Source organism: Sphingobium sp. FW306-1B-F04DB, assembly GCF_058781925.1.
Window position 1 is genome coordinate 1 of the sequence record NZ_JBYSXE010000008.1, and the last position, 108,105, is coordinate 108,105.

The window sequence follows — 108,105 nt, forward strand, 5'->3', positions numbered from 1 at the left end:
ACCCCCATCCCCTCCCCTGAAGGGGAGGGGCTTGTTCTTGGCCACGGTCAGGGCAACGGCGCTACTCTCCGCGAGATCGCGCTCGACGCGATCGAGCGCACCCGCTGGGTGCCTGCGCGCGCGAAGAACCGCATCAATGCGATGGTCGAGGGGCGCCCCGACTGGGTGATCAGCCGCCAGCGCGCCTGGGGCGTGCCGATCGCGCTCTATGTCCACCGCCAGTCGGGCGAATATCTGCGCGACGACGCGGTCAATGCCCGCATCATCGACGCGGTGACCAAAGGCGGCGCCGATGCCTGGTACGCCACCGACCATCAGGCACTGCTCGGCCCCGACTACCGGCTCGAGGATTATGAGGTCGTCACCGACATCCTCGACGTGTGGTTCGATTCGGGCTCGACGCACGCCTTCGTGATCGAGCAGCGCTATGGCGAGGGCGTCCGCGCCAATCTCTATATCGAGGGTTCGGACCAGCATCGTGGCTGGTTCCAGTCGTCGCTGCTCGAAAGCTCTGGCACGCGCGGGCGCGCGCCCTATGACGCGGTGCTGACGCACGGCTTCGCGCTCGACGGCAATGGCCGCAAGATGTCCAAGTCATTGGGCAACGTCGTCGATCCGCTCAAGATCATCGGCGAGAGCGGTGCCGATATCCTGCGCATGTGGGTCGCCTCGGTCGATTATTTCGAGGACGTCCGCATCGGCAAGGAAATCCTGTCGGGCACCTCGGACCAGTATCGCAAGCTCAGGAACACCTTCCGCTACCTGCTCGGCGCGCTCGACGGCTTCGCCGAGACCGAGAAGCTGCCCGTCAGCGAGATGCCCGAGCTTGAGCGCTATGTGCTTCATCTGCTTGGCGTTCTCGATGCGGACCTGAAGGAAGCGACCGACGGCTTCGAGTTCAACCGCTATATCCGCGCGCTGACCGATTTCGCGAACGAGGACCTGTCGGCCTTCTTCTTCGATATCCGCAAGGACTGCCTCTATTGCGATGCGCCTTCGGACCCGAAGCGCCGCGCCTATCGCACCGTGCTCGACACGCTGTTCCACGCGCTGGTGCGCTATGCCGCGCCGATCATCCCCTTCACCGCCGAGGAAGTGTGGCAGTCGCGCTTCCCCAGCGAGGATGGTTCGGTCCATTTCCTCGAATGGCCCGAGGTCGATGCGACATGGCTGGACGGCACGCTTGGCCAGAAGTGGCAGGGCGTCCGCGGCGCACGCGAGCGCGTGACCGAGGCGATCGAGCCCTTCCGCCGCGACAAGGTGATCCGTTCGAGCCTCGAGGCCGAGGTGGTCGTTCCCGACCTCTCGGGGCTTGGCGAAGGCGACTTCGCCGAAGTCTGCATCGTGGCGAGCGCGGTCAACGGCAGCGGCGATGCGGTCGAGGTGACGCGCACCGAACGCGCCAAATGCGGCCGCTGCTGGCGCCATTTGCCCGAGGTCAGGGAAGACGGCGATCTGTGCGATCGTTGCGAATCCGTGACCGTTGCGGCCTGACCTGACCGCCTTAACCCTATAGTTGGAACCGGATGCGCGAAGCCCTCCACACCCACCGCAAGCTCGGCCTGATCCTCGCCGCGTGCGTCTTCGCGATCGACCAGATCGTGAAATATGTCGTCACCGTGCCGCTCAGCATCAATGAGATCGGTGATTCCAAAGAGATCATCTCGATCTTCAACTTGACCTTCGTGGCCAACTACGGCGTCTCGATGGGTTTTCTGCGTGCCGACAGCGAGGCGATGCGCTGGGGCCTCGTCACACTGACGCTCGCGATCAGCATCGGTGTCGTCATATGGATGTGGCGCGAGAAACGGCGCTGGGATGTGCTCGCGCTCGGCTTCGTGCTCGGCGGCGCGCTGGGCAATATCGTGGATCGGGTCAGGTTCGGCCATGTCGTGGACTTTGCCGACCTGCATTTCGGCGGCTTCCGCCCCTTTTTGGTATTCAACATCGCCGATGCTGCTATTACCATCGGTGTATTGATCCTGCTGCTGCGCGCGCTGCTCGTGCGCGAGGCGGCGGATGACGCAAAAGACGCTACGGAGACTGTGGATGCGTAAGACGGTGATCATTGGAAGTCTGGGCATGGCCGCGATTTCGCTTTCGGCCTGTGCCTCGGGCGGGATCGCCAATCGCGAACGCCCCGACGAATTCGCCACCGCGCGCAAGGCGCCGCTGGTGATCCCCCCCGATTTCGCGCTCGTGCCGCCCAAGCCCGGCGCCCCGCGCCCGCAGGAAAGCGATTCGGCGACGCAGGCGCTTCAGGCGATGTTCGGCGGCCCCGCGCAGCGCAGCGCAAGCGAGACCGGCGTGATCGGCCAGGCGGGCGGCAACCGCGCCGATGCGGGCATCCGCTCGGGCGTGGGCGATCCCGACACCAATGTCGTCGACAAGGGTTCGGTGACGCGCGACATCATCGCCGCGCCCGAGGGCGACGGCCAGGACGCGCGCGCCTCGACCCCGCAATAAGCGGACGCGCCCGGCACACATAAAAAAGGGGGCCGCAAAGCCCCCTTTTTCGTTTGTGGTCCGGTGGATCAGAACGCCACGCCGATCGAGCCGACGACCCCCGCCTTGGAGACGTTCTTGCCCGAGAGCGGGTTGAACAGCGACTTGTCGGTGTCGACATAGGACACGCCGAAGGACAGATTCTTCCAGGTGTAGGTCGCGCCCAGGCTCCAGTCGGTATATTCGTCGCCGATCGTGAGATAGCTCGGCCCGAACGAGTGGCCGACATGCGCCGACAGGCTGAGCGGCGTGCCCGGGATACCCCCGGAGAGGTCGCCCGCGAGGTAGAAATTGTCTTCCTTGCCACTGCCGACCGACAGCGCGTTCGACTTGGGCGCATAGGCCGCGGTCAGCTTGCCCGTGACGGGGCCGAAGGTATGCGACACCGCGACATAGGGCTCGACGAAATCGCTGTCATAGCCGGGGACGATCTCCTCGGCGCCGGGATAGTAGTAATAGAGCACGCCGACATCGAGCGTGGTGCCGCCAAAGGTCTTCTTCCAGCCGACGATGAGGTCGAGTTCCTGGTCGCCGCCCGCGGCGACATACTCGTCGATCGTCGAGCCCCAGACCGTCGCATAGAGGCCCGAATCGTGCGAGACGCTGATCGTGCCCTGCAGCGCGAAATTCTTGTCGGTCTGCGAAATGCCGCGGAAGCGATAGTCGGTGACGACGGTAGCGCCCCCCGAGATGGTGATGCTGCTTTCCGCCTCGGGCGCTTCGTCCTGCGCCAATGCGGGTGTACTCAACGCGGCCAAAGCCAGGGCCGTGAGGCCGGTGATGGACGTGCGCATGATCTTCCTTTCTGGTTCGATGCGTCGTCCCGCCTGCGTTGCGACTCCTGCCTCTCTTGCCGCGATGGGCCGGGGCGGATTGTCGCAAACGCAATACAGATGCCCAATCACGCTGCACTGCACAAGAATATTGTGCGCCACGCCCCACGATAGGGCAGCGCTGTTGCCCCAACGCAACACCGTGCGTCGTCTCAACCATTCCTTAGCCAAAGACCGCGATAGTGGCGGGCGTGACGCAGATTTCCACGCCCGTCGTGCCCGAAGGAAGGCCCACGCCAGCGCAGCAGCTGACCGAGCTGCGCGCGATCCAGGCGCTGGTCAACGAGCTCGCGGGGGCAAGTATTCCCTCCGCTCTCGCCATCGCCGATCCCGCGTTCGACAAGCGCTATGATTCGGCGCCTCCCTTGGTCCAGCGCCGCTTCGACGCGGTCGCGGGCGAGACCGCGGCCTATGCCGCGGCGGGGCTGACCGCGCTGATCGCGGGGCGCAAACATGGCGCGGGCGCGAGCGCCGCGGCGGCACACCTCGCGCGCGAGATGGAAAAGTCGATCCGCGCCATGGAGAAGATCCTGGTCTAGCCGTCGTCCGCGGGCCCGGGCTGCTCGGGCCAGCTGCGGATATTCAGGTCGCGCTGCGGGAAGGGAAAGCGGATGTCGTTGTCCGCGAACAGCCGCCAGATCCGCGTCAGCACATCGGACACGACGCTCCCTACCCCCGCCTCGGGATCATTGATCCAGAGCCGGATGTCGTATTCGACGCCGCTGTCCCCGAAGGCGGTAATCCAGACGACCGCGGCGGGATGGTCGAGCACGCGGGGGGCGGCGCGCGTTGCCTCGAGCATCAGTTCGCGCGCGCGGTCCTGATCGGAGTGATAGGAGACGCGCACGGGCACATGGACGCGGACGTTGCGATCGGAATAGGACCAGTTCTCCACCTCCTGCGTCATCAGATTCTCGTTGGGGATCAGATGCTCCTTGCCGTCGCGCGTCACCACCGACACCGCGCGCGTGCCGATCCGGTTGACCCAGCCGAAACGGTCTCCGACGACGATCACGTCGCCCGGCTTGATCGAGCGATCCATCAGCAGGATGAGCCCCGCAAAGAGATTGCCGAAGGTTTTCTGAAGGCCGAAACCGACCGCGAGGCCGAAGGCGCCCGAGAACACCGTCAGCGCGGTGAGGTCGATCCCGAGCATGTCGATGCCGAGGAAGAAGGCGATGGCGACCAGCGCGATGCTGACGATCTTTTCGGTCAGCAGCTTCTGCGTGGGATCAAGGCCGTCGGCGCGCCCGACATAGCGATGCAGGAGCCGGTTCGCGAAGCGCACGACCATGAACAGCGTCGCCACCGTGACGACGAGCTGCAAGGTACTCAGAAGCGAGATCCGATAACGCCCGGCATCGAACCCGATACGGTCGAGCAGGACGATCACCGGCTCGGAGCGCGGCACCTGGCCCGAGAGCAAGACGAGCATCGCCAGCAGGACGGCGATCGTGGCGAGCCAGCGCATCACGAAGACGACGCCGAACTCCCGCTTCTTCATCCCCGCGCGCTCCGGAACCGCTGCAGCCCCGATGCGAGATCGGCGATCAGATCCTCCGGATCCTCGAGCCCGATCTGGAGCCGGACGAGCGGCCCCCCGGCGGACCAGGGCACCGCGCTGCGATGCGGGTCCGACGGTACGACAAGGCTTTCATAGCCCCCCCAGCTGAAGCCGATGCCGAACAGCTCGAGTCCGTCGATCAATGCGGTGCGCGCGGCATCGTCGCCGCCGTCGAGTATGAAGGAGAACAGCCCGGCGCTGCCGCGGAAATCGCGTTGCCAGAGCGCATGGCCCGCGCAGGTTTCGAGCGCGGGATGCAGCACGCGTGCGACCTCGGGCTGTTCGGCGAGCCAGCGGGCGACGGTGAGCGCATTGCTCTGGTGGCGGCGCAGGCGGACATCGAGCGTCCGCAGCCCGCGCGCGCCGAGCCAGGCGTCGTCGGGCGACGCGCACTGGCCGAGCGAATAGCTGGTCTTGCGCAGCGCCTGCCAGTGCGCCGCGTTGGCGGTGACCGAGCCGAGCATCACGTCCGAGTGGCCGACGATATATTTGGTGCAGGCGAGGATGGTGAGATCGACGCCCTTGTCGAGCGCGGTGAAGAAGAGCGGCGTCGCCCAGGTATTGTCGAGCAGCGTCACGATGCCGCGTTCGCGCGCGATTGCGGTGATCGCGGGCACGTCCTGCACCTCGAAGGTCAGGCTGCCCGGGCTTTCCATGAAGATCGCGGCGGTACGCTCGTTGATCAGAGCCGCGATCCCGGCGCCGACCAGCGGATCGTAATAGCGCGTCGCGATCCCGTAGCGGCGCAGCAGGCCGTCGCAAAAGGCGCGGGTCGGCTCATAGGCGCTGTCGACCATCAGCAACTCGTCGCCGGGCTTGAGCACCGAGAACAGCGCGGTCGTCACCGCCGCGACGCCCGAAGGATAGAGCAAAGTGCCTGCCGCTCCCGGCTCCATTTCGGTCAGCGCATCGGCGAGCGACCACTGGGTCGGCGTGCCACGCCGGCCATAATAGAACTGATGATGCGTATCGTGCTGGCGCGCGCGCATCTCGGCGACGCTGTCGTACAGGATGGTCGACGCGCGCCAGACGGGCGGGTTGACCACCGCGCCGCGCCATTCCTTGCGCCGACCACCATGAACGAGCCGTGTCGCATCACCGCGCCCGTCGCCGTCCTTGTGACTCATGCAGCGCCCATGGCCTTGGGAGTCGAGGGATCCGAACCCCATTCGCTCCACGAGCCGTCATAGAGCGCGACGTTCTTCGCGCCCGCCATGTGCGCGCCGAACAGCAGCACCGCGGCGGTGATGCCCGAGCCGCAGGTGGTGATGAGCGGACGGCCGAGGTCGATACCCGCATCGGCAAAGGCCTGTTTCAGCGCATCGCCCTGCTTCCAGGTCCCGTCGGTGGTGAAGAGATTGCCATAGGGCAAGTTCTTCGATCCCGGGATATGGCCCGCATGCGTCTTCGGGCGCGGGTCAGCCTCCTCGCCCGTGAAGCGCGCGGCGCTGCGCGCATCGAGCACCTGTTCGGCGCCGCTGTCGACATTGGCCTTCATCTGGTCGAGCGTGCGCAAGGTGGCTTCGTCCTTCCACACGGTATAGTGGCGATGCCGGTGCGGCTCCTTGCCCGAAGCGAGATCGCGCCCCTCAGCCTTCCATCTGGCGAGGCCGCCATCGAGGACCGCGACGTCGTGCGCACCGAACAGGCGGAGCATCCACCAGGCGCGCGTCGCGGTGCGATAGGGCGAGTCATCGTAGAGCACGATCCGGCTACCGTCTCCGAGGCCCAGTGACTGCATCCGGCTCGCGAATTTCTCGGGCGTCGGCAGCATGTTGGGAAGCTCGGTCGCCGTGTCGACGAGATGCTCCAGGTCCATATAGACCGCGCCGGGAATATGCCCGGCCTCATATTCGGCCGCCGCATTGCGGCCATCGCTGGGGAGGAAGTAGGTCGCGTCAACCACACGCAGGTCCGAAGCGCCCAGTTCTTTTGCGAGCCATTCGGTTGAAACCAGCATGTCCATGAGATGCACTCCTCTTCCTGATTCCTCCTTTGCTTAATCCGCCCACCGGGCCGCGTCGAGACGCCAGCGCGAGCACCACCCGATGGCGGTAACCTTGGGGGGCGTCGAATCATCCATTCGGGGCATTTTCAACGCCATGCCGGCCGATGCTCCCGATCGCGATTGGCGGACGATTTCCTGTGAAGGTTAGGAAGGTTCGGCGTGTGGAAAAAATCCCCTCGATCAGTGCGCCCGCATTGATCGGGTTTTTCGATCAACGCCGGCTTGTCATCTGCACGCGATCAAAGAGCCGATTGTCGGGCAAGGCTGACAGATCGAAGGCGTGTAGGACAGAGGTTTTGGTGGGGCCTATGTCAGCTTGCGACCCAGTATCGGACGGGAGCGCTGCTGCCCTCTCCCGCCCTTGCGGGAGAGGGTTGGGTGAGGGTCTTCTTTCCTTTACCTTCGGCCACATGGGACCCGTAAGGCGACCGATAAGCCCACATGCAGCGCGCCTGAGGTGCGATATGACCGACGTTGAGCGCGAGCTGTGGTTCGCCGTCCGCCGGGCGCACCACCTATCTCGAGGATCGAGGCTATTGCGCGCTTCGCTTCTGGAACACCGAGGTGATCGAGAGCTTAGAGGGCGTTCTTGCGATAATCGCCGGTGCGCTGCATCGGGATTGAAGCCAGGAAGAAGACCCTCACCCAACCCTCTCCCCCGAAAAGCGGGAGAGGGCTTAATCGAGCGTCCGTTTTCCAAGCCAAAGCGGACTTCTGCGGTATTGTGAAGGGGGCGGCCTTCGCCCCGCAGCGAACAGGCTCTCGCCTCCGCCCGACCGGGCGGGGCAAGAGCCCGTGCCCTGCTCGGTCTGTCGCCTCAGCGCGCGCGGATGAAGGCGCGGATGTCCTGGCTGAGCTTGGTGCGGTCCTCGTCGCGGACGTACATCATGTGGCCCGAGCCGTAATATTTGTACTCGATCCGATCCTTGGGGATGCCCGTGCGGCTGAGTGCATATTCGGCGGCGAAGAAGGGCGTGGCGAAGTCGTAATAGCCCTGCCCCACGAAGATCCTGAGCCCGCTGTTCTCGCGCAGCCCCTTGCCGATATAGGGCGCGACGTTGAGATAGGCGTCGCTGTCGCGCCCCTCGCCCAGCCGCCAGTCCCAGGGGCCGACGCTGCCGATCGTGACATAGCGGCGATCGGTGTCGAATTTGAGCGTCTCGCGCGCATAGGCGTTGATCGCCGCGGTATAGCCGCCATCGATGCCGAAGAAGCTGGGGTCATTGTCGGGCTCCTCGCCCGCATTGTCATAGTCCTTGCCGGTATAGCGACTGTCGAGGCGGCCGACGGTAAGCCCGCGATCGCGCAGCAATTCCTTGTAGAAGCGGCCCGGCAGCACGCGCAGATCGGCCTGTTCGAGATAGCTTTCCGAGAGCCCCGTGAAGCGCGCGAGATCGCGGCGCACCTGCGCGCGTTCCTCGCCCGCCAGCGCATTGCCCTTGAGCAGCGCCGCGGCATAGGGGCCGATCGCCCATTGCCGCGCCTCCGCGACGAACGCCTCTACGCCGCCCGGGGCCTGCGCCTTGCCGTGATAGAGCGCGGTCGCGGCCATGCTGGGAACGTTGAGGATATAGGACAGCTCGTTGCCCTTCGTATCCGCGCCCGCGGCGAAGTCGAGCACGGTCGAGATCAGGATGACGCCGTTGAGCGCGACGTCGTTATAGGCGCCCTCGAGTTGATTGAGCACCGCGGCCGAGCGCGTCGTGCCATAGCTTTCGCCGCCGAGGAACTTGGGCGCGTTCCAGCGGCCATTTTCGTTCAGCCACAGCCGGATGAACTGCGCGATCGATTCGGCATCCTTGGTGACGCCCCAGAAGTCCTTGGGATCGGTCTTGCCCAGCGTATGGCTGAAGCCCGTGCCGACGGGATCGATGAACACGATGTCGGTGACGTCCAAAAGGCTGTCGGGGTTGTCGACGATCGGATAGGGCGGCGCGCCGTCGTCGCGCGCGTCCGAGGGGATCGCGACGCGCTTGGGCCCGAAGGCGCCCATGTGGAGCCATACCGACCCCGAGCCGGGGCCGCCGTTGAACAGGAAGGTGACGGGACGGTTGGGGTCCTTGCCGTCCTTCACATAGGAGACCGAGAAGATCGAGGCGCGCGGGGTGCCGTCGTCGGCCTTGAGATATGTTTCGCCCGCGGTGGCGGTGTAGGTCACCGACTGGCCCCCGAAGCGGCCGCTATGTTTCGTCACCGAGCGCCTGGGGGGCGGAATGTCCTCGGCCTTGGTCTTTTCGGCGGCGGGCGCGTCCTTTTCCTTGTCCTGCGCGTAGAGCGGCGCCGCCGCGACGAGCGCGACAAGCCCAGCACCCAGAAGCATTTTTCCCAGAGACTTCGGCATGCGCCACCCCTTGATATCTTATTGCATGCGCCTGCTATTGCACGGGCCGGGCGCGGGCAATGTCGTTCGTCGAAAAGCGCGCGCGCAGCCAGGACTGGTTATACGCGCACGCATCCCCTAAATGCCGGCCATGCAGACCACTCATCTCGGCCAGACTTCGACGCTTCCCAATTCGCCCGACGAGGCGGTGCTCGACTATGTGCCCAATCCCCGCGCGGGCAGCCTCTACCTCGTCCGCTTCGCCGCGCCCGAGTTCACCTCGCTGTGTCCGGTGACGGGCCAGCCCGATTTCGCGCATCTCGTGATCGACTATGCGCCCGATGCGACGATCGTTGAATCCAAGTCGCTGAAGCTGTTTCTCGGCTCGTTCCGCAACCACGGCGCCTTTCACGAAGATTGCACGGTCAGCATCGGCGAGCGGCTGTTCGCCGAGATGAAGCCCAAATGGCTGCGCATCGGCGGATACTGGTATCCGCGCGGCGGCATCCCGATCGACGTGTTCTGGCAATCGGGCGAGGCGCCCAAGGGGCTATGGGTGCCCGACCAGGGCGTGCCGGGCTACCGCGGCAGGGGATAGTCCCCGCCATTCAGCATGTTGAACAACAGCGTCGGCGCTTCCTTGTCGTCGGCGGCCATCGCCTTGCGGAACCATGATTCGGCCTGCTTTTCATCGACCTCGACGCCGATGCCGTCGCGATAGTTGATGCCCAGATAGCGCATCGCCATCGCGTTGCCCGCGTCGGCGGCCTGAAGATAGAGGCGGTTGGCGGCCTGTTTGTCGACCGCGACGCCCTTGCCCTCCTCATGACAGGCCCCGAGCAGGACCATGGCGTTGCTGTCGCCCTGGTCGATCGCCTTTTTCAGCCAGCCGACCCCCGCGGCGGCATCTTCCGCGATACCCTCGCCGTTGAGCAGCGCAAAGCCATAGCGATACTGGCCATCGGCATCGCCCATTTCGGCGGCCTTGGCGTAATAGGCGGTGCTCCGGGCCTTGTCCGCCTTCACGTCTTCGCCATCATGATAAAGGTCGCCCAGCGTGGTCCACGCGAACGGGACGCCGGCCTCTCCCGCGGCGCGCAGCAATGTCAGTGCCTTGGCCACGTCCTTCGTCACGCCGTTTCCATAGACATACAGAACCGCCAGATTGGCGATCGCCCAGGGCTCGTTCTTGTCGGCACCCGCCTGGTACCAGCGCAGCGCCTCCTTGACGTCGGCCTCAACACCTAGGCCGTCCTGATACATGATGCCGATCCAGTGGAGCGCGTCGACCTCGCCCTTTTCGCCGGCCAGCCGGTACAGGCGCAGAGCCTCGGCATGGTCCTGTTTCACCCCCGTGCCCGTCCTGTGGAAATCCGCGAGATTGTAGATTGCCATTGCATTGCCCTTGTCGGCAGCCTGGCGGTACCAGCGCGCGGCCGCTTCAACGTCCCTGGCAACGCCGGCGGCGGTCTCATAGGCATAGCCGATCGCGACCATTGCATCGCTGTCGTCCAGTTCCGCGGCCTTACGATAGAGGCGGACCGCCTCGGCGGCGTCCTTGCCGACCCCGGCGCCGTTGGCATAGGCCAGTGCGAGATTGTATATCGCGACTGCATTGTCCGCGTCCGCGGCCTTGCGATACCAGCCCACCGCCTCGACATCGTCCTCGGCCACGCCCGCGCCGTCGGCATAGGCATTGCCGACGTCGTTCTGCGCCCAGCTATTGCCCTGATCGGCGGCCCTGCGGAACCAGCGCAACGCCTCGGTAAGATCCCGCTTCACGCCGCGGCCGTCGCGATACATCAGCCCGACGCTCCGTTCGGAATCGCTGTTGCCCTCAGCCGCGCCCTTGCGGAACCAGCGCAGCGCCTCGGCGGCATCCTCGCGCACGCCCTCACCCGCGTCATAGGCGATCCCGAGCGCCTGCATTGCCCCCGGGCTTCCGCGATCCGCGGCGATGCGGAACCACTGAAGCGCGGAACGCGTATCCTGCGCGATGCCGATACCGTCGCGATAGTTCATCGCGAGGAACAGCGCACCGCGCGCGGTGCCGAGATCGGCGGCGCGCCGATAGGCCGTAGTGGCCTCGGCGGCATTTTTCTCACCCCCCTCGCCAAGCTCGTCCATCACGCCGAGCTCGACGATCGCCCCGGGGTGATTGCGCGCCGCCCCGCGCTGCAGCCAGCTGCGGGCCTCGACGGGTTCCTTGGCAACCCCGTTTCCGAAGCGCAGCGCGCGACCGAGCAGGAACATCGCTTCCGGATCGTCACGTTCGGCGAGGGTGCGATACAGGCGGGCGGCCTCCTCGTACCGCTCCTCGGCCTCGGCGGCACGCGCCTGCGCCTTGATCTCGGCAACCGTTGTCGCCTCGACGGCGGATCCGGCGGCCGGTGCGGATGGCCCCGCAACCGCCGAATAAAGCAACGCAACCAGCAACTTCATCTATTTGCCCCCTCTCCGGCCCCACGCATCTGATAGCGGATGCCCCCCGTTGCCGGTCAAGCCGTATCGTCTGCGCAACGGCTCCGGCGCTTGATCGCGCGTTTCCAACGGACTGCGGATTCTCCTTGCTGCATTGCACAATAACGGCAACCATCCTCTCGGCGAGTCGTTCAGTAGCAAAGCGTATTCACGCTCCTGATATTGTTGCACCAGCGAAAGGGTGACTATGGTAGATGCGGCTTCGCACGAAGCGTCTGCGCCTGAAGCCCCGGCGCACATCGCGTTGATCGGCAATGCGCTGCCCCGGCGCTGCGGTCTCGCGACCTTCACCAGCGACACCTATGACGCGCTTCGCGCGCGCTTTCCCGACATGCGCGTCGATCTCTATGCAATGGACGACGGCACCGGCGTCACTTATCCCGATCATGTGGCGACGATCGACCAGCACGACCCCGCCGCCTACCGCAGGGCGGCGCGCGCGATTGTGGAGAGCGGCGCGCAGGCGATGTGGCTGCAGCACGAATATGGCATTTTCGGCGGACAGGCGGGCGAGTTCATCCTGAACCTGCTCGACCGCGTCGGCCTGCCCGTGCTTGTCACCCTGCACACGGTGCGCGAGAAACCCAGCGTGGACGAGCGACGGGTGCTCGAGGCGCTGGCGCGCCGGGCCTCGAAGCTGATCGTAATGGCCGAAAAGGGCCGCGAGATTTTGCGTCACGTCTATGGCGTCAGCGACACGGAGATCGTGGTGATCCCGCACGGAGTGCCCGATCGTGCGCTGGTTGATCCGAGTGCATTGAAGCCGCGCTTCGGCTTTGCGGGGCGTGAGGTGATCCTGACCTTCGGCCTGCTTGCGCCCGATAAGGGGATCGAAGGCATGATCGAGGCGATGCCGCGCATCATCGCGTCGCACCCGCAGGCGCTCTATGTCGTGCTCGGTGCGACGCATCCCAATCTGGTGCGGCGCGAGGGCGAAACCTATCGCGAGAAGCTGCACGCGCTCGCCGAAACGCTCGGGGTCAGTGAGCATGTCCGGTTCATCGACGCCTTTGTCGAACCCGACGAACTGCTCGACTATCTCCAGGCCGCCGACATCTATGTCACGCCCTATCTGAAGCGAGACCAGATCACGTCGGGGACGCTGTCCTACGCGGTCGGGGTCGGCAAGCCAGTGGTGGCCACCCCCTATATCCACGCAACCGAGATCCTCGACGACGACCATGGCGTGCTCGTCGACTTTGCGAACAGCGATCAGATGGCGACGGCAGTGACGCGGCTGCTGGCGGACGACGCGCGCCGCGGCGCGCTGGCCGAGCGCGCCTATGCGCGCGGGCGCACGATGCTCTGGTCGCGCGTCGCTGAACGTGCCGCCGCGATCCTCGACGAGATGGCGCAGCGCGCGCCACGGCGGATGGGCAAGGCGAGCGCGGGTGTAACGATGCTCCCGCCCGATCTGGCAGCCGTGCTGCGGATGAGCGATTCGACGGGCATGTACCAGCATGGTGTCTATTCGGTGCCCGATCGCAGACATGGCTATTGCGTCGACGACAATGCGCGCGCGCTGATGCTGCTCGGCCGGATCGAGGGGCTCGACGAGAGCCTGCGCGACCGGTGGATGACCGTCTATGCCGCGTTCGTGCAGCATAGCTGGAACCCCGATCTCGGCCGCTTCCGCAACTTCATGCGCTTCGACCGGAGCTGGTGCGAGGATTTCGGATCCGAGGACAGCCATGGCCGCGCGCTCTGGTCGCTCGGAATCACTGCGCGCCATGCCCCGATCCGCAAGCACGCCGATTGGGCGGCCAATCTGTTCGATAGCACGGGGCATCACGCGCTCGCGCTGGGTTCCCCCCGTGCGCAAGGTTTCGCGATGCTTGGTGCTGCGGCGATGTTCGAGGCGCGGCGCGGGCACGGCGTGGCGCGCGAGATCCTCGAGACCTTTGGCGATCAGCTGCTTGCGTTGCTCGCCGAGTCGCGCCGACCCGACTGGCCGTGGTTCGAGGCGGTGCTCGCCTATGACAATGCGCGGCTGCCCGAAGCGCTGCTCCGCGCGGGGCTGACGCTGGGCCGCGACGACTATCGCGAATGCGGGCTGCAGACGCTCGACTGGATCATGACGCAGCAGACCGCGCCCGAGGGGCATTTCCGCGCGGTCGGCACCGACAGCTTCGGGCGCGCCTATCAGCCGCCCATGCCCTTCGACCAGCAGCCGCTCGAGGCGCAGGCGACGATCGACGCGTGTGAGGCGGCCTTCGTCGCCTCGGGCGACGCGCGCTGGGTCGACGAGGCGCAGCGCGCCTATCGCTGGTTCCTGGGCGAGAACGACCTCGACATGCCGCTCGCGACGCGCGGAGACGGCGGCTGTTTCGACGGGCTGATGCCGACGGGGCTCAACCGCAATCAGGGTGCCGAATCGATCCTCGCGCTGCAGCTCGCGTCCTGTGCAATTTCCCGTCTTTCCAAGGCCGCGGCTGACGTGGCAAAACCGCTGGGTGCCGCCGCCTGACCCTTCGGGCGCGGGGGGAGCTGCCGGTGAAGCGGGAAATGTCGATGCTCAGCGTCTACAATCATCACCTGCGGCTCTATGCCGACCCTTCACGCGTCGTGGTGCGCCCTTTTCACCTCGCCTGGCAGGCCAATGGCGCGACGCGCAGCCGTTCGGAACGATTGGTCGACGAAGTGCTCGAGATGGACCCACACACCGCGTGCGCCCAGCTCGACGCGGTGCTCAAGGACTTCGAGGAGCGCCACTGGCAGACGCGCCGCGTGTTCATGACGCGCTATGAAGAGATCGTAGCCCAGCTCGGCCGCGACCTGGGCGATATCGGCGACGACAAGCGCCAGCTGATCGGCGCCTATTTCTGCCACGAATACAGCTATGCAGCGGCGGCGTTGATGAACCCCAGCGTGGTGCCGCACCACGACCAGACGGGCATGCCGCACGGATCGCAGCGAATCATCATGTCGCTGCGCGCGGTGGGCGAAGGCCACATTTCCACGGTCGCATTCCGCGAAGGCATCATCTCCGATACCGGCGATTTGCGGCTGGCGCCCGAACCGCCCTTCGCCACCGCCGCGGATGCGCTCGATGAAGCCGAGGACTCCGTGCCGCACGGCCCGGTCTCGGTCTATCGTCATGCCGACAGCACGCTTTCGGGCACGGTGATCTTCCCGATCACGCCCGCGCAGCGCAACGGGCTCGAGGATCTGCGCCTCGTCCATTTCACGCATGACGACGGATCGGTCGAATGGATCGGCACCTATACCGCCTATTCGGGGCGCGAAATCCAGTCCGAACTGCTGCGCACGCGCGACTTTCGCTGCTTCGATCTCGTGCCGATCAAGGGTGGTGCCGCACGCAACAAGGGGATGGCGCTGTTCCCGCGCAAGATCGATGGCAGCTACATGATGATCGGGCGACAGGACGGCGAGAATATCTTCCTGCTCAAGTCCGACTCGATCGATCATTGGGAGGAAGGCGAAAAGCTGATCGAACCCGTATATCCGTGGGAACTGGTCCAGATGGGAAATTGCGGCCCGCCGATCGAGCTGGACGAAGGCTGGCTGCTGCTCACGCATGGCGTGGGCGCAATGCGCAAATATTCGATCGGCGCGGCACTGCTCGACAAGGACGATCCCTCGAAGGTGCTTGCGCGCACGCCCAATCCTGTCCTCGCCGCGATCGAGCAGGACCGCGAAGGCTATGTCCCCAACGTCGTCTATACCTGCGGTGCGATGAAGCATGGCGAACTGATCTTCATGCCCTATGGCGTGGCCGACAGCTCGGTCGCCTTCGCCTTCGTGCCGATCGCGGCATTACTCGATCTGATGAAATGAAGCTTTTCCTCGCCTTTCGCAGCTATTTACAGTAGTGTAAGCGCATGACCGCAGCGATTCCCCATGACCATCCAATCGAGATCGTTCCGGACGATATCGACTTCATGGGACATGTGAACAATGCCAACTATCTGAACTGGGTGCAGGAAGCCGTGCTCGACCACTGGCGCTCGCTGGCGCCGCCCGACGCAGTGGCGAAGCATCTCTGGGTCGCGCTCAAGCACGAGATCACCTATCGCAAGCCCGCCTTTCTGGACGACGAGGTGATCGCCACCGTCATCCTCGAAAAAGTGCAGGGCGCGCGCGCATTCTACGAAACGCTGATCAAGCGCGGTGAGGAGGTGCTCGCCGAAGTGAAGTCGAGCTGGTGCTGCATCGACGCCGAGACGCTGCGGCCGGCGCGCATTGCGAGCGAGATCGCCGAGCGCTTCTTTTCCAAGGGGTGATCGGGCAACGGTTGGCTGCGGACCGCTGGTTTCGGCAGTCGTAAGATCCTCCCCGGTACGGGGAGGTGGCAGCCCGAAGAGCTGACGGAGGGGCTGCACTGAATTGGCAGGTTTCGCTCCAGCCCCTCCACCAGGCTTCGCGTGGTCCCCCTCCCCGTTCCGGGGAGGATCTCTGCGTCCGCTTCCTACGACATATCAGCCCTAGGCTCCTTGCTCAGATTCCAGCGGCGCGCCTGGCGTTGCGATAGAGCAGCGCGATGATTCCCGTGAACATGATCAGACCGATCGGGAGTGCCCAGGTTTCGAAGCCCTCGCCGACGATCGCGAGCGGCGCGTCGCTGTTGGTGCTCCAGACGAGGCCGGCAAAGGCCACGCCGAACAGGCTCTCGCCGACGATCAGCCCGGTCGCCATCAGCACCCCCATGCGCTTGGCGAATTCGGGATCCGCGGCGCGCTCGGCGCGACGTTCGTAGAAATAGCCGAGCACCGCGCCGACGGGGATCAGCAACGTCAGCGCCATCGGCAGATAGATGCCCATGCCGACGCCCAGCGGCGGCAGGCGCATCTTGCCCGCCTTGCCCAGCGCCTCGTCGATCGCGATGACGACAACACCGATCGCGGCACCGAAGCCGATCAGGCTCCAGTCGAGGTCACCGCCGAGCACGCCCTTGGCGAGCGCCGAGATCAGCGCGGCCTGCGGTGCGGCAAGCGCATTGGCGCCCGCACCCGGCGCGCCCTGGAAACCGAAGGCACCGTTGAGCAGGCTCAGCACGGGCGGGATGACGAGCGAGCCGAAGATCACGCCGAAGACGAGCGCCAACTGCTGCCTCCACGGCGTTGCGCCAACGAGTTGGCCGGTCTTGAGATCCTGCAGATTGTCGTTGGAGATCGTCGCGATCGAGAAAACGATCGCGGTGGTAAAGAGCGCATAGGCGACCAGCGCCTCGGCGCGCGCGGGATCATTGCCATGGCCATAGAGGATCGCGAGCAGCAGCGCAGCGCCAAGCACCGCGAGAATGCCGACACCCGAAACCGGGCTGTTCGATGCACCGATGAGGCCCGCCATATAGCCGCAGACCGCGGCGATCACGACGCCGATGAAGAGGATATAGACGAGCGTGCCCGCGATGACCGGCGCGGCATGCTCGGCGATCGGGCCGCCGGCCGAGAACTGCCAGAGCAGGAAGGCGATCGGGAGGAGCGAGGCGAGGATCGTGCCACCGACGATGCCGATCGGGAGATCGCGCTGTGTGAGCTCAAGTTCCGCGCCGTCCTTGCGTGCGCGCGCGGCGGCCATCGCGCTGCGGATGCCGCTGATGATCGGCCCCATGATCTTGAGCAGCGTCCAGATCGCTGCCACGCCGATCGTGCCCGCGCCGATGAAGCGCACCTCGCTGCGGAAAGTGGTGTCGACCACATCGGACACCGCGCCCGAAACGCCGTGCATCGCGGTCATCACGGGTACGAGACCGCCCCAGCTCAAGAGCATGCCGAACAGCATCGCCGCGCCGACTGAAAGCCCGACGAGATGGCCGACGCCGATCAGCGCCATCGACAGGCTGGTCGAGACGCTGGTCGCGCCCGCGCCGACGCGGAAATAGGTGGCGGCCTCGGCGGCGGCGAGTTTGGTCGCCGCGAGGGTTGCGAAGCCCGCCGAGGCGAGCGAGCTCAGGACGATCGCGCGGAGCCCCTTGGCATTCTCCTCGGCCCCGCCTTCGGTGCCGGCGCCGACCTTGAGCACCTCGGCCGCAGCGACACCCTCGGGATAGGGCAGGTCCGACCCCGTCACCAGCGCGCGGCGGAGCGGCACCGAATACATCACGCCCAATATGCCGCCGATCGCGCAGACCGCGGTGGTCGTCCAATAGGGGAAGCCCTGCCACCAGCCGATCATGACGAGGCCCGGCAGCACGAAGATGATCGCGGCAAGCGTCCCTGCGGCCGAGGCGATCGTCTGGACGATGTTGTTCTCGAGGATGTTGGCGTTCGAGAAGAACCGCAGCACCGCCATCGAGATCACCGCGGCAGGGATAGAGGTGGCGAAGGTCAGACCGACCTTGAGCCCGAGATAGACATTGGCGGCGGTGAAGACGAGCGTGATCAGGCCGCCAAGCACGATGCCGCGCAGCGTCAGTTCGGGGAGTCGGGTTGTTTGCATCGGGGGGTCCTAGAGGCGGGAACGCACGCTGTCATGCCCGGAAAGTGAAGGAAAGCGGATCAGGGCTGGATACGGCGGAAGCGGATGGTGCGGCCATGGCGCGAAAATATGAGCACGCCGTCCACGATCGCGAAGGCCTCGCGCTGGAAATCGGCCTTGCCCATGTCATTGGGCTCGAAGCGGAAGACGAGGTCGTGGCCGGTATCGGGCGTCAGTGCATGAGGGCGATAGGGAATTTCGTACACGGGCAGGTCGGGAACGATCGAGGTTGCGACGATGCCGGGTTCGAGCGGCACGGTGCCGTCCTCTTCGGCATCCACATATTGCGGCTGGTCGCCTCCGGCGAAAGTCACGATCAAGGTCAGGGGAAAGCCGCCAAGCGCTTCCGGATCGGTAAGCCGCGCCGTCAGCCGCCCAAGCGGTGCAGGCGTATCGCTGACCAACGCGAACCGCGGGGGCACGACCTTTGGCTGGCTGGTCAGGTACAGCGTCCCCTGCTCGACGGTCCATTGCCCTTCGGCCTGCTCGTCGAGCGCGCCATAGCTGAGCCCGTAGCGGAAATCGCCATCGGGGCTCAGTTCGAGCGCCGTCGCCATTTCCATCTGGCCACCGTCATAGCGCCCCGCGAGCGAGGCGGGCGTTTCCGCACGCGCCGCCCCCGCACCGAACAACAGGACCACCGCGAGCAGCGCTGTCCGCATCAGCGTCCCTTGAACAGGCCGCCGAGCAGGCCGCGCAGCAGCTGCCCGCCGAGATTGCCGCCGAGCTGTCGCCCGATCGAGCTTGCCGCCGAGCGCGCGGCGGACTGGACCATCTTTTCGGTCATGCTGGGCTTGGCCGCCTCGCGCGCCTGCCGCGCGGCTTCGCGCTCCGCGGCGATACGCTGGCGCTCGGCCTCCTTGGCCTGACGCGCGGCCTCGCGCTCCGCGACGACCCGCGCCTTCTCATCCTCCCTGGCCTGCGCGGCGTCGAGCCTGGCCTGTTCCGCCGCGGCCTTGGCTTCGGCAGCCGCGGCGGCAGCTTCGGCGACCTTGGCGCCCAGCAGTTCCTCAGCGGATTCGCGGTCGATCGCAGTGTCGTATTTGCCGCCGATCGCGTCGGTTTCCCGGATCACGCCGCGCTCGACGGGGGTGACGGGGCCGACGCGCGAGCAGACGGGCTTGATCAGCGTGCGCTGCACCGGCGATGGCGCACCATCGGCCTGGAGCAGCGAGACCAGCGCCTCGCCCACCTTGAGTTCGGTGATCGCCTTGGCGACATCGACATCGGGATTGGCGCGGAAGGTTTCGGCGGCCGACCGGATCGCCTTTTCGTCGCGCGGGGTGAAGGCGCGCAGCGCGTGCTGGACGCGGTTGCCGAGTTGGCCCGCGATATCCTCGGGAATGTCGATGGGATTCTGGGTGATGAAATAGACCCCCACGCCCTTGGAGCGGATGAGGCGGACGACCTGTTCGACCTTGTCGAGCAGTGCTCTGGGCGCCTCGTCGAACAGCAGGTGCGCTTCGTCGAAGAAGAAGACGAGCTTGGGCTTGTCGGGATCGCCGACCTCGGGGAGCGTCTCGAACAGCTCGGACAGCAGCCATAGCAGGAAGGTCGAGTAGAGCTTCGGAGACGCCATGAGCTTGTCGGCGGCGAGGATGTTGACGACTCCTCTGCCCTGATCGTCGAGCTTGAAGAAATCCTCGATGTCGAGCGCGGGTTCGCCGAAGAACCGGTCGCCGCCCTGTGAACGGAGCTGGAGCAGCGAGCGCTGGATCGTACCGATGCTCTGCTTGGAGACATTGCCGTAGGTGGTGGTGAGCTCGTCGGCACGCTCGGCGCAGTGCGCGAGCATCGCCTGCAGATCGTCGAGATCGAGGAGCAGCATCCCGTCCTTGTCGGCGACGTGGAAGGCGATCGTCAGAACACCTTCCTGCACCGCGTTCAGATCCATCAGCCGCGACAGCAGCAGCGGCCCCATTTCAGAGATGGTGGTGCGGATCGGGTGGCCCTGTTCGCCGAACAGGTCCCAGAACTGGACGGGGTTGTCCTTGTACGCCCAGTCGGTATCGCCGAGCTCGGCGGCGCGCGCGAAAAAAGGCTCGTGGACCTTGGCGGTGGGCGATCCCGCCATGGCCATCCCCGACAGGTCACCCTTCACGTCCGCGACGAAAACGGGGACGCCGCTGCGCGAAAAACCCTCGGCGATGCCCTGGAGCGTGACGGTCTTGCCCGTGCCCGTCGCGCCCGCGATCAGGCCGTGACGGTTGGCGCGCCTGAAGTTGAGGATCTGGCGCTCGCCGCCGCCGGTCCCGATGAAGATCCCCGTATCGTCAGCCATATAAGCGCCTCCATATGCCCTGCCCTATTAGCGGCAGGGCATATGGGACGACAAGCGCCGACAATCGGGCGTTTTTCGCGTCAGCGGCTCTTGAGCTTCACGCCGACATAGCGCGAAACGCTCGAGCCACGCGGCTGGACGAGCAGCAGCACGGGCCGGTTGGCCGCCTGCGACGCACGCACCTGGACGTTAAGTTCCTCGGCTGTTGTCGTGGGGCGCTGGTTGGCCGAGAGGATGAGGTCGCCGCGCTGGATGCCCGAATTCGCGGCGTCGCTCGACGGATCGACCGCACCGACCACGACGCCGCGGACATCAGGCGCGAGACCCAGCTGGCGCTGGATCTGCGGGGTCAGCGCCTGAACCGCGAGACCGAGCGCGTCGCGCGTCGCCTGCGCGCCGGTGTCGGTATCGGGTTCGGTCGCTTCGCCGTCAGGACCCGCGAAATTGGCGGCGAGCTGTTCCTCGGGCGGGCGCTGGCCGACCGTGGCGGTGACCGTCATGCGCTTGCCGTTGCGATAGAGCTCGATCGGAATCCGCGTGCCCGGCTTGGTGTTTGCGACCAGGAAGGAGAGCGTGTTGTCGGGCGTCACCGAGGTGTTGTTCACCTTGGTGATGACGTCGCCCTGCTGGATGCCCGCCTTTGCCGCGCCCTCATTGGGCTCGACGCGCGCGATCAGCTCACCGACATTCTTGGGCAGGCCCAGCGAGGCAGCGATGTTCTCGTCGATCGGCTGGAGGCCGACGCCGAGATAGCCGCGCTGGACGCGCGCGCCCGCCTTGAGCGTATCGATGATCGGCTTGGCCTGTTCCGCGGGGATCGCGAAGCCGATGCCGACATTGCCGCCGGTGGGCGAGAAGATCGCCGAGTTGATGCCGATGACGTTGCCGTCGAGGTCGAACATCGGGCCACCCGAATTGCCGAAATTGATCGCGGCATCGGTCTGGATATAGCGGTCATAGGCGCCGCCCTGCCCGGTGTTGCGATGGATCGACGAGACGATGCCCGCGGTGACGGTGCCGCCAAGGCCGAAGGGATTGCCGATCGCGACCACCCAGTCGCCAACGCGCGTCTGCGTCGAATCGCCGAACTTCACGAAGGGCAGGTTGGTCGCGTTGATCTTGAGCAGCGCGAGGTCCGACGCGGGATCGCGGCCGATGAGCTTCGCCTCGTACTCCTTGCGGTCGGGCAGCGTCACCGTGATCGATTCCACGACCGCAGTGCGATTGCCCGGGGCAACGACATGGTTGTTGGTGACAACATAGCCGTCGGCCGAGATGATGAAGCCCGAGCCAAGCGACTGCGCCTCGCGCGTGATCGGGCGGCCGTTGTTGCTGCCACCGCCGAACTGGCCGAAGAAGTCCTGGAAGGGCGTGCCCGCGAACGGATTCTGGTTCTGGACCTGGACGGTCTGCTTGGTCGAGATGTTGACCACGGCGGGCGCGAGCCGCGCGGTCAGGTCGGCGAAACTCATCGGTGCGCCACGTGGCGCGGCGGCGAGCATCGCGCGCTCGTCATTCTGGGCGGTCTGGGCGCCGACAGGGGTATTGGTGCCCATCGTGATCGCCGCGCCGCCGACGAGCAGCGCGGTAGTGATGGCATATGCGTAGCGCACGTTCATAGTCCTCCGACTTTCCTCCGATTGGCGCGATATCCCAGCCTCGCGCGGTTTCCCGCGAGGCTGGAGGGCGCCGGATTAACGCAAATTGAATAGGCGATGTTCAACGCCGACCCTGAAACTCCTTGAGATAGGCATTGTCGGGCGAAAGGATGATCGACGACGAGCCTTCGGGCGACGAGCCGTCGGTACCGAAGGTGCGCTCATAGGACTGCATAGCGCGATAGAAGTCGTAAAAGTCGGGATCCTTGCCGAACGCCCCCGCATAGGTCTTCGCGGCATCGGCATCGGCCTGGGCGCGGATGATCTGCGCCTGCTTCAGCCCCTGCGCCTGGATGGTCAACGCCTCCTGCGCACGCGCGGTACGCATCCGCTCGAGCGCACTTTCAAGGGGTGCACCCTCGGGCAGGTCCGCGCGCTTGATGCGGACGTCGACGATCTCGGCGCCGTATTGGCGTGCGACGCGGTTGAGCCCTTCCTGGATATTGTCCATCACCTGCCCACGCTCGGCACTCAGCAGCGCGGCGAAGGGCCGCTTGCCGAGTTCGTTGCGCAGCGCGGAGCCGAGGACCGGTCGAAGCGCAGAGGCGACGTTCTCGGTATTCTGCGCGGTGATCACCATCCGCAGCGGATCAACGATGCGGAAGCGCGCAAAGGCATCGACCTGCAGCCGGAGCTGGTCGGTCGACAGCACCTGCTGGCGCTCCATCGGGATCGAAAGGATGCGCTTGTCGATCCACGTGATGTTCTCGATGAACGGAACCTTCGCGATCAGGCCCGCTTCGGAGCGGCCAAAGCTTTCCTTCGGGTCGTAGGGATTGATGATGCGCACGGGCTCGCCGAAGCGGAGCACGACGCCCTGACGCGTCTCCGGAACCACTGAGAAGGTGCTCGTGATCAGGATGAGCAAGGCAATGGCAAACAACGCTGTCTGGATCGGATAGCGGCCGATGCGTTCGATCAGGCTCATTGTCCTGCCTCCACCGTCGTCGCGGTCCGCGCGCGCTTCTTGATCTCGGGCAGCGGCAGATAGGGCGTGACCCCGGGCGCCTCGATCACGGTCTTGTCCACCTTGGAGAGAACCTTTTCCATCGTTTCGTAATACATGCGACGGCGTGTCACCTCGGGCGAGAGCCGGTACTGTTCATAGACCTTGTCGAACGCGGCGGCCTCGCCCTGTGCGCGCGCGGTGATTTGCTGCGCATAGGCGCGCGCGCCGTTGAGGTTGGACTCAACCTCCTGCTGCGCCGAAGTCACGCGCTTGAACGCCTCGTTGACCGCACCTGGCGGATCGGCCTGGCTGATCGAGATGCCCTGGATCTGCACGCCCGCCTTATAATCGTCGAGGATGCGCTGCATCGCCAACTGCACCTGCTGTTCCATCGCGGTACGGCCGGGGCCGATCGCCTCGATCAGCGTGAAGTTGGCGACCACCGCACGCATCGCGCTTTCGGCCACCTCCGAAATCGTCTGCTCGGGCTCGGCCAGCTGGAAGAGATATTGCTCCGCGGCGCCGGGCTTGATGTTCCAGCGCACGGTATAGGCGAGGTCGATCAGATTCTGGTCGCCGGTCAGCACCAGATTGTCCTGGTTGCCGCTCGCCTGCCCGATCTGGATCGTGCGGATCGCCTGGATATCGAGTTTTTCGACGCGCTCGATCGGCGCGGGCAGCGAGAAGCCGACGCCGGGCGGCAGCGTACGCGAATATTTGCCGAACTGGGTGATGACGCCCGCCTGTTCGGGGCCGATCCGGTGGACGCTCGTGAGCGCGATCCACACCAGGATGAAGGCAAGCACGATATAGGGCCAGACGGGTTTCCCGCCGGGGCGCGAGAAGCCGCCTCCGCCGCCGAAGAGCTCGCGCAGCTTGGCCGCGATCTGGTCCGCCGCCGACGGCCCCGGGCCGCCGCGATTCCCGCGCGGGCGCCCGCCTTCGGGGGGCCTGCTCCACGGGCTGGGCGGACGATCGCCGCCGCCCGAACCGCCGCCAGAGCCCTTGCCGCCGCCCCATGGGCCGCCGCCACCTTCATTCAGCATTGCGTTCAGCGACGCAAACCACCCCAAATTTTTGTTCATGACGCCCATTATAAGAAGCGCTTTCCGGAAAAACAGTGGCATTGCCCGAAACTCTGCCTATTTGGCGCACATGACCGATACCGACCGCCTTTTGGCCGCCATCGCTCCCATCTCCGCAAACCGCGCTGCCGCTCCCCGACTGAGCGAAGGCCGCGCCAGCCTGATCCTCGACGTGACCGGGCTTTCGGGCGAGGAGCGACTGCAAATGGAGGGCGATATCAAGGCCGCATTGCTCGCGCTGCCCGAGGTGAGCGAGGTCCGCATCGCAATGACGAGCGAGAAGAAGGACCGCCGCCTGATCGTCGTCGGCAGCGGCAAGGGCGGCGTCGGCAAGTCGACCGTCGCGGCCAATCTGGCGATCGCACTCAAGGCGGCAGGTATCAAGGTTGGACTGATCGATGCCGATATCTATGGCCCCTCACAGCCGCGGCTGATGGGGACCGAGGGAGAGCGGCCGCACGCCGAGGACCAGAAACTGATCCCCATCGACAGCCGCTATGGCATCCCGATGCTGTCACTGGGCCATCTCGTGAAGCCGGGACAGGCGATCGCGTGGCGCGGGCCGATGGCGGGCAATGCGCTCGGCCAGTTGATCGACGCGCACTGGGGCGATGCCGAGGTCCTGATCGCCGATCTGCCCCCCGGCACGGGCGATGTCCAGCTTTCGATGATCCAGAAGCACAAGCCCGCGGGCGCGCTGATCGTCTCGACCCCGCAGGATCTGGCGCTGCTCGACGCGACGCGCGCGATTGACCTGTTCAACCAGGCGGGCGTCCCGATCATCGGCCTGGTCGAGAACATGGCGGGCTATCAATGCCCGCATTGCGGCGAGGTCTCCGACCCTTTCGGCACCGGCGGCGCCGAGGCGGCCGCGGGCAGCATGGGCTATCCCTTCCTCGGCCGCATCCCGCTCGACATCGCGATCCGCAAGGCGTCGGACGCTGGCACACCACCCGCGGCGGGTGACGGCGCCGAGGGTGCCGCCTTCCACGCGATTGCCGCGCGGCTTCAGACTTGGTTGAACCAACCGGCGACCTGACCATTTAGGGCATGTGCCACGAAGGAGAGACACATGCGCCTGACTCGTGACGAAGATATCGCCCAGTTGCTGCGTGAGACGCGCACCATCGCGCTCGTCGGCGCTTCGGACCGGCCAGACCGGCCGAGCAACCGGGTGATGGCGTTCCTGCAAAGCCGGGGTTACCGCGTCATCCCGGTCAATCCGCAGATCACGGGCGAGCATGTCCACGGCGAATTCGTCTGGCGCGACCTGTCGCAGCTCGGCGATCCGATCGACATGGTCGACATCTTCCGCCGCCCGGAGGCGGCCGGCGAGGCGGTCGATCAGGCGATCGCCGCGGGTGCCAAGGCGGTCTGGATGCAGCTTGGCGTGATTAACGAGGCCGCCGCCGCGCGCGCCGAGGCGGCGGGGCTGAAGGTGGTGATGGACCGCTGCCCCGCGATCGAGATCCCCCGGCTCGGGTTGGAGCCGATCGAGGCGTAACGCTGACCAGAGCCTGATCGTTTGAGGTGGAAGCGCTTCGCGCTTCCGCCGAAAGCGTGAATCAGGCTCTATTCAAAGAGTTGAGACCTTGATTCACGCTTCAGGCTGATTCAGCCTGAACCGATCAAGGTCTAGAGCCAGTGCGTCCGCTTGAACCGGATATAGAGCGCCGAACAGAGGAACAGCATCACGCCGACCACGACGAAATAGCCGTATTGCGTCCTGAGCTCGGGCATGTTGTCGAAGTTCATTCCGTAGATACCCGCGAGAGCGGTCGGCACCGCAAGGATCGCCGCCCAGGCCGCGAGCTGGCGCGTGCTTTTGCCCTGCCGCTGCTGTTCGAGAAGATTGCTGACCTCGAATACCGACGTCAGGACTTCACGCAGGCTGCCCACCATCGTCTCGACGCGGCGGACATGATCGAGCACGTCGCGGAAATAGGGCCGCACCTCGAGATCGAGGCAGGGCAGATCGAGATTGGCGAGCTTGCTGCACACTTCGGACATCGGCCCGATCACCCGCTGGAACCGGATCAGTTCGCGGCGCAACGTGAAAATGCGCTTCACGTCGTCGCGATCGAGAAATGCGTCGAGCGCGCGCTGCTCCATTTCGAGAACCTCCTCCTCGATCGCCTCGACGATCGGCAGATAGCCGTCGACGATGAAGTCGAGGATCGCGTGGAGCACATAGTCGACGCCGTGGGTCAGCAGCGCCGGCGCCGCCTCGAGTTGGCGGCGTAACTCGGTATGCGCACGCGCTGAACCGTGCCGCACGGTGATGACATGATCCCTGCTGAGAAAGATGGCGGTCTCGCCATAGGCGATATGTTCGCCCTCGAGATGCGCGGTCCGTGCCACGACGAAAAGCTGGCCGTCATAGACATCGACCTTGGGAAGCTGATGCGCCTTGAGCGCATCCTCGACTGCAAGCGGATGCAGGTCGTAATTCTCCTGCAGCACGCGCAGTTCCTGCTCATCTGGCTCGACCAGCCCGATCCAGACGAACTCGCCCCGGTTCGACGAACAATCAACGCGGTGATCGAGCGAGACGGGTCCGACCCGCTGGCCATTGCGATAGAGATAGGCAGCAACGACGCTCATCGAACCCTCACGCGAAATGATTCGGCCGGGGTAACAGATGCGTCGAGCGAGCGGAACGGGGCGAACGGCACGACCGGCGCGCTATACGATCTCGACCTCGAGCGGCGTCAGCCCCTCGACCCGCGCTTCGAGCCGGTTGCCGCGCACGACCGCCCCCACGCCCGCGGGGGTGCCCGTGAAGATCAGGTCGCCCGGCATCAGCCGGATATAGGTCGAAAGCTCGGCGATGATCGCGGGGACGTTCCACAGCATCTCCGATGTTCGGCCGCTCTGACGCATCGCGCCATCGACCAAGAGACTGATCGCGGCATCACTCAGGTCGCCCGCGTCGGCTGAGGGAGTGATCGCGCCGACGGGCGCGGCGGCATCGAAGCTCTTGCCCATGTCCCAGGGGCGGCGCTTATCCTTGGCGGCGCCCTGCAGGTCGCGCCGCGTCATGTCGAGTCCTACGGCATAGCCGAAGACGTGGCGCAGCGCGTCCTCTTCGGCGATGTCGGCGCCGCCCAGTTCGAGTGCCACGACCAGCTCTACCTCATGGTGCAGGTCGTGCGTCCGCGGCGGATAGGGCAGTTTGCCCGGCGTCGTCGGCAGGCAGCTGGCGGGCTTGATGAAGAAAAAGGGCGGTTCGGCCACCGCGTCGCCCATTTCCTTCGCGTGCTCGGCATAGTTGCGCCCGACGCAGAAGATGCGCCCCACCGGAAAGCGGCCACCGCCGACGATCGGGAGCACGGGCTGGACGGGCGGTTCGATGGCCATGATTCTCTCTTCGCCGGGTTGTGACGCGCTACGCCTTACGCAGCGCGTCGGCCCGAGGCCAGCCCGTCATTCAGTCGAGCCCCCTGATCGCCGTGCTCTGGTCGACGGCGCTGTCCGCCTCGAAGCTGGCGACCGGATAGGCGCAATAGTCCGCGGCGTAATAGGCGCTCGGCCGGTGGTTGCCCGACTCGCCAAGCCCGCCAAAGGGCATGTTGGAGGCAGCGCCTGTGGTCGGCCGGTTGCGGTTGATGACGCCCGCGCGCGCGCGGCTCAGGAATTTCTGCCACAGTGCATCCTCGTCGCTGATGAGCCCGGCCGACAGTCCGAAGGCGGTGTTGTTCGCAGCCTGAACCGCCGCGTCGAAATCGGCGACGCGCGTTACCTGCAGGATCGGCGCGAAGATCTCGGCATCGGGCGTATCGACGCCTGTGACGTCGAGCATCGCGGGGGTGACGAAGGCGGGCGAACGATCGAGGATCCTGAAGGGCAGCACGGTCTTCGCACCCCGCCCCTCGAGTGCTTTCACCGCCTCAAGCGCATGCGCGGCGGGCGCGTTGGCGATGAGCGGGCCCATGAAGGGCTCCTGATTGTCGTTCCACGCGCCGATGCGCAGCCGCTGTGCCATCGCCGCGGTCGCTTCGATCACCGCATCGCCATGCGCGCCCTTGGGGACGATAAGGCGACGCGCGCACGAGCAGCGCTGGCCCGTGGTGATGAAGGCCGACTGGACGATGATCGACGCGGTCGCCTGCGGATCGCCGTCCCACGCGATGAGCGGGTTGTTGCCCCCCAGCTCGAGCGCGAGGATGACGTGTGGCTTGTCCGCAAAGAAGCGCCGGAAATAGGTGCCCGCCGCGGCCGATCCGGTGAAGAGCAGCCCGTCGATATCGCCCGCGATCAGCGCCTGCCCCGTGTCGCGTCCACCCTGGACGAGGTTGAAGACGCCCGCGGGAAGCCCCGCCGCGGCCCAGGCCTCGGCCATCAGCTGACCGGTATGCGGGGTGAGCTCGGAGGGCTTGAAGACGACGGTGTCGCCCGCGATCAGCGCGGGAACGATATGGCCGTTGGGCAGGTGCCCGGGGAAGTTGTACGGACCGAGCACCACCATCACGCCATGCGGCCGGTGGCGCAGCACCGCGCGGCCGAAATCCATTGCCGCCTCGCGCGTGCCGGTGCGCTCGGAATAAGCGGCGATCGAGACGCCGACCTTGGCGATCATCGATCCGATCTCTGCGGTGGTTTCCCACAGGGCCTTGCCCGTCTCGCGCGAAATCGCCTCGGCAAAGGCAGGCTTGCGGCGCTCAAGCTGCTCGGCGAAGCGCTTCACCACGGCGATGCGCTCATCGAGCGGTGTTTCCGCCCAGCCCGGAAAAGCCGCGCGCGCGGCGGCAATCGCGGCGGCGCAGTCCTCGATCGTCGCGGCACGGCCATGCCAGACCTGATCGCCCGTCGCGGGATCGAGCGAGGCGAAGGGCTCGCCGCGGCCGCCATTCCAGTGCCCGTTGATGTAGAGGTCGGTCATTGGTTCACCCTTATCGCGCGGTTATCGATCACCGGGACATCGGCGCGGATCGCCCGGAAGCTGGCAATTGTGATGATGGAAAGCAAGGCCGGCGCGACAGCCCCGGCCTCGCGAAGAGCATCAGGCCGCGTTGGCAAGCGTCGCGCGGACCGCGGCGCAGGTCGCCTCGAAGCGGACCAGCGCTTCGCGGGCGTCCTCGAGGGGCATGTTGAGCGGCGGCAGCAGGCGCACGCAGTTTTCACCGCCACCCGCCACGAGCAGCTTCTGGTCGCGCGCAGCGGCCATGAACTCGCGGTTGTTTGTGACCATCTTGACGCCGATCAGCAGGCCCTTGCCACGCACATCGACGATGATGTCGCTGTAACGCGCGGCGATGTCGCGCAGCCCTGCGGACAGCACCTCGGCGACCTTCGCGGCATGGGCGAGCGTCTCGGGGCGCGCGATCTCGTCGAATGCGGCGATGCCGACGGCCATGGCGAGCGGATTGCCGCCGAAGGTCGAGCCATGCGCGCCGAAGGTCATCCCCTTGGCGGCCTCGGCGGTCGCGAGGCAGGCGCCGACGGGGAAGCCGCCGCCCAAGGCTTTCGCGACCGCCATGATGTCGGGCTCGGCGCCCGGAAACCACTGGTGCGCGAACAGCTTGCCCGTGCGGCCCATGCCCGACTGGACCTCGTCATAGATGAGGAGGACGCCCGCCTCGGTGCAGCGGCGGCGCACCTCGAGCAGCCATTCGCCCGAAAGCGCGCGCGCGCCGCCCTCGCCCTGGACGGGCTCGACGATGAGCGCCGCGGCCGTGGGGCGTGCGATCGCCTCGGCAATTGCGTCCATGTCGTCGACGCTCAGCTGGGTGAAGCCAGGCAGGCGCGGGCCAAAGCCGTCGAGATAGGTCGCGTTGCCCGAGGCGTTGACCGCTGCATAGGTGCGGCCGTGGAACGAGCCGCCAAAGCCGATCACGTCGATGCGCTCGGGCTGGCCATTGGCGGCGTGATATTTGCGCGCGGTCTTGAGCGCGCACTCGATCGCCTCCGAGCCCGAATTGCCGAAGAAGACGACATCGGCGAAGCTGTTGGCGGTCAGCCGCTCGGCGAGCTCTTCCTGACCGGGGATGCGGAAGATGTTGGACAGGTGCCAGATCTTGCCCGCCTGCTCGGTAAGCGCGGCGACGAGCCTGGGGTTGGCGTGGCCGAGACCGTTGGTCGCGATACCCGCGACGCAATCGAGCCAGGCTTCGCCGTCCTGCGTGTAGAGCCACGGGCCCACGCCACGTTCGAACACCACGGGTGCGCGGTTATAGACCGCCATGATCCTGTCCGACATTCTCTCTATTCTTCCTCTGTACTGATTGATCCGAAATCGACGCGGCCGAGCGCATGCGGCGCGACCAGATGCTGGATGTCCCCCGCCATGCGGCGGACCGGCTCGGGGACGAAGCGCGCATAGTGACGGATGTTGCGGGGGCCGATGCCATGCTCGGCGCTGAAGCTGCCGCCGAACTGCTCGACGACCTTGGCGAAGACATGATCGTGCACCGCCGCCGTCACTCCAAGGTCGAGCGGCCCATTGGCGCGCGGCCAGACCATGTTGAAGTGCAGGCCGCCGTCGCCCACATGCCCGAAATCATGGACGCTCAGTCCGGGCCAGCGTGCTCCGATCTCGGCCAGCGCCTCGGCGCGGAAGCGCATGACGTCGCCGCGGCGCAGCGCAATGTCGCACGCGACGACCTGCCCCGAGGCGCGCAGGCCTTCGGGGATCGCGTGGCGGATCGCCCAGAGCGCGTCGCGGCGATCGATCGCGATGTCGATGATCGGCGAGTCGGCGCGCTCCATGATCCCGGCCAGCGCCTCGCCCAGCGCATTTTCGAGCGCATCCTCGTCAAGCACCGGACCGCTCGACAGCTCGACCAGCACGGCATAGGGCGGCAGCGCCCCCGGAAAGGGATTTCTGAGCCGCGCGACATGCGCGAAGGCCGCATCGAGCGCGGGGGCAGACATGCCCTCGAACGCGGTGATCAGTGTGCCGAAGCGCGCCTCAAGCAGTGCGAGCAGTTCAAGTGCCGCGTCGGGGCGTCGGAGTGCTACGAGCGCGGTGACCTGCGCGGTCGGCCGGGGCTGGAGCGCAAGCGTCGCGCGCGTGATCACGCCGAGCGATCCCGACGCGCCGGTGAAGAGCTGCTTGAGATCGAGCCCGACATTGTTCTTCCATAGCGCGCCGCCGAGCTCGAGCACCGTGCCTTCGCCATCGGCAAGCACGACCTGAAGTCCGAGCAGATTGCGGCGCACATCGCCATAACGCAGGAAGCGCGCGCCGCCGGTATTGGCGCCGATCATCCCGCCCACCGACGGATCGGCGCCGAGATCGATCGGGAAGAACAATCCATGCTCCGCCGCCGCATCGTTGACCGTCGAGAGCAGCACGCCCGCATCGGTCGTGACGGTGCGGTTGACCGCGTCGATCTCGGGCGGGCGCGCAAGCCTTTCGAGGCTGAGGATCAGCGTATCGCCGCGATCGTCGGCGACACCCGCGCCTACCAGTCCCGTGCGCGCACCCTGCGGCACGACCATCACGCCATGTTCGGCGGCGAGGTGCAGGATCGCGGAAACCTGTTGCGTGCTCGCGGGCCGCAGCACCGCCAGTGCGCGGCCCGTCGGCTGGCGGCCATCCACTTCATAGCGCGCGACATCGGCACGATCGGCGAGAACATGCGCCGCACCGATCGCCTCGGCCAGCGCCATGAGCAGATTACTCATGCGGCCTTGGTCATCGCGAAGATGCCCTGCGCATTGCTACTGTCGAAGCCGAGGTCGAGCCTGCCCGTCGATGGATCCATGTCGCGCGTGATGAATTCGTAGAAGGAACCGGGAACGCTGAGCGTCACCATCGCGCCGTCGCGGTCGACAAAGCTGCGTTCGACCTGATCGGCGCGGAAGGCGGTCTGGCGCACGCGGCCGCTCGCCGACACCTCGACCGCGTCCTTCATCGGCCGGCCGAGCGCACGCTGCGCCTCGGCGAGCGCCTCGACATCGGCGACGCGATCGGTCGCGTGGTTGAAGGCATTGCCCTCGGTCGCGATCCACGCGGCCTCGGACGAGTGCGCGAGCAGCGCCTCGTAATCGGCGAGCGTGGGCGTGTCGTGATGGCAGCCAAAGGCCGCGACGATCTCGGGCAACGCCGCCTCGGCCAACGCAAAGGGCACGGCCGCCGCGGCATCGAACTGCGCCAGTGCCGCCTTCGCCTTCTCGCCCAGCGGATCGCGCGCTTTGCCGAAAACGCGGCGCGCGACGGCCTCGAATTCGGGTCCGAACCGCTCGACATGCAGCTCGCTCACGAAGAACTGGGGAATGCTCTCGGGCGCATCGAGATGACACCAGGCGCGGCCGGTCATCCCCAGTCGGGGCAGCGGGTAGACATTGGCGACGCTGTAGCCGAGCGGTTTGAGGATGCGCGCAAAGGCTTCCTCACCCGCGGGCAGCGCGCCGGTGGGGCCGTCGGCGAAGCGGATCGTGCGCAGCGCGCCATGATCGAAGAACACCCTGCCCCCGCCCGCGGTCACATCTGCGACATAGGCCGCACCCGTGGGAACCCGCCGCAGCAGATCGTCGAACAGCACCACGTTCAGCGCCATCGCGAAGCTCGCGCGCGAAACGATCGCCGCGCCGGCGCTGTCGAGCGCCGGATCGAGCTCGAGCTTGGCGATCGCCGCCTGCGCCGCGTCGATGCCGAGCACCGAGGCCGCCAGTTTCAGGATCACGCTTTCATTCGAACTCGTCATATACGCCTCCACGGGATATGACGATCCCTGCACCACCGCGTGCAGGGCACAAAACGACAAAGCCGCATGTTTATATGAGCATTTGGAATGAGTGACGCATCAAGACGGCTCTTGCCGCCGATGGCCGCGCTGCACTGTTTCGCGGCTGCGGCGCGGCATGGCAGCTTTTCGCGCGCAGGCGAGGAAGTCGGGCTGACGCAGAGTGCGGTCAGCCGACAGATCGCGCATCTGGAAGACTGGTTGCAGACATCGCTGTTCGAGCGCAGGGGCCGGCGCGTTTCCCTGAGCGCCGAGGGCCGCGACTATGCGGATGCGATCATGCCCGCGCTTGAGCGGATTCGCCGCGCCACCGCGCGCGCGCTCGAACGCCGGCCCGAGCGCGAACTGTCGATCGCGACCCTGCCCAGTTTCGGGATGCGCTGGCTCGCGCCGCGCCTGCCGCGCCTGACCGAGCGCCATCCCGGGCTGATCGTCAACTTCCTCGCACGATCGGACGAGTTCGACTTCGCCGATGAACATTTCGACGCGGCGATCCATTTCGGCCTGCCCGACTGGCCGCGCGTCGAGCACGACCTGCTGTTTCGCGAGGAGGCGATCCCTGTCACCGCGCCCGCGCTGCTCGCCGAACACGCGATCGAGACCCCCGCCGACCTCGCGCGGCTGCCGCTGCTCGTCCAGTCATCGCGCCGCAATGCCTGGGCGCAATGGTTCGAACGCGCAGGAGTCGCCGCGGCGACGCCTGCGGTGGGGCCGAGCTTCGAGCATTTCCTGATGCTCGCCCAGGCGGCGGCGGCGGGCGCGGGTGTTGCGCTGATCCCGAGCTTCCTGATCGAGCCCGAGCTGAAATCAGGCGCGCTCGCCTGCCCCTTTGCGCTGCCGATCTCGGGGGAGCAGGCCTATTATCTGGTCTATCCCCCCGACCGCATCGCCAATCCGATGTTCCGGCATTTCAGGGACTGGGTCGTGGATGAGGCGACCGGATCGGACGGGGGCCGCGAGGGTGACGACGCTCAGAAGGCTTCGCCGACGCTGAAATAGAGCGCGTTCGAATCCTTGCCCACGGCATAATCGAGCCGCAGGTTGATGCCCGCCGATTTGGAGGCGCGGTAACGCAGGCCGAACCCGACCGCGGGCAATATCTTGCTATCGCCAAGATCGCCGATATTGGGGGCGATCCCGCCAACGCCGCCGAAAAACACCGCGCCGAACTTGCCGAACAGGTGCTGGCGCAGCTCGACCTGCGTCGCCCAGGAGGCGCGGTCGCGATAACGCCCCATTTCATAGCCCCGAAGGTCGTTTCCCTGCCCATACAGGCACAGATCGTAGAACGGGCCACCCGTGGACACGCCGCAGACCGCGCCATGAACAGCGAGCACCTGTCCTTCGTTGACGGGCAGATAGGCGCTCGCCTTGACCTGCACCTTCTCGTGCGAGAAGTCGCTGCCCAGATCCCTGATGTTGAACATCGCCAGCGCGGTCCCATAGACGCCCTTTTGCGGATTCAGCTGATTGTCGCGGCTGTCATAGGTGACGATCGGCCCGATGGCCGAAAGCTTGCTGTCAAATTCCCTCACCGGAATCTCGATTTCCGGAAAACGCGGATTGTCGCGCCGGACGCTCGAGCTGAGGTCCAGATACTGGTAGCGCGCACCGAGATAGACATTGGGCGCGATGCGATATTGGCCCTGCAGCAGCGCCAGATAGCCCTTGTCGTTGATCTCGATCGAGACGTCGCGATCGCCCGCATTGGGCCCGACGCCGAAAAATTCGACATTGACGTCGGCATAGCCGCCCAACGCGAGCACGCGTATGCGGTCCTTCGCCAGCGCCATGCTGTGGAACGCCGCCACACCCCAGCTCTTGTTGCTGGTGTACATGGCGCCGACCCCCGAAATCCAGGGATCCTTCGACTGGTTGGGGTTGTAAAAGAGGATGCCCGCCAGCGTGATCCCCGATCCCAATGTCGGGCTGGATTGCGGGATCGGGACGATCAGCAGGTCCGTCTTCTTGGCGCGCTCCTTGTCGGCCTCCACGCCCGCATCCGCAAGCTGCTGCGCATCGTCGGTCATTTCGACAACCGGCCGATCGGGAGCCGCAGACGCCTGCTGTCCCAGCGAGAGCAGTACGCCCAGCATCGCGCCGGTGCAGGCCGATTTCTTCGTCAAGCGGCAGGCGAGCATTGGACGGCCCTCCTCATCACCGAGACGTTAAGTGGCCGAGCACACGCCTGATATCAGTGAAAGTCTGGAGGGGGTGCCCTGATTTCCCCCAGAGCATGCGATATCCGGCGAACCGAACGGTGCGTACCGGCCGGCAGCGCCGCTCCGGACGACTCGGATGCACCCGACAAAGAAGCCATTGGCGGCGGGGGAGGAAGTCGCCAATGGCTTAGGGGAGAAGACTGCTGCGGGCCCAATAGTAGCTGTCGGACTCGATGCCGCCAATCGGGACAAACCCCATTTGCAACAATGTCAATTGTAGCCAGCACGATATCCGAAGTATCGGCGTGCAACCCGCGAGTCGCGCAGGCACGGATTTTCCAGTGTTATAGCAAGATCACATGACGATATTGCGACCTTATACTCGACGCACTGTCGGGGAAACGTCGCAGACCAGCATATCCGTTTGCGCCGACCCTTACGGATAAATTCCGATTGCCTCTGGTTTAGTACCTAGTGCATAATGCCGATATCCACCAAGCATTCAGGGCAGGTTCAAAAAAGAAAATTCTGCTGCGGCATCGGGTCCTGTCGCGGAATTGCTGAGCCATCATGCGGAAGGCACGCGGGGGCCTTCTCCGAATGCGGTCCGGCATTGTTGTCCAGGCTAACCGTGGAGTTGGCGATGTCGGATGTGGCCCATCAAAAGTTCCCGCAGAGCAGTTCCTGTTCCAGCGTGTCGTCTCACCCGATAACGCTGTCGCTGCCGCCGATTTTGGCCGGTTCCGGTCCTGAGGCGGGGCCGGCGACAATGGATGGCGCGTGGATAGCGCGGTCGCTGCAGGCGACGATCGACGCCATGCCGGGCGAGACCGCGGTGGTCGACGGCGGCATGCACATCGTCGCGGTAAATCAGGCCTGGCGAACGCTTGGGCTGCCAGGCCATGACGATGCGCATATTGAGCGCGGCATCGGCCCCAACTATGTAACGCTTTGCACGGGCGATAATCCGCAAAGTCGCGACGCCCGCTATATCCGGCTGGGCCTGCGACGCCTGCAGCTGGGGCTGATCCAGCAGTTTGTTCATAATCATTCGGTCGTCATCAACCGCATGCCGCGGCATTTTCTGGTGCATACCGCGCGTCTGCAGCGGGACGAAAATCTGTTCCTCGCCTGTTATACCGACATTACCGACAATCAGCGGCGCCGCGCCGAACGGCGCGAGCATAGCGTTTCGCTGCTCCTCGCCGAGCAGAACGAGCGCAGGCGTATCGCGCGCGAACTGCACGACGAAACCGCCCAGCAACTTGCGCTGATGCAGTTCGGCCTGGCCGCGCTCAAGACTTCCGCGGGCGGCCCTCAGGCGGAGTCGGCCTGTGCGCGTATCGAGCAGGCCCTGGGCGCGGTGCAGCATCAGCTGAGGACACTGAGCTACGTGCTGCATCCCCCCGAACTGCAGGGCATCGGCATCGTCAAGGCGCTGGCCAGTTTCGTACGGGGCTTCGCACGCCGCGCCGATCTGGTGGCAGAGTTCATCAATGATGCCGGCGCCTTGCGGGTGTCGAGCGACGTCGAGGTGGCGCTGTACCGCGTGGCACAGGAGGCGCTTGCCAATATCCAGAAGCACGCCGTCGCATCGCACGTCACCGTCCGTCTCGACAGGGAGGCGGGCGATCTGGTGCTCGAGATCGCGGACAACGGTATCGGCATCACCGACAGCTTGCTGCGAAGCGGCGGTGCGAATGGACTGGGCGTCGGGTTGATCGGCATGCGCGAGCGGCTCGAAGCTATCGCGGGGCGGTTCGAGATTTCCCGGCTGCCGCTCGGGACGATGGTAACGGCGCGCGTGCCCTATCGAGCGGTTCGCGCCGCCTGACCCCCCGGATCAGGGCTGGACGATGCTGTTGCGCACCGCGTAGCGGACCAGTTCCGCGGTCGTCTTGAGCTTGAGCTTGTGCATCGTCGCGGCGCGATGCGTTTCGACGGTCTTGACGCTGATCGCGAGGATGTGCGCGATCTCCTTGTTGATCTTGCCCTCGGCGATGAGTTGCACGACCTCGCGCTCGCGCGGGGTGAGCACCGCGGCGTTCTGGGCAGTGTCCTCGTTCTCCAGAAAATGGTCGAGCAGCGTCTGCGAAATCGCGCCCGAGAAATAGGGTTTGCGGTTCGCGAGCGCCTCGACCGCGGCGATCAGATGCTGCCCCGAGTCGGATTTGAGAACATAACCGCGCGCCCCCGCGCGCAGCACATCGGCAAGAATGTCCTCGCGATCGTGCATCGTGTAGATCAGCACTTCTACCTGCGGCAGCTCGCGCTTGAGCGCACGCGTCAGATCGAGGCCGTTCATTAGCGGCAGCGAATAGTCGATGATCGCGATATCGGGCTGGGTCTGGATCGCAAGTTCGAGCGCCATGTGCCCGTCCGACGCCTCTGCGACGACTCGCCATTCGCTGTGAGCCTCGAGAAAGCTGCGCACCCCCTGCCGCATCGCGTCATGATCGTCAGCTATCAATATCCTGCGCAGCGGATTTCCCATCATCTCGCCTTCAGAATGTCCGGGCCCGGCAGCCCGATCGCGCCGCGACACTGCCGCGGTACGCCGCGCTACGAAATCATGGCCCATCATTGCCGCCCTGCGGCGATGCGCAATCGGGGAATACCCGTGGATCGGCGCGAAAACCACCGTGCCGCGCACCATTGGCCACCGACATCCGTTTCCGCCTCAGCAGAATGCCCGATTGCGGACACGATGACGCGATGCAAGCTGGCTGCGGAAGGAGACCGGTTGCCATGGAAGAAACGCTCAAGGTCATTGCGTCCTATTCGGCCCTCATGCTTGAGCTGACGGTGGTGATCATCGTCGCCTATGGCGCAGCCGAAGCGCTTTTCCGCGTCCTCATCCGTCTGGCGACGCAGCGGCCCGCGACCTGGTCGCGCCGCGCGGTCTGGCTGCGCTTTGCGACGTGGATCCTGCTGGCGCTCGAATTCGCGCTGGGCGCCGACATCATCCGCACCGCCGTGGCGCCGACCTGGGACGATATCGGAAAGCTGGCCGCAATCGCTACAATCCGGACGGGACTGAGCTTCTTCCTCGAGCGCGACATCGAGGAATTCGACCCCGAAGCGGCGTCGGGCGGCAACACTTAGCGCGCCGCCGCCCATGGGGAATCTTGTCGGGGTTTCTCGGTGAGAATCCGGATAGCATCCGCCGCCAGTTGGTTCAGTGTACGAGTCCGAAAACGGGGTGACGCTGGAGGATTTCATGCGAAGAACCACAGGTTGTGCGGCCTGCGCCGCGTTGGCGATCACGCTTCTGCCTTCAGGACTGATGGCGCAGGCCGCCCCAGCCCCCGCCACAGCTGCAGCGACAACCGACAAGGCGGCGCCCGAGCGTGATCCGGCGGCCATCGCCGCGCTCGAACGCATGGGCGCGTCGCTGCGCAAGCTCACCAGTTTCGAGGTTTCCGGCGATGCGACGACCGAGGAAGTGCTGACGACGGGACAGAAGATCCAATATTCGGGAACGATCGAGATCAAGGCACGCCGGCCCGATCGCCTGCGCGTCGACTCGCACTCGGATCGCAAGTCGCGCAACATCTATTATGACGGCAAGAGCGTCACGGTCTTCGCACCCAATCTCGGCTTTTACGGTTCGGTGCCGGCGCCGGCGACGATTCGTGAGATGCTGACCCAGGCTCAGGCAAAGCACGGGATCGAATTCCCGCTCGCCGACCTGTTCGATCTGGGGCAGGACCCCGCGCTGACCGCGCGCATCACGTCCGCATTCCATGCGGGTGCCGAGCATATCGGCGGCGTGCTGTGTGACCAGTATGCGATGCGGCAGCCCAACGTAGACTGGCAGATCTGGATCAGTCAGGGCGAGCAGGCGCTCCCGTACAAGATGGTTATCACCAGCACCGATGACCCCAGCATGCCGCAATATGTCGCGGTGATGAAATGGAACCCGGCAGCTGCCTTGACGGACGCCGACTTCACGTTCCAGCCGCCGGAGAAGGCGAAAAAAATCACCATCGGGACGATCAATCCGAATTGAGGACAGGACGATGATCAGCAAATCAGCAAGCTCGATATTGGGCCTCGCGACCTGCCTGGCCATATCGGTGACACCGATTTCCGCGTCAGCCGCGGAAATCGAGGCCCCTCCGCCGATCAACCAGTCAATCGCGGGCTCTGACGCAGATGCCGCCTGGGCCTTTCAGCGGCGCGGCGGCGGCGGAGGTGCCAAATCCCGGCCCAGCGGCGGCGGTGGCCAGCGTGCCCGGCCCAGCGGCGGCAGTGCGCAAGCGCGGCCGGCGACCCGGCCTTCGGGAAGTGCAAGTCGCCCGGCAACCCGTCCGGGCGCGGGCGGCGGCGGGCAGCAGCAACAGGTCCGGCGCAACGCCAACGCCAATATCAATCACAACGCCAATGTGAACCAGAACATCAACCGCAACACCAACATCAACCGCGACGTCAACGTGAATGTCGACCATGATTATCACGGCTGGGGCGACGACTGGGACTATCACCCCGTAGCGAGGGCAGCGGCGGTGACGACCGCGGCGGTGGTGACGGCGGCGGCAATTGGCTCGATGACGCGGACGCTTCCGCCGAGTTGCGGGACCGTCATCGTCAACGGCTTCAGCTACTATCAATGCGGAAGCACATGGTATCAGCCGCAGTATTCGGGGACGACGGTGCAGTACGTCGTCATCAATCCGCCGCAATGAGGTTCGGGGCGGCCGCGGCTCCCAAGGCGGCCCCCCACACCTCAAGCCTGGACGATGTTGTTCCTGACCGCATAGCGCACCAGTTCCGCCGTCGTTCTGAGCTTGAGCTTGCTCATCGATGCCGCACGATGCGTTTCGACGGTCTTGACGCTGATGCTGAGGATGTTGCCGATCTCCTTGTTGATCCGCCCCTCGGCGATCAGCTGGACGACCTCGCGCTCGCGGTGCGTGAGCGTCGTGCCGTCGATATCTCCCTTCGAATCCAGAAAACTGCTGAGCAGCGTTTCCGAGATCGCGCCCGAAAAATAGGGCCTGCGGATGGCGAGCGCGTCGACCGCGGCGAGCAGGTGCCGCCCCGCATCGGACTTCAGCACATAGCCGCGCGCGCCCGCGCGCAGCGCCTCGACGACCATGTCCTCGCGGTCATGCATCGTATAGAGGAGTATCTCGAGCCGTGGCAGTTCGCGGCGCAGCTGACGGGTGAGATCGAGGCCGTTGAGCTGGGGCAGCGAATAGTCGAGCACGGCGATGTCGGGCTGCATTTCGCGGGCGAGCTCGAGCGCGGTGTGGCCGTCCACTGCCTCTGCCACCACCACCCAATCCGGGCGCGCTTGCAGCAGTGCCCTTATGCCGTGGCGCATCAGATCATGATCGTCAGCGATCAATATGCGTCGTTGCGGAGTCGTCATGATTCCCCTTCACAACTCGACCGAGCCGCCAGCGGCCATCGGGCGGCACCGGTTGCCGGGCGCCGACGGCCCAAAGCGCATACTCGGCCGTTACTGGACAAAATACTATCAGGGTAAACCCTGAGCCGATCGCCTGATAAGTGCCGATATTCGTTTTCGCCCGCGTCGTTTGGGGATCACCATCATGTCGGATCCCGGAGGAGGCCGGCAGTCATGGGACCGCCAGCGAGGCGGCCTCCGCTGTGCAGTCACCGGTCGGCTTTGCACCGGCCTGCTTCGCTGCCGCCACTTCGGCGCGTGCGGCATCGAGATCGACGCGGAAGGGGGGATCAGCATGCAGCCGCGCCACGGTGGCGGCGGCGATCACGCGGCCCGCATCGACATCGCTTTGCCAGTGTGCATCGCAGACCACGCGGCTCTGCCCGAAATCGCGCCCGCGCTGGAACAGCGCGTCGGCGCGATCGGGGTTGAGCTCGGCGAGGACCAGCGCAAAACCCCAGCCGAGGGCGCTGTGCCCCGAGGGATAGGAACCGTCGCCGCGCAGCAGCGCCTCATCCTTGGGATAGCAGGTCGCGGCCTTGTGGACGACGAAGGGGCGTGTGCGCTGGTATTTGTTCTTCGCGCCGTAGGTCGAGAGGCCGACATCGATCAGCATCCGGCCCATCAGGCCGTAGAGTTTCGGTGTCGCTTCCTTCGTGATCGCGAAACCCATGGCGCACGAGAAATCGTCGGGAATTTGCGGGAAGCCGATCACCGCGTCGGTGGCGGCGCGTGCGAAGCGCGGCGTGCCGCGGAGCCTGTTCGCCGCACGCCGCGCTTCCTCGTCGCGCCCCATCGCCGCCGACCCCGGGGCGGGCGGTGGCGGGAGCAGCACGAGACTGTCCGGAAGCTTGTCACGCGGCAGATAGCCGGGCGGCAGCTTCATCTTGTCCACGGCGCCTGGATTGGCGGCCGAGCCGCTCGCCGGCTGATTCTGGGTCGCGCCGGTTGAGTGGATCATGAGCGCCACCAGCATTGCCGAAGCGGCCGCCCCGCGGCGCCGGCCAAGCAAAGGATCGACGGCCATCACCAAGCTCCTTTGTGACACTCGCAGTGCCGGAAGGGCGGAACGAACCGCCCTTCCAAGCTCTGAGCAGGCTTTGCCCTAACGTTGTGCCGTCGTCATGGCCTCCATTTTCTCGACGACCTGATCGATCGAGAAGCTCGCGGCCTTCTGGCGCGGCGGGAATTCCTTGAAGGTCGACAGGAAGCGGGCAACGATGTCTTGCGCAGGAATGGCCAGGAACGCATGCTGGAAGCACCAGTCGTAGTAGGTATTCGACGTGATGTCCGCGAATTCATAAGGGTCCGTCCGCACGTTAAACATCTTTGGCACCCTGAGCGCCGTAAACGGCTCCGCCCACACGCGCAGCGTGCCCGGGCATCTCTGTTCCAGGAACACCATCTTCCAATTGTCAAAGCGAAGCGCGATGACGTCGCCATCGTCGCTGAAGTAGATGAATCCCTGCCGTGGGCTCTTGTCGGCTTTTCCCGTCAGCAGGGCCGAGATGTCGTAGCCGTCCAGATGCACCTTATATTTGTTTTTCTGCCACGTGACGCCCTTTTTAAGGTCTTCGGCGACCGTCGTGTTGCCCGCTATCGCCGCGAACGTCGGGAACCAGTCATGGTGCCCAACGATTTCGTTGCAGACTGATCCCGCGGCGATCTTGCCCGACCAGCGCACCAGCGCTGGAACGCGGAATGCACCCTCCCAGCAAGTGTTCTTCTCGCTACGGAATGGTGTCGTGCCGGCATCGGGCCATGTGTTCATGTGCGGCCCGTTGTCGGTTGAATAAAAGACGACCGTGTCGTCGGCGATGCCGAGTTCGTCGAGCAGATCGAGCAGCTCACCGACATGCTTGTCATGATCGATCATCACGTCATGATATTCCGATTGCCAGCGTCCGGACTGCCCCAGGCTCGATGGCTTGGCGTGCGTGTAGGCATGCATGTGCGTCGTGTTGAACCACACGAAGAATGGCGTGTCGGCATCCTTTTGGCTTTTGACGAAATCCTTGGCGGCAGCCAGGAATTCCTCGTCCACCGTTTCCATGCGCTTCCTCGTGAGGGGGCCGGTATTGTCGATCTTCTGGCCGCCCTTGCCGTCCGCCCAGCAATGCAGCACCCCGCGCGGGCCGAACTTTTTCTTGAAATCCGGGAATTCCTTTTCATCCGGATAGTCCCGATGTTCCGGTTCTTCCTCGGCATTCAAATGGTAGAGATTGCCAAAGAACTCGTCGAAACCGTGCATCGTCGGCAGGTGCTCGTCCTTGTCGCCCAAATGGTTCTTGCCGAACTGGCCTGTGGCGTACCCCTGTTCCTTGAGCATGCGCGCTATCGTCGGGTCTTCCTTGCGCATGCCGAGCGCCGCGCCCGGAAGCCCCACTTTGGTGAGGCCAGTGCGCAAACCCGCCTGGCCCGTAATGAACGAAGCTCGACCGGCGGTGCACGACTGCTCCGCATAATAGTCGGTGAAGAGCATGCCTTCTTTTGCGACGCGGTCGATGTTGGGCGTCTTGTAGCCCATCAATCCGTGCGTGTAGCAGCTCAGATTGCTCTGGCCGATGTCATCGCCCCAGATCACGAGGATGTTGGGCTTACCGTTGGGCATGGGGAGTCTCCATCGCGGAATTGGAAACGAAACCTTGCATTTGAGGCGACGCAGGCCAATCGGGGGTAACCCCGAGACAGCGGCGGCGGATTACCCCTTAGTCATCCGGGAAAAAGGAAGGTCAGCGTCAGCCGCGCGCCCCATTCAGGGCCGCCCGGGGGCGTATCGGCATAGTAGCGCGCGGTCCCCGAGATCTGCACACGCTGCTTGCCGATCTTGTAGATATGGCCGAGCGTGAGGTTGATCGGGATCGTCCACTCCTCATGCTCCCAGTCGTAGCTTGCCTCGCTGTTGATCGTGACGCTGGTCGTGCTCGGCCAGTTCTTGCTGAAAAAGGGCTGGATGAAGGTGCTGCTGACATCGTCTCGCGTGTCGTCGCCTGCATAGGACCAGATATGGTTGGCGAGCACGCCAAAGGTCAGTCCCGTCCTGGTCTGCTTGAGGACGAGCGCGGTCGGGCCCGCCCCCCATTTCTCGCCCCCCAGCCGGGATTCGCCGATCGGCCAGAGAAAGGCCGGCCCTACCGCCCAGACAAGGCCGTTCTTCGATTCCTTGGGAGAGAAGAAAAGGCTCTGGGTGATGTCGTCGAAACCCGTCGCCCCCGGTGTGCTCGGCGTGTCCTCGAGCGAGACGAAGGGCACGATCGTGCGCACGATCATGTTCCAGTCCTTCGTGATCGAGACCGGGATCACCGGCTGCACATTGAGCGTGTAGCGCGTAGCATCGTCGGGTCCGAAGCAGCAGTCGATGTTGTTCTGGAACGGCACACTGATCAGGCTGGCGACCGGATTGGCGAGTTGCTTGGCCAGATCCTCGTCGCCTGACTGAGCGTGAGCTGGCTGACTGAGGAGCAGGATCGCTCCAGCGATGCTTGCAATCCTGCCGGTCATGCACTGCTCCCTCGCGGCTGCAGGTTTCCCCGGCATATTCGCTTCGGACCGCGATGCTGCCTATCGGGGATAACCCCGGTCCCGTCTCCCAAAACCACCGAGGCGGCTCGCCGCGGCGCTTAGCGGCATGACTCGTGAGAGAAATCGGGAGAGAAATCGACCAAAGCCGGGGATTACCCTGATAGGTCGGCGTGCAGAACTTGCGATAATCACCGCGTCATTTCGCTTCGGGAGGATGGCCATGGCGATGCGCGCAACAATGCTGGCGGGACTGGGCGCCCTCGCCGCCTGCTCATCGACGCCGAAGATCAACTACGATCACGACCCCGCGGTCGATTTCAGCAAATATCGAACCTATAGCTGGGTCTTCACCGGCGTGCCGCAGGGCATGAACCCGCTGGGATTCGAGCGGGTGAAGGCGTCGATCGACCGCAGTCTCGCCGCGCGTTCCTATACCCAGGCGTCGCCGGGCGACTTCGCGATCGCCTTCACGCTGGGCGCGCGCGATCGCGTCGAAGTATCCGACTACGGCCCCTATGGCGCCTTCTATCCCGGCTGGGGGATGCGATATCGCTATGGCTGGGCCCGCCCCTACAGCAATGTCGAGGTGCGCAACGTCACCGACGGGACGCTCGCAGTCGACATCTACGATGCGACAACCAGGAAGCCGATCTGGCACGGCACCGCGACGCAGCAGATCACGCCAGGCAAGGTGGACCAGGCGATGATCGATACCGCGGTGGACTCGGTGCTCGCCAAGTTTCCTCCCCCGCCGGCCAAATAACGCAAAGGGGTATAGCCATGGCGACAAAGGCCGCGCGTGACCGTCCTGCCCGACCCGACCGGCTGCCGCAGGCGCCGCTGCCCCCAATCCCGGATGTCAGCGAACACCGCGCCGATGACGCGTCGGTCGAGTATTCGCACTATCGCACCGGGCTTTCCCACCATCGCACCGAAATGTCCGAACATCGAACCGACCTGTCCGAATATCGCAGCGATCTGTCGACCTACCGGACCGAGTTGTCGGGCGAGCGCACCGAACTGTCGATGCGCCGCACGGGCATGAGCATCCAGCGCACCCGGATGTCGGCGGACCGGACTCTCATGTCGGTCATCCGCACCGCACTTTCGCTCATCGGCTTCGGCTTCACCATCTATCAGGCGTTCGAAAAGCTGCATGAAGCCGGCGCGATCACCCGCGCCGAAGCGCCGCGCAATTTCGGCCTGGCGCTGATCGTCCTCGGCGTCGTCATCATGGCCGGCGGCATCTGGCGCCACGTCCAGTTCGCTACTGAATTTCGCAAGCTGAGAGCTGAGTTGGCCAAGGAAGGGCTGATCCATGGCGAGAGCCTGTATCCCATATCGGTACCGCTCATCGTCGCGACCGCACTGATGCTGGTAGGTCTGCTCGCGATAGCAAGCTTCGCCTTCGACTGATGACTGATCCGGGTTCTCATCGACAACCGCCATCGCCGTGGCCTTGCTCGCCGTCGGTGTGTTGGCTATCGCCAGTATCACCTCAAGACGGGACCATTTTGATGGCCAGCAGTCCGCAGCCCCCCGCCGCCCTGCCAGAGCGTGCCGAGCACGGCGACATGGTGTGGATCCCCGGCGGCTCGTTCACCATGGGATCCGACGATCACTATCCCGAGGAACGGCCGAGCCGCCGCGCTGCGGTCGACGGTTTCTGGATCGACCGGGCACCCGTGACCAACCGCGACTTCGCGCGTTTTGTCGAAGCCACGGGGCATGTGACGCTCGCCGAGATCGCGCCCGATCCGGCGGACTATCCGGGCGCGCTTGCGGAGTACCTGGTACCGGCTTCGCTCGTCTTCACCCAGCCCGACCATCCGGTGAATCTGACAGGCCCCGCGGCACAATGGTGGTCGCTGGTTCCCGGCGCCGACTGGCGGCATCCGACGGGCCCCGACAGTTCGATCGGCGGCATGGAAGATCATCCCGTCGTGCATGTGGCGCTGGTCGATATCGAAGCCTATCTGCGTTGGGCCGACGCCGCGCTGCCGAGCGAGGCCGAATGGGAATTCGCGGCACGCGGCATGCTCGAGGGCGTGGAATTCGCCTGGGGCAACGAATTCACGCCCGACGGCAAGTATCAGGCCAATACCTGGCAGGGGGAATTCCCCTACGCCAACACCCTCGAGGATGGCTGGCTGCGTACCTCACCCGTGGGCACCTATCCGGCCAACGGTTACGGATTGCGCGACATGATCGGCAATGTCTGGGAATGGACCGCGGACTGGTGGTCGCTGGCGAGCGATGAAGTGGCGAGCCACCCCTGCTGCGCGGTACACAATCCGCGCGGTGGACGCGAGGACGCAAGCGCCGACGGGGCAGATCCGCTACGCATCGCGCGGCGCGTTCTCAAAGGGGGATCGCACCTCTGCGCGCCAAGTTATTGCCGGCGCTATCGCCCGGCCGCTCGCCACGCGCACCCGGTCGACACGTCGACCTCGCATATCGGTTTTCGCTGCGTCATCCGCCCATAACCGGGTCGCCGGCAGTCTTGTCCGCCGCGAGCCTGCGCTTGATCAGCATCTGATAGGGAATCAGCGCGACCATAGAGACAAGCACGGCCAACAGAACGCCGGCGGACACGCGCTTGTCCATGTGATTGGCCCCCGCAAGCGCAAGCGCGATGCCCGGGTGCCGCACCGCAGCAGCGAACGCGAGCGTGGAACGGTCATGGATATCGGGCCCGCCGAGCCAGTGGCCGCCCGCCACGACGATCAGTGAAAACAGCAGAAATGCCAATGCGGTGCCGTCGCCCAGCAGGCTCACCATTGGGCGCCACACGGCAATGAGGATCGGAATGAACGCGAGCACCACAAGCGCAAGTCCGATCTTGCCCACCATCGGGGCCGCGCGTTGTGAAAATTGCGGCGCCAGCCAGCGACCGAGCAGCAATCCGATCGTCAGCGGGATTATCACGCCAAGGAATACGTTCTTGCCCACGACTGCTATGGGAAACGTGGCATCCGCGCCATAATAGCCGCGCAACAGGGCGTCGAGCAGCGGCACCGTGATGATCGAAAGCAGCGCCATCGCGGCATAGACGCCGTAGGCATAAGCGTTGCGCCCGCCGAACTTCATCATCTTGCCGGGCACAAGCGGCGGCACCGGAGAGATCGCCATCAGCAGCAGCGCCGCCTTTGATGGCAGCGAGATCGGAAACAGCGCGACGATGATCATCGCCACGATCGGCGGAATGATGCTCACCGCCACGACGGCCCGCCCGAGCAATGCCGGACGCATCAGCACGTACCTCAGGTCGCCGCGTGCCGAGGCCATGCCCACCGAGACGACGAGAAGCGCAAGGCTGACGGTCAGCAGGATCGGTATGATTTGCTTGACGAGTTCCATCGCGGTTCCTTTCGCATCATCCCTCAATCGCGTGGTCTTCGGCGATTGTGGATCAGGGAAATCCCGCAATAGCCGGGATGAAACTACGGACCGGGCTTTGCGCCATCACGCGCGATGCCGCCAATGGCGTGCCTCGCTTGGGGGTTTATCCCGATGGCGGCGCGCGCGCGACGGGCGCAAAGTCCGCGTTGAAGAACCCGATGCTGACTGGAGACGTCCGATGATGCGTCTATTGTCGTTCGCCGTGCTGACCGCCGTTCCCGCGGCGCTTGCCGCACCCGCCGCGCTTCAGGCCCAGACCAAGGAGCATGCCCCGACCGCGCTGCCCTCTGCCCCCAAGATGACCCAGGACAAGCCGCAGAGCGAGTCGTGGACCTATTTCCGGCCGGCCGTCGATTTCTCCAAATACAAGACGCTCATGGTCGACCCGACCGCCGTGTACAAGGGCGCCGATGCGCAGTTCAACGACGTGCCCAGCGCCAATCGCGACAAGTTCGCCAGCTATCTGACCGACGCGCTCAGGACCGAGCTCGCCAAATCCTTCACGCTCGTCAACAAGCCCGGCCCGGATACGTTGCGGCTCAAGTTGACATTGCTCGGCGTCGAAGTGACCAAGGGCGGCGTCGCGACCGCGACGCGCGTCGTGCCGCTGGGCTTCGTTACCAGTGCGGTGAAAAGCCTGGCGGGCAAGGAGGGGACATTCACCGGTTCTGTCCTGCTCGCGATCGAGGCCACCAACGGCGCTTCGGGCGAACTCGAGGCCGCGGCTGTCCGGCGTCACGCGCCCGATGCGCTCGACATCCCCGCCACGCTTTCGACCGACGACACCGTCAAGGCCGTCGCTCGCGACGTGGCAAAACGCGTCCGCGAGCGACTTGAGCAGCGCCGCGCCAAATGACGTCATTCATTGCGGTGCTTGCGACGGCAGCTTCATGCTGAGCGGCAGGCTGAGATCGACCCAGACCGAAGCCCCCTTGAGCCGGTTTTCGACGCCAAATTCCTGCATCGCCCGGACCCGGAAGGTGGCGGGCGCCCTCCCGAGCTTGAGGTGCGTGGCAGCGGTCACGCCCAGCGCCGCCACCTCGCCCTTGAACGGCCCCAGCCGGGCGCCCACGCCGCTGTCCCCCGATATCTGGTTGAGATAATAGCCCTGGACGCCCACCGACAGCGCGGGTGAAAAGGTCTTTTCTACCGAGGCTTCGAGGTGGAACTCGTTGCCCGTGTCATATTGGGTAAAATCGTTCTTGCCGTTGAAGGTGACGCCGACCTTTCCCGAGACATCCCAGCCGGCTTTCGGATCGGTCCAGCTGAGCGCGAGCGAGGTATCGATGATCCAGCGGTGGAAGGCGATGTTGGCCAGCTGGCCCTCGCGATATTTGCCGATCGGGATGTTGAGCGTAGCGCTGGGGGCGATGCTGACCTTCCCCTTCTTCCAGCTGAATGCCATGGTCGCGACCGGATCGCCGATGAGCAGCGCGGAATCATGGCGCGAGACAGCGATCTGCCCGCCGCGCGGACCAGTGAGGATCGCGTTGACATCAATGATCGGCGCGCCGACGGGCAGTGCCGCGCCGATCGCGAATGTGCCCCTTGCGACATCGGTGGCGGGCACCCAGAGCAGCGTCGCGAAGTCAGCGGCGATGGTTGCATCAAGGCCCGCGACGACATTGCCGCCGATGACGAACTGCTTGTCGCCGCTGGCACTGCCGTCATAGACGTAGATCGTGTTGTCCAGATAGACGCCCTCGAACGGCGGCAGCGCCGCGGCCTCGGGGCCGCCAGAACCCAGCAGATAGAAACTGGCGCCGCCTTCGGAGGCTTGGGCGCGGTCTGCACCGCACAGCCCGATGGCGCCGATCGCGGGAAAGAGGAATGCCGAAAGCCGGCGCGTCGATGGTCGCATCGGTCCTGCCCTTTCATCGGTTCGCGGTGCCGGCTTCTCTCGTTCGAACAGCGTGATCATCGAACGCACGCGCGCCCGATAGCCCAGCTTTAGGGATGGACCTGGACCCCCGATATCGGGTCTGTCCCTGAGTTTGCACGGGGGGAGTCCCGATGGCCCTGCGGAACCCGACGTGCGCGCTTTTTTGCGGCGTCGGATCATCGACGATCGCGATACGATCGGATAGGGCTCGTCTGACACCGTTGACAGGCGAGCGCTGGTCTCGACGCCTGCACGGACATTGTGGAGGTAAGCGTCAACATGTTGGTACGGCGATTGATTTCGGCCCTGATTTCCCTTCCGCTCCTTGTATCCGTGCCCGCCGCAGCGAAGGCACCCGCGCCGGACGCAACGATCCGTATAATGTCCTTCAACATCCGCTATCCCGGGCAGGACGGCGCGAACCTGTGGGAGAAGCGCCGCGACCTTACCGCCGACACGATCCGCAAGATGGCGCCCGACATCATTGGCACGCAGGAACTCTTCAAGCGCCAGGGTGACGATCTGATCGCGCGCCTGCCGCAATACAACTGGTTCGGCATCGATCGGCGCGGCGGACATGCCGACGAGCATATGGGCGTCTTCTACCGGCGCGACCGGCTGACGCTCGTCGATTTCGGCAATTTCTGGCTGTCGGACACGCCCGATATTCCGGGCAGCATCACCTGGGGGCACCTGTTCCCGCGCATGGTCACCTGGGGACTGTTCGAGACCAAGGCCGATCGCAAGCGCTTCTATCTCTACAACACGCATTTCCCGTATCGCGCCGAGGACGAGGCCGCCCGTGTAAAGGCCGCGCAGATGCTTGCCGAGCGCATTGCAAAGCTGCCCGCGGACATCCCTGTCGTGTTGACGGGCGATTTCAACACCACGGCCAACAGCGCCGCGCACGCGATGCTGGCCGCGGGCATGGCCGACGCCTTCACCGCGGCGCCCGAACGCATTGGCCCGGAGAACACCTTTCACAATTTTACGGGGAAGGCCGATCGCCGGATCGACTGGATCCTGTCACGCGGGCTCGAGGCGCGACGCCTGAGCACGGTCACCGACCATCGCGGCGTGCTCCAGACCTCGGATCATTTTCCGGTGGTCGCGGACCTCGCCTGGCCAGCGGCGCAATAGCGCCTGATGGTTCGAGGGGGACGCGCTTCCGCGGTCCCCCTCCAAACCTCATCCCCCGGTGGCTGTCCGAGGGGTATCGTCGCGATACGCGCGACGCAGGCGCTCGAGTTCGCGTTTCATCTCGGCGATCTTTGCGCGACAGGCGGGATCGTCGATCCGGTTGCGCATCTCCTGCGGATCGGTCTTGAGGTCGTAGAATTCCCAGGCGTCGATATCGCCATAGAAGCGCACGAGCTTGTAGCGTTCGTTGCGCACCCCGTAGTGCGCACGCACCGCGTGGAATCCGGGAAATTCGTAATAGTGGTAGTAAAGGCTCTTGCGCCAGTCGCCGGGATGCTTCCCCTCGGCGAGCGGCTTCAATGACCGGCCCTGAATGTCGCCGGGGACCGCGACGCCTGCATATTGCAGCAGCGTCGGCGCATAATCGATATTCTGGACGAGCGCGTCGACCGTCGTGCCCGGCCGGATATGTCCGGGATACTGGACGAGCAGCGGCGTCCGCATCGATTCATCGTAGATGAAGCGCTTGTCGAACCAACCATGCTCGCCAAGGTAGAAGCCCTGGTCCGAGGTGTAGATCACGATCGTGTTGTCGCTGAGCCCGCTCTTTTCGAGATAATCGAGGATCTGGCCGACGCCTTCGTCGACCGATGCGACCGTCGCCAGATATTGCTGCATGTAGCGCTGATACTTCCACAGCGCGAGATCGCGGCCCTTTGGATCGGTCTTGTTGAGCGCGTCGTTGGCAGCCTGGTAGGCGGCGTCCCATTGCGCGCGTTGATCGGGCGTCATGCGGCCGAACGCGCCCTTCCACGGATCGTAGCGCAACTCGGCCGAGCCGGCCTTCGTCATCTTCAGGTCATGCCCCTCATGCATGTCCCGGTAGATGTTCATTTCCTGCCGCCCCGCGGCCTGACGACCCTTGTAATCATCGAAATAGGTCTGGGGGACGGGGAATTTGACGTTCTGATATTTGCGGAGGTGCCGCGGCGCGGGCATCCAGTTGCGGTGCGGCGCCTTGTGGTGGACCATCAGCATGAAGGGCTTGTCGGGATCGCGCCCGTTCTTCAGCCAGTCGAGGCCGTATTGCGTGATCAGATCGGTTGCATAGCCCTCGACCCGCGTCTTGCCCGCCTCGGTGATGAAGTCGGGATTATAATATTCGCCCTGGTCGTCGAGGACCTTCCAGTAATCGAACTTCAGCCCGACTGGCGCGTAGTTGAGGTGCCACTTGCCCACCAGCGCGGTCTCGTAGCCCGCTTCCTTGAGCGCGCGCGGCCAGGTCGGCTGGGTGTTGTCAAAACTCTCGCCATTCTTGTTGAAGCCGTTCACATGCCCGAACTTGCCCGTCAGCATCGCGGCGCGGCTGGGACCGCAGAGCGAGTTGGTGACGAAGCTGTTGTCGAAGCGCGCGCCGTTCCTTGCGATGCGGTCGATATTGGGGGTCGGCGCCAGCCGCGACACGGGATGGCCATACGCGCTCAGGGCCTGCACCGCATGATCGTCGGTCATGATGAAGACGATATTGGGCCGCCGGTCACGCGCGGGCGGCGCGGCGGGTGCGGATGCGGGGGCAGTCGCCCCCGCATCGCGCGCCATGCCCGCGACGAATGCCGACGTCATCAGGATCGTCGTGAAGCGCCTCAGTTTCATCGCGGGGCTCCTCCGTCTTACTCGGTCAGCGTGAAATCGGCCTGCGCGGTCGCATCCGACGAGCTGCCAACGAACAGGCTGAAAGCCCCCGGCTCCGCACCATAGCTCATATCGGCGCGGTGGAAGGCGAGATCCTTGTCGCTCAAGGTGAAGGTCACCTTGCGGCTCTCTCCGCGCTTCAGCCTGACCTTCTGGAATCCCTTGAGCTCGCGCACCGGGCGTGTGACCGAACCGACCAGGTCGCGGACATAGAGCTGGACGACCTCTTCGCCGTCGCGCTTGCCCGTGTTGGTGACGGTGACCGAGGCGGTCAGCGCCTCGCCCGAGCGGATCGTCTTCTTGTCGATCGTGACGGGCGAATAGCCGAAGCTGGTGTAGCTCAGCCCGTAACCGAACGGATAGAGCGGCGAGTTGGGCGTGTTCAGATAGCGCGACAGATATTTCTGCCCCTGCTTGTCCGCGGTGTAGGGACGGCCCGTATTCTTCATGTTGTAGTAGATCGGCACCTGCCCGACGGTCCGCGGGAAGGTGACGGGGAGCTTGCCCGACGGGTTGTAGTCGCCGAACAGGACATCGGCGATCGCGTGGCCGCCCATCGTGCCGGGATACCATGCCTCGAGGATGGCATCGACATTGTCTGCGGCCCAGTCGATCGTCAGCGGGCGGCCATTCATCAGCACGAGCACGATCGGCTTGCCGAGTTTCTTCAGCTCCTCAAGCAGCGCCTGCTGCGCACCGGGCATGTCGAGATCGGTGCGGCTCGCCGCCTCGCCCGTCATGTCCCAGCGCTCGCCCATCGCGGCGATGATCACGTCGGACTTCTGCGCCAGCGCGAGCGCCTCGGCGAAGCCGTCCGTCTTGCCCGCCTCGTCGAAGCGATAGCCCGCGCCACGCGCATAGGCGACATTGACACCCTTGCCCGCACGCGCCCGCAGCCCTTCAAGCAACGTCACCGGACGGGTCTTGCGGTCGCCCGCCGCCGCCCAGCTGCCGATCATGTCCTCCTTGCTGTCGCCGAGCGGCCCGATGACCGCGATCGACTTGGCCGAGGCCGCGAGCGGCAGCACGTCGCCCTGGTTCTTGAGCAACACCATCGACTTGCGCGCAACGTCGCGCGCGGCCTCGAGATGCTCGGGCTTGTAGATCGTCGCCTTCTCGCGCGCCTCGTCGCTGTAGCGATAGGGGTCCTGGAACAGGCCGAGACGGTACTTCATCTCGAGGATCGAGCGCACCGCTGCGTCGACGCGTTCCTGGCTGACGCGGCCTTCGGCAATCGACTTTTCAAGGTGCGTCATGAAGACGGCGCCCTGCATGTCCATGTCGACGCCTGCGTTCATCGCAAGCTCGCCGGCATGCGCCTCGTCGCGCGCATAGCCGTGAGGCACCATCTCGTTGATCGCGGTATAGTCGGTGACGACGAAGCCCTTGAAGCCCCATTCGCCGCGCAGGATGTCGGTCAACAGCTCCTTGTTGCCCGTCGCGGGCACGCCATTGAGCTCGTTGAACGAGGTCATGAAGGTCGCGGCGCCCGCGTCGAGCGCGGCCTTGAAGGGCGGCAGATAGGTGTCACGCAGCTCGCGCTCGGACATGTCGGTGGTGTGATAATCACGTCCCGCCTGCGCCGCGCCATAGGCCGCGAAATGCTTGGCGGTGGCGAGCACCGAGTCGAGATCGCCGAGCTTCTCGCCCTGATAGCCACGGACGCGCGCGGCGGCGATCTGGCTGCCGAGATAGACGTCCTCGCCCGCGCCTTCGGAGATACGCCCCCAGCGCGGATCGCGCGCGATGTCGACCATCGGCGAGAATGTCCAGTGGATGCCCTCGGCCGCCGCCTCGACCGCGGAGACGCGCGCACCCTTCTCGATCGCGCCCATGTCCCAGGACGCTGCCTCGCCAAGCGAGATCGGGAAGATCGTACGATGGCCGTGGATCACGTCATAGCCGAACAGCAGCGGGATCTTGAGCCGCGTCTGCTCGACCGCGACCTGCTGCAGCTCGCGCGTATATTTGGCGGTGAAAGCATTGAAGATCGAGCCGACATTGCCCGCCGCGATGTCCTGCTTGTAGCTGTCGCGCATCGTCGGGCCCGTCGATTCCCAGCTGCTGGTGAGCTGGGTGAGCTGGCCGATCTTTTCCTTTTGCGTCATCTTCGCCATCAGCGCGTCGATGAAGCGGTGCATCTCCGCGCTGTCGTTCCACGACTGCGCGCCCTTGGGGGATTCCTGCGACTTAGTGGCGGCGCTCTTCGCGCGCGCTTCCTGGGACTGGGCCTGGACCGCAACGGTCCCGCACATCAACGCCAACGCGCAAACGCCCAGCAGCCGGCTGGCGTATTGCTTCTTCCCCTTCATGCTTCCTCCACAACTCGTCTTCGGTTCAAAATCTCTTGTCGCCGTGCCATCGCGCAGCACGCCACCCCTCTCGCAAACCCCTGCAAGACAAGGCGCTTTCGAGACGCGCTTTCGCACATCGCGTCGCCACTGTGGCGAAAATGCATCTTGACGAACGGGAGTGCTCGGGATGATTGTGCGCGCGAATGTAACCGGTTCCACGAAACGTGGCAACAAAAAAGGGGAGGCAACAAGTGCTTCAATCTCAAGGGTTTATGCGTAATTTTTGCGCCGAGCGGCGCATGGTTCGATTCGCCGCAGCACTGCTGATCGGCGCCGCGATGACCGCCGCTGTTGCGGTTCCGGCACATGCGCAGGAGAGCAATGCCTCGCTGCGCGGCCAGATCACCGCCGACGGCAAGGCGGCGGCCTCGCAGGTCGTCGCAATCGACATCAACAGCGGCTATCGCCGCACGGTCGAGGTACGCCCCGACGGCAGCTACAATTTCGCGTCTCTGCGCCCGGGCAAGTACAAGCTCGAGATCACGACCGAGAGCGGCACGCGCACCACCGACGAGATCACACTGCTCGTCGCCCAGAACGCCGTGCTCAACTTCGATTTCTCCGCGGCCGAGCAGGCCGCGACTGAAGAAGCAGGCGCGATCATCGTCACTGCGGGCAAGATCCAGACGATGCAGGGCGGCGAAGTCGGCGTGAACATCACCGAGCGCCTGATCGACCAGCTGCCCCAGACCAACCGCAACTTCCTCGCCTTTGCCGATCTCGCGCCGGGCGTCGCATTCATCACGGATGGAAGCGGCAATTCGCGCGTGCAGGGCGGCGCGCAGGGCAGCAACTCGGTCAACGTCTTCATCGATGGCGTTGGCCAGAAGGACTATGTCCTCAAGAACGGCATCACCGGCCAGGATTCGACCAACGGCAATCCCTTCCCGCAGATGGCGATCGGCGAGTACCGCGTGCTCAGCTCGAACTACAAGGCCGAGTTCGACCAGGTGAGCTCGGTCGCGATCACGGCGGTCACAAAATCCGGCACCAACGAGTTCCATGGTGAAGTGTTTGTCGACTATTCCGACCAGTCGCTCCGCGATGCGAGGCCGACCGAGCTGCGCAGCCCGACGGGCAAGGTCAAGACGCAGGACATGCAGTTCGGCGGCGCATTGGGCGGCCCGATCATCGAGGATCTGGCGCACTTCTTCGTCGCCTATGAAGGCAAGCGCATTCAGCAGCCCGTCGACATCACGCCGGGCGGCGGTCGCACCGTTGCGAGCTTCCCGACGCAGTATCAGTCCTACTTCGGATCGACCAACCGCGACTTCAATGAGGATCTCTATTTCGGCAAGATCGACATCGTCCCCTCCGAAAAGGACCTGATCGAGCTTTCGCTCAAATATCGCAAGGAGACGGGTGAAAACCTCAACAGCGGCCAGCTCGCCGAGACGACGGCGACGCTGATCGATAACGAGGAGCTGCGCGGCCTGCTGCGCTACGAGCGGACCGAAGACACCTGGGTCAACGACCTGAAGCTGACCTACGAGGATTCGAAGTGGGCGCCGACCCCGCGCGTGTTCGAAAACGGTTATCTGTTCCAGGGCAATGCCGCGCAGAACACGCTGCTCCAGATCGGTGGCAGCGCAAACTATCAGAACAAGGGGCAGAAGGGCTGGGGCATCCAGGACGACTTCACCTATACCGGCGTCGACAACCACACCGTCAAGGTCGGCGTGAAGGCGAAATGGGTGAAGCTCAATTCGCTGCAGCTCAACAACACCAACCCGATCTACACCTATAACGCCGATTACGGCGCCACCGGCTTCAACGACACCATTCCCTGGCGCGTTCAGTTCGGCGCGCAGAGCGGCCCGGGCAACCCCGTGGTGAAATCAGACAACTTCCAGTTCGGCATCTACGCACAGGACGACTGGGACGTGACCGACCGGCTGACGCTCAACGTCGGCATCCGCTGGGATTATGAGGAAACACCGTCCTTCCTCGACTATGTCACCCCCACGGATGCGGTGAACGCGGTATCGCCGGCGATCTATCCCAACCTGAACAACGCCGATTACGACATCCGCGACTTCATCTCGACGGGCAAGGAGCGCAAGGCGTTCAAGGGCGCCTGGCAGCCGCGCCTCGGCTTCAGCTACAAGCTCGATGAGGACGGCAAGTTCGTGGTCTTTGGCGGCGCCGGACGTTCCTATGACCGCACCCAGTTCGACTTCCTCCAGCAGGAAATCAGCCAGGGCGCGTTCACGACGCGTACTTTCAACTTCTTCGTGCCGGGTGCGATCGATCCGCTCCATACCTGCGCCCCCGGCGCGACCTGCCTGCCCTGGGATCCGATCTACCTTACGCAGGCGGGCCGCGACCAGTTGCTGGCGCGCGTCAGCAGCAATGGCGGCGGCCGCGAGCTGCGCTTCATCAACAATGATCTGAAGACCCCCTATTCGGATCAGTTCAGCCTGGGCTTCCGTGCACGCATCCAGCCGCTCATGGAGGTCGAGGTCGGCGCGAGCCATGTCGAGAGCAAGGACGGCTTCGTCTATCTGCTCGGCAACCGCCGTCCGGACGGCTCGTTCTTCCCGCCCAATGCCACCCCGAGCTCGCCCTTCGGCTTCGCGCCTCCGGGTTTCGGCTCGATCATCATCGGCACCAACGGCATCGAAACCAGCGCGGACTCGGGGTATTTCAAGTTCACCAAGACCTATACGCCGGTTTCGCCGTGGAGCCTTGACGCCACCTATACCTACACCGAAGCCGAATCGAACCGGAAGTTCAACGAGGTCTTCTCGCTCGATTATCCGTCGATCGACGATTACCCCGTCATCCGCTCGTCGGGTGTGCGCAAGCACCGCTTCGTCATGGCGGGCAGTGCCGACCTTCCCTGGGGCCTCGTCTTTTCGGGCAAGCTGACGCTGGCGTCGGCTCCCTATGTGCAGGGCTTCATCAACGAGACGAGCGCGCCCTTCCAGCGTCTCGTCAAGGCCATCGAAGCCGAGAATGGCATCCGCCAGGTCGACGTTGCATTCACGAAATACATTCCGACGACCTTCCTGTCGGATGAATCGCGGATCAAGCTGCGCGTCGACATTCTCAACCTGTTCAACGACCGCAACTACGTCGACTTCAACGAAAATGCCGCTGATAACACCCGCACCGCCGCCTCGCCGACGATCTTCGGCGAACGCACGGGCTTCGGCACGGGCGGCAACCCGCCGCGGACGATCAAGCTGACCGCCGGGTTCAGCTTCTAATGCTCCCGCCCCCGCGCGACTCCGGTCGCGCGGCGGCATCTGTTTGCGTACTAGTCAGGATATGACGATGCGACTTTTCTCCAAGGGCGCGGCGGCGTTGCTGCTCGCCACCACTGTCCTCTCCGCATGCCAGACGGCGTCGACCGCCGAGACGGCGCCCACCGCCAGCGAGAAAGCTCCGGCCGCCTTCGCCATGTCGCCGCAGCAATCGGCCTTTGCCGAGGAACTGTCGCAGCGCACCTTCAAATATTTCTGGGACACCACCGATCCCGCGACCTGCCTCGCGCCCGATCGCTGGCCCTCCAAGCCCTTCGCGAGCATCGCCGCGGTGGGCTTCGCGATCACCGCCTATGGCGTCGGCGCCGAGCGCGGCTATGTGACGCGCGAACAGGCCGCCGATCGCACCCTCGCCTGCCTGCGCTTCTTCCATGACCTGCCGCAGGGCCCCGAGGCCGCGGGCATCGCGGGGCACAAGGGCTTCTTCTACCACTTCCTCGATATGGATAAGGGGCTGCGGTACAAGACCACCGAGCTCTCCACCGTCGATACCACGCTGTTCCTCGGCGGCGCGCTGTTCGCGCAGTCCTATTTCGACCGCGACACCGCAACCGAGCGCCAGATCCGCGATCTCGCCGAGGCGATCTACGCCCGCGTCGACTGGACCTGGGCGCAGCGCAACAACACCGGCACCGAGGCGAGGAATCTGAAGGACTCGCACGCGATCACCATGGGCTGGCGCCCCGAGCGTGGCTGGGAGACGCACGACTGGGTCGGCTATAACGAGGGCATGCTCGTCTATATCCTCGCCGCGGGCTCGCCGACGCATCCGATCGGCACCGATGCCTGGAAGCAGGGCTGGGCCGCTGATCTCGAAAAGGACTGGGGTACCTATTACGGGCAGGAGCACCTGACCTTCGAGCCGCTGTTCGGGCACCAGTATTCGCATGTCTGGGTCGATTTCCGCGGCATCCAGGACGACTTCATGGCGAAAAAGGGCATCGACTATTTCGAGAACAGCCGTCGCGCCACGCTGTCGCAGCGCGCCTATGGGCAGGACAACCCCGCCAAATGGGTCGGCTATAGTGCCGACATCTGGGGCTGGACCGCGTCGGACGGCCCCAAGGGATCGAAGGACGTCCACAGCGTCAACGGCACCAAGCGCAGCTTCTTCACCTATTCCGCGCGCGGGGTGAGCCCGGATATCGAGCGCGACGACGGTACGGTCGTGCCTACCGCCCCGGGCGGCTCGGTGCCCTTCGCGCCCGAGGTCACGATCCCCGCGCTGATGGCGATGAAGCAGCAATATGGCGATCAGCTCTATACCGAATATGGTTTCAAGGACGCATTCAACCCCAGCTTCACCTTCACCGACGATCCGGTGACGACGGGCACGGTCGATGCGAAGCAGGGCTGGGTCGCGCGCGACTATATCGGCATTGATCAGGGCCCCATCCTCGCGATGATGGAGAATTATCGCAGCGACCTGATCTGGAAGACCATGCGCAAGAACCCCCATATCCGAAACGGGCTCGAGCGCTTGGGCTTCAAGGGCGGCTGGCTCGAAAAGGACCGCTAGGAACATGACCAAGGGACGATTTGGCGCGATTGTCGGCGCGATCCTGCTGACGACCGCGCCATCCGTCTGCGCGGCCAAGGAGGACTGGACCCGCGTCTGGACCTCAAGCCTGTGGCAAGGCAACGAACGCCAGATCATCGAGGTCGACAACCAGACGCTGCGGTGGCAGATCCGCGTCAATGGCGGTGGCCCCGCGCTGCGGCTGTGGCTCGGCAATGATTTCGGCCGTATGCCCGTCCGCATCGGCAAGGTTACCATCAAGAGCGCCGATGGTCGGGTCGTGCCCGTCACCTTCTCGGGTCAGGCATCGACACGGATCGCGATCGGCGCGCCGGTGGTCAGCGATCCGGTCGCGCTGACGGTAAAGCCCTTCGAACTGATCGAGATCGCGGTTCACCTCCCCGAGCCCACCACGCTGGTCGGCGTCCATGTCGACCGCGCGAACATGCTGCACATCTCGGCGCCCGGTGACTTCACCTCGGGCGAAGGCTGGAGGGAGGCCGGGACCAACGAATTGCGACCGCTGGTTGCGGGTGTGGATGTGCTCGGCTCGCGGCAAAGGCCGGTGGTGGTCGCTTTCGGCGACTCGATCACCGACGCAACGAGCTGTTCGAACACCACCCCAGAGCCCTGTCGCTGGAGCGAAGTCCTCGCGCGACGCCTGACCGCCGCGGGCAAGCCGCATGTCGTGGTCAATCAGGGGATCGGCGGCAACAAGATCATCACGCCGGTCGCCGGGCCCAACGCGCTCGCGCGTTTCGATCGCGATGTGCTGTCGATTCCGAACGTCAGCCATGTCGTGCTGCTCGAAGGGATCAACGACATCGGCACATCGGGCGATACCGGCATTTCCGCCGAGGAACTGATCGAAGGCTATCGGCAGCTGGCGCTGCGTGCCCACGCGCACGGCATCAAGGTGATCGGCATGACCGTGATGCCCTTCGAGGGGGCGGGCTATTACCGCCCGGAGCGCGAGGCCATGCGCGAGAAGCTCAATGCGTGGATCCGCAACTCCGATCTCGTCGATGCGGTGGTCGACATGGAAAAGGTGATGGCCGACCCTGCCAATCCGCGCCGCCTGCGTACCGATCTGCAGGTGGGCGACAATCTCCACCCCAATGACAAGGGTCAGCGGGCGATGGGAGAAGCGATCCCGCTGTCGTTGTTCCGCTGAAGCAAAACGCCGCCAAGGTTTGAGGGCGCCGCTCCGGTCCGTCGGAGCGGCGCCTTTTTACTATCTGGCGCCGTCGGCTGGACGGATCGTGATCGCCGACAGCACCGCATCGCCACGCTGCGGAACGAAGCGCAGGTCGAGCCGGCCGCCCTTCACAACCACATCGAAGCTCTGCGCGCTCGCGCTGAGCACCCCGCCCGCGGCCTTCACGGGATCAAAGGCCCTGAGCACCGTCGTGCCATTGGCGGTGACGCCGAAGACGCGTGGTGTCGCGGGCTTCTCCTGCGGCTCCATCATGAGGAGCGTGACGCGCCAGCGGCCGTCGGGCAGCGGGATCGCGTAGCCGAACCGGCCTTCACGATAGCCCGAGAGCAGCCGGGGATCAGCCCCTGTCGCCTTTTCGGCCTGCGCCTTGCCCAGCCGCCGCGGCGTGCCGCCGTCGAACCAGTTGTCCGATCCGGTGCGGCGACCGTCGGGCATAACAAATCCCGCGAGATCGCCGACATTGATCGCAAGGCCCGCCGTCGCAGCGGGTGCGTTCCATGCCACCGTATCCACAACCGGCTTGCCCGCGAACTCCGCCTGCGCGGCGACGTGATTGGCGCCCATGTCGAGCGCGACGTCTTTCATCACGCAGATGCGATCCACACAGGTCACTGCCCCCAGATCGCGGCCATTGAGCGTTACGCTGACCCGCGGGGCGTTGCTGTAGATGCGCAGATCAGTGACGGGATAGGCGCGGTCGACATAGCGGCGGCCGGTGATGTGGACGACAGGCTCTTCCGACCATTGCGCCTTGTAGTAATAGAAGGCGTCCTTCTTCACCTTGCGGTCGAAGGAGACGAGCCCCTTGTCGTTGATATCGGTGGCGTCGCCCTCCTGGCGGATGTTCGACGAGAAATCGAACATGTTCCAGATCCAGTTCGCCCAGAGATAGCGGCGCTGCGCGAGCTGGGGCCAGCTCTGCTCGTGCCACCAGCTCTGGAACTCCTCGGGATGCGGCCGGCCCGAGGTATTGATCGGCCCGCCCGCGGGATTGTCGCTGTGCTGCGACAGCGCCCCGCCCGCGCCATATTCGCTGACCGACAGCGGGATCGAAGGATGCTTTGCATGGAGCGCATCCATGTGCGGGCCGAAATCGCGCGGCTGGCCATAATACCAGCCGAAATAGCGGTTATAGCCCATCAGATCGGCGCTGCCCGAGAGTACCGGCAGATAGCTCGGCTTGTCCGCAGGCGTATCCTCGCAGCAATCGGCGATCACCGTGGGGCGGTCGGGATCCTCCGTTTTGGACAGCGTGTGAAGCTCCTTCAGCAGCGGGCGTGCATCGGCCCGGGGGCCGAGCCGGCCAAAGGCCATGTCGATATCGACCTCGTTGCCGATCCCCCAGGTGACCACCGAGGGATGGTTGTAGTTCTGCCGGATCAGCTCCTGAAGCTGCTCGCGCGCATTGGCGACGAGCTCGGGCGCGGCAGGCGCATCGGCGAAGCCGACCTTGTTGACGAAGGGCAGCTCGGCCCAGACGATCATCCCCGCCTTGTCGGCCAGCTCGAACCATTCGGGTGCGTGCTGATAATGCGCGAAGCGGACAGTATTCGCGCCCATCTCCGCGATCAGCGCCATGTCGCGTTCATGGTGCTCGCGGGTCAGCGCCCAGCCCTTGTTCAGCCAGTCCTGATGCCGGGAGACGCCGTGGAGCGGCAGGTGCTTGCCGTTGAGGAAGAAGCCCTGTTCCGGATCGATGCGGAAGCTGCGGATGCCGAGCGGCTGGGTGACGCGATCGAGCACGCGCGCGCCGTCGCGCAGCTCGGCGGTCACCGAATAGAGATAGGGGTCGGCGCGGCCGTTCCAGAGCCGCGGGTTCGCGACGCGCAGCGACTGGCCGACTTCCTGTGCCGCATCGCCCGTCAGGCGCACCGGGTGTCGATCCTCCGCGACAACCACGCCGCCGGCATCGCGGATTTGGGTCACGAGCGTCAGCCGCCTCGCCTTGTCGCGCGCATTGCGCACCCGCGCGCGCACCTCGATCGCGGCATTGTCCCCGGTGATGCTGGCGGTGCGCGCATAGAGCCCGGGACCGCCATGATCGAGCAGGTCGAAATGCTCAGGCGCGACGCTGATCAGCGAAACGCCCCGATAGAAACCGCCATGGATGAAGAAATCGCCGAGCAGCGGGATGACATGCTCGGTGCTGCTCCCCGGCGCGGGCTTGCTGTTGTCGGCCTTGATCGCGATCACATTGGAGGCGCCCGGCCGCAGCGCATCGGTTACGTCGAGCCGGAAGCGCGAGAATGCGCCCGCATGCCGCCCGACATGGACGCCGTTGACCCAGATATCGGCGACATTGCCAACGCCGTCGAACTGGAGGAAATGCCTCTTGCCCCGCGCCAGCCCTGCGCCGTCGAGCGTCAGCCGGTACCAGCCCACGCCCTGCATGTTGCGCGTGCCCGAAGATCGCTCGGTGCGATATTCGCCGAGGCTGTTCCAGCTGTGCGGCAGCGCGACCGCATTCCAGTCGCGATCGTCAAAGGCGTATGCCTCGGCGCCCGGTGCATCGCCGAGATGAAAGCGCCAACCCTGGGTAAGCGCCATGCTTGCGCGACCGGTATTCGACTCCCTCTGGTGTTGCGCGATCGCCGTGGCCGGCGCGAGCACGAGCGGAAGCGCGGCTCCGCAAAGGAGCAGCGACAGCGACCTTGCGAGCATCAGACGTTCTCCGCCAGCACCGCGCCGTTGGTAGCGATCACGTCGGTGTAGAGCGCCGCGCTCTTCTTGGGCGTGCGTTCGAGCGTCTCGAAATCGACATGAATGATGCCGAAGCGCTTGGCATAGCCGAGCGACCATTCGAGATTGTCGAACAGCGACCACAGCATATAGCCACGCAGGTCGACGCCCTGCGCGATCGCATCGCTGAGCGCCGCGATATGCGTCTTGAGATAGCCGACACGCAGCGGATCATCGATCTCGCCATTCTGCGCCTGCGGCGGATCATAGAATGCGGCGCCATTCTCGGTGACATAGAGCGGGATGTCGCCATAGCGCTGCTTGAACCAGACCAGCGTGTCCGTCAGCCCCTGCGGGAAGACCTCCCAGCCGGTCTCGGTATAGGTGGCGCGCGCCTGCTTCACCGGACCCGCCCTGAGCGGCCAGCTCTCATCGGCGGTGACGACGTTGCGCGTGTAATAGTTGATGCCCACGAAGTCGAGCTTCTGGCGGATCAGCGCCATGTCCTCTGCGGGCCATTGCGGCCAGGCCTCGCCAAAGACTTCTTTCAGTTCGGGCGGATAGGAACCGAGCACCGCAGGGTCGAGATATTGCCGGTTCATATAGGCGTCGGCACGCGCGGTCGCGGCCTTGTCCGCCGCGCTGTCCGACGCGGGATATTTGGGCTCGATATTGACGACGAGCCCGATCTCGTGTGCGCCGATCTCGCGATAGGCCCTCACCGCCGCGCCGTGCGCGCGCATCATGTTGTGGCTCGCGATCGGCGCCTCGAACATGTTGCGGTGCCCGGGGGCGAGCACGCCGTGGAGATAGCCGCCGTCGCTGACAACCCAGGGCTCGTTGAGCGTCACCCACTTCTTCACGCGCCCGTCGAGCCGCTCGAACATCACGCGCGCATAGTCGGCGAACCACTCCGCGCTGTCGCGGTTGAGCCAGCCGCCGCGATCGTCGAGCGCGGCGGGCATGTCCCAGTGGAACAGCGTGAGCATCGGCTCGATCCCGTTTTCGAGCAGCGTGTCGACCAGACGTTCGTAAAAGCCCAGCCCCACCTCGTTGACGCGTCCGGTGCCCTCTGGGAGCACGCGCCCCCAGCCCACGCTGAAGCGATAGGCCTGCAGCCCCAGCCGCTTCATCAGCGCGACGTCGGATTCCATGCGGTTATAGTGGTCGCACGCCACATCGCCCGTGTCGCCCTTTGCCGCCATCAGCCGCGGGTCGTGGCAGAAACGCTGCCAGATACTCGGCCCCGCCCCGTCAGCGAGTGGCGATCCCTCGATCTGATAGGCGGCGGTGGCGCAGCCCCAGAGGAAATTGTCGGGAAACGCTATGCTACGGGTCATTTCTTGTCCTGTTCTTCTGGGGTGGAGAGCGTTCGGTTGTGCTGCAGCAGCCATTGATAGAGCGCGGGATCGTCATAGGTGCGCGTCCAGGCGTCGTGGCCGGTGTCGGGATAGATGGTCAGCCGCGGCTTGCCGCCGCACGAGCGGACCGCCTCGACGATCGCGAAGCTGCCAAAGGGTGTGACGATGTCGTCGCGGTCGCCGTGAAATGCCCAGACGGGCATCGCCTTCAGCTTGCATGCGGTCGATGGGTCACCGCGCCCGCTGACGGGCGCAACCGCAGCGAAGCGCCCCGGCTCGGCGGCGGCCCAGCGCCAGCTCGCGTGGCCGCCGCGGCTGAGCCCGGTCAGGTAGATCCGCGTGCGATCGACGCGCAGCGTGTGCGTCACATGATCGAGGATCGCGTCAAGTTTTGCGATGTCCCAGTCCTCATCGGCGGGGAGCAGCGGCGAGACGGTGATGAAGGGAAAGTCGGGACGCGACGCGACGACCTTGGGCGGCCCGTGTACCTTCACCTTCTCGATATCGTCGCCGCGTTCGCCCGAACCGTGAAGGAAGATGATGAGCGGCCAGCTCTTGTCGCGATCGGCCTGATAGCCCTGGGGCACGAAGAGCTGGTAGCGATAGCCGCCCATGGCGACCGCGTTCTGCGGATACTGGCCCTCGCGCGGCTGCGCCGTCGCGATGCTGCCCGTAAGGAGCAGGAGGAAGAAGGCGATCAGTCTCATCCCTTGACGCTCCCTGCCAGAAGGCCGCGCACATAGTATCGCTGAAGCAGCAGGAAGAGCACGAGCACGGGCAGCGTCGTCACCACCGAGCCCGCCATCATCAGTTCATTGTCCTGCACATGTTCACGCGACAGCGCCGCGAGCGCGACGGGCAGCGTGTAGAGATTCTGGTCCGAAAGGACGATCAATGGCCACATGAAATCATTCCAGCTTCCAAGGAAAACAAACAGAGCGAGCGTGACGAGGATCGGCTGCAGCACGGGCAGCACGATCCAGATGAAGATCTGCGTCTCGCTGGCGCCGTCGACGCGCGCTGCCTCGATCATCTCGTCGGGTACCGACAGGCAGAACTGGCGGACGAGGAAGATGCCGAAGATACCCGCGAGCCAGGGCACGAGAGCCCCAGCATAGCTGTTGATCATCCCCATTGCCTTCAGTTCGAGGAACAGCGGCAGCATCCCGATCTGCCCGGGAATGACGAGCGCGCCGATCAGCGCCTGAAACAGCCGGTCGCGTCCCCTGAAGCGCAACTTGGCGAAGGCGTAGCCGGCGGGGACCGTGAACAGCAGCGCGAGCAGCGTCGCGGCGCTGGCGAGAAATGCGCTGTTGAGCAGATAGCGCCCGACGCCATAGCTGGCGAACAGCAGACGGTAATTTTCGAGCGTGGGATTGCCGGGGATCAGCGGCGGCGGAAAGCTCGCGGCCTCGCCCGGCTGCATGAAGGACACCGCAACCATCCAGGCCAGCGGCGCCAGCGTTGCGAGCGCGAACAGCGCCACGCCGAGGTTGAGCATCACCGCCCCCGGCGACATCCGGCTTGCCTTGCCGATCATCGGGCGCCCGCCCTGCGCGCGATCCCGAGCTGGAGGAGCGTCGCCGTGAAGATGCAGATGAAGAGGATGAAGGCCACCGCGGCGCCCGAGCCGAGGTTCCACCATTTGAAGCCTTCTTCGAACATGAAATAGAGCACCGTCACCGTGCTCTGCGCGGGGCCGCCCTGCGTGATCACATAGGGTTCAGCGAAGAGCTGAAAGAAACCCGCGACCGAAAGGATGCAGACCAGCAGCAAAGTCGGCCCCAGCGCGGGCAGCGTGACATGGCGGAAGCGCATCCACGCCCCCGCGCCGTCGATCCGTGCGGCCTCGTGCAGCTCGCGCGGCACCAGCTGCAGCGCCGCGAGGAAGATGACCATATTGTAACCGAAGGTCTTCCAGATCACGAAGGTCAGGATCGCGGGCAACGAGGCCTGCGGATCGCCCAGCCAGTCGATCGGCGGGATGCCGAGCGCACCAAGCGCATAGTTGACGAGCCCGTAGCGTGTGTGGAGCAGATAGCGCCAGACGACCGCAGTGGCGACGAGCGTGGTGACATAGGGCGCAAACAGCGCGACACGCCAGACGGGCTTCCAGCGCAGCGTCTTGGCATCGAGCAGGATCGCGGCGGCGAGCGACAAGGCGACCGTCAGCGGCACGCCGACCCCCACGAACCAGAAGGTGTTGCCCATCGCGCGCCAGAACAGCGGGTTCGCGATCAGCCGCGCATAATTGTCGAACCCGATAAAGCGCAGATTCGAAAGATCGGCGAGCGCGTAGATGTCGAAATCGGTGAAACTGAGAACCAGCGACGCCATCGCGGGCAGCACGAAGAACAGCGCGATCGCCGCGAGGGCGGGCGCGGCAAAGATCCATCCGGCACGGCCCTGCGCGGTCATAGCGCGCGCCCCTTTTCCATCATCCAGCGGCGCTTTTCGAGCAGCCGGTCGGCACGCGCGTCGATCTCCGCAGCGGCCTCGTCGACGGTGAAGCGGCCGCGCACCATGCGTTCGGCCACGAGCTGCATCTCGTTCACGATCCGCTCCCATTCGGGCACCTTGGGGACCGCGCGCGCGCGCTCGAGCTGCGCGGCAAAGGGAAGCGTCAGCGGATCACGCGTCAGGCCGGCGATTGCCCAGGCGGTACGCCGCGCGGGCAGGTCGCCCGTCCGCCGGTTGAATTCGGCCTGCACCGCGGGCTGCGAAAGATAGCGTACGAGCCGCCACGCGGCATCGGGCGCGTGCGCCTGCGCGAAAACGACAAGGCTCGATCCCCCTGGCGCCGATGCGCCCGCCCCGCCCGGGCCGGGCATTCCCGCGGTGCGCCATTGCGACTGGAACCCGGCGGGCAGCCGCGTCTTCAGGTCGCCGATCGTCCACGGCCCCGAAAGGAACACGCCGAAAAGGCCGCGCGCGAATTCGTTCCAGACGTTGGATATCTCGGGGGCGGAGGCGATCGGCGCCAGTCCCTCGTCGAACAGCGACCGGTAGAAGCCCAGGGCCGCCTTGAATCCGGGGCTCGAAAAGTTGCCGCGCGTTCCACCGTCACGCAGCAGCGGCTCGTCCTGCTGCAGCCCGAATGTCAGCAACTGTTCGAACTCGTTGAGCGGCAGCAGGATCGCGAAATTCCCGTCACCCGCAACCCGCTTCACCCCATGCAGCGCCCGTTTCCATTCGGTTCGATCGGTCGGCGGCGCCCCATAGCCGGCACGCGCGAACATGTCGGTGCGGTAAAATTGCAGCCGCGTATCGACATACCAGGGCACGGCATAGGGCGTGCCGCCGATCCGGTTTGTGTCGAGGACAGCATCGAAATTGTCGGAGAGCAGCGCCTGCTCGGCGCGGGGCAGCGGCGCGAGCGCGCCTATTGCCGCGAGTTCGGCAAGCCAGGTGTTCCCGACCTGCGCGACATCGGGAAGCGACTCCCCCGCAAAGCCCGTCAACAGCTTGGCATGCGCGGCGCTCCACGGCAGCGGCTGGACCTCCACGTTGATGCCTGGATTAGCCCGTTCGAACGCGGGCATCAGCGCGGGCGCACTCGCCGCCTCGTTGCCCATCGCCCAGAAACGAAGCGTTTCGGCCCGCGTGCGGCGGGCGCAACCGCCCAGCGCAAAGGGTGCGGCCAGCGCGAGACCGAGCGCCTCCCGGCGTCGCAGGCGGAGGCCGCGCTGGATCACGCGACGGTCGATCCCCGGATCACGAGTTCGGGCGTCAGCACGACCGGGGCCGGCGCTGCATGGTCGGGATCAGCCATGATCTCGGTCAGCGTCTCGAACGCCCGGCTGCCGAGTTCGGCGATATGGACGCGCATCGTCGTCAGCGCAGGCGTCACATAACGCGCGATCGGGATGTCGTCGAAGCCCGCTACTGCAACGGTGTCGGGAACCGCCACACCTGCCTCGGCGAGCGCGCCGATACAGCCGACCGCCATCACGTCGTTGGCCGCGAATACGGCGTCGATCTCGTCCGTGCGTGCAGCGACGGCCTGTCCCGCCGCATGGCCGGCCTCCTCGCTGAAATCACCGGCAAGGATCAGCGGGTCGTTTTCCCCGAGCAATTCGGCCACGGCATCACGAAATCCGCTGATGCGTTCCTCGGCGTCGGCGTTGCCGCGCGGCCCCGCGACATGCGCGATCCGCCTGCGCCCGCATGCGACCAGGTGCGCCACCATCTCGCGCGCGCCAGCGAAATTGTCGACCGACAGCATACCGTGGACCGCCCCCGCCTCGCCGGGCCGCCCCCCCATGATGACCGTCGGCAAGCCCCCGGAAAGATTGGTCGCAAGAAAGTCGGCATGGACATTTGGCCACATCACCAACAGGCCGTCGACGCGGCCGCGCATAGCCCGGATCGCGGCGACGATCTCGTCGGCGTCACCGTGCATGTTGGCGAGCAGGAGCTGCAGTCCGCGCTGGTGGGCGACGCGATCGATGCCGCGAATGATTTCGGAGAAAAACTCGCCGAACAGATCGGGCAGCACGACGCCGATCGTGTTGGTCTGCCGCATCGTCAGGCTGCGCGCGCCGACATGCGGGACATAGTCGAGGTCGCGCGCCGCATCGAGCACACGCTTGCGCGTTTCCTCGGTGACATTGCTGTGCCCGTTGAGCGCGCGCGAGGCGGATGCCACCGAAACCGCTGCCACGCGCGCGACGTCCCTTATAGTGGGCGTTCCCATATCCACCCCCTGGATTGTCCACCCCCTGGCCGGGGCGGGTTGTCGACCGCGCAGGGAATCCCCGACGCCATCGAAAAGAAAATATGTAACCGGTTACATCAATCTCTGCCAAGCCTCTTTTTAGGGGCCGCGAGCGCGCGGCGCGATCGTGGATCGGCTCACGCCGCGTCGCGCAGGGCGGACGGAGGCAAGCGTCGAAAGGCGCGCCCCTCGGCATCAAATACGTGCAGATGCGCGGCGGGCAATGCGACCGTCACCTCGGCTCCGAGCGCAGGCCCCGCCCCGTTCGACAGCTGCCAGATGAGGGTTTCGGCAGCGCCTTGACTGTCGAGATGCGCAAAGGTCGCGCTACCCAGCGCCTCGACGAAACGGACCCTGGTCGACACGCAATTGGCGCCATCCACATGGTCGATCCGCTCGGGGCGGATGCCGAGCGTAACCAAATCTCCCGGCCGCCCCCCCGCCGCGTCGACACAGGCACGCATCGTCTCGCCCGAACCCAGCGCCACGATCGCGCCACTGCCATCCGCTTCGACGATGCGCGCGGGCAGGAAGTTCATGCGCGGCGAACCGATAAAACCTGCGACGAACATGTTCGCGGGATGGTCATAGAGCTCGAGCGGCGCACCGACCTGTTCGATCCGGCCTTCGGACAGCACGACGATCCGGTCGGCGAGCGTCATCGCCTCGGCCTGATCGTGCGTCACATAGATCATCGTCGTCGCGAGCGTCTTGTGGAGCGCTGCGAACTCGTAGCGCATCCGGACGCGTAACGCGGCGTCGAGGTTGGACAGCGGCTCGTCGAACAGGAATACACTGGGCTGACGAACGATCGCGCGCCCGATTGCAACGCGCTGCCGTTGCCCGCCCGACAGCGCAGCGGGCTTGCGATCGAGCAGATGATCGATGCCGAGCGTTCGCGCGGCGACGTTGACCGCGGCGTCGATCTCGTTCCTCGGCCGCCTCGCGAGCTTCAGCGAAAACGCAAGATTGTCGTGGACTGTCATGTGCGGGTAGAGTGCATAGGATTGGAATACCATCGCGATCCCGCGCTCGGACGGCGCCAGCCCGTCGACGTCGCGAGCGCCGATCGCGATCTCGCCCCCATCGGGCTCCTCCAGTCCAGCGATCGTGCGCAGCAGCGTCGACTTGCCGCAGCCCGAAGGCCCCACCAGGACGACGAACTCGCCGTCCTCGACCACAAGATCGATGCCCTTCAGAATCTCGACCGCGCCAAAGGCCTTGCGCACGCCACGAAGTTCTACAGCAGCCATCCTCATCCCTTTCGGCCGTCGGGTGTCCTGCCCCAACGGCTTTCACGTCGCCATGCTAGAGCCTGATCGCGCATCGGGGAAGCGCCGCGCGCGGCATTGGCAGGACGACAATCGGTTTTTCATTCAGTTGCTTGCTTGTCCGCGCCGCCCCGCGACTATCGCACCTGCCGCTTCTCCAGTTTGCGCGCGAGCGTGCGGCGGTGCATGCCGAGCCGCCGCGCGGCTTCGGAGATGTTGAAATCGGCGTCGACGAGCACCTGATGGATATGCTCCCATTCAAGCGTCTTGATCGTGGTCTGGCGACCATCGACCGGCGTTGCCGTGTCGCCCTGCACGCGCTCGAACGCGGCCTCGATATCGTCGGTATTGGACGGCTTGGCGAGATAGTGCGAGGCGCCGAGCTTGATCGCCTCGACCGCGGTGGCGATGCTGGCGAAGCCGGTGAGCACCACGATGCGCATCGCCGCATCCCGCTCATGAAGCGCCTTCACGCAGGCAAGGCCCGACCCACCACCAAGCTTGAGGTCGACGACCGCATAGCCCGGCCGGTGCGTCTCGAGCAGCATTAGCACTTCTTCGCGGCTGGACGCGACGAGGACCGCATAGCCCCGGCGCTCGAACGAGCGTTTCAGCGTGCGCGCGAAGGATTCGTCATCCTCGATAATGAGCAGCAGTCGTTGATGCTCGGTCACGATGACGTCTCCTCGGGATAGGCGAGCGCGGTGAGCGGCAGCGTCAGCGTCACCGTCGCGCCGCCTTCGGGGCGGTTGCGTGCATCCGCGCGCCCGCCAAGCTTGCGCAGCACGTTGACGAGCAGAAAGAGGCCGAGCCCCCCACCCGGCCGCCCCTTGCTCGAGCGATAGGGCTGACCGAAGGAGGCGAGCATATCGGGCGCAAAGCCCGACCCCCGATCCTGGACCTCGAGCACCAGCGCGTTGCGCTCGCGTCGCGAGACGATTCCGATCCAGTCGGGCGAAACCTCCGCGGCATTGTCGATCACGTTGCCGATCACCTGCTTGAGCGCAGGATCCGAAACGATGCTGACATCCTCACCGAAGCGGTCGTCATAGTCGAGCGTGCCCGTCAGCCGGCTTGCGCGCCAGTCGGCGACGATCTCGTCGAGGAAATGGCGCACTGATGTCACTTCGGGCGCCTCGCCCCGCGCCTCGCCCGCCGACATCAGGATATTGCTGACGATCGCCTTGCATCGCGCGACCTCGGCCTGCATATCGGTGATATCCTGCGCAAGATCCTTGTCGGCCGCGAGGGCAGGCATTCGCTGCCAGTCCCCCAGGATCACCGACAGCGAGGACAGCGGTGTGCCGAGTTCGTGCGCGGCACCCGAGGCGAGCAATCCCATCCGGACGATATGGTTCTCCTCGGCCGCCCGCTGGCGAATGTCGGCAAGCGCGGCATCGCGTTCGCGCAGATTGCGATTGATCCGGCTGAGGAACAGCATGAGCAACACCGCGATCAGCCCGAAGCACAATATGCTGCCGAGGACGAAGATCGAGAAGCTTCCGCCTTGATAATAGGTCGGCAGGGCAAGCGGGCGATAATCCATCGACAGCGCGATCAGGCACAGGCTGGTGATGGCGACGATCGCCCAGCTCGACCACGGCTTGAGTAGCATCGCACCCAGCACGACCTGCAGGAGGAAAAGCAGCGCGAACGGATTGGTCGCCCCGCCCGTCAGATGGAGCTGCCATGTCAGCGCGCCGACGTCGATGAGCAGCGCAAGGAACAACTCTGCATTGGAAATATCGGCACGACGGCGGAGCAGCGGCAGGCTGGCAAGATTGATTGCGACCAGCACGAAGGGAACGATCAGCAACGACGCTACGGGCAAGGGGATCGCCATCGCGCCGTTGACGGTCGCGATGGTGACGATCTGGCCGATGACTGCGATCCAGCGCAACTGGATCAGCAGCATCATGTTGCGCCGGCCGGCGGCGGCTTCGGGCAGCGTGGCGGACGGCAGGACGGAAATCATGGCTGGCGCCCTCGCCATTCGTGACGCGCAACTAGCGCGGCCGCGACACCGACCAGCGCCGCGAGCCCGAACCAGGTGAAGGCATAGCCCAGATGGTTGTTCGGGAAATTGAGCACGGTCAGCCCGCCAAGCGGATAGCCGCCGGGATTGGGCGTAGCATCGGCATCGACGAAATACGGCGCCACCCGGCTGAGCCCGCGCGCTTCGGCGATCGCGGCAACGTCGCGCGAGAACCACCTGTCGCCGGTAGGATCGTTCGAGCGGAGGAAACCGCCTTTGGGTTCGCTCATGCGCATCAATCCGGTCACTACCGCTTTTCCGGCGAATTGTCCCGCGTGCCGCTTCGCGGGATTGCGCAATTCAGCGGGCACGAAGCCGCGATTGACGAGAATGGTGAAGCCCGCATCGGTCCGAAGCGGCGTCATTACCCAATAGCCGCTACCGCGCGCGGTCACCGCCTGCACCAGCGTCTCGCGGTCGTTGAGGAAGGTGCCGGCGAGCCGCACCCGGCGGTAGCCGTCGCGCTCGGCGCTGACCGCGGGCCACTCGGCGGGCGCCGGCGCGGCGGCGGGGGGCGCATAGACGCGCGTTTCGACCCGCTCGATGAGCGCCAGCTTCCAGACACGGCGCTCGAGTTGCCATATGCCGAGCGCGACCAGTCCGGCTATCGCGCCCAGCGCCGCCAGGCCGAGCAGGGCGAGCGCGAAGCGCGTGCGCGGGGCACGCGCAGTGCCGCCCGCGCCCGCGCCGCCGTTCACGGCATCTGGCTCATATCGTGCGCGGACATGGGCATCATGTTGACGTTCAGATGGTACATCACCCAAAGCGATCCGGTCAGCGCGATCACCACGACCACGATCGTAAATATCAGCGCCATCATCGTCCAGCCGCCTTCGGAGCGTGTGTTCATGTGGAGGAAATAGACCATGTGGACGACGATCTGCGCCACCGCGAATGCCATGATGACGAACGCGGTCATCTGCGGATTGCCGAGCGCACCCGTCATCACCAGCCAGAAGGGGATGGCGGTCAGCACCACCGACAGGCCGAAGCCGATCAGATATTCGCGCAGCGAGCCGTGCGCGTGGCCGTCCTCGGCCTCGTGATGGTGCGGCTCGGGATTGGGGTGAACATGTGTGCTCATCGCAGCATTCCCATGAGATAGACGAAGGTGAAGACGCCGATCCAGATGACGTCGAGGAAGTGCCAGAACATGCTGAGGCACATGACGCGGCGCTGGTTGGCCTGAATCAGCCCGCGCCTTCCGATCTGCACCATCAGCGTCACCAGCCAGATCAGGCCGAAGGTGACGTGCAGCCCGTGCGTGCCCACCAGCGTGAAGAACGCCGAAAGGAAGGCGCTGCGCTGCGGCGTCGCACCCTCATGGATAAGGTGCGCGAACTCATAAAGCTCGATGCCGAGAAACGCCGCGCCGAACAGCCCCGTGATCGCGAGCCAGAGCAGCGTCGTGCCGGTCCTGTTGCGGTACATGGAAAGCACCGCGAAGCCGTAGGTGATCGACGAGAAAAGCAGCATCGCGGTGTTGAGCGCGACGAGCGGGAGGTCGAACAAATCCCTCGGCGACGGTCCTGCCGCATAATTCGCGCCGACCACGCCATAGGTCGCAAAGAGCATCGCGAAGATGAGGCAGTCGCTCATCAGATAGATCCAGAAGCCCAGCATCGTGCTGCTGCCTTCGGGATGATGCGGCTCTTCCGGCAGGTGGAAGATCGGCGGCTCCGCGTCATAGGACGCGATGGTCGTCATCTTGTTCATGGGATCAGCCCTGTGCCGCGAGCAGTGCGGTCCGCTCGTCCTCGCTGCGCGTCACCTCATCCGCGGGGATGTGGAAATCGCGCTTGTAGTTGAAGGTATGGCCGATCGCGACCGCGAGCAGACCGGCGAAGCTGATTGCTGCGAGCCACCAGATGTACCAGACCAGCGCAAAGCCGCAGGCCAGGCTGAGCCCCGCGAGGATGACGCCCGTGCCGGTATTGGCCGGCATGTGGATCGGCTGGAAGCCGTCGAGCGGGCGCTGGTAACCGCGCTTCTTCATGTCGTGCCACGCGTCGAGATCATGCACGACGGGCGTGAACGCGAAATTGTAGTCGGGCGGCGGCGACGAGGTCGCCCATTCGAGCGTACGTCCGTTCCACGGGTCGCCCGTCGTGTCGCGCAGCTGCTCGCGCTTCTTGAAGCTGACATAGAACTGGACGAGCATCGCCGCGATACCGATCGCGATCAGCACGGCGCCGAACGCCGCGATCGCGAACCATATCTGCAGGCTGGGATCGTCGAACACGCGCATCCGGCGGGTGACGCCCATCAGGCCGAGGATATAGAGCGGCATGAAGGCGAACCAGAAGCCGAGGACCCAGTTCCAGAAGGAGACCTTGCCCCAGAACGGGTCGAGCTTGAAGCCGAACGCCTTGGGGAACCAGAAGTTGATCGCGGCGAACAGCCCGAACAACACGCCGGCGATGATGACGTTGTGGAAGTGCGCGATCAGGAACAGCGAGTTGTGGAGCACGAAGTCCGCGGGCGGTACCGCGAGCAGCACGCCGGTCATCCCGCCGACGACGAAGGTCAGCATGAACGCGATGGTCCACATCATCGGCAGTTCGAAGCGGATGCGGCCGCGGTACATCGTGAACAGCCAGTTGAACAGCTTGGCCCCCGTCGGGATCGAGATGATCATCGTCGTGATGCCGAAGAAGCTGTTGACGCTGGCGCCCGAGCCCATGGTGAAGAAGTGGTGCAGCCAGACCAGGTACGACAGGATGGTGATGCACACCGTCGCATAGACCATCGACGTATAGCCGAAGAGCCGCTTGCCCGAGAAGGTCGAGGTGACTTCCGAGAAGACGCCGAACAACGGCAGGACCAGGATGTAGACCTCAGGATGGCCCCAGATCCAGATCAGGTTCACGTACATCATCGGCGATCCGCCGAAATCGTTGGTGAAGAAGTTGGTGCCGACATAGCGGTCGAGCGAGAGCAGCGCGAGCACCGCGGTCAGCACGGGGAAGGACGCGACGATCAGCACGTTGGTGCACAGCGAGGTCCAGGTGAAGACGGGCATCTTCATCAGGCCCATGCCCGGCGCGCGCAGCTTCACGATCGTCACGATCAGGTTGATGCCCGATAATGTCGTGCCCACACCCGCTATCTGCAGCGCCCATATATAATAGTCGACGCCGGACTCGGGACTGTAGCCGATCCCCGACAGTGGCGGATAAGCGAGCCAGCCCGTGCGCGCGAACTCGCCGACGAATAGCGAGATCATGACGAGCACCGCGCCCGCGGTCGTCATCCAGAAGCTGAAATTGTTGAGATAAGGGAAGGAAACATCGCGCGCGCCGATCTGCAGCGGCACGACATAGTTCATCAGCCCCGTGACGAACGGCATCGCCACGAAGAAGATCATGATCACGCCATGCGCGGTAAAGACCTGATCATAGTGATGCGCGTTGAGGTAACCCTCGGATCCGCCAAACGCCATCACCTGCTGGAGACGCATCATGATCGCGTCGGAAAAACCGCGCAGCAGCATGACGAGGCCGAGGATCATGTACATGATCCCGATCTTCTTGTGGTCCACCGTGGTGAACCATTCCTTCCAGAGATAGCCCCAGAGGCGATAGCGCGTGAGCACCGCGAGCAGCGCGAGGCCACCGATCGCGACCGCGACGAAGGTCGCGACGACGATCGGCTCATGCAGCGGGAGGGATTCGAGCGTCAATCGGCCGAAAATCGGCGATATCGGCGGCGGGGTATAGGCGTGCATCATGGGTGCGCTCACGCGGTCAGGAGTTGCTGGGCTGCTTCGCGTCGGCCTTGGCGGTCGACGGGAGGCGCGATTGCAGGGTTTCTGGGCGGGGCAGGCCGCGGCCGAGCATCGGCGCGCCGTTCACGGGGCGCGGGGACGCGGCCTCGCGCGCGCTCATCGCGGCGAGCGCGGCCGCCTCTTCGGGGGTGCAGAGCGCGCCGACCGAGGCATAGCCCGCGCCGAACGCAGCCCCGCGGCGTACATTCTTGTCATATTCGAGCGGACGCACATTGCGGACGCCGGCGAGGCCAAGACCGCCCTTGGCGTCGATCGCCATCATCTCGTTCATGCACATCTTGCCGGGCTCGACGCACATGTTGAGGATGGCGTTGTAGAGGCCGTTCTCGACCGAGGCATAGTGTTTGGCGGGCACATTCTCGCTCGGGCGCTCAAGCTCGAGATACTGCGCGCGGCTAAGCGCTTCCTTGCTCGCCCGGGCCTTGGCGATCCAGTTGCGGAAGGCACCGTCATTCATGCCGTGAAAGGCGAAGCGCATGCCCGAGAAACCCGCGCCGCTGTAGTTGGCGGAGAAGCCCTCGAACTTGCCGGGCTTGTTGATGACCGCGTGGAGCTTGGTCTCCATCCCGGGCATCGCGTAGATCTGTCCAGCGAGCGCGGGGATATAGAAGGAGTTCATCACGCCCGAGGCGGTGATCCTGAATTGGATCGGCCGGTCGACCGGCGCGGCAAGTTCGTTGACCGTCGCGATGCCATATTCGGGGTAGATGAACAGCCATTTCCAGTCGAGCGCGACGACGTTGACCTCGAGCGGCCTGACCTCGGCGGCGATCCGCTTTTCCTCCGACACGCGGCCGAGCGCGCGATAGGGATCGAGCAGGTGCGTGCTGAGCCAGGTCATCGCGCCCAGGCAGATGATGATCAGCAGCGGTGCCGCCCAGATGACGAGTTCGAGGCCCATCGAGTGGTCCCACTCGGGCTCGTAGCGCGCCTCGGCATTCGCCTGGCGGTATTTCCAGGCGAAGAACACGGTCAGCGCCATCACGGGCACGATGATGACGAGCATCAGGACCGTCGAGGCGATGACCAGATTCGCCTGCTGCGATGCAACATCGCCCGCGGGATCGAGCACCACCGCGTTGCAACCACTGAGCAAGGCGAGAATCGCAGATAACGTTAGGATTCTCGAACGACTCGACACGGCACGGGCCCCTGGGCTGGTATGAAAATCGCGGCCAGTTAGCTGCGACGCAGCACGTGCGACATTGGACAATTTGTCCAATCCCCCGAATCCTCGACAGAGGTTTATTGCGCCGCAACATGCCCGGAGCCTTGCTTCCCGGGAGCGGAAACCCGTCACGCAAAGCAGAAAGCGAATCGATCGATGAGCGCGCACGCCGCAGCCCCCTCCTCTCCGCACGTGGGAGCCACGCCCCCTGCGCATCACAAGATCGCGCCTGGCGAGATCGCGATCGGCGTGATCATCGGCCGCACCTCGGAATTCTTCGACTTCTTCGTCTACGCGATCGCCTCGGTGCTCGTGTTCCCCCAGCTCGTCTTTCCCTATGTCGACGCGCTGACGGGCACGCTCTATTCCTTCGCGATCTTCGCGCTGGCCTTTGTCGCGCGCCCCTTCGGTTCGCTGATCTTCATGGCGGTTGACCGCCTTTATGGCCGCGGGGTCAAGCTCACCATCGCGCTGTTCCTGCTAGGCTGTTCGACCGTCGCGATCGCATTCCTCCCCGGCTATGAGTCGATCGGTGGGGCGTCGGCGCTGCTCCTCGCACTCTTCCGAATCGGTCAGGGCCTCGCGCTCGGCGGAGCGTGGGACGGCCTTGCCTCGCTGCTCGCGCTCAATGCGCCCGAGAAGCGCCGCGGCTGGTATGCGATGATCCCGCAGCTGGGCGCGCCGCTCGGCCTGATCGTGGCAAGCGCGCTGTTCGCCTATTTCGTCGGTGCGCTTTCGGCCGAGGATTTCCTCGGCTGGGGCTGGCGCTATCCCTTTTTCTGCGCGTTCGCGATCAACGTCGTGGCACTGTTTGCACGGCTGCGTATCGTCGTGACGCCCGAATTCGAGACGCTGTTCGAAAACCGCGACCTCCAGCCCGCACGCGTCGGTACCACGCTGAAGGAAGAAGGACGCAACGTCGTGATCGGCGCCTTCGCGCCGCTCGCGAGCTTTGCGCTGTTCCACATGGTCACGGTGTTTCCGTTGTCCTGGGTATTCCTTTTCACCCGCGACAATCCCGCGCGCTTCCTCATGATCGAGGTTGTCGGCGCGGTGTTCGGCGTGCTCGCGATCATCGCCTCGGGCCTCATCGCCGACCGCGTCGGCCGGCGCACGCTGCTCGGCTTCTCGGCCGCAGCGATCGCGGCCTATAGCGGCTTCGCGCCGCAACTGCTCGACGCCGGCTATTGGGGCGAGGCGGCGTTCATGATCCTCGGCTTCATCCTGCTCGGGCTCGCCTTCGGTCAGTCGTCGGGCGCGGTGTCATCGAATTTCTCTGCCCAGCACCGCTATACCGGCGCCGCGCTCACCTCCGACCTCGCATGGCTGTTCGGCGCGGGCTTCGCGCCGCTAGTCGCATTGCTGCTGTCGGCCAACTTCGGCCTGATCTCGGCGGGCGCCTATCTGCTCTCGGGCGCGATCGGCACGCTGCTCGCGCTGTGGGTTAACAAGGGCCTCGCCGACCGGATGAACTAGCGCTTCCGCGATCCTGTCTAAAGGTGTTCAGCCTCGCGCCGAAACGCGCGGGCTGCACTTTTTTCAGGCGAAAGCGAAGTGCGCTGCCTCGCCTTCGATCGTGCCACGATCGTCATGATCTGCGAAAGGCAGCGCCTGCTCCCATCCCTGTTATCCATTCACCTCACCCAAAGGTGCTATGGGCAGCATCGCCGGCCGCACGGTATGTTCGGGGCCTCGACACACGAAAAAGGGGCAAGCAGGAGGGCAACAGGCTCATCTCGGGCGTGAACGTGCGGGCGGTCCGCGATTGCGCGCCAAGCATTTTTCTTTCTATTTTGTCGAACATATCACCTCACTTTATCTGACTATTTCGATCGAGCTGTGACATCTAGAAATGCTCTCACGGCGATCATCAAGGTCGCCACGACCTTTCAACTGAGGAGTAGACCATGACCATCACCGCGACCGCGACCCCCGGCAAGACGCTGCTTTCGCCCAAGGATCACACGCTGATCATGATCGATTTCCAGTCGCAGATGGCGTTCGCCACCAAGTCGATCGATCCAACCCTGCTGCGCAACAATGCCGGGCTCGTGGCCAATGCCGCCGCCGGCTTCGGCGTTTCGACGATCCTGACCACTGTTGCCGAAAAGAGCTTTTCGGGGCCGATGTTCAGTGAGATCACCGACGCCTTCCCCGACCAGAAGATGCTCGATCGCACCTCGATGAACACCTGGGAAGACGCCGCGGTGATCGACGAGGTCAACCGCATCGGCAAGGACCGGCTGGTCTTCGCGGGGCTCTGGACCTCGGTCTGCATCGTCGGCCCCGTCGCCTCGGCGATCGATCAGGGCTTCGACGTCTATGTCATCACGGATGCGTCGGGCGACATCTCGACCGAGGCGCATGAACGTGCGGTCGAGCGGATGATCCAGCTCGGCGCCACGCCCATCACCTCGCTCCAGTATCTGCTTGAACTCCAGCGCGACTGGGCGCGCAGCGAGACCTACGACATGACCACGGGCATCGCCAAGAAATGGGGTGGCGCTTATGGCTTGGGCATCGACTATGCCTATTCGATGTTCGGCGCTGCCGAAGGCAATCACTGAGCCTCTGGCGGGCCGGAAACCCCGGCCCGCCTCCTCCTGCGCGGAGCCTCCCATGAAGCCCTATCTCGTTTCGCTCGCCGCAGGCCTGTTCGTCGGTGTGATCTACAGCCTGCTCAACGTCCGCTCCCCCGCCCCGCCCACGATCGCGCTGATCGGGCTTCTGGGCATGCTGATCGGCGAGCAGGCACTCCCCGCAGTGCGGCGCATCTTGACCACCAGCGCGCCAGCGGCGGTCGCGCACGATGCGCTTGCACCCAATCCTCGCTCCGCCGACAAGGATAACAACAGCTAAGGGAGGTCCGTCGCATGATCCGCCTCAATCGACGCCAGACCATTGTCGGCGCCGCCGCCACCGCGCTCACCGCCCCCCTGCTTGCAGCCGAAGGGAAGTCCGCGAAGATGCCCGACCTGATCCTGATCAATGCCAAGATCACGACGCTCGATCGTGCCAATCCCCAGGCGCAGGCGGTCGCGATCCGCGACGGCAGGTTCGTCGCAGTCGGGACCGAACAGGAAGTGCGCGCTGCCGTGGGCCGCGATGCGACCGTCATCGACGCCAAAGGCCGGCGCGTGATCCCGGGGCTGATCGACAGCCATATGCACATCATCCGTGGCGGGCTGAACTATAATATGGAACTGCGCTGGGACGGCGTTCCCAGCCTGTCCGAAGCGATGGCGATGCTCAAGCGTCAGGCCGCCAATACCCCACCACCGCAATGGGTGCGTGTCGTCGGCGGCTTTACCGAGCACCAGTTCGCCGAAAAGCGGCTGCCCACGCTCGACGAACTCAATGCCGCGGCACCCGACACGCCCGTCTTCATCCTCCATCTCTATGATCGCGCGCTCCTCAACGCCGCAGCGCTCCGTGCGGTGGGCTACACCAAAGATACGCCCAATCCGCCGGGCGGCGAGATCGTCCGCGACGCGCAGGGCAATCCGACCGGGCTGCTGCTTGCCCAGCCCAATGCGACGATCCTCTATTCGACACTCGCCAAGGGCCCCAAGCTGCCGCCCGAATACCAGCTCAATTCGACGCGGCATTTCATGCGTGAGATGAACCGGCTTGGCGTGACGGGGGTGATCGATGCGGGCGGCGGCTATCAGAACTATCCCGACGATTATGCGATCATCGAGAAGCTCCACGCCGATGGCGAGCTGACACTGAGGATCAGCTACAACCTCTTCACGCAGAAGCCGAAGGAAGAGCTCGCCGACTTTGCGGGCTGGGCGAAGAAGGTGAAGCCCGGCGATGGCGACGACAGCTATCGGCACAACGGCGCAGGCGAGATGCTCGTCTATTCGGCCGCCGACTTCGAGGACTTCCGCGTCGCACGCCCCGACACACCCCCCAATATGGAGGGCGATCTCGAACCGGTTATCCGCCTGCTCGTCGAGAACCGCTGGCCCTGGCGGCTGCACGCCACCTATGACGAGACGATCAGCCGCGCGCTCGACGTGTTCGAAAAGGTCAACCGCGACATGCCCTTTGACGGGCTGCACTGGTTCTTCGACCATGCCGAGACGATCAGCGACCGTAACATCGACCGCATCGCGGCACTGGGCGGCGGCATCGCTGTTCAGCACCGCATGGCCTATCAGGGCGAATATTTCGTCGAGCGCTATGGGGCCAAAGCGGCGGAGCGCACGCCGCCCATCAAACGCATGATGGCCGCGGGGCTCCCCGTGGGCGCCGGTACCGACGCGACGCGCGTCGCGAGCTACAATCCCTGGGTCTCGCTCTCCTGGCTGGTGACGTCGAAGACGGTGGGCGGACTCAGGCTCTATCCTCAGGCCAACCGCCTCGACCGCGAGGCCGCGCTCAGACTGTGGACCGAGGCCAATACCTGGTTCTCCAACGAGCAGGGCAAGAAGGGCCAGATCAAGGCGGGCCAGCTCGCCGATCTCGCGGTACTCAGCGACGACTATTTCAGCGTTCCCGAGGATGAGATCGCGCATCTCGGATCGGTGCTGACCCTGCTCGGCGGCAGGGTCGTTCATGGCGAAGGCGACTATGCGCCGCTCGCACCCGAGCTGCCGCGGCCGATGCCCGACTGGTCGCCCGTCGCGACCTTCGGGGGCTATCACCGCACGCCCGAGCACGCAGCGAAGCTTGCTTCCGCCTGTGGTTGCGCGAGCGCGTGCAGCGTCCATGGCCATGATCATGCCGCAGCACTGGGCGCCAATGTCCCCGCCGCCGACGTCCAGAGCTTCTGGGGTGCGCTCGGCTGCGGCTGCTGGGCGGTTTGACAATGGCGACGCCCGCCCCCATCGCTTCACTGCTCGAAAACCGCTGGTTCACGACGCGGGCCTGCGCGCTGCTCACCTTGCCCTTCTGGACGAGCGGCATCGCCAAGCTGCTCGTCGGGCTGATCGGCGGGCTGATGATCGCGGCGGTCCTGCAGCGCGGCGCGCACCGATGACGGATGACGCGCAACCATCGCCGCTGAAGAGCCCCGTATTCCGGGCGCTGTGGATCGCCACGATCGTTTCCAACATCGGCACCTGGATGCACGATGTCGGCGCGGGGTGGCTGATGACCTCGCTTTCGACCGATCCGCTGATGGTCGCGCTCGTCCAGGCGGCAACCACGCTGCCGATGTTCCTGCTCGCACTTCCCGGAGGCGCGCTCGCCGATATCGTCGATCGCCGCAAGCTGTTGATCGGCGCGCAGGCATTCGGCCTGATCGGTGCCGCGCTGCTTGCAATCGCGACCTTTGGCGGCGTGACGACGCCGGTGCTGCTGCTCGGCCTCACCTTCGCGATCGCGTCGGGCGCGGCGCTCTCGGCGCCCGCCTTCCAGGCGATCGTCCCCGAGCTGGTACCGCCCGGCGCGGTACCGCAGGCGGTGGCGCTCAACAGCCTGGGCGTGAACATCGCGCGCGCGATCGGCCCCGCGCTGGGCGGCGTCATCATCGCGCTTTCCGGACCCGCCGCGGTCTTCGCGCTCAACGCGGTCTCGGTCGTCGGCATCCTGATCGTGCTCGCGCACTGGAAGCGCCAGCCATCGGCCTCACACCTGCCCCCCGAACATTTCTTCGGCGCGCTGCGCGCGGGCGCGCGTTATGCTGCGCAGGCTCCCGCGCTTCAGGTCGTGCTCGTGCGCAGCATCGGCTTCTTCCTCTTCGCCAGCGCATTATGGGCGCTGCTCCCCGTGATCGCGCGGCGCGAGCTCGGGCTCGGCCCTGCCGGCTATGGCGGGCTGCTGACGCTGATGGGACTGGGTGCGGTGGCGGGCGCGATGCTGCTGCCGCGGCTGCGCGGGCACGTGAGCGCCAATGTGATCACCGTCGTCGCATCTCTTATGTTCGCGCTCGCAATGGCTGGACTCGCGCTCGCGCACGACTTCGCCTCGGCGGGCGCGATGCTCGCGATCGCGGGACTGGCATGGATCGCGATGATGTCCTCGCTCAACGGCGCGGCGCAGCTGTCGTCGCCCGCATGGGTCAAGGCGCGGGCGCTCGCGGTCTATCTGGTGGTGTTCCAGGGCGCGATGACCGCGGGTGCCACGGGCTGGGGCGCGCTTGCCTCGCGCATCGGCATTCCCGCTACACTGGCGGCCGCAGCCGTCGGGCTTGTCGTGCTGTTGCTCCTGCTTGCCAGCCGCTATCCGCTCGGCACCGCGGCGAAGCTCGACCTGTCCCCCTCCTCGCACTGGCCGGCCCCCGTCGTCGAAGGCGAGGTCGCCCCCGATCGTGGTCCAGTGATGATCACGATCGAATATCGCGTCGATCCCGCACGCTGCGTCGCGTTCGCGCAGGCGATGCAACGGATGCGGCGCATCCGTCGCCGTGATGGCGCAATGAGCTGGGGACTGTTCGAGGATGCCGCAGAGCCCGGCGTCATCGTCGAGAGCTTCACCGTCGCAAGCTGGCTCGAACATTTGCGACAGCACGAACGCGTCACCCATGCCGACCGCGAGGATCAGGAGGTGGTTCGCGCCTTTCATATCGGAGAAGAGCCGCCGCTGGTACGACACCTGATCCAGCCATGAAAGCCGCCCACCTGTCACTGGCCCTGCTCGCCGCGATCGCGCCCGCCGCAGCCGCCGCGCAGGTCGAACAGGTAAACTGGCGCTATGACGAGGACTGGTCGGTGCTGCGCGATGCCGACACCGATCAGCAACAGGGCGGCTGGCACGCCGCGAAATATATCCCGCTGGATGACGACGGCGTCATCTATCTGAGCACCGGCCTTGAAGCGCGGGCGCGCTATGAAGGCTTTGACGACAATGGCTGGGGTAGCGCCAACGCGCCCGACGACGGCTATCTCTGGCTGCGGCTGATGCCCCATGCCGACCTTCACGCAGGGCCGGCCCGCGGCTTCGTCCAACTGATCGCGGGCTATGCGCGGGGGGTCGCCGGAGGGGCTGGCCCGGCCGACGAGACGGGCATCGATCTGCTCCAGGGCTTTGGCGATGTGCGCGTGCCGCTGGGGCGCGACGCCAGCCTGACGCTGCGCGGCGGTCGTGCGCTTGTCGCGCTCGGATCGGAGCGGCTTGTCGGGCTTCGCTATGGGCCGAACATTCCGCAGGCCTTTGACGGGGGGCGCGCGATCCTGGCGCTTGGCCCGACGCGGATCGATCTTCTCCGCCTCCGCCCCGTAGCCGTGGGCCAGAAGGATTTCGACGATTCGACGTCTGATGCGAAACGGCTGAGCGGGGTCTATGCGACCACGCGCATCGGCAAGCTGACCGATATCGATGCCTATGTGCTCGACTATCGCAACCGGGCCGCGCGCTTCGCGCAGGGCGCTGCGCCGGAGCACCGGCGGAGCTATGGCGTCCGTATCTTCGGAAGCAGCGGCGGCTGGTCGTGGAACTGGGAAGCGGTGCTTCAGCGCGGCGACTTCGGCGCGCGTCGCATCCGCGCCTGGACGCTCGCAACCGAGACCGCGCACCGCTTCGCCGATGCGCCGCTGAAGCCAAGGCTGCGACTGCGCGCGAATGTCGCGAGCGGCGACGGCGATTTGAACGACGAGACACTCGGCACCTTCAACCCGATGTTTCCCAAGGGCAAATATTTCGGCGAACTGTCACCGATCGGCCCCTATAACATCATGAATCTTCACCCGAGCGTCGACATGACGCTCGGCCACGGGGTCACGCTCGATCTCGCGATGATCGCCTATTGGCGGGCCAGCAGGCACGACGGGCTGTATGATGTGCCCGGACAGCTGATCCGCGCGCCCGGCGCCGCGACCGCGGGCTTCGTCGGCACCCAAGGCGAAATGCTGGTGGAATGGCAGGCGAGCGAGACGCTGTCCTTCGCGGCCTCGCTCTCGCGCTTCGCGCCGGGCGCCTTCATTCGCCAGACCGGAGCCGCGCGCACGATTCACATGGTGGGATTCGAGACGATGTTTCGCTTCTAGATATCGCCCATGCCGGCTTCCTCGACATCGTCCGCCCCCAGGCTGACGAACTGGTCGAGCAGCCATGATGCCGCCGGCCCCGGCGGGGTGTCGCGCCGCCAGATCCCTGCGAAACGATAGGTGCCGCCCGGATGGTCGGGCATGTGCAGCCGCACCAGCGTGCCCGCGAACAGATCGGGCTCGATCAGCGGCAGCGGCATGTTGCCCCAGCCGATCCCCTCGCGCAGCAGCGCGTGCTTGGCGCCGAGATCGGCAAGCCGCCATGTGCGCGGGCTTATCACCGAAAAATCGCGCCCCGCGGTGAAGGGTGAGCGGTCGGTTAGCACGAGCTGGACATAGTCACGCCCCGCTCCCGACGCGATCCGCTCCCTCCGTCCGAGTGGATGGTCCGGCGCCGCCACGGGCACCATCGGCACCGAGCCCGCCGACATGCTCTCGAGCCCTTCGACCCCCGCGGCAAGTGGCCCCGAAATGCCAATCACCGCCCTGCGTTCGAGCACCAGCGTTGGGATCGCGCCGAGTGTCTCCACATGCAACCTGAGCGACACCGTGGGATAATGCGCGGCAAAGGCGCGCAGCACCTTGCCGAGCCGCGGCGCTGGCAACATCACGTCGACCGCAAGGTCGACCTCAGCCTCGAGCCCGTCGAGCAGCCCCTTCACCTTGGCACGCAGCCCATCGATCCCCTGCGAGACCGAGCGCGCCTCGGCGAGCACTGCGCGGCCGGCATCGGTCAGCCGCGGCTTGCGCGCACCTTCGCGATCGAACAGCAGGACGCCAAGCTGCGCCTCGAGATTGGCGATGCCATAGCTGATCACCGACACCGCGCGATTGAGCCTTCGCCCTGCCCCTGCAAAACTGCCCTCGTCGACCACCGCGAGGAAGATGCGCAACTGATCGAATGTCGGGGTTCCGGGACTGGCCATCTTTCAACTCTTTCGAACAAAGACCACAGCTTTATCTGGGTAATATTGAAAGGCTGCAAGCCCTAGATAGTGACCAACGCCACCGGCACATCGCCGGGACGCAATCACGGAGACCTATGATGATCGAACTGCGCCCCTTCGCCGGACTCGGCGGCGAGAATCATGGCTGGCTCGACGCCAAGCACCATTTCTCGTTCGCCAACTATCATGACCCCAAGCGCATGCACTGGGGCAATCTGCGCGTCTGGAACGATGACACTATCGCACCCAACACCGGTTTCCCGCCGCACCCGCATCGCGACATGGAGATCATCACCTATGTCCGCGAGGGCGCGATCACGCACGAGGACAATCTGGGCAACAAGGGCCGCACCGAGGCGGGCGACGTGCAGGTCATGTCCGCGGGCACGGGCATCGCGCATTCCGAATATAATCGCGAGGACGTGACCACACGGATCTTCCAGATCTGGATCATCCCGACACGCACCGGTGAAAAACCGAGCTGGGGCGCCAAGCCCTTCCCCAAGGGCGACCGCAGCGGCCAGTTCGTCACGCTCGCCTCGGGCTATGCCAATGACGACGACGCGCTTCCGATCCGCACCAATGCGCGCGTGGTCGGCGCGACGCTCAAAGCCGGCGAGACCGCGGAATATACGCTGGGCAAGGATCGTCGCGCCTATCTCGTTCCGGCCCAGGGCACGGTCGAGATCGAGGGCGTCCGCGTCAACGCCCGCGACGGCGCGGCGATCGCCGAGATCGAGACGCTGCGCGTCACTGCGCTCGAGGACAGCGAGATCGTGATGGTCGACGCCGCCTGAACCGGAAGATCGCGCCATGCCCATGCATGGCGCGATTTTTTCGGCACCCCCTGAGCAATCGGAAGGGGCGCGCCTATCTCTGCGCTGGTCCCGACAGACAGGAGCAGAAGATGAGCGCACCCAGATTGTTCGAACCGTTGAAGCTGGGCTCGCTCGAGCTCGCCAATCGCATCGTCATCGCGCCCATGTGCCAATATTCGGCGGTCGATGGCTGCATGAACGACTGGCACCTCATTCATCTCGGCCATCTCGCACTCTCGGGCGCCGCGCTCCTCACGATCGAGGCCACCGCGGTGGTTCCCGAGGGAAGGATCACGCACGCCGATGTCGGGCTTTGGGACGATGCGACCGAGGCCGCGATCGCGCGCACGCTCGAAGGCATTCGGCGCTGGTCGGATATGCCCATCGCCATCCAGCTCGCGCATGCCGGGCGCAAGGCATCGTGCGAGGTGCCGTGGCAAGGCGGGGCGCAACTGCCGCCCGATCACATTCATGGCTGGCAGACACAGGCGCCTTCCGCGCTGCCCTTCGCCGTGCGCGATGTGGCGCCCCAGCCGCTCGATGCCGATGGCATGGCGCGAATCCGCACGGCCTTCGCAGATGCCGCGCGCCGCGCCGCACGGCTCGGGATCGACGCGATCCAGGTCCACGCCGCGCACGGCTATCTCCTCCACCAGTTCCTCTCGCCGCTCTCCAACCACCGCGACGACGATTATGGCGGCAGCCTCGAGAACCGGATGCGCTTCCCGCTCGAAGTCTTCGATGCGGTACGCGAGGTCTTTCCAGCCGAGCGGCCGGTCTCGGTGCGCGTCTCGGCGACCGACTGGGTCGAGGGCGGGTGGGATGTCGAGGAGACGATCGCCTTTGCCCGGGCGCTCGAGCGCCGAGGCTGCACCGCGATCAACGTGTCGAGCGGCGGGCTCGATCCTCGCCAGAAGATCCCGGCAGGCCCCAGCTATCAGGTACCGCTCGCCCGCGCGGTCAAGGCATCAACCTCGGTGCCCGTCATCGCCGTCGGGCTGATCACCGAATTCACACAAGCCGAAGCGATCCTGGCCACGGGTGATGCCGACATGATCGGACTCGCCCGCGCCATTCTCTACGATCCCCGCTGGCCGTGGCATGCCGCCGCGGCGCTTGGCGCCAGCGTCAGCGCGCCCCCGCAATACTGGCGCTCGCAACCGCGTGGACTGGCCGATCTCTTCGACGTGGCGAGCGATTGAGCCGGATTGCAGCTATTATCCGCCGCCGCTGATCAAGCGTTGAGCAGCAAGGCGTTACATTTCGGTCAACCTCCGGCTTGTCGCCACTGTGGCACACAGCTGCACGCCAAGCGTTGTCGGTACATGCCCTCCACCGTCATCCGCTCCTTTGACTATGATGCGGCGCGCCACAGGCTCGATATCGAATTCGTGAGCGGGCGGAGGTATCGTTATTACGACGTGCCCGAGCAGGTTGCGGGCGCCCTGCGCCGCGCCTTTTCCAAGGGAACATTTTTCAACAGCCGTATCCGCGGCCATTATCGCTACCGCGCGCGGAGCTGACGGCACGGCTGGCGGACGATGGGCCGAGCGCAATGTGCCGTTCGACTATGGTCCCGCTAGCAGCGGATAGGGATTGACCGGGATCCCTTGATACCAGCGCTCGCCCGGCTTCATTCGATGAAGGGCAAAATGGAGGTGCGGCGCAGACGGATCTGCATTTCCCGTGGAGCCGACAGCCCCGAGCGATTGTCCGGGAGTTATCTGCATGCCCTCGTGAAGACCTGGGGCATAGTTTTGCAGATGCGCGTAATAGTAGATCCACGCGCCGTCAGGACTTCTGACATAGATTGTGTTGCCCCCGGCCTCGCTCACGAAGAGCTTTTCTACCGTACCCGGCGCTGCCGCGATAACGGCGGTGCCTGCGGGTGCCATGATGTCGATCGCATCATGGTGCCGCACACCCTCGGCTCGACTTTGCGTAAAGGTGTCGACGAGCTGTGCTCGCTGGATCCCAACGACCGGCAAAGTCAGTTCCTGCCCATCGTCGGTTGCTTCCGTTATTGGTGGGGCTTGGGTACCAACGGTGCGTAACAACGCCGCGTTCCAGAAGAGGCTGGTGGCAGCCACGGAGATCACAGCCGTCACCACGACGGCAAAGGCAGTGCCGGCCCGCATTATTCGACCAGGTGGGCGGCTGTTCCAGGCTCGATCATGAGGGCTAGCCGTGCTGCATCCCAGTTCGTCAAGCGGATGCAGCCGTGGCTTTCCGACCGGCCGATTTTCTCCGGCTCGGGTGTTCCGTGGATGCCGTAATGCTTCTTCGAGAGGTCGATCCAGACAACCCCAACCGGCCCATTGGGGCCGGGCGGCAGCACCGCCTTGTCGTCGCTGGCCGACGCGTCCCAGAATAGCTCGGGGTTATAATGAAAGCTTGGATTGTAGGAGGTTCCCTTGATCGTCCATTTGCCAATGGGCAGCGGATCGCGCTCGCTTCCCATCGTGGCCGGAAATTGCGCGATCAGCCGATCGCCTTCATCGAACACCTTGAGCACGCCTTCCGATTTATCCACTTCGAGCCTCTCGGCCTTGGGCTGTGTCGCACCAACGCCAAGACTGGCCAAGGTCGTGCGCCACGCCTCATCGGAGATCTTCGCTGGGTCGACCGCGTCGTTTCCTATGTTGGGAACGCGGATCGTCCGCCCGGCGCCGACGAGCGTCTCGGGAGAGTTGAGCTCGATCAGCGTGGCCGCATTTGTATGGAAACGCTCACCGAGCTTTTCCATAAGATTGCGATAGCCAAGTGCGGGCAGCTTTGCCTGCCCCTCGAGTTCGTCTGGAATCGAAGGCGTAAATGGCCCTTGAGCGAAAGCGGCCGGAATCGTCACAATCCGGGTGGGAGCGATGCTGTTCCAGGGGGAGAGTGCCGACTTTGTTGCCGCATCGAGTTTGCCGCTGGGTTCAAGGTCGCGCGATTGCTGAAATCCCCGCAGCGCCGCTGCGAACGACTTGCCCTCCTTGCCGTCGATGACACCGCTGCTGAAGCCGAGCCGTTCGAGCACGATCTGCGCCTGCATGATGGGTCGGGGCTCGTCGGGGGCAAGTGGTTGCTCGCTCACCGGTCGGCCCGCTGGAGAGGGAACACTTTGGACCGCTGCCGCCGGAGGCTCCACAGGCGCGGGACGGTTACGCGATACGACGAGGGTCACGCCGACAATGAGGGCTGCAAGCACCAGCAAAAGAATGACACGCAAACGAGCCTCCAATGTCTGTTTTGAAGTAACGCTGGCGCACCGGGCTTTGATCCAGTTGCACAACGGCTGATCACTTACGTGTGGTAAGAGCCGCGAAAATCGACGAGGGAGTGGCGTCTGACCCCGGGGCCCGCCGGGATATCTTGGTCACGCGGAGCAACGACATGCCTGGAAGATTGCGGCGCACTGCTCGCTTCATTGTCGTGACGACCTATGGCGGCCAAGAGGATCGGCCATGCCTTCGCATCTGGCCGTCGAGACCGGCGTGACCGCATGCGTCTCGAACGTCGCCATTCGCGTCAGTAGTTCAGTTTTGGATACCAATCCGTTCCCCGTCCATCTGGTGTCAGATCAAGAATAGACCACAACGAAGCGATATCGGGTGCGTCCCGCGGATCCTGCCCTGGATCCGCCATTTCCCTCGTCATCTCACTGGCCCAGAAGAGGCGTGTCTTTGCGCCATCGCGCTTAAAAATAATCAGGGCCGGGTTCTCGCTACCGTCATCGTTGAGGAGTCCGAGGTCGCTGGCATAGTCGTCCCCCACCGTCTGGACGAACTCGAGATTCTGCCAGCTGCGCTCGGACGCAAAGGCGAGTTGACGCTCGACCGGGCTGCGCCCCAAAACTTTCAGCGCGACGCGTTGCTTGATGTCGGCGGCATTGCCATTCACCGCGCCCAGCCAGTTGGTGCACATTGGACATGGACGCTCGCGTTCCGGACCGTACATCCAGAAATAGGTGACAAGCGCCTCATGCTCGCCGAACAGGTCTCCAAGCCCGACTTCGCTGCCGTTCTGATCCTTGAAGCGATAGTCCTTTTCTATCAGCGGTCCCGGCGGCAAGGCACGGCGCTGCTCCACCAGGCGAGTCATGTGCCGACGGAATTCAATCTCTTCGGCCAGTAGTGCCTGTCTGGCGTCACGATACGCCGCACTCTCGCCAGGAAAGGGCGTACACGCCTTCGACGCCAGCTCCGTTGCGCGTGTGAGAGGACGAGTGGTCATGACGCATTCCCATTATCACCGCCCGGCGGGCAACGCGCAGCGCACCCGTCCGGTTGCGCCGTTCAACGCGTTTCACGACGCTACGCCATTTCGAGCTCGGTGAATTTGACGGGTATGATCCGTCGAACGTCGATCCGACCGTCCGATGCCTTCTCGACGACAGCGAGATCCTGTCTCGCCTGCTCACCCAGCGGAATGATCAAGCGTCCGGTCGGCTTCAGCTGAGCCAGCAGAGCGAGGGGAGGCTGCTCCGCAGCCGCCGTTACCAGTATTCCGTCGAACGGCGCATATTCGGGCCAGCCACGCGTGCCGTCTCCTACCCGGATTTCGATATCGTCATATCCGGCAAGTCCGAGGCGGATATGCGCCTGTTCGGCAAGTTCTTCCACAATCTCGACAGTCCATATTCGGGTGCCGAGCTCTGCCAGAATGGCGGCCTGATAACCGAGGCCCGTGCCGATCTCGAGAATCCTGTCGTGCCGTCCGGGCGCCAGGAGATGGATCATGAGCGCTGCAATGAATGGCTGCGAGATCGTTTTGTCAAAGCCTATCGGCAGGGGGCCGTCATGATAGGCGACCGCCGCGAACTGCTGCGGCACGAACAGATGGCGCGGCACACGCAGAAATGCCGCACGGACAGTGTCGTCAATCCGATCGCTTCCGATCTCCTCGCTCATGAGATCGAAGGAGACATCGATCGTCTCGACCATATGGCGCCTGAAAATGGCGAGATGCTGCTCGGTGAGCGGCTTCATGTCCGGCATCCTGATAATGGCCCAGACTGTAAGAACGCAGTATCGGCCAATGGTATCATCGGCACGCCATTTTCGTCCCAACGCCTACCGGTTGAAAACGGTGGACGGCGTGACCCGCCAAACACAGTTGCCGACATCGTCGGCAACGAGCAGTGCGCCCGCCTTGTCGACGGCAACGCCCACCGGCCGCCCCATCGCCTGGCCCTGATCATTGACAAAGCCGATGAGAATGTCCTGCGCGATCCCTGCGGCACGGCCGTTTGCGAAAGGAATGAACACCACCTTGTAGCCGCTATGCGGGTTGCGGTTCCACGAGCCGTGCTGCCCGACAAAGGCGCCGCCGCGATAGACGGGAGGAAGCAAGGTTCCGCGATAGAACGCCAGCCCCAGCGCGGCGGTGTGCGATCCAAGCGCGTAATCAGGCACGATCGCCCTGGCGACGAGATCGGGCCGCTGTGGCTTGACCCGCTTGTCGACATGTCGCCCGAAATAGCTGTACGGCCAACCATAAAAGCCGCCATCACGCACGCTCGTCATATAGTCGGGGACCAGATCGCTACCCAGTTCGTCGCGCTCGTTGACGGTGGTCCACAGCAAGCCGCTGGCAGGCTCCCAGGCCAGCCCGTTGGGATTGCGAAGACCCCAGGCGAAGATGCGACGGGTGCCGGTCCGCCGATCGATCTGCCAGATCGCCGCGCGTCCCTTCTCGGCTTCCAGGCCATTTTCGGCAACGTTGCTGTTCGAGCCGACGGTGGCGTAGAGGTGGCCGCCGTCCGGACTGGAGATGATGTTCTTGGTCCAGTGATGGTTGAGCGTGCCGCCGGGAAGATCGACCAATTTGGTGCCCGGGATCGTTATGCGCGTTTGCCCCGTCCGGTACGAGTAGCGCACAATCGCGTCGGTATTGGCGACATAGAAGTCATTATCGACGAGCTGCATGCCGAAAGGCGAGTTCAATCCGTCGAGAAAAATGGAGCGCGTCTCCACCATGCCGTCGGCGTCGGCGTCGCGTAGCAACGTGATCCGGTTCGCGCTGGGCACCGCTGAACCAGCCTTCTTCATGAACATCTTCAGGAACCAGCCTTTTATGCCCTTTCCATCGTCAGGGCGCGGCGGAGCAGCGGTTTCAGCGACAAGCACATCGCCGTCCGGCAGCACATGTATCCAGCGAGGATGATCGAGGTCGCAGGCAAAGGGCGAAACTGCCAGCCCTCGGGCCGCGACAGGGCGGGCCCCGGCTGGCCACCCGGTCGCCTCGGCAACCTTTACGGTAGGGATCAGCGTTTGATTGGGCGGCGGCAGGGTGGGCGCGGGTCCCATTCCAGCCGACAGGGGAAGCTTGGCACGATCGCCACAGGCGGCAAGGCACAGCAGCAGAATAGCGGACAGAGTCTGGCGATATTCGGCGCGCATCCCGGCAGGTCCAGCGCCCTCCCGTTGCACAAACGATCCGACTGGAGCGAGCGTTCCCGAAGTCGTAGCCGCGCCAATTGAAGGGCGTGGAACAAGTGTACCGGGGATGGGTTGACCCGAGCAGGAGGTCACGCTCATGACACTCTCGCTCACCAGTCCCGCCTTTGCCGAGGGCGCGCGCGTCCCGGACCGGTTCGTGCGCGACGGGGCCAATCTCTCGCCGCCGCTTGAATGGAGCGACGCTCCCGAAGCGACGCGAAGCTTTGCACTGATCGTCGAGGATCCCGATGCGCCGGGCGGCACGTTCCGCCACTGGGCCGTCTATGACATTCCTGCCGGCAAGCCAGGACTCCACGAGGGTGACGGCAGGCCGAGCAGCGAATTGCGCCAGGGCGCCAATGATTTCGGCAATATCGGTTATGATGGCCCCCAACCGCCCGCACGGCACGGCCCGCATCATTATCACTTCCGCTTGGCCGCGCTCGACGTCGATCGGCTCGACATCGAGCCTGGGGATCGTGCGGCAGCGATCTGGGCAGCGACGCAACCTCATATTCTAGCGCAGGCCGAACTGGTTGGCATCTTCGAGCGCTAGGCATCCGGCGGGAGGGAATGGATCAGGGACTGTCAAGAAATGTTCGGCGGAGAAACACAATGACCCAATCAGGAAACAGGCCGCGCGGCGGCAGCGACGCAGATCCGCGCCAGCGCCCACCTGCACCCTCGCAATCGGGAAGCAGTGGGGGCGCCACCGCAACCGAGATCGGATCACGTGACGAGGAAAGGACCGCGCTCGGCGGGGATCCGCAGCCAACGCGCGCGACCAAGGCCGACAAGGTGCAGCCGAACATGCCGAAGCGCGCCGACCACGAGGAAGCGAAGAAGGGCTGACGAAGCCCGGATCGCAGATAGTGGCTCGGGGTTTCGAGCTGTGAGCCAGACATGGGACCGCTCAGGAACGAGGTAATGGAGAAGGATCATGGCGACCGCCAGGAATAGATCGCAAAATTCCGCCAATCAGCATAGCGCACTGAAAATGATGGGTGTGGCAGCGCTCGGCGTGGCCGCCGGCCTCGCAGCCAATTTCGGCCGCAAGCTCGCGGTCCAGGCGCCAGGCATGTTTGCTGGAAGCTGGCGCGACGCCCTGGCGACCGAGCACAGGGCGGTGCTCAAGCTGTTCGATGCCATGGAAGCAACGAGCGACAGGCAGACAACCCGGCGGGCGATGCTGCTTTACCAGATCAAACACGCGCTCGGCAGGCATGCGTTCCAGGAAGAAAATGTCATCTATCCCGCCATGCGCGAACATGGCGCGCGTGAAGAGGCCGAACGGCTGGTCGTCGAGCATGGCGACGTGAAGCATTATCTATTCGAGCTCGACACCATGCCCAACAATGGTGCGAGTTTCCTTTCCACCATCGCTTCGCTGCGCGAAAGCCTCGAGGCCCATATGAAGGCCGAGGAACAGGAGATTTTTCCAGCCTTCGACGCAAAGCTGGGTGATGCCGAACGCAAGGCGCTGATGGCGAGCATGAACAAGGAGGGGCTAAAGCTTGCGTGACCGTCGGCCGGAAGGAATGCGTGCCGTCTCCACAGCCGCATCGTTCAGGGCTTTTCGACAAACTGTCCTGTCGCAGCCGAAATGAGCGGACCCTTGAGCACTGCCGCCCGTTCACTCCTCATCCAGCAAAGGAGAGGACCCATGACCCAAGATATCGCAACCGACGAAACCTCGACACTCATTGCGTCCAACAAGGTAGAGGGCACCGCGGTCTATGGCCGCGATGGAGAGCGCCTTGGCTCGATCTACAATTTCATGGTCGATAAGATGTCAGGCAACGTCCAGTATGCAGTGCTGTCGTTCGGCGGCTTTCTCGGTGTCGGACAGGATTATTATCCGCTGCCATGGAGCATGTTGACCTACGACACGAACCAGGGCGGCTATGTCGTCGACCTCGACAAGTCCCGGCTCGAGGGTGCACCGCGCTATGCGGCGGGCCAGGAGCCGGTCTATGACCGCGACTATGGACGCAGCGTCTACGATTATTACCGCGTGGACTATCCCTGGTAAGCAGACAAGGGCCCGCCCCCTGACGAGGGAGCGGGCCCTATTTCGAGCGCGCCCGGACGCGCTGCCCTTTGCATTCAGCCGTTCACGATGGTGCCACCATTGGGATGGAGCACCTGCCCCGACATGTAGCTCGCGTCCTCGCATGCGAGGAACAGAAAGCTCGGTGCCACCTCATTGGGCTGACCGGCGCGGCCCATCGGGGTATTCTCGCCGAAATGTTCGAGCTTTTCGGGGGACGATCCGCCGGAAGGATTGAGCGGCGTCCAGATAGGACCAGGCGCGACGGCGTTCACGCGTATGCCCTTGCCGACAAGATTCTCGGAAAGGCTGCGCGTAAAGGCGGTAATCGCCCCCTTGGTGCTTGAATAATCGAGCAGTTCCTCCGAACCCTCATACATCGTAACGCTCGTGCAATTGATGATTGCTGCGCCTTTGTTGAGATGAGGCCGTACGGCCTGCGTCAGAAAGAACATGCCGAAGATGTTGGTCTGGAAAGTGCGCCTGAGCTGTTCTTCGGTGATGTCGCGGATATCCTTGTCGGGATGCTGTTCGCCCGCATTGTTGACGAGGATGTCGATGCGCCCGAAGCGGCCGATCACCTGCCGTACCGCCTCGGCGCAGAATGCTGGATCGCCGATGTCGCCAGCGATCGTGATCGCCCGGCGCCCTTCGCGTTCGACAATCTCCCGGGTCTTTGCAGCGTCGTCATGCTCACAGAGATAGAGGACAGCAATGTCCGCTCCTTCACGGGCGTAGAGCGCTGCAACCGCGCGGCCGATCCCACTGTCGGCGCCAGTGATGATCGCGACCTTGCCCTTCAGACGATCAGAACCCGCATAACGCGGCTCCCAGTCAGGCTTGGGCTCCAGCCGGCTTTCATGGCCGGGCAGCGCGTCTTCATGGATCATCGGTTCCTGGACGGGCATGGCACTGTTCCTTCCAGCTGCTCCCCGCTGCTCGGTTTGGGGCCAGCCGGCTTACCGCCGGAGACCTGCCGTCCCGGCTGAATAACCGCCGACGCGGTCAATGGCTCCCGCTCGCCCCGTATTTCCGCGCGGCGTTCGATCCATGCGGCGCCGCGAAGACAGGCAGCGCGAAGCCCATTACCCCAACATCTGCTTGGAAATATCAACTTGGCCGTGCGGAGCGTTTATCCACGCGTACAAGTTATCAAGCGAGGCGGGAGCGCAGGAGATCGACGATGGCAGACCTGGTGAGCAAGAATCCCGCCCCCGGCGCCACCGCCTTGCTGATCGTCGACCTGATCAACGACCTGCGCTTTCCCGGCGGGCGCGAGATGTGCGCGCAAGCGACCGCCGCGGCCGCCCGGATCGATCGGCTGCGCGACGCAGCGACCGAACATGGCGTGCCCGTTGTGTATGTAAACGACAATTACGGCTTATGGCATGTCGGGGCGCCCGGGATTGTCGAATTCTGCATGCGGCCCGAAAGCCATGGACAGGAGTTCGTTCAGCGTCTGGCGCCGCGCGACGAGGACTATTTCGTAGTCAAGCCGCAATTCTCGGGATTCTATGCCACGAACCTGCCGGTCTTGCTCCCCAGGCTCGGCGTCAGCCGGCTGATCCTGACCGGGATCGCGACAGATATCTGCGTCCTGTTCACCGCCGCGGACGCGCATATGCGCGACTATGATATTTGGGTGCCAAGCGATGCGAGCGCAAGCAGCAGCGCGCAGCGCCACGCCTGGGCACTCGACATAATGGCAAAGAGCATGGAAGCCGAAACGCGTTCTACAGAGGAATTGGCCATGCGGGATTGGCTGGCCGCAGCGGACTGACGACCGCCTTACCGGTCACACGAGGAACATGGCGAGCGCCGCTGCACCCATCACGAGCGTCGCGGCCCAGCCAAACAGAGTCATTTCCCGCAAGCGATCCGTCGTCATTCAACCCCGGCACGGGCTGATCGCGGGCGCGCGGGCCAGCACGGCGCGGTAGAGCGCCAGATAGCGATCCGCCATCTGGCCGACCGTGAAGCGGGCCTCGACTGCGCGCCTGCAAGCGGTGCGATCGATTTCCGCCAGCCTTCCGATCGCAACGACGGCCTGGTCCAGAGTATCGACGAGAAAGCCCGTTACGCCATGCTCGATGAGTTCGGGCATCGCGCCGCGGCGATAGGCGATCACCGGCGTGCCGCAAGCCATCGCCTCGATGACCGATAGCCCGAACGGCTCGTCGAAATGAATGAGATGCAACAGCGCCTTCGCCTCGCCGAGGACGCTCAGACGTTGCTGCCCGCCTATGCTGCCAAGATAGGAAACCGTATCGCCGTCGATTGCGGGCGCCACGTCGCGCGCATGATAGGCCCGGTCCTGGACGATGCCCGCCATGACGAGGCGGTGACCAGTCGCGCGGGCCGCTGCGATCGCATCGACGGTGCCCTTGTCGGGATGGATGCGGCCGAAAAAGAGGAGTGCCTCGCCACGGTTGGGATTGAAGGGAAATTGCTCGACCGGGATGCCGTGATGGATGGTCGCCGCATATTCGAGCTCTGGATGCCGGTCGGCGTCGCTGATCGCGACATAATGAACGCGATCCTGGTAGCGTTGGAAAATCGGCAGGATGCGTTCGGACGAGAAGCCGTGAATGGTCGCGACCATAGGCGTGTCCACCAGCCGCGAAAAGGCGAGCGGCATGAAGTCGGCCTGGTTGTGGATGAGGTCGAACGCATCGGCCCGTTCGAAGAGGCGCGCAATATGGATGGCTTCCCACACCTTGGCATCCAGAGCCGGATCCTCGGAATAACCGCAGGGAACAATCGCCTCGAGCCTGGCGGCCGTCACGGAGTTGACGGTCGCGAAAAGCGTGACGTCGATGCCGCGCGCGACCAGCGCCTCGGTAAGCTGGCTGGTCACGAGTTCCCAGGGGCCATAGTCGCGCGGCGGCGTCGCCCAGGAAATGGGCGCAAGCATCGCGACCCGCATGGCGCTCATGCGAACACCCTCACGACCACGCCCTCATCGGGCGCAAGCGTCAGACTGCGTGAAGCGGTCACCGGACGGTGGGCCAATGTCGAGACGAGCATTTCGCTTTGACTGGCGCCCTCCGGCAGATCGAAATTTTGAGGTTCGCCACTCAGGTTGAGCAGGACGAGCAGATGCTCATCAACGGCACGACGCTCATAGGCCAGCAAATCTTCGGGTGAATCGAGAAGGCTTATGGTGCCGTCCGCAAGCGCCCGATGCTCGCGGCGGAGCGCGAGCAGGCGCCGGTGGAGCCCCAGCATCGAATCCGGGTCCCCATTTTGCGTTTCAACGTTCCGCACATGCCAGTCGCTATTGAGCGGCAACCAGGGTTCGACATCGCTAAATCCGGCATGCGGAACGTCCCCTTGCCAAGGCATGGGGGTGCGAACGGGATCGCGGCCGAGACCAAGACCCGGTTCGCGAAACTCGCGCGGGTCGCGGACCCGCTCCGGCGGAATATCGACGGACCCGATACCCAGCTCATCGCCATAATAGAGCGTGGGCGTTCCACGAAGGGTCAACAGCAGCATCGCGGCGACGCGTGCCTGTGCCTTGCCGACCCTTGCTGCGATGCGCGGCCGGTCGTGATTGCCCAGCACCCAGTTTGGCCAGGCGCCGGACGGAAGCGCAGCCTCATAATCGGCGATCAGATGCGCGAGAGTCCGCGCGTTCCAGGGCGCATCGATCAACTGGAAGTTGAAGGGCATGTGTACGCCCGCGCCGTCGCCATAATATGTCATGAGTCGCTCGAGCGGCAGGTAGACCTCGCCGATGAGCAGCCGATCACCGTAGTCGTCCGCCAATCGCCGCATATCGGCTGCGATGTCGTGAACCTCGGGCTGATCGGTTGAATGCAATTGCAGAACACTATGCATCTCGCCCATGCCGGTGCGGTAATCGGGATTGGTCGGATTGTCCGGAAAGCCTTCCGCCTTGATCAGGTGCCATAATACGTCGATCCGGAAACCGTCGACGCCCCGGTCCAGCCAGAAGCGAAGCACGTCCAGCATTGCCTTGCGGACTTGGGGATTGCGCCAGTTGAGATCGGGCTGTTCCTTCAGGAAGGCGTGATAGTAATATTGGGTGGTCGCGGGATCATATTCCCATGCCGGACCGCCGAAATCGCTGATCCAGTTGTTGGGCGGTCCGCCGCCAGGCGCAGGATCGCGCCAGATATACCAGTCGCGCTTTGCGCTCGATCGCGAAGAACGGCTTTCAGTGAACCACGAATGCTGGCTTGAACTGTGATTGGGCACGAAATCGAGAATGAGCCTGATACCGCGCGCATGCGTTGCCGCAAGCAGCCGGTCGAAATCACCAAGCGTTCCGAAGAGCGGATCGATGGCGCAATAATCGGCGACATCATATCCGAAATCCGCCATGGGTGAGCGGAATATGGGCGATAGCCAGATCGCATCCACGCCCAGGCCTGAAAGATAGTCGAGCCGGCGTTCGATACCCGCAAGATCGCCGACGCCATCGCCGTTGGCGTCCTGAAACGAGCGGGGGTAGATCTGATAGATCACGCCCTGCCGCCACCAGCTTGCACCCATTTGTTCGGCCTCCGATCCACGCAATAGGACAACGCCACGCGGGCACGCAGGTTCACCGCCCCGCCCTGTTATGACGGGGAGCATATGGGAGGGATATTGCGCTTTGCGGATGCGTTCAGCGAGTGTCTCAATCAGTCGGAATACGACCATGGACATCATCGAACGGATCGCTCGCGTGCTCGCGGGATGCCACTATAGTCGAAATGCCCACGGCGCCACGCCGCCCGGCCAGAGCGCCGCCGAGCTCGTCGATGCGAGCTGGGAAGAGTTCGAGGGCGAGGCCGTCGCGGTGCTGAAGGCGATGCGCGATCCGCCTCCGGCGCTCGCCGACGATCCCGAAGCGGAGCGGGCATGGGAGCGTGTCATCGCAAGCGCGCTGGGGGTCGATCCATCAGGATGATCGGGTTTGCTGGCAATCGTCCTGATCATCGTGCTTGTGCTGCTCGGTCGCCCTTGAGCCGCAGCGTGATCGAATTCTCCCGGATGCCGTGAAAAAAGGCTGCGCCAGCGAGCCACAGCCAAGGCCGGGAACGAAAGGTCTTGCCCAAGCTTTTCCGGGACATGTTCTACGTTGCTCTGGCTGCCGACTATGACGGTACGCTAGCCCAGGACGGCCTCGTTCCTGAGACGACGATCGCATGCCTTCGCCGTTTCAGGGAAAGCGGCAGAAGGTTGATCCTGGTCACGGGGCGCGAGCTTCCCGAACTGCAGCGCCTCTTCCCGGAAATCGGCATGTTCGACGCGGTCGTGGCCGAAAATGGCGCGCTGCTTTTCTTGCCGGCTGAAGGCGAAGTCCGGTCGATCGCGCCCGCGCCGCCACCGGAACTCGTTTCGGCGTTGACGGCGCGCGGCATCGCACCGCTGTCGGTCGGCCAGAGCATTGTCGCCACCTGGTCGCCGCATGAAGGCACGGTGCTGGAAGTCGTGCACGAACTGGGGCTGGAATGGCAAATCATCTTCAACAAGGGCGCGGTGATGTGCCTTCCGCCGGGAATCAATAAATCGAGCGGACTCGCGGAGGCGCTTTCCTGCCTGAAGCTCTCGCCGGTCAATGTCGTCGCCATCGGCGACGCCGAAAACGATCACGCATTCCTGATGGCATGCGGATATTCGGCAGCCGTCGCGAACGCGCTCGAGTCCGTGAAGCGCGAGGTCGATCAGATCACTTCGAACGATCATGGTGCGGGTGTCTGCGAACTGATCGCGCGCTGGCTCGAGCAACCGGATTCATTCGGCATTCGCGCGTCGCGGCACGGCGTGCGGCTGGGACGGGCCGAACAAGGCGTCGTCCGTCTCAACGCCGCGCACAGTATCACGCTCATTGCGGGCGCCTCGGGGGCGGGAAAATCAAGTCTCGCAATGGCGCTGATCGAGCAGATTCTTGCATCAGGGACACAGATCGCTGTGGTCGATCCGGAGGGCGATTATGATGTCCTTGATGGCATCGCCCAGTTGGGATCCGCGGAACGAGCACCGCTGGTCGAGGAAGCAATCGCCCTGCTCGACCGTCCGGATGAAAGCGTGGTGCTCGGCCTCCTCGACGTCCCGATTCCGGACCGCCCTGCCTTTTTCGCTGATTTGCACGGAGCCATCAGTGCCATGCGCCCGCGCCATGGCCGACCTCACTGGTTGTTGCTCGATGAAAGTCATCATTTCTTTCCAGCAACCCAACCTGACACCATAATGTCCGGTGCCGCAGCCCTGCCGGGTTCCATCTTTATCGCCTTGAAGCCGGAAGAAATGGCCATTTCGCTGGTCAGGTCGATCAACACGCTCGTCGTGACCGGACCGGAGGCAGCCCAGGTGGTCGCAACTTTCTGCACACTGTCCGAAACCGAGATTCCGATGCTGCCGTCTCGTCCGCCGGGTGACGATGAGGTGTGGTTCTGGGACAAGGCCAGCGGCGATCCTCCATATGTGGTTACGGTCGAAGAGCCGGTGGCACAGCACAAGCGCCACATTCGCAAATATGCCGAAGGCGCCTTGAGCATCGATCGCAGCTTTTACTTTCGGGGTCCCGAAGCCCGGCTCAGATTGCGCGCACAGAATTTGATCGCATTTGTCGAGCTTGCCGAGGGTGTCGATTCCGAAACCTGGCTCCACCATCTTCGTCAGGGTGATTATTCTGCGTGGTTCCGGGACGTCATCGGAGACGACGAACTGGCCGATGAGGCGGCGATCGTCGAGCGATGCAATTCATCTGATGCAGGCACCAGCCTCGCGCTGATCCGGGCAGCGATCCAGCGGCGCTATACCGAACCGGCGGGCGATGAGTGAACTCCTCTCACGAAATCTCGGGCTCCGCATGCCGCGCGTCCCTCGCTCTCTTATCTTTGAGTGGCGACCGGCAGTTACGGCACCGGAACAAACCCAACACGCCCGGCGTTTCATTTACCTGGACAGGAGGATCGCATGGCCGATCTCAAACCTGCTCGCGGAATGCAGGTCTTAACCGCCGATGGTGAACTCATTGGCATGGTCGAAAACGGGTCGCCCGAAGGGTTCATTATCAGAAGGTTGGGCTCAGCCGACGGCGAGCTTCAGACCATACCCCATGATTGGGTGGATGCCGTCGACCGACAGGTTCGACTAAACCGGACGGGTGCCGAAGCCGCCGCCGGCCTGAAGGCACGAACGTTCGAGCGCGCGGCTCATCCTGATCACGGCAAACACGGCGGCCGGCCGGGATTCAGGATGCACTGGGCGATCTGGCTGGTCCTGATCCTGATCGCTGTCGCGATCGCCGTGTGGGTACTGATGCGATAGCCCAATTTAGGGGCAATCATCATCTGCCAGCAGCATTCCGACCTGCAAGCGCGGCGAAGATCCATAGAATGACAAATGCCGCGATGGCGAGGGGGTCCGCTTGGTGAGGCGGAAAGCCGGTCCGTTCAGTAGACCTTGGCTGAACGGTGGACCGCCGCACGCCACGTTTTCCTAGTCCCTCATCCACGAGTAATCCTCTTCCATCACCTCAGTGATGGGAAAACCCTGTTCGTCGCGCGCCGGCTTGAAGCGGTAGCGATCGACGATCACGCGACAGGTCATCGCGTCGACCTCGGGATAGCCGCTCGGCGCGATGATCTCGCATCGGTCGACGCGGCCGGAGGGACCGACCGCGTAGCGGACGCCGATCTTGAGCCGACCTGCCCCCCTGGCGGAGGCCGGAAAGTCCGAATTGCGAAAGCGGCCGCGGATTTGCCGGGCGCCGGTGAATCCCCCGCCGTCGCCGACACCCTCGCCCTGCCCCGAACCGGCGCCTCCCGGTCCTTCGCCCGTTCCGACGCCGCCCGTGCCGCCCCCCGCCGGGCTATCGCCGGTTATCACGGGCGGCACAGCGATCAGACGGGGCGGGGCCGGGATCACCGGGGCTGGTGTTGCGGCTTGCGGCAACGGCCGCGCCTTCGGGGCCGGCGCAGCGCCACCCGGTTCAGCGGACTCGCGCGGTTCTGGTGGCGGCTTGCGGGGCGGCTCAGGCGGCGGAGGGGGCTCCAGAGCGAAAACGATGGGCGGCGCGGGCTCCAAGTCGGGCGGTCCAGGCAAGGTCACCCTTAGCCCGGCGATGAACGCATAGCCCAGCAGGGCATGTATCGCCACCACGCCAAAAGCTGCGCCCACCCTGCCGGATGCCGATGATCGCCCGGCGGGGAGGCCAGCCATGCCCGCACCGATGGAGGTCGGACGCGACCCCGCCTAGTCGCGGTAGACGCGGCGACCGTTCCTATCGATGTAATATTGCCGGCCGCGGCTATCACGATACCATTTGCGCTGGCCCTCCGACGTGACCGCGCCGACGGCCGCACCGCCGACCGCGCCGATTGCCGCGCCTTCCGCGACACCAAGGCCAGGGATCACCGCACCGGCTACCGCACCGCCGACACCGCCGATACCGGCGCCGCGCAGCGCGTCGCGCGACGTTTCGTCGTGCGCGCATCCTCCAAGACCTGCGAAGGTCGCGAGGCCTGCTGCGATTAGCATTGTCTTGCGCATGTTCGCCTCCAATTTTGATGCCAATTTTGATGTAAACTCAACGCCCGGCGCCGCCATTGGTTCTACATATCGGACGGATCGTTCCGGGTATCGGGCGGACGAATGCTTAGGGGCGCGGTGAGAATCGAACCGCTGTCGATCGCGCATCTTGGCTGGCGGGCACGCCCCGCACACCTAACGTCCGCCGATCAGACGGTCTGCGAATGAAGGCCGCTGGTCCGCGTGATCTCGCAGAGCGCCTCGCCGGCACGCGGCGCCTCGCCATTGGCGGCAAGATCGCTGATCGATACGATGCCCACGAGCCGCTTCTCGCGGTCGAGGACGGGCAGGCGCCTGACCTGGATATTGCCCATATTGTCTAGCACATCGTGAACATCGTCATCGGCGAAGCAATATTTGACCTCCGCGCTCATCACATCGCGCACCGTCGTACCCGCCTCCTTGCCATTGGCTACGACGCGCACCGCGATGTCACGATCGGTGAGGATGCCGACCAGTCGATCATTTTCCCCGACGGGCAGGATACCCGCATCGATCTTGCCCATCGTCCGCGCAGCCTGCTGCACCGTTTCATCGGGATCGGCGATGCGCACCTCGCGCGTCATGCACTCGCTCACTTTCATCTCAGCCTCCTTGCGGATCGAGTTTCCCCTTTCTGTCCCGCCCAGCCGCAGCGCCCTTTGGCCGTTACAGCGCCGCCTGGATCAACGCGGCAAGAATGACCATCCCCACGAGCGCGGCGATGAAGATGGCGCGACTCCAGCGATGGCGGAGGATAATCTCACCCTGACGCACATCCTGGGCCGAATAGGTCTTTCGTTCGCTTGCCATTGTGCTCACTCCATTGTCGCCCATCGCTCGCTGAAGTGCCCATGCCGCGCCTGTCGCGTCAGGCGCTCGAATTCCTGGCCGCCCATGTGGACCAGCGAGACGTGATCGCCGGCCTCAAAATAAATGTCGGGCTGATCATCGAGACTGTTGTCGACGATCGTCGCAATTCCATATCCGGTGCCGAGCGGGGGAACCGCGCCGGGTGCGCAGTCCTCGAACACGAACTTCAGATCCTCTTCGTCGGAAAGGCGCGGCTTGCCGCCAAGATCAGCATGCAATTCAGTAAGGCTGACACGTCGGTCGGCCGGCAGCACCGCGAGCAGATGGAGATCCCCGACCTCGAGCAGCACTGCCTTGGCGATCTGCTTCGCCGGGATGCCACAGATCAGCGCGCTCTGCATCGCGGACCTGGTGGGTGCGTGCCCAACGACTTCATATTCCGCTTCCTGGTCGTCGAGAAAGGCGTGGAGTCGCGGCGCGATACTCATGGCATTCTCCAGTGCGTGTCGTTTTTCCCGCGCTCATAGGATGCAACGGAGGTGAGACTGGCCTGTTCCCACTTTCATCCTGCGCGATACACGATCAATCCCGCATTTGTTCCTTGCGCCCAAATGCCTTGCGCAACTCGTCCTTGGCCACCTCGAGGATGCGCTGTCGCTCCTTCGGCAGATTGCCGCCGGCACGATTGATATAGAAGGTCAGCATCGACATCGCCGACTGGAAGGCGCTCGTCCTTCTTCGCCGGCTGTGCTCGGCCGAATGCTTGAGCGATTTCGCGATCGCGGCGGGGTCTTCAAGCGCGAACACGCCCTGTTCGAGATTGAGCGCGTTCGAGTGCTCGGTGACGTCTTGCGACCATTTCTTTCGCTTGGCCATATGCACCCCGTCAATGGCGCTTGAAATAATGCACTTCGCGCTCGTGCTTCTCGGCCGCTTCGCGCGTCGCAAAAGTGCCGAGATTTCGGCGTTTACCCGTTTTGGGGTCGGTCTTTCGCGAATAGAGCCGAAATTCACCCGAAGGCAGTTTGCGGATCATACGCCCTCCTGTCGGCATCGCAGCCGGCAAGTCGCTCATAGTGCAGCGCGAAATCGAGCATGCGTGAGCGCACTGCAGGTTTGCGCGTCCGATTCGCAAGCCACCGACATTGAAACGCACGCGCGTTCCGATAGTCATCATCTCCAGGTTTTGCCCGGCGCAGTTGGTCGCGCGAAGTTTCGGCCGAGACATGGTCACGTTCTAAAAAATCATGGGCCAACGCGGCACCCAGGATTTCGCCATCCTGGATCATCTTCTTCATAAGAGGAATCTTCCTATCCCCTTATGAACCAACTTCGCGACAAGGAGTTTCCTATCGTTATGCTGTCCTTCGTCTGAGGAAGAGCGCCCCGATCTGAAGATCGCGCAGCAATGAAGTCAAGCTGGTGAGTGAAAAGCGAAATTTCTCGCTAAGCCGCAGAACTGCGTCTTCTCTGGCGGAGAGGGTGGGAGTCTACGCCACATGGGGTGACATACCGCATTTTCCCTGATTTCTGCCTGTTTCATCGTTGCAATGAGGTACGCATCTGAGGTACGCGTGAGGTACGCACCAACTCTCTCTGGAGTTTTCATGGCCTCTCGCAAACCCTCGCTTGGCCCCTATCTTGAATGGAACAACGGCACCATCCGCGTTTCCGTCGCCGTCCCGAGATCGCTGCATGACATCCTACCGACGCGTCTAAAGCGTTCCCTCCACACTGACAGTCCCGCCAATGCCGAACGCATCAAGCATGGCGTGGTGCAAGAATTGAAGGATCAGATCACCGCCGCCGCCCTGAAGGCCAAGCAAGGTAAGGCATCGCTCACCGGAGAGGCGCTTGAATGGCGCGAGGAAATCGATACCAAGACAGACCGCCGCGAAGCCGAGACGCTGTCGTTCCTTCTGAAGGACAGAGCCGAAGAGATCGAAAAGAAGGCGGGCCGAGCGGTGGCGCAGGAGTTCTATGAGGTCGCCAGCGGCCAAGCCACACCCATCGACGCCATGCTGGAAACCTATCTCGCAACCAGCGGTCTCCGGCCCCGTAGTTTCGACGAGGCCCGCCGTGCTGTTCGCGTCTATCGGGAGTGGAGCGCTGCAGCTGGCGCACCGCAGACTATCGAAGGCCTCAACCGCAAGGTGGCTGGTCGTTTCGTATCAGAGCGGCTCCTGACCACGATCAGCCGCAAGACCACGGAGAAGTACCTGTCATTCCTCTCGGGCTACTGGAAGTGGCTCAAGGGCAAGGGATATGTTGAGGAGAGCCCGTGGAGCGGTCAGCTGGAGGGCGTCGGCAAGGGGAAGACCAAGCGGGCAAACATCGCCGCTGCCGGGGCGAATGGCTCGAACGGCAAGGGAACTGTCAGGAATTTTGTGCGCGAGGTCATATAGATGGATAAGAAAGGACCATCGATATGGCGATCGACAAGGATGTGCTGGACCAGCTTCTCGCTGGGCGTGATCCGCAGGAGCTGTTCGCGAAAGACGGGTTGCTCGACGAGTTGAAGAAGGCGTTGTCGGAGCGGATGCTCTCGGCCGAGCTGGACGATCATCTCGAGACAGAAAGCGCCGAAGGCGCAACTTTCAATCGGCGCAATGGCTCGTCGAAGAAGACGGTGCTGACGGGGACGTCGAGGCTGACGCTGGATGTGCCCCGCGACCGCGCGGGCACCTTCGATCCCAAGCTGATCGCCAAGTATCAGCGCCGCTTTCCCGACTTTGATGACAAGATCATCTCGATGTACGCGCGCGGCATGAGCGTGCGCGAGATCCGCGGGCATCTCGAAGAGCTTTATGGGATCGACGTGTCGCCCGACCTGATCTCGACGATCACCGATGCCGTGCTGGAGGCCGTTGCCGAGTGGCAGGGTCGACCGCTCGACGCCTGCTACCCGCTGGTCTTCTTCGACGCGATCCGGGTCAAGATCCGCGACGAGGGCTTCGTCCGCAACAAGGCGGTCTACATCGCGCTCGGCATCCTGCCCGATGGCACCAAGGAGATTCTGGGCATCTGGATAGAACAGACCGAAGGCGCGAAGTTCTGGCTCAGGGTCATGAACGAGCTCAAGAATCGCGGTGTCGCCGATATCCTGATCGCCGTCGTCGATGGCCTCAAGGGCTTCCCCGACGCGATCAACGCGGTCTTCCCCGAGACCGTCGTCCAAA

Annotated in this window: 103 protein-coding genes; 44 read left to right on the forward strand and 59 right to left on the reverse strand. The window is 64.6% G+C overall.

Annotated elements, in window-relative coordinates:
* From AC3WJD_RS06050 to AC3WJD_RS06060, 3 genes are all read left to right on the forward strand, one after another.
* On the forward strand, nt 1-1,494 hold a 1,494-nt coding region (locus AC3WJD_RS06050), incomplete at its 5' end, for a class I tRNA ligase family protein (RefSeq protein ID WP_492745449.1).
* A gap of 32 nt (nt 1,495-1,526) precedes the next feature.
* The gene (lspA, locus tag AC3WJD_RS06055) at nt 1,527-2,057 is read left to right on the forward strand and encodes a signal peptidase II (protein WP_492745451.1); all 531 of its coding nucleotides are present in this window, start codon (nt 1,527-1,529) and stop codon (nt 2,055-2,057) included.
* Complete coding sequence (locus tag AC3WJD_RS06060; RefSeq protein ID WP_492745452.1) at nt 2,050-2,466, forward strand: DUF3035 domain-containing protein; 417 nt, start codon at nt 2,050-2,052, stop codon at nt 2,464-2,466. Before lspA ends, AC3WJD_RS06060 begins: the two co-directional genes overlap by 8 nt.
* A gap of 68 nt (nt 2,467-2,534) precedes the next feature.
* Here the strand turns inward: AC3WJD_RS06060 and AC3WJD_RS06065 are convergent, their stop codons facing one another.
* Nucleotides 2,535-3,299, reverse strand: coding sequence for a TorF family putative porin (locus AC3WJD_RS06065; RefSeq protein WP_492745453.1), 765 nt, complete (start codon nt 3,297-3,299; stop codon nt 2,535-2,537).
* A gap of 221 nt (nt 3,300-3,520) precedes the next feature.
* Here AC3WJD_RS06065 and AC3WJD_RS06070 point away from each other — a divergent pair, with 221 nt between their 5' ends.
* Nucleotides 3,521-3,877, forward strand: a complete 357-nt coding sequence (locus tag AC3WJD_RS06070; protein ID WP_492745455.1) for a hypothetical protein — start codon at nt 3,521-3,523, stop codon at nt 3,875-3,877.
* Here the strand turns inward: AC3WJD_RS06070 and AC3WJD_RS06075 are convergent.
* The 3 genes from AC3WJD_RS06075 to sseA are packed head-to-tail and all read right to left on the reverse strand — an operon-like array spanning nt 3,874 to nt 6,868.
* Complete coding sequence (locus AC3WJD_RS06075; protein ID WP_492745457.1) at nt 3,874-4,842, reverse strand: mechanosensitive ion channel family protein; 969 nt, start codon at nt 4,840-4,842, stop codon at nt 3,874-3,876. The genes AC3WJD_RS06070 and AC3WJD_RS06075 overlap by 4 nt on opposite strands.
* The gene (gene metC / locus AC3WJD_RS06080; protein ID WP_492745459.1) at nt 4,839-6,029 is read right to left on the reverse strand and encodes a cystathionine beta-lyase; all 1,191 of its coding nucleotides are present in this window, start codon (nt 6,027-6,029) and stop codon (nt 4,839-4,841) included. Before metC ends, AC3WJD_RS06075 begins: the two co-directional genes overlap by 4 nt.
* On the reverse strand, nt 6,026-6,868 hold the full coding sequence (gene sseA / locus AC3WJD_RS06085; protein ID WP_492745460.1) for a 3-mercaptopyruvate sulfurtransferase: 843 nt from the start codon (nt 6,866-6,868) through the stop codon (nt 6,026-6,028). The genes metC and sseA overlap by 4 nt, the downstream gene beginning before the upstream one ends.
* Nucleotides 6,869-7,384: 516 nt before the next feature.
* Between sseA and AC3WJD_RS06090 the strand changes: the two genes are divergently transcribed.
* Nucleotides 7,385-7,534, forward strand: coding sequence for a DUF559 domain-containing protein (locus AC3WJD_RS06090; RefSeq protein WP_492745462.1), 150 nt, complete (start codon nt 7,385-7,387; stop codon nt 7,532-7,534).
* A 193-nt stretch (nt 7,535-7,727) separates the two neighbouring features.
* Here AC3WJD_RS06090 and AC3WJD_RS06095 read toward each other — a convergent pair whose 3' ends face one another.
* A complete protein-coding gene (locus AC3WJD_RS06095) occupies nt 7,728-9,230 on the reverse strand; it encodes a S10 family peptidase (protein ID WP_492745611.1) in 1,503 nt (500 codons plus the stop codon).
* Nucleotides 9,231-9,381: 151 nt separating this feature from the next.
* Here AC3WJD_RS06095 and queF point away from each other — a divergent pair, with 151 nt between their 5' ends.
* Nucleotides 9,382-9,828 (forward strand): preQ(1) synthase, encoded by a 447-nt coding sequence (gene queF, locus AC3WJD_RS06100; RefSeq protein WP_492745612.1) that lies wholly within the window; start codon nt 9,382-9,384, stop codon nt 9,826-9,828.
* On the opposite strand, the gene AC3WJD_RS06105 is transcribed toward queF, so the two are convergent.
* Nucleotides 9,810-11,672 carry an SEL1-like repeat protein gene (locus AC3WJD_RS06105; RefSeq protein WP_492745464.1) on the reverse strand — a complete coding sequence of 621 codons (1,863 nt, stop codon included), beginning with the start codon at nt 11,670-11,672 and terminating at the stop codon, nt 9,810-9,812. The two genes, queF and AC3WJD_RS06105, sit on opposite strands and share 19 nt — an antisense overlap.
* Before the next feature lie 226 nt (nt 11,673-11,898).
* Between AC3WJD_RS06105 and AC3WJD_RS06110 the strand changes: the two genes are divergently transcribed.
* From AC3WJD_RS06110 to AC3WJD_RS06120, 3 genes are read left to right on the forward strand one after another with little or no spacing between them, the layout of a single operon-like run.
* On the forward strand, nt 11,899-14,178 hold the full coding sequence (locus tag AC3WJD_RS06110) for a glycosyltransferase family 4 protein (RefSeq protein WP_492745613.1): 2,280 nt from the start codon (nt 11,899-11,901) through the stop codon (nt 14,176-14,178).
* Between the two features lie 44 nt (nt 14,179-14,222).
* Nucleotides 14,223-15,509: a glycoside hydrolase family 130 protein gene (locus AC3WJD_RS06115; protein ID WP_492745615.1), complete on the forward strand. Its 1,287-nt coding sequence runs from the start codon at nt 14,223-14,225 to the stop codon at nt 15,507-15,509.
* A 44-nt stretch (nt 15,510-15,553) separates the two neighbouring features.
* On the forward strand, nt 15,554-15,955 hold the full coding sequence (locus AC3WJD_RS06120; RefSeq protein ID WP_492745465.1) for an acyl-CoA thioesterase: 402 nt from the start codon (nt 15,554-15,556) through the stop codon (nt 15,953-15,955).
* Between the two features lie 214 nt (nt 15,956-16,169).
* Here the strand turns inward: AC3WJD_RS06120 and AC3WJD_RS06125 are convergent, their stop codons facing one another.
* The 6 genes from AC3WJD_RS06125 to hflK all read right to left on the reverse strand — a co-directional run bounded on the left by AC3WJD_RS06125 (nt 16,170) and on the right by hflK (nt 24,125).
* Nucleotides 16,170-18,113, reverse strand: a complete 1,944-nt coding sequence (locus tag AC3WJD_RS06125) for an OPT family oligopeptide transporter (protein WP_492745467.1) — start codon at nt 18,111-18,113, stop codon at nt 16,170-16,172.
* Nucleotides 18,114-18,172: 59 nt separating this feature from the next.
* Nucleotides 18,173-18,814, reverse strand: a complete 642-nt coding sequence (locus AC3WJD_RS06130; RefSeq protein ID WP_492745469.1) for a hypothetical protein — start codon at nt 18,812-18,814, stop codon at nt 18,173-18,175.
* Entirely contained in the window at nt 18,814-20,433 is a 1,620-nt protein-coding gene (locus AC3WJD_RS06135) for a helicase HerA-like domain-containing protein (protein WP_492745471.1), read from the reverse strand. Before AC3WJD_RS06135 ends, AC3WJD_RS06130 begins: the two co-directional genes overlap by 1 nt.
* A gap of 80 nt (nt 20,434-20,513) precedes the next feature.
* Nucleotides 20,514-22,046 carry a Do family serine endopeptidase gene (locus AC3WJD_RS06140; RefSeq protein ID WP_492745473.1) on the reverse strand — a complete coding sequence of 511 codons (1,533 nt, stop codon included), beginning with the start codon at nt 22,044-22,046 and terminating at the stop codon, nt 20,514-20,516.
* Between the two features lie 106 nt (nt 22,047-22,152).
* Nucleotides 22,153-23,019: a protease modulator HflC gene (gene hflC, locus AC3WJD_RS06145; protein ID WP_492745475.1), complete on the reverse strand. Its 867-nt coding sequence runs from the start codon at nt 23,017-23,019 to the stop codon at nt 22,153-22,155.
* Nucleotides 23,016-24,125, reverse strand: a complete 1,110-nt coding sequence (hflK, locus tag AC3WJD_RS06150; RefSeq protein WP_492745477.1) for a protease modulator HflK — start codon at nt 24,123-24,125, stop codon at nt 23,016-23,018. The genes hflC and hflK overlap by 4 nt, the downstream gene beginning before the upstream one ends.
* Nucleotides 24,126-24,195: 70 nt before the next feature.
* Here hflK and AC3WJD_RS06155 point away from each other — a divergent pair, with 70 nt between their 5' ends.
* A complete protein-coding gene (locus tag AC3WJD_RS06155; RefSeq protein ID WP_492745479.1) occupies nt 24,196-25,164 on the forward strand; it encodes an Mrp/NBP35 family ATP-binding protein in 969 nt (322 codons plus the stop codon).
* Nucleotides 25,165-25,197: 33 nt separating this feature from the next.
* Entirely contained in the window at nt 25,198-25,629 is a 432-nt protein-coding gene (locus AC3WJD_RS06160; RefSeq protein ID WP_492745480.1) for a CoA-binding protein, read from the forward strand.
* A 131-nt stretch (nt 25,630-25,760) separates the two neighbouring features.
* Here AC3WJD_RS06160 and corA read toward each other — a convergent pair whose 3' ends face one another.
* The 6 genes from corA to AC3WJD_RS06190 all read right to left on the reverse strand — a co-directional run bounded on the left by corA (nt 25,761) and on the right by AC3WJD_RS06190 (nt 32,776).
* Nucleotides 25,761-26,729, reverse strand: a complete 969-nt coding sequence (gene corA, locus AC3WJD_RS06165) for a magnesium/cobalt transporter CorA (RefSeq protein WP_492745482.1) — start codon at nt 26,727-26,729, stop codon at nt 25,761-25,763.
* 81 nt (nt 26,730-26,810) lie between these two features.
* A complete protein-coding gene (locus AC3WJD_RS06170; RefSeq protein WP_492745484.1) occupies nt 26,811-27,485 on the reverse strand; it encodes a fumarylacetoacetate hydrolase family protein in 675 nt (224 codons plus the stop codon).
* Between the two features lie 70 nt (nt 27,486-27,555).
* Nucleotides 27,556-29,007, reverse strand: a complete 1,452-nt coding sequence (gene astD / locus AC3WJD_RS06175) for a succinylglutamate-semialdehyde dehydrogenase (protein WP_492745486.1) — start codon at nt 29,005-29,007, stop codon at nt 27,556-27,558.
* Nucleotides 29,008-29,127: 120 nt separating this feature from the next.
* A complete protein-coding gene (locus AC3WJD_RS06180; protein ID WP_492745488.1) occupies nt 29,128-30,324 on the reverse strand; it encodes an aspartate aminotransferase family protein in 1,197 nt (398 codons plus the stop codon).
* A gap of 5 nt (nt 30,325-30,329) precedes the next feature.
* Nucleotides 30,330-31,754 (reverse strand): FAD-binding oxidoreductase, encoded by a 1,425-nt coding sequence (locus AC3WJD_RS06185; protein WP_492745490.1) that lies wholly within the window; start codon nt 31,752-31,754, stop codon nt 30,330-30,332.
* Complete coding sequence (locus tag AC3WJD_RS06190) at nt 31,751-32,776, reverse strand: 2-oxoadipate dioxygenase/decarboxylase family protein (RefSeq protein ID WP_492745492.1); 1,026 nt, start codon at nt 32,774-32,776, stop codon at nt 31,751-31,753. The genes AC3WJD_RS06185 and AC3WJD_RS06190 overlap by 4 nt, the downstream gene beginning before the upstream one ends.
* 87 nt (nt 32,777-32,863) lie before the next feature.
* Between AC3WJD_RS06190 and gcvA the strand changes: the two genes are divergently transcribed.
* Nucleotides 32,864-33,814 (forward strand): transcriptional regulator GcvA, encoded by a 951-nt coding sequence (gene gcvA, locus AC3WJD_RS06195; protein WP_492745493.1) that lies wholly within the window; start codon nt 32,864-32,866, stop codon nt 33,812-33,814.
* Here the strand turns inward: gcvA and AC3WJD_RS06200 are convergent.
* On the reverse strand, nt 33,787-34,956 hold the full coding sequence (locus tag AC3WJD_RS06200) for a BamA/TamA family outer membrane protein (RefSeq protein WP_492745494.1): 1,170 nt from the start codon (nt 34,954-34,956) through the stop codon (nt 33,787-33,789). The two genes, gcvA and AC3WJD_RS06200, sit on opposite strands and share 28 nt — an antisense overlap.
* A gap of 664 nt (nt 34,957-35,620) precedes the next feature.
* Here AC3WJD_RS06200 and AC3WJD_RS06205 point away from each other — a divergent pair.
* Complete coding sequence (locus tag AC3WJD_RS06205; RefSeq protein ID WP_492745495.1) at nt 35,621-36,811, forward strand: sensor histidine kinase; 1,191 nt, start codon at nt 35,621-35,623, stop codon at nt 36,809-36,811.
* Between the two features lie 9 nt (nt 36,812-36,820).
* Here AC3WJD_RS06205 and AC3WJD_RS06210 read toward each other — a convergent pair whose 3' ends face one another.
* The gene (locus AC3WJD_RS06210) at nt 36,821-37,471 is read right to left on the reverse strand and encodes a response regulator (RefSeq protein WP_492745497.1); all 651 of its coding nucleotides are present in this window, start codon (nt 37,469-37,471) and stop codon (nt 36,821-36,823) included.
* Nucleotides 37,472-37,725: 254 nt separating this feature from the next.
* On the opposite strand from AC3WJD_RS06210, the gene AC3WJD_RS06215 reads away from it, so the two are divergent.
* From AC3WJD_RS06215 to AC3WJD_RS06225, 3 genes are all read left to right on the forward strand, one after another.
* On the forward strand, nt 37,726-38,082 hold the full coding sequence (locus tag AC3WJD_RS06215) for a DUF1622 domain-containing protein (protein ID WP_492745499.1): 357 nt from the start codon (nt 37,726-37,728) through the stop codon (nt 38,080-38,082).
* A gap of 115 nt (nt 38,083-38,197) precedes the next feature.
* Entirely contained in the window at nt 38,198-38,989 is a 792-nt protein-coding gene (locus AC3WJD_RS06220; RefSeq protein ID WP_492745501.1) for a DUF2092 domain-containing protein, read from the forward strand.
* Between the two features lie 10 nt (nt 38,990-38,999).
* Nucleotides 39,000-39,665 carry a hypothetical protein gene (locus AC3WJD_RS06225; RefSeq protein WP_492745503.1) on the forward strand — a complete coding sequence of 222 codons (666 nt, stop codon included), beginning with the start codon at nt 39,000-39,002 and terminating at the stop codon, nt 39,663-39,665.
* Nucleotides 39,666-39,706: 41 nt separating this feature from the next.
* Here the strand turns inward: AC3WJD_RS06225 and AC3WJD_RS06230 are convergent, their stop codons facing one another.
* The 4 genes from AC3WJD_RS06230 to AC3WJD_RS06245 form a co-directional block, all read right to left on the reverse strand.
* The gene (locus AC3WJD_RS06230; protein ID WP_492745505.1) at nt 39,707-40,354 is read right to left on the reverse strand and encodes a response regulator; all 648 of its coding nucleotides are present in this window, start codon (nt 40,352-40,354) and stop codon (nt 39,707-39,709) included.
* A 211-nt stretch (nt 40,355-40,565) separates the two neighbouring features.
* Complete coding sequence (locus AC3WJD_RS06235) at nt 40,566-41,420, reverse strand: acid phosphatase (protein WP_492745507.1); 855 nt, start codon at nt 41,418-41,420, stop codon at nt 40,566-40,568.
* Between the two features lie 78 nt (nt 41,421-41,498).
* The gene (locus AC3WJD_RS06240; protein WP_492745509.1) at nt 41,499-43,004 is read right to left on the reverse strand and encodes an arylsulfatase; all 1,506 of its coding nucleotides are present in this window, start codon (nt 43,002-43,004) and stop codon (nt 41,499-41,501) included.
* Nucleotides 43,005-43,105: 101 nt separating this feature from the next.
* Nucleotides 43,106-43,894 carry a hypothetical protein gene (locus AC3WJD_RS06245; RefSeq protein WP_492745511.1) on the reverse strand — a complete coding sequence of 263 codons (789 nt, stop codon included), beginning with the start codon at nt 43,892-43,894 and terminating at the stop codon, nt 43,106-43,108.
* A 241-nt stretch (nt 43,895-44,135) separates the two neighbouring features.
* Between AC3WJD_RS06245 and AC3WJD_RS06250 the strand changes: the two genes are divergently transcribed.
* The 3 genes from AC3WJD_RS06250 to AC3WJD_RS06260 all read left to right on the forward strand — a co-directional run bounded on the left by AC3WJD_RS06250 (nt 44,136) and on the right by AC3WJD_RS06260 (nt 46,401).
* Nucleotides 44,136-44,678, forward strand: a complete 543-nt coding sequence (locus tag AC3WJD_RS06250) for a DUF4136 domain-containing protein (protein WP_492745513.1) — start codon at nt 44,136-44,138, stop codon at nt 44,676-44,678.
* A 17-nt stretch (nt 44,679-44,695) separates the two neighbouring features.
* Nucleotides 44,696-45,331 (forward strand): YidH family protein, encoded by a 636-nt coding sequence (locus tag AC3WJD_RS06255; RefSeq protein ID WP_492745515.1) that lies wholly within the window; start codon nt 44,696-44,698, stop codon nt 45,329-45,331.
* A 158-nt stretch (nt 45,332-45,489) separates the two neighbouring features.
* A complete protein-coding gene (locus AC3WJD_RS06260; RefSeq protein WP_492745617.1) occupies nt 45,490-46,401 on the forward strand; it encodes a formylglycine-generating enzyme family protein in 912 nt (303 codons plus the stop codon).
* On the opposite strand, the gene AC3WJD_RS06265 is transcribed toward AC3WJD_RS06260, so the two are convergent.
* Entirely contained in the window at nt 46,388-47,275 is an 888-nt protein-coding gene (locus tag AC3WJD_RS06265) for a Na+-dependent transporter (protein WP_492745516.1), read from the reverse strand. The genes AC3WJD_RS06260 and AC3WJD_RS06265 overlap by 14 nt on opposite strands.
* Before the next feature lie 220 nt (nt 47,276-47,495).
* Here AC3WJD_RS06265 and AC3WJD_RS06270 point away from each other — a divergent pair, with 220 nt between their 5' ends.
* Nucleotides 47,496-48,173: a DUF3313 domain-containing protein gene (locus AC3WJD_RS06270; RefSeq protein ID WP_492745517.1), complete on the forward strand. Its 678-nt coding sequence runs from the start codon at nt 47,496-47,498 to the stop codon at nt 48,171-48,173.
* A 6-nt stretch (nt 48,174-48,179) separates the two neighbouring features.
* Here AC3WJD_RS06270 and AC3WJD_RS06275 read toward each other — a convergent pair whose 3' ends face one another.
* Nucleotides 48,180-49,238 carry a SphA family protein gene (locus AC3WJD_RS06275; protein ID WP_492745618.1) on the reverse strand — a complete coding sequence of 353 codons (1,059 nt, stop codon included), beginning with the start codon at nt 49,236-49,238 and terminating at the stop codon, nt 48,180-48,182.
* A gap of 342 nt (nt 49,239-49,580) precedes the next feature.
* Between AC3WJD_RS06275 and AC3WJD_RS06280 the strand changes: the two genes are divergently transcribed.
* A complete protein-coding gene (locus tag AC3WJD_RS06280) occupies nt 49,581-50,339 on the forward strand; it encodes an endonuclease/exonuclease/phosphatase family protein (RefSeq protein WP_492745519.1) in 759 nt (252 codons plus the stop codon).
* A gap of 48 nt (nt 50,340-50,387) precedes the next feature.
* Here AC3WJD_RS06280 and AC3WJD_RS06285 read toward each other — a convergent pair whose 3' ends face one another.
* Together AC3WJD_RS06285 and bglX are read right to left on the reverse strand one after the other, a co-directional pair.
* The gene (locus tag AC3WJD_RS06285) at nt 50,388-51,992 is read right to left on the reverse strand and encodes a sulfatase family protein (protein WP_492745521.1); all 1,605 of its coding nucleotides are present in this window, start codon (nt 51,990-51,992) and stop codon (nt 50,388-50,390) included.
* Nucleotides 51,993-52,009: 17 nt separating this feature from the next.
* On the reverse strand, nt 52,010-54,343 hold the full coding sequence (gene bglX / locus AC3WJD_RS06290; RefSeq protein WP_492745523.1) for a beta-glucosidase BglX: 2,334 nt from the start codon (nt 54,341-54,343) through the stop codon (nt 52,010-52,012).
* Between the two features lie 281 nt (nt 54,344-54,624).
* On the opposite strand from bglX, the gene AC3WJD_RS06295 reads away from it, so the two are divergent.
* From AC3WJD_RS06295 to AC3WJD_RS06305, 3 genes are all read left to right on the forward strand, one after another.
* Nucleotides 54,625-57,597: a TonB-dependent receptor domain-containing protein gene (locus AC3WJD_RS06295; RefSeq protein ID WP_492745525.1), complete on the forward strand. Its 2,973-nt coding sequence runs from the start codon at nt 54,625-54,627 to the stop codon at nt 57,595-57,597.
* Nucleotides 57,598-57,664: 67 nt separating this feature from the next.
* Entirely contained in the window at nt 57,665-59,173 is a 1,509-nt protein-coding gene (locus tag AC3WJD_RS06300) for a glucoamylase family protein (protein WP_492745526.1), read from the forward strand.
* Between the two features lie 4 nt (nt 59,174-59,177).
* Nucleotides 59,178-60,347, forward strand: a complete 1,170-nt coding sequence (locus tag AC3WJD_RS06305) for an SGNH/GDSL hydrolase family protein (protein WP_492745528.1) — start codon at nt 59,178-59,180, stop codon at nt 60,345-60,347.
* A 60-nt stretch (nt 60,348-60,407) separates the two neighbouring features.
* Here AC3WJD_RS06305 and AC3WJD_RS06310 read toward each other — a convergent pair whose 3' ends face one another.
* The 15 genes from AC3WJD_RS06310 to cyoA form a co-directional block, all read right to left on the reverse strand.
* Complete coding sequence (locus AC3WJD_RS06310; RefSeq protein ID WP_492745529.1) at nt 60,408-63,053, reverse strand: glycoside hydrolase family 2 TIM barrel-domain containing protein; 2,646 nt, start codon at nt 63,051-63,053, stop codon at nt 60,408-60,410.
* The gene (locus AC3WJD_RS06315) at nt 63,053-64,411 is read right to left on the reverse strand and encodes a GH1 family beta-glucosidase (RefSeq protein ID WP_492745530.1); all 1,359 of its coding nucleotides are present in this window, start codon (nt 64,409-64,411) and stop codon (nt 63,053-63,055) included. Before AC3WJD_RS06315 ends, AC3WJD_RS06310 begins: the two co-directional genes overlap by 1 nt.
* A complete protein-coding gene (locus AC3WJD_RS06320) occupies nt 64,408-65,139 on the reverse strand; it encodes a carboxylesterase family protein (protein ID WP_492745532.1) in 732 nt (243 codons plus the stop codon). Before AC3WJD_RS06320 ends, AC3WJD_RS06315 begins: the two co-directional genes overlap by 4 nt.
* Nucleotides 65,136-65,972 carry a carbohydrate ABC transporter permease gene (locus AC3WJD_RS06325; RefSeq protein WP_492745534.1) on the reverse strand — a complete coding sequence of 279 codons (837 nt, stop codon included), beginning with the start codon at nt 65,970-65,972 and terminating at the stop codon, nt 65,136-65,138. The genes AC3WJD_RS06320 and AC3WJD_RS06325 overlap by 4 nt, the downstream gene beginning before the upstream one ends.
* Complete coding sequence (locus AC3WJD_RS06330) at nt 65,969-66,850, reverse strand: carbohydrate ABC transporter permease (protein ID WP_492745536.1); 882 nt, start codon at nt 66,848-66,850, stop codon at nt 65,969-65,971. The genes AC3WJD_RS06325 and AC3WJD_RS06330 overlap by 4 nt, the downstream gene beginning before the upstream one ends.
* Entirely contained in the window at nt 66,847-68,127 is a 1,281-nt protein-coding gene (locus tag AC3WJD_RS06335; protein WP_492745538.1) for an extracellular solute-binding protein, read from the reverse strand. The genes AC3WJD_RS06330 and AC3WJD_RS06335 overlap by 4 nt, the downstream gene beginning before the upstream one ends.
* Nucleotides 68,124-69,128 carry a LacI family DNA-binding transcriptional regulator gene (locus AC3WJD_RS06340; protein WP_492745539.1) on the reverse strand — a complete coding sequence of 335 codons (1,005 nt, stop codon included), beginning with the start codon at nt 69,126-69,128 and terminating at the stop codon, nt 68,124-68,126. Before AC3WJD_RS06340 ends, AC3WJD_RS06335 begins: the two co-directional genes overlap by 4 nt.
* 158 nt (nt 69,129-69,286) lie before the next feature.
* Entirely contained in the window at nt 69,287-70,402 is a 1,116-nt protein-coding gene (locus AC3WJD_RS06345; protein WP_492745541.1) for an ABC transporter ATP-binding protein, read from the reverse strand.
* A 155-nt stretch (nt 70,403-70,557) separates the two neighbouring features.
* Nucleotides 70,558-71,094 (reverse strand): response regulator transcription factor, encoded by a 537-nt coding sequence (locus AC3WJD_RS06350; protein WP_492745543.1) that lies wholly within the window; start codon nt 71,092-71,094, stop codon nt 70,558-70,560.
* Nucleotides 71,091-72,395 carry an ATP-binding protein gene (locus AC3WJD_RS06355; protein ID WP_492745544.1) on the reverse strand — a complete coding sequence of 435 codons (1,305 nt, stop codon included), beginning with the start codon at nt 72,393-72,395 and terminating at the stop codon, nt 71,091-71,093. The genes AC3WJD_RS06350 and AC3WJD_RS06355 overlap by 4 nt, the downstream gene beginning before the upstream one ends.
* Complete coding sequence (locus AC3WJD_RS06360) at nt 72,392-73,153, reverse strand: SURF1 family protein (protein ID WP_492745546.1); 762 nt, start codon at nt 73,151-73,153, stop codon at nt 72,392-72,394. Before AC3WJD_RS06360 ends, AC3WJD_RS06355 begins: the two co-directional genes overlap by 4 nt.
* A complete protein-coding gene (gene cyoD / locus AC3WJD_RS06365) occupies nt 73,150-73,539 on the reverse strand; it encodes a cytochrome o ubiquinol oxidase subunit IV (RefSeq protein ID WP_492745548.1) in 390 nt (129 codons plus the stop codon). Before cyoD ends, AC3WJD_RS06360 begins: the two co-directional genes overlap by 4 nt.
* Nucleotides 73,536-74,162 (reverse strand): cytochrome o ubiquinol oxidase subunit III, encoded by a 627-nt coding sequence (cyoC, locus tag AC3WJD_RS06370; RefSeq protein ID WP_492745620.1) that lies wholly within the window; start codon nt 74,160-74,162, stop codon nt 73,536-73,538. The genes cyoD and cyoC overlap by 4 nt, the downstream gene beginning before the upstream one ends.
* A gap of 13 nt (nt 74,163-74,175) precedes the next feature.
* On the reverse strand, nt 74,176-76,185 hold the full coding sequence (cyoB, locus tag AC3WJD_RS06375; protein WP_492745550.1) for a cytochrome o ubiquinol oxidase subunit I: 2,010 nt from the start codon (nt 76,183-76,185) through the stop codon (nt 74,176-74,178).
* Nucleotides 76,186-76,201: 16 nt separating this feature from the next.
* Nucleotides 76,202-77,338, reverse strand: a complete 1,137-nt coding sequence (gene cyoA / locus AC3WJD_RS06380) for a ubiquinol oxidase subunit II (RefSeq protein ID WP_492745551.1) — start codon at nt 77,336-77,338, stop codon at nt 76,202-76,204.
* Between the two features lie 228 nt (nt 77,339-77,566).
* On the opposite strand from cyoA, the gene AC3WJD_RS06385 reads away from it, so the two are divergent.
* From AC3WJD_RS06385 to AC3WJD_RS06415, 7 genes are all read left to right on the forward strand, one after another.
* A complete protein-coding gene (locus tag AC3WJD_RS06385) occupies nt 77,567-78,886 on the forward strand; it encodes an MFS transporter (protein WP_492745553.1) in 1,320 nt (439 codons plus the stop codon).
* 431 nt (nt 78,887-79,317) lie between these two features.
* Nucleotides 79,318-79,977: a hydrolase gene (locus AC3WJD_RS06390; protein ID WP_492745555.1), complete on the forward strand. Its 660-nt coding sequence runs from the start codon at nt 79,318-79,320 to the stop codon at nt 79,975-79,977.
* A 52-nt stretch (nt 79,978-80,029) separates the two neighbouring features.
* Nucleotides 80,030-80,269, forward strand: coding sequence for a DUF1427 family protein (locus AC3WJD_RS06395; protein WP_492745556.1), 240 nt, complete (start codon nt 80,030-80,032; stop codon nt 80,267-80,269).
* A gap of 14 nt (nt 80,270-80,283) precedes the next feature.
* On the forward strand, nt 80,284-82,224 hold the full coding sequence (locus AC3WJD_RS06400; protein ID WP_492745558.1) for an amidohydrolase: 1,941 nt from the start codon (nt 80,284-80,286) through the stop codon (nt 82,222-82,224).
* 2 nt (nt 82,225-82,226) lie between these two features.
* Nucleotides 82,227-82,397 carry a hypothetical protein gene (locus AC3WJD_RS06405; protein WP_492745560.1) on the forward strand — a complete coding sequence of 57 codons (171 nt, stop codon included), beginning with the start codon at nt 82,227-82,229 and terminating at the stop codon, nt 82,395-82,397.
* Complete coding sequence (locus AC3WJD_RS06410) at nt 82,394-83,968, forward strand: MFS transporter (RefSeq protein ID WP_492745562.1); 1,575 nt, start codon at nt 82,394-82,396, stop codon at nt 83,966-83,968. Before AC3WJD_RS06405 ends, AC3WJD_RS06410 begins: the two co-directional genes overlap by 4 nt.
* Nucleotides 83,965-85,344, forward strand: coding sequence for an alginate export family protein (locus AC3WJD_RS06415; RefSeq protein ID WP_492745564.1), 1,380 nt, complete (start codon nt 83,965-83,967; stop codon nt 85,342-85,344). The genes AC3WJD_RS06410 and AC3WJD_RS06415 overlap by 4 nt, the downstream gene beginning before the upstream one ends.
* Here AC3WJD_RS06415 and AC3WJD_RS06420 read toward each other — a convergent pair.
* Nucleotides 85,341-86,270, reverse strand: a complete 930-nt coding sequence (locus AC3WJD_RS06420) for a LysR family transcriptional regulator (RefSeq protein ID WP_492745566.1) — start codon at nt 86,268-86,270, stop codon at nt 85,341-85,343. The genes AC3WJD_RS06415 and AC3WJD_RS06420 overlap by 4 nt on opposite strands.
* A gap of 119 nt (nt 86,271-86,389) precedes the next feature.
* Between AC3WJD_RS06420 and AC3WJD_RS06425 the strand changes: the two genes are divergently transcribed.
* The 3 genes from AC3WJD_RS06425 to AC3WJD_RS06435 all read left to right on the forward strand — a co-directional run bounded on the left by AC3WJD_RS06425 (nt 86,390) and on the right by AC3WJD_RS06435 (nt 88,632).
* Nucleotides 86,390-87,088, forward strand: a complete 699-nt coding sequence (locus AC3WJD_RS06425; protein ID WP_492745621.1) for a pirin family protein — start codon at nt 86,390-86,392, stop codon at nt 87,086-87,088.
* Between the two features lie 110 nt (nt 87,089-87,198).
* Nucleotides 87,199-88,311: an NADH:flavin oxidoreductase/NADH oxidase gene (locus AC3WJD_RS06430; protein WP_492745567.1), complete on the forward strand. Its 1,113-nt coding sequence runs from the start codon at nt 87,199-87,201 to the stop codon at nt 88,309-88,311.
* 123 nt (nt 88,312-88,434) lie between these two features.
* Nucleotides 88,435-88,632 (forward strand): KTSC domain-containing protein, encoded by a 198-nt coding sequence (locus AC3WJD_RS06435; protein ID WP_492745569.1) that lies wholly within the window; start codon nt 88,435-88,437, stop codon nt 88,630-88,632.
* A gap of 45 nt (nt 88,633-88,677) precedes the next feature.
* Here the strand turns inward: AC3WJD_RS06435 and AC3WJD_RS06440 are convergent, their stop codons facing one another.
* The 5 genes from AC3WJD_RS06440 to AC3WJD_RS06460 all read right to left on the reverse strand — a co-directional run bounded on the left by AC3WJD_RS06440 (nt 88,678) and on the right by AC3WJD_RS06460 (nt 93,495).
* On the reverse strand, nt 88,678-89,247 hold the full coding sequence (locus tag AC3WJD_RS06440; RefSeq protein ID WP_492745571.1) for a M23 family metallopeptidase: 570 nt from the start codon (nt 89,245-89,247) through the stop codon (nt 88,678-88,680).
* Nucleotides 89,247-90,323, reverse strand: coding sequence for a L,D-transpeptidase family protein (locus AC3WJD_RS06445; RefSeq protein ID WP_492745573.1), 1,077 nt, complete (start codon nt 90,321-90,323; stop codon nt 89,247-89,249). Before AC3WJD_RS06445 ends, AC3WJD_RS06440 begins: the two co-directional genes overlap by 1 nt.
* Before the next feature lie 299 nt (nt 90,324-90,622).
* Complete coding sequence (locus tag AC3WJD_RS06450) at nt 90,623-91,327, reverse strand: DUF899 family protein (RefSeq protein WP_492745575.1); 705 nt, start codon at nt 91,325-91,327, stop codon at nt 90,623-90,625.
* Between the two features lie 80 nt (nt 91,328-91,407).
* On the reverse strand, nt 91,408-92,082 hold the full coding sequence (locus AC3WJD_RS06455) for a protein-L-isoaspartate(D-aspartate) O-methyltransferase (RefSeq protein ID WP_492745577.1): 675 nt from the start codon (nt 92,080-92,082) through the stop codon (nt 91,408-91,410).
* Between the two features lie 84 nt (nt 92,083-92,166).
* On the reverse strand, nt 92,167-93,495 hold the full coding sequence (locus AC3WJD_RS06460) for a PQQ-dependent sugar dehydrogenase (RefSeq protein WP_492745579.1): 1,329 nt from the start codon (nt 93,493-93,495) through the stop codon (nt 92,167-92,169).
* Nucleotides 93,496-93,631: 136 nt separating this feature from the next.
* On the opposite strand from AC3WJD_RS06460, the gene AC3WJD_RS06465 reads away from it, so the two are divergent.
* The 4 genes from AC3WJD_RS06465 (at nt 93,632) to AC3WJD_RS06480 (ending at nt 95,566) form a co-directional block, all read left to right on the forward strand.
* Nucleotides 93,632-94,090, forward strand: coding sequence for a YbhB/YbcL family Raf kinase inhibitor-like protein (locus AC3WJD_RS06465; protein ID WP_492745581.1), 459 nt, complete (start codon nt 93,632-93,634; stop codon nt 94,088-94,090).
* 59 nt (nt 94,091-94,149) lie between these two features.
* On the forward strand, nt 94,150-94,386 hold the full coding sequence (locus AC3WJD_RS06470) for a hypothetical protein (RefSeq protein ID WP_492745582.1): 237 nt from the start codon (nt 94,150-94,152) through the stop codon (nt 94,384-94,386).
* A 145-nt stretch (nt 94,387-94,531) separates the two neighbouring features.
* Nucleotides 94,532-95,056: a hemerythrin domain-containing protein gene (locus AC3WJD_RS06475; protein ID WP_492745584.1), complete on the forward strand. Its 525-nt coding sequence runs from the start codon at nt 94,532-94,534 to the stop codon at nt 95,054-95,056.
* Between the two features lie 141 nt (nt 95,057-95,197).
* On the forward strand, nt 95,198-95,566 hold the full coding sequence (locus AC3WJD_RS06480) for a PRC-barrel domain-containing protein (protein ID WP_492745586.1): 369 nt from the start codon (nt 95,198-95,200) through the stop codon (nt 95,564-95,566).
* A 74-nt stretch (nt 95,567-95,640) separates the two neighbouring features.
* Here AC3WJD_RS06480 and AC3WJD_RS06485 read toward each other — a convergent pair whose 3' ends face one another.
* Nucleotides 95,641-96,492 (reverse strand): SDR family oxidoreductase, encoded by an 852-nt coding sequence (locus tag AC3WJD_RS06485; protein WP_492745588.1) that lies wholly within the window; start codon nt 96,490-96,492, stop codon nt 95,641-95,643.
* Nucleotides 96,493-96,767: 275 nt separating this feature from the next.
* On the opposite strand from AC3WJD_RS06485, the gene AC3WJD_RS06490 reads away from it, so the two are divergent.
* Nucleotides 96,768-97,364 (forward strand): cysteine hydrolase family protein, encoded by a 597-nt coding sequence (locus tag AC3WJD_RS06490; RefSeq protein WP_492745590.1) that lies wholly within the window; start codon nt 96,768-96,770, stop codon nt 97,362-97,364.
* A 108-nt stretch (nt 97,365-97,472) separates the two neighbouring features.
* On the opposite strand, the gene AC3WJD_RS06495 is transcribed toward AC3WJD_RS06490, so the two are convergent.
* Both AC3WJD_RS06495 and AC3WJD_RS06500 read right to left on the reverse strand, forming a co-directional pair.
* Nucleotides 97,473-98,510: a glycosyltransferase family 4 protein gene (locus AC3WJD_RS06495; RefSeq protein ID WP_492745623.1), complete on the reverse strand. Its 1,038-nt coding sequence runs from the start codon at nt 98,508-98,510 to the stop codon at nt 97,473-97,475.
* Between the two features lie 5 nt (nt 98,511-98,515).
* Nucleotides 98,516-100,105 carry an alpha-amylase family glycosyl hydrolase gene (locus AC3WJD_RS06500; RefSeq protein ID WP_492745592.1) on the reverse strand — a complete coding sequence of 530 codons (1,590 nt, stop codon included), beginning with the start codon at nt 100,103-100,105 and terminating at the stop codon, nt 98,516-98,518.
* A 148-nt stretch (nt 100,106-100,253) separates the two neighbouring features.
* Between AC3WJD_RS06500 and AC3WJD_RS06505 the strand changes: the two genes are divergently transcribed.
* The 3 genes from AC3WJD_RS06505 (at nt 100,254) to AC3WJD_RS06515 (ending at nt 102,871) form a co-directional block, all read left to right on the forward strand.
* A complete protein-coding gene (locus AC3WJD_RS06505; RefSeq protein WP_492745594.1) occupies nt 100,254-100,505 on the forward strand; it encodes a hypothetical protein in 252 nt (83 codons plus the stop codon).
* Nucleotides 100,506-100,645: 140 nt separating this feature from the next.
* Nucleotides 100,646-102,382: an HAD-IIB family hydrolase gene (locus AC3WJD_RS06510; RefSeq protein WP_492745596.1), complete on the forward strand. Its 1,737-nt coding sequence runs from the start codon at nt 100,646-100,648 to the stop codon at nt 102,380-102,382.
* Between the two features lie 135 nt (nt 102,383-102,517).
* Entirely contained in the window at nt 102,518-102,871 is a 354-nt protein-coding gene (locus AC3WJD_RS06515; protein WP_492745597.1) for a DUF2171 domain-containing protein, read from the forward strand.
* Between the two features lie 171 nt (nt 102,872-103,042).
* On the opposite strand, the gene AC3WJD_RS06520 is transcribed toward AC3WJD_RS06515, so the two are convergent.
* The 7 genes from AC3WJD_RS06520 to AC3WJD_RS06550 form a co-directional block, all read right to left on the reverse strand.
* Nucleotides 103,043-103,498 carry an energy transducer TonB gene (locus AC3WJD_RS06520; protein ID WP_492745598.1) on the reverse strand — a complete coding sequence of 152 codons (456 nt, stop codon included), beginning with the start codon at nt 103,496-103,498 and terminating at the stop codon, nt 103,043-103,045.
* 300 nt (nt 103,499-103,798) lie between these two features.
* The gene (locus tag AC3WJD_RS06525; RefSeq protein WP_492745600.1) at nt 103,799-104,095 is read right to left on the reverse strand and encodes a YMGG-like glycine zipper-containing protein; all 297 of its coding nucleotides are present in this window, start codon (nt 104,093-104,095) and stop codon (nt 103,799-103,801) included.
* A gap of 188 nt (nt 104,096-104,283) precedes the next feature.
* On the reverse strand, nt 104,284-104,718 hold the full coding sequence (locus tag AC3WJD_RS06530) for a CBS domain-containing protein (RefSeq protein ID WP_492745601.1): 435 nt from the start codon (nt 104,716-104,718) through the stop codon (nt 104,284-104,286).
* Between the two features lie 64 nt (nt 104,719-104,782).
* Complete coding sequence (locus tag AC3WJD_RS06535) at nt 104,783-104,926, reverse strand: hypothetical protein (RefSeq protein WP_492745603.1); 144 nt, start codon at nt 104,924-104,926, stop codon at nt 104,783-104,785.
* A gap of 5 nt (nt 104,927-104,931) precedes the next feature.
* Nucleotides 104,932-105,414, reverse strand: coding sequence for an aminoacyl-tRNA deacylase (locus AC3WJD_RS06540; protein ID WP_492745604.1), 483 nt, complete (start codon nt 105,412-105,414; stop codon nt 104,932-104,934).
* 94 nt (nt 105,415-105,508) lie between these two features.
* Entirely contained in the window at nt 105,509-105,802 is a 294-nt protein-coding gene (locus AC3WJD_RS06545) for a DUF3175 domain-containing protein (RefSeq protein ID WP_492745606.1), read from the reverse strand.
* Nucleotides 105,803-105,936: 134 nt separating this feature from the next.
* Complete coding sequence (locus tag AC3WJD_RS06550) at nt 105,937-106,224, reverse strand: hypothetical protein (protein ID WP_492745607.1); 288 nt, start codon at nt 106,222-106,224, stop codon at nt 105,937-105,939.
* Nucleotides 106,225-106,533: 309 nt separating this feature from the next.
* Here AC3WJD_RS06550 and AC3WJD_RS06555 point away from each other — a divergent pair, with 309 nt between their 5' ends.
* Together AC3WJD_RS06555 and AC3WJD_RS06560 are read left to right on the forward strand one after the other, a co-directional pair.
* The gene (locus AC3WJD_RS06555; protein WP_492745608.1) at nt 106,534-107,331 is read left to right on the forward strand and encodes a DUF6538 domain-containing protein; all 798 of its coding nucleotides are present in this window, start codon (nt 106,534-106,536) and stop codon (nt 107,329-107,331) included.
* Nucleotides 107,332-107,354: 23 nt separating this feature from the next.
* Nucleotides 107,355-108,105, forward strand: a 751-nt coding sequence (locus AC3WJD_RS06560; RefSeq protein WP_492745610.1) for an IS256 family transposase, incomplete at its 3' end; no start/stop codon positions are given.

Bases quoted from the DNA above. Each gene is read 5' to 3' on its own strand.
- lspA (WP_492745451.1), top strand. From the start codon at position 1,527: ATGCGCGAAGCCCTCCACACCCACCGCAAGCTCGGCCTGATCCTCGCC.
- AC3WJD_RS06060 (WP_492745452.1), top strand. From the start codon at position 2,050: ATGCGTAAGACGGTGATCATTGGAAGTCTGGGCATGGCCGCGATTTCG.
- AC3WJD_RS06065 (WP_492745453.1), bottom strand. From the start codon at position 3,299: ATGCGCACGTCCATCACCGGCCTCACGGCCCTGGCTTTGGCCGCGTTG.
- AC3WJD_RS06075 (WP_492745457.1), bottom strand. From the start codon at position 4,842: ATGAAGAAGCGGGAGTTCGGCGTCGTCTTCGTGATGCGCTGGCTCGCC.
- metC (WP_492745459.1), bottom strand. From the start codon at position 6,029: ATGAGTCACAAGGACGGCGACGGGCGCGGTGATGCGACACGGCTCGTT.
- sseA (WP_492745460.1), bottom strand. From the start codon at position 6,868: ATGGACATGCTGGTTTCAACCGAATGGCTCGCAAAAGAACTGGGCGCT.
- AC3WJD_RS06095 (WP_492745611.1), bottom strand. From the start codon at position 9,230: ATGCTTCTGGGTGCTGGGCTTGTCGCGCTCGTCGCGGCGGCGCCGCTC.
- queF (WP_492745612.1), top strand. From the start codon at position 9,382: ATGCAGACCACTCATCTCGGCCAGACTTCGACGCTTCCCAATTCGCCC.
- AC3WJD_RS06105 (WP_492745464.1), bottom strand. From the start codon at position 11,672: ATGAAGTTGCTGGTTGCGTTGCTTTATTCGGCGGTTGCGGGGCCATCC.
- AC3WJD_RS06110 (WP_492745613.1), top strand. From the start codon at position 11,899: ATGGTAGATGCGGCTTCGCACGAAGCGTCTGCGCCTGAAGCCCCGGCG.
- AC3WJD_RS06115 (WP_492745615.1), top strand. From the start codon at position 14,223: ATGCTCAGCGTCTACAATCATCACCTGCGGCTCTATGCCGACCCTTCA.
- AC3WJD_RS06120 (WP_492745465.1), top strand. From the start codon at position 15,554: ATGACCGCAGCGATTCCCCATGACCATCCAATCGAGATCGTTCCGGAC.
- AC3WJD_RS06125 (WP_492745467.1), bottom strand. From the start codon at position 18,113: ATGCAAACAACCCGACTCCCCGAACTGACGCTGCGCGGCATCGTGCTT.
- AC3WJD_RS06130 (WP_492745469.1), bottom strand. From the start codon at position 18,814: ATGCGGACAGCGCTGCTCGCGGTGGTCCTGTTGTTCGGTGCGGGGGCG.
- AC3WJD_RS06135 (WP_492745471.1), bottom strand. From the start codon at position 20,433: ATGGCTGACGATACGGGGATCTTCATCGGGACCGGCGGCGGCGAGCGC.
- hflC (WP_492745475.1), bottom strand. From the start codon at position 23,019: ATGAGCCTGATCGAACGCATCGGCCGCTATCCGATCCAGACAGCGTTG.
- hflK (WP_492745477.1), bottom strand. From the start codon at position 24,125: ATGAACAAAAATTTGGGGTGGTTTGCGTCGCTGAACGCAATGCTGAAT.
- AC3WJD_RS06155 (WP_492745479.1), top strand. From the start codon at position 24,196: ATGACCGATACCGACCGCCTTTTGGCCGCCATCGCTCCCATCTCCGCA.
- AC3WJD_RS06160 (WP_492745480.1), top strand. From the start codon at position 25,198: ATGCGCCTGACTCGTGACGAAGATATCGCCCAGTTGCTGCGTGAGACG.
- corA (WP_492745482.1), bottom strand. From the start codon at position 26,729: ATGAGCGTCGTTGCTGCCTATCTCTATCGCAATGGCCAGCGGGTCGGA.
- AC3WJD_RS06170 (WP_492745484.1), bottom strand. From the start codon at position 27,485: ATGGCCATCGAACCGCCCGTCCAGCCCGTGCTCCCGATCGTCGGCGGT.
- astD (WP_492745486.1), bottom strand. From the start codon at position 29,007: ATGACCGACCTCTACATCAACGGGCACTGGAATGGCGGCCGCGGCGAG.
- AC3WJD_RS06180 (WP_492745488.1), bottom strand. From the start codon at position 30,324: ATGTCGGACAGGATCATGGCGGTCTATAACCGCGCACCCGTGGTGTTC.
- AC3WJD_RS06185 (WP_492745490.1), bottom strand. From the start codon at position 31,754: ATGAGTAATCTGCTCATGGCGCTGGCCGAGGCGATCGGTGCGGCGCAT.
- AC3WJD_RS06190 (WP_492745492.1), bottom strand. From the start codon at position 32,776: ATGACGAGTTCGAATGAAAGCGTGATCCTGAAACTGGCGGCCTCGGTG.
- gcvA (WP_492745493.1), top strand. From the start codon at position 32,864: ATGAGTGACGCATCAAGACGGCTCTTGCCGCCGATGGCCGCGCTGCAC.
- AC3WJD_RS06200 (WP_492745494.1), bottom strand. From the start codon at position 34,956: ATGCTCGCCTGCCGCTTGACGAAGAAATCGGCCTGCACCGGCGCGATG.
- AC3WJD_RS06205 (WP_492745495.1), top strand. From the start codon at position 35,621: ATGTCGGATGTGGCCCATCAAAAGTTCCCGCAGAGCAGTTCCTGTTCC.
- AC3WJD_RS06210 (WP_492745497.1), bottom strand. From the start codon at position 37,471: ATGGGAAATCCGCTGCGCAGGATATTGATAGCTGACGATCATGACGCG.
- AC3WJD_RS06215 (WP_492745499.1), top strand. From the start codon at position 37,726: ATGGAAGAAACGCTCAAGGTCATTGCGTCCTATTCGGCCCTCATGCTT.
- AC3WJD_RS06220 (WP_492745501.1), top strand. From the start codon at position 38,198: ATGCGAAGAACCACAGGTTGTGCGGCCTGCGCCGCGTTGGCGATCACG.
- AC3WJD_RS06225 (WP_492745503.1), top strand. From the start codon at position 39,000: ATGATCAGCAAATCAGCAAGCTCGATATTGGGCCTCGCGACCTGCCTG.
- AC3WJD_RS06230 (WP_492745505.1), bottom strand. From the start codon at position 40,354: ATGACGACTCCGCAACGACGCATATTGATCGCTGACGATCATGATCTG.
- AC3WJD_RS06235 (WP_492745507.1), bottom strand. From the start codon at position 41,420: ATGGCCGTCGATCCTTTGCTTGGCCGGCGCCGCGGGGCGGCCGCTTCG.
- AC3WJD_RS06240 (WP_492745509.1), bottom strand. From the start codon at position 43,004: ATGCCCAACGGTAAGCCCAACATCCTCGTGATCTGGGGCGATGACATC.
- AC3WJD_RS06245 (WP_492745511.1), bottom strand. From the start codon at position 43,894: ATGACCGGCAGGATTGCAAGCATCGCTGGAGCGATCCTGCTCCTCAGT.
- AC3WJD_RS06250 (WP_492745513.1), top strand. From the start codon at position 44,136: ATGGCGATGCGCGCAACAATGCTGGCGGGACTGGGCGCCCTCGCCGCC.
- AC3WJD_RS06255 (WP_492745515.1), top strand. From the start codon at position 44,696: ATGGCGACAAAGGCCGCGCGTGACCGTCCTGCCCGACCCGACCGGCTG.
- AC3WJD_RS06260 (WP_492745617.1), top strand. From the start codon at position 45,490: ATGGTGTGGATCCCCGGCGGCTCGTTCACCATGGGATCCGACGATCAC.
- AC3WJD_RS06265 (WP_492745516.1), bottom strand. From the start codon at position 47,275: ATGGAACTCGTCAAGCAAATCATACCGATCCTGCTGACCGTCAGCCTT.
- AC3WJD_RS06270 (WP_492745517.1), top strand. From the start codon at position 47,496: ATGATGCGTCTATTGTCGTTCGCCGTGCTGACCGCCGTTCCCGCGGCG.
- AC3WJD_RS06275 (WP_492745618.1), bottom strand. From the start codon at position 49,238: ATGATCACGCTGTTCGAACGAGAGAAGCCGGCACCGCGAACCGATGAA.
- AC3WJD_RS06280 (WP_492745519.1), top strand. From the start codon at position 49,581: ATGTCCTTCAACATCCGCTATCCCGGGCAGGACGGCGCGAACCTGTGG.
- AC3WJD_RS06285 (WP_492745521.1), bottom strand. From the start codon at position 51,992: ATGAAACTGAGGCGCTTCACGACGATCCTGATGACGTCGGCATTCGTC.
- bglX (WP_492745523.1), bottom strand. From the start codon at position 54,343: ATGAAGGGGAAGAAGCAATACGCCAGCCGGCTGCTGGGCGTTTGCGCG.
- AC3WJD_RS06295 (WP_492745525.1), top strand. From the start codon at position 54,625: ATGGTTCGATTCGCCGCAGCACTGCTGATCGGCGCCGCGATGACCGCC.
- AC3WJD_RS06300 (WP_492745526.1), top strand. From the start codon at position 57,665: ATGCGACTTTTCTCCAAGGGCGCGGCGGCGTTGCTGCTCGCCACCACT.
- AC3WJD_RS06305 (WP_492745528.1), top strand. From the start codon at position 59,178: ATGACCAAGGGACGATTTGGCGCGATTGTCGGCGCGATCCTGCTGACG.
- AC3WJD_RS06310 (WP_492745529.1), bottom strand. From the start codon at position 63,053: ATGCTCGCAAGGTCGCTGTCGCTGCTCCTTTGCGGAGCCGCGCTTCCG.
- AC3WJD_RS06315 (WP_492745530.1), bottom strand. From the start codon at position 64,411: ATGACCCGTAGCATAGCGTTTCCCGACAATTTCCTCTGGGGCTGCGCC.
- AC3WJD_RS06320 (WP_492745532.1), bottom strand. From the start codon at position 65,139: ATGAGACTGATCGCCTTCTTCCTCCTGCTCCTTACGGGCAGCATCGCG.
- AC3WJD_RS06325 (WP_492745534.1), bottom strand. From the start codon at position 65,972: ATGATCGGCAAGGCAAGCCGGATGTCGCCGGGGGCGGTGATGCTCAAC.
- AC3WJD_RS06330 (WP_492745536.1), bottom strand. From the start codon at position 66,850: ATGACCGCGCAGGGCCGTGCCGGATGGATCTTTGCCGCGCCCGCCCTC.
- AC3WJD_RS06340 (WP_492745539.1), bottom strand. From the start codon at position 69,128: ATGGGAACGCCCACTATAAGGGACGTCGCGCGCGTGGCAGCGGTTTCG.
- AC3WJD_RS06345 (WP_492745541.1), bottom strand. From the start codon at position 70,402: ATGGCTGCTGTAGAACTTCGTGGCGTGCGCAAGGCCTTTGGCGCGGTC.
- AC3WJD_RS06355 (WP_492745544.1), bottom strand. From the start codon at position 72,395: ATGATTTCCGTCCTGCCGTCCGCCACGCTGCCCGAAGCCGCCGCCGGC.
- cyoD (WP_492745548.1), bottom strand. From the start codon at position 73,539: ATGAGCACACATGTTCACCCCAATCCCGAGCCGCACCATCACGAGGCC.
- cyoC (WP_492745620.1), bottom strand. From the start codon at position 74,162: ATGACGACCATCGCGTCCTATGACGCGGAGCCGCCGATCTTCCACCTG.
- cyoB (WP_492745550.1), bottom strand. From the start codon at position 76,185: ATGATGCACGCCTATACCCCGCCGCCGATATCGCCGATTTTCGGCCGA.
- AC3WJD_RS06385 (WP_492745553.1), top strand. From the start codon at position 77,567: ATGAGCGCGCACGCCGCAGCCCCCTCCTCTCCGCACGTGGGAGCCACG.
- AC3WJD_RS06390 (WP_492745555.1), top strand. From the start codon at position 79,318: ATGACCATCACCGCGACCGCGACCCCCGGCAAGACGCTGCTTTCGCCC.
- AC3WJD_RS06395 (WP_492745556.1), top strand. From the start codon at position 80,030: ATGAAGCCCTATCTCGTTTCGCTCGCCGCAGGCCTGTTCGTCGGTGTG.
- AC3WJD_RS06400 (WP_492745558.1), top strand. From the start codon at position 80,284: ATGATCCGCCTCAATCGACGCCAGACCATTGTCGGCGCCGCCGCCACC.
- AC3WJD_RS06405 (WP_492745560.1), top strand. From the start codon at position 82,227: ATGGCGACGCCCGCCCCCATCGCTTCACTGCTCGAAAACCGCTGGTTC.
- AC3WJD_RS06410 (WP_492745562.1), top strand. From the start codon at position 82,394: ATGACGGATGACGCGCAACCATCGCCGCTGAAGAGCCCCGTATTCCGG.
- AC3WJD_RS06415 (WP_492745564.1), top strand. From the start codon at position 83,965: ATGAAAGCCGCCCACCTGTCACTGGCCCTGCTCGCCGCGATCGCGCCC.
- AC3WJD_RS06420 (WP_492745566.1), bottom strand. From the start codon at position 86,270: ATGGCCAGTCCCGGAACCCCGACATTCGATCAGTTGCGCATCTTCCTC.
- AC3WJD_RS06425 (WP_492745621.1), top strand. From the start codon at position 86,390: ATGATCGAACTGCGCCCCTTCGCCGGACTCGGCGGCGAGAATCATGGC.
- AC3WJD_RS06430 (WP_492745567.1), top strand. From the start codon at position 87,199: ATGAGCGCACCCAGATTGTTCGAACCGTTGAAGCTGGGCTCGCTCGAG.
- AC3WJD_RS06435 (WP_492745569.1), top strand. From the start codon at position 88,435: ATGCCCTCCACCGTCATCCGCTCCTTTGACTATGATGCGGCGCGCCAC.
- AC3WJD_RS06440 (WP_492745571.1), bottom strand. From the start codon at position 89,247: ATGCGGGCCGGCACTGCCTTTGCCGTCGTGGTGACGGCTGTGATCTCC.
- AC3WJD_RS06450 (WP_492745575.1), bottom strand. From the start codon at position 91,327: ATGACCACTCGTCCTCTCACACGCGCAACGGAGCTGGCGTCGAAGGCG.
- AC3WJD_RS06455 (WP_492745577.1), bottom strand. From the start codon at position 92,082: ATGAAGCCGCTCACCGAGCAGCATCTCGCCATTTTCAGGCGCCATATG.
- AC3WJD_RS06460 (WP_492745579.1), bottom strand. From the start codon at position 93,495: ATGCGCGCCGAATATCGCCAGACTCTGTCCGCTATTCTGCTGCTGTGC.
- AC3WJD_RS06465 (WP_492745581.1), top strand. From the start codon at position 93,632: ATGACACTCTCGCTCACCAGTCCCGCCTTTGCCGAGGGCGCGCGCGTC.
- AC3WJD_RS06470 (WP_492745582.1), top strand. From the start codon at position 94,150: ATGACCCAATCAGGAAACAGGCCGCGCGGCGGCAGCGACGCAGATCCG.
- AC3WJD_RS06475 (WP_492745584.1), top strand. From the start codon at position 94,532: ATGATGGGTGTGGCAGCGCTCGGCGTGGCCGCCGGCCTCGCAGCCAAT.
- AC3WJD_RS06480 (WP_492745586.1), top strand. From the start codon at position 95,198: ATGACCCAAGATATCGCAACCGACGAAACCTCGACACTCATTGCGTCC.
- AC3WJD_RS06485 (WP_492745588.1), bottom strand. From the start codon at position 96,492: ATGCCCGTCCAGGAACCGATGATCCATGAAGACGCGCTGCCCGGCCAT.
- AC3WJD_RS06490 (WP_492745590.1), top strand. From the start codon at position 96,768: ATGGCAGACCTGGTGAGCAAGAATCCCGCCCCCGGCGCCACCGCCTTG.
- AC3WJD_RS06495 (WP_492745623.1), bottom strand. From the start codon at position 98,510: ATGCGGGTCGCGATGCTTGCGCCCATTTCCTGGGCGACGCCGCCGCGC.
- AC3WJD_RS06500 (WP_492745592.1), bottom strand. From the start codon at position 100,105: ATGGGTGCAAGCTGGTGGCGGCAGGGCGTGATCTATCAGATCTACCCC.
- AC3WJD_RS06505 (WP_492745594.1), top strand. From the start codon at position 100,254: ATGGACATCATCGAACGGATCGCTCGCGTGCTCGCGGGATGCCACTAT.
- AC3WJD_RS06515 (WP_492745597.1), top strand. From the start codon at position 102,518: ATGGCCGATCTCAAACCTGCTCGCGGAATGCAGGTCTTAACCGCCGAT.
- AC3WJD_RS06525 (WP_492745600.1), bottom strand. From the start codon at position 104,095: ATGCGCAAGACAATGCTAATCGCAGCAGGCCTCGCGACCTTCGCAGGT.
- AC3WJD_RS06530 (WP_492745601.1), bottom strand. From the start codon at position 104,718: ATGAAAGTGAGCGAGTGCATGACGCGCGAGGTGCGCATCGCCGATCCC.
- AC3WJD_RS06535 (WP_492745603.1), bottom strand. From the start codon at position 104,926: ATGGCAAGCGAACGAAAGACCTATTCGGCCCAGGATGTGCGTCAGGGT.
- AC3WJD_RS06540 (WP_492745604.1), bottom strand. From the start codon at position 105,414: ATGAGTATCGCGCCGCGACTCCACGCCTTTCTCGACGACCAGGAAGCG.
- AC3WJD_RS06545 (WP_492745606.1), bottom strand. From the start codon at position 105,802: ATGGCCAAGCGAAAGAAATGGTCGCAAGACGTCACCGAGCACTCGAAC.
- AC3WJD_RS06550 (WP_492745607.1), bottom strand. From the start codon at position 106,224: ATGAAGAAGATGATCCAGGATGGCGAAATCCTGGGTGCCGCGTTGGCC.
- AC3WJD_RS06555 (WP_492745608.1), top strand. From the start codon at position 106,534: ATGGCCTCTCGCAAACCCTCGCTTGGCCCCTATCTTGAATGGAACAAC.